Below are 115343 nucleotides of genomic sequence, written 5' to 3'. Positions count from 1 at the left end.
ACAATTCTAGGAAGAATCATCTGAGGTAAAATAAGATAAGTTTTTCCCATTAAATAGGGATATTCTGAGGGGGATTTTTTCTGAGCTAAAAGTAGCATTTGAATAATACTTGATCGCTCAGAAGGTGAACTTTCGCCAGAACCTTCTTCTTCGTTTTCTTCATGGTTTAAATTTTCTAAGGAATAACCAATCCACTCATTATACCAAGCTGGATATTCCCAGGGCTGTAATGTAAATCCTCCCTGGTCAAACCAATATTTAGAGCGCATTTCAGTCTTTCCATAATGCAGAATAGTTAGACAAGCTAAGACAATTCCAATCGTAATTAATGGAATCCGATGACTCCCTAAAATAAAAGCAATAAAAGCAACTGAAAAAACACCGACATTATCTCTAAGAATCAATCCGGCTGCACTACTGAGAAAATAAGAAATCATTAAAACTACATAAATTTGTGATTTAATACCTGTTAATCTTTTCTCTCCTTGACGATAAGATAAAATAAAAACAGCTAATACACAGAGTCCTAAAATTCCGCCTCTAACTAATGCAAATAATCCGCCACTTAGGGGAAACCATTTTCCTCGAGAATACATATTAAAGAAAACTGCACCTGCTAAAATTAACAAGAAAAAATTTTCTCCTTTGTTATCAACAAGGGTGCGATAAGATAGAGGAGGAGTAGAATTATATTTAACCTCTTTTAGCCAAAAAAAAGTTCCAACTGCTAGATGAATAGTGACTGTAATTCCTGCATAAAACTGACTGTCTGGAGAATAAGTAATAACTAGAGGATGGTTACTGAGTAGAGGGATTGCATTTGTGTTTAAATGGGTTAAGGCAAAAAATGGAAAAATTGGCATTCCTAATGCTTTTCCAGAACACCAAAGATACATCGGATATAAGGATGCAATACTCACTAAAACAGCAGCTAAACTAACGAGTGGAGCATTAGTTTGTAAAGACTGGGCATTTTGAACAAAAAATACACTAACCCCAATCCAAAAAGTTTGAAGTAAACGTCGTCTTTCCCATCGAATCAGTTGGGATTGAGCTTTTTGATAAAGAGCAATAACTTGATTATATAAGCTCATATAAACTAAGATAATGACGAATTACTTAAAACTTGATCAAATACATTACATTGCTGTCGAGTCATTTCTTCTGCTGTGTAGGGTTTAAAAGCTAACCAATTTGTTTCAGGTTCATATCCTTTTGGAGTTGAAATTAACCAACTTAATTGCTCAGTAACTTGGGGAAGTAAATCAGTAGGACTATCGTGAGAATCAAAAGCAACAACTTGACCTGCTTGACAGCTTTTAAGAATATCTACCACCGAACTTTGTTGGTTAAATAAAGCTAAAATAGGTTTACGTGCTAATATACAAGGATATAATTTAGAAGCAGTATAATCTGGGTTGTTAGAACCAATCAATAAAATACCATCACTCTCGACTAAAAGTTGTAAAGCTTCAAAGTAAGGAACACGATTAGGATGTTCTTCAACTAAATCATTGACTCCAAATTCTTCAGCTATTGGTTCAACTGTTTTGGTCGCTCGTTCTCCGTAAGCATAACTGGTTCCAACAAAATGTAACTTGACTGTACTCCAGTATTCTGGATGGCGATCACGCTGTGATTTAATCCCTAAAAATAAAGCCCGTAATGCCAAATTCATATCACTTCCACCGCGACCTACATACACCAAATGACGTTTACCATCATTAGAATTAAAAATAGTTTGCTTAACTTTTAACTGAGGAAGTAACTCAAAATCTTTTTCCGGCGCACCAAAGGGTAAAACCGTAAATTGATCTTCTTTTAGCCAGGAATATCGCTCAATTAGTGTTTTTGGATATGCAGGAGAAACACTAATAATATGACTAACCTTACGCATTGTAAATGGCTCTAAAATTTGTGCTACTTGTTGAGCAAAGCCATACTTAAGTTGACCTCCAGGGGGTTGATCATATCCAAATTTTTTTCCATAATCATTTAACCAAGGATCTTGAAAATCTAGGAGATAAGGAATTTTAAAACGACGAAACCATAATGGAGCTAATCCCATTGTTATAAAAACTGTTGTAGAGAAATAAATTAAATCTATTTTTTGTTGGGTTAAAATTCGCTGACCTGTGGCAAATAAATAGGGAAGACATCGCCAACCAATATTGCTTAATCCCAGTCTACGGGTGTATTTTACAGGTAATGCCTTAATCTGAGTAATCGAAATATTTTCAGGTATAGTTTGAGTGAGTAACGGGTCTATCGTTCCTTCAATATAGTCTGGGTTTACTGTTAAGATTAGAGGTTCCCAGCCCAATTTTTGAAAATAGGGTAATCCCATTCTAACCCGTTGATGGTCGGGTGCGTTAATGGGGGGAAAATAAGGACTGATAATTAAAACTTTACGGTTCAATGTTGGTTCCTCTAAAATTGATCCCAATGAACGTTTTGAGATAAACTCTCCACTACAGATCACAAAAAATCGCAAAGAGATCCGGAAAAATTTAGAATAATTTAGAGTTTAAATCAGCAATCCATCAGAGTTTTTATGAGCTTGTACTTATTAAACTCTGATAAAGTTGCTCATATTGGTCTACAATTGTGGAAGCAGAAAAATATTTTTGAGCGCGTTGACGGCAGTTATAACGATCAATTTTCGTCAGATTTTCCACCGCCATACAAGCTTCTTCTATAGTGTTAATCAGATAACCATCAATTCCCGGACGCACAATTTCAGGTAATGCGCCTCTTGGACAAGAAATCACGGGTGTTCCACAGGCAAGTGCTTCTGCAAATACAATGCCAAAAGGTTCTTCCCATTCAATCGGAACAATCATCGCCGCCGCCTGACCTAAAAGTTCATTTTTTTGTTCATCATTGACCGTGCCAACGTATTCAATTCCATTTTTACCTAGATGGGGGAGAATTTCGTTTTTCCAATAGCTTCCTGCTTCGCCTATGGTGCTATAGTTTCCTGCAATTAACAGGCGTCGTCCAGTTTTGTATGCAACTTTAATTGCTGTGTGTGCGCCTTTTATGCGTTCTATACGACTAAGAAATACTAACGGTGCATCGTCAGCAACATGAGGTTTAAAGGTGTATTTTTCGGTTTCAACACAATTGTAAATGGTATTCCAAACACCTCCTGCACTTAATCCTTGACGGCAAATATAATTACTACAACCTGTAAAAGTGAGGGTATTTTGTGCGAGTTTAGCTGCCCATTTAACAGATGACCCTCCTGTTGCACGTTGATAAGACATAATTTTGGGGAGAGGAGATTTTAGCAACGGTAATAAGTAAAGAACACGAGAAAAACTATGGAGAATATCAGGTTGAAATTGTTGAACAGCTGACCATAATGTTACTGTATTTTTTAGGGCATCAAATTTATCTTGAGAGCGCAAACCAGGCCAGGAAAAATGATAATGAGCGGGTGAAGTAGAATCGCTATGAGCGACCAGTCCAATTGTATAACCACGAGATCGTAATTCGGTGATCAACAAATTAACAATGCGTTCAATTCCTCCATAAAGTTGGGGAGGAACTGGCAGTTCTGGATCGGCTGTTAGAAGAATTTTTTTCATTTTTATTGGACTGATCTATAGACTACAATTTACAAATAAAGCGTTACAAAATCCAAAATATCTCTTGTCAGCTCCCCAACGAAAAACTTCATAAAATCCGGAAAGTCTAAAATTATTATTGTTTAAATAATAATACAAATCTTCAAACAATTGACATTCTTTATTTGAATTTTCAAAACTCACTTCAGCATATATAAAACTAATCAAGTTATTTTTTAAGTAGAACTCTGCCCCTTTAAGAACCTCAAGCTCGAATCCTTGAACATCCATTTTTAATAAATCGATTTTTTCGATATACTGTTGCTGACAGAAAGTATCAATTGTTGTTACTTTAACAGTTTCAACAGTTTTTTCTAAGACTGGATTTTTAGAACCATCTCGGACTAAAGTATTGAGTTCTGAATTTTCACGAATTGAAATCAATAGTTCTTCTTCTTGAGCGCCCATTGCATAATTAAAAGGTTTTATTTTATTTTTTATTTTAGTATTTGTGCATAACTGATTAAAAGTTTTATGAACAGGTTCAAAAGCACAAATTCCAGCTTGAGGAAAATGTTTACTTAAAAATAGGCTGGTTTGACCAATATTTGCTCCCACATCAAAAATCGTCTCAAATTGATAATCTTTAGAAAATCTTTTAATATCATAAGGATAACTTATTCCAACAGGAATAAATCTTATTAAAGGCATCATTTTAGAAGCTAGAATAGAGTTTCCTAGAATAGCCAGTGACTTGCCGATAAAGTATCTCCAATTCATCCTAAATCTCCCTAAATTTTGTACGAAAGTATACTTTAAATGCGAATTATAATTGTTGTTGAGTTTGAATTATTTTGTCCATCCTATTCAGGAGGAGAGACTATTTTATTAGTTCAGTTTTGCTTTGAGTCTGGTAAACTCTAATAAATGATCAAGGAAATATAGCGATCAAAAGTATTCTAAGGTTTGGATAAAATTAGAGCTTTGCTTCAAAATATAAAGAGTACAGACGATGTTGATCACGGTCAATACAACCTCCAGGAAAATCACCTTGCTGCCAACTCCAACGAGTAATTTGTTTGAAGCCTGCATCTTTAATAGTTTGCTCTAAACTTTCTGCATCATATCCACCATAATGTTCCCAATCTTGAATAAAAACATGGTTTAAAGCATCCATTTTGGTTTTAAAAACAGTTTCGGGTTTGTCTCCACCACAACCAATTTGATTCAGTGTATCCCATCCGGACTCCAAATAAGCTTTGATATAAAGTTCAGCATCAGGAACAATCACTCGTAAAACACCATTAGGTTGTAAACATCGACGACATTCTTGTAAGAATTGTGAACGCTCATCTACAGGATTAAGGTGTTCAAGAAAATGCTCAACATGAATACCTAAACATGATGAATCTGCAAAAGGAAGCCAACGCCGACAATCAGCGGTAAGAGTTACATTGGGATGAGGAAACAAATCAAGATTAACCCAGTTTGAATGACCAAAAGGGCCACAACCTATATTAATTAATAGGTCATGCTGCTGTCGTAAATAATAAATTTTGCCTCTTAGTCCTGGATTAAGTTGAGACAAAATACGCACTCGTAAAGCATTAAGTTCAAGCCGAATGTGATTAAAAACATGACGATTAATAAAAAGTCTAGGAATCAACCATGCACCAAAGCGTTGCTTTAGAGTCATTGAGTTAGCCACTGTTTTTTCACTCACGTCTCAGCTTTCTCCACTATACTTCTATATTCAAAAAACAAGCTCTAACTTCCAGATCCGGAAAAGTTAGGTTAAAAAACAAATTTTACCGAGCTAATGCCTGTTCAGCTCTTTGTATTAGCAAATTTATTTGTTGTTCCCAGCAAAATTGATTTTGAGCCGCTTGCAGTGAAGCTATTTTAGCTGTAGCTAATTTTTCCGGATTTTGTAGTAAGTTTTCAATCGCTTGAGCTAGGATAGTTGGATGATTATTAGGAAGTAACTTTCCAATTTTAGGACATTGCTGAAAAATCTCTTTTTGTCCTGCTGTCTCCGTGGCAATAATAGCTAAACCTGCTTGTAAATATTGAAAAAATTTATTAGTAATAGTAAGATTTCGACTAGGAATATGGGGTTGTTCTAGTGCCAAACCAATATCATGTTCAGCAATACGAGATAATAACTCAGAGTTGGGAACAGTGGGGTGAATAAAAATGCGATCGCGCCACTCATTAGTTACTTGCTGTTGTAGCCATTGCTGTGATGTTTCTGGATAGTAACCTCGCAAATGAACTTCAACAGGAGTTTGCAGATAGGGTAAAGCTTGAAATAAGATCTCTAAGCCTCGTCCCGGTCCTATTGTTTGAGAAAACCAATGCAAAGAAGAAAGTTTTGAATTAATTTTATCGAGTGTTTTTCCATCAATATAGAAGCGTTCTTTTGCTGCAAATGTATTGTAAATTACTGTCGGTTTGGGTACTTGATAAGCTTCAGAAAAAGCTGCGGCGAGAGCATGAGAAGTAGTCAAACAATAAATACAATCTTTAGCCAGACGACGTTCCAATATTTTAAGTTGACTAATGGGTCGGGTTGCACGAATAGAGGGGAGCAAATCTTCAGAAAACCAATCTTCAAAATCAACTCCCACACGAAAACCTTTATTTAAAAGTTGATTGCCTACCCAAAGCCCAACTTCAGAATGAACGATGGTTAAGTCGGCTTGAGTTTGACAGGCAACTTGCAGCATAGCAGTCGCACCATAGCCTAATAAATCCGGTGAGAAGATGCTAAATCGTTGATATTTTTCTTTGGCAATTTTAGCTTGTAGTCTGACTTTAAAATTGTTAATTTTATGATTGGGTTGAAAGTCAAGAATTGGTGCAAATTGCCATTTTTTTTCAGCTAAAATGAGGTGATCACGTTGTATTAGTTCGGGATCAAACCAAAAGCCTCGCACAGTTACTTGATGTCCGGCTGCCGCTAAAGCATCTGCTTCTTTTTGAGGTCTAGGTGCGGTGCAAAGATGACCACCAATCAGAATTGAAATTTTAGCCATAAATTTGTTTTAAATAGCTGGATAACACATCGGTTAATACTAAATTTTTAATCCCATTTTATTGATAATTTTATCAAGAGTTTGAGAAACAGTATGCTGTGAAACTACTCGTTTCTGAGCCTGAAAACGCATTTTTTTTCGTCGTTCTGGATCGGCTTCTAACTTGTGAATTTTATCAACCATTTCTTCAGCGGTACAATAGGTTTCAATTTCTTCACCTAGCTCATAAAGATGTTCTAATCCTTCTGTCCATTCTGTCAAGTAACAAGCTCCCATCATTGGGGCTTCAATATCTCGCATTCGAGAATAAGTATCTGGTTTTGAAAAGGGATATTGATAGCTTGGATAGCGATTAATCCCTAGAGTTATACGGCTTTGTTGGATAATATTGACATATTCCTGAGGATCAGGTTTCGGTTTTACTGCATCTTTAAAATAATCGTCAGGTATTCTCGTTTGACGTTTATAGGTTGCTTTTCCATACCAAGCATTGATTCCATTTGCAGTTAAAAAATTGACTTGGTTTACTAAAGTTTTGTAAAAGGTTTTTTCTGGTTTTATAAGAGTTGAACTCGGAGTTTCAGCTTTATTCCAGGCTGATCCTCGAATTTCTAGAGAAATACCCAAATTCAAGACTTGAGCTAATAATGCTTCTCGCTGAATATCTCGCGACCCAATGAAACTGACACCGTAGTGTTCTGGATGATCCCACGTTCTTTGTTCAGGTGGAATCCACACAGGCATAGGAGCATAAATATAGTTTTGTCTGGCTTTTTGATACATTTTTATGGCTTTAAATTCTGGAACCCAATGTAAATCAAACTCATAAAATACTGGGGGTATTTTTGTAAACTCTCGAATATTATCACAGAAAAAGTTAACGCAAGGAATTCCTAATTTTTGAATTTCTTTAAGGGCTGTAGGTTCAACTTGTTTCGGAAAAAGATAGCTCAGAAATAGGTTGATCGGTTTTTTACGATGCTCTTTTTTAATTGCGGAAAGGGTTAAAGACCAAGTGAGATCGCGCCATGTGTTTAGGGCTTTTTTATCTAAATATACTAAACCTTCAGCCCAATCAATGTTTTGAGCTTCAACCCATTCATGTCCCGCTTCTTCTATTCCTTTTTTAAAGTAGTCTTCCCAAAACTGGTAAGCCGGAACCAAGTGATTTTTAAGAGACTGTTGACAGACTAAAAAGATTCGCATTCTAATGATTTTATCCAATTTTAAGGGTTAATCTAAATATCCGAGTTGACGAAGTGTATTATCTGCTATTGATAAATACTGTTGGATATCTTCCTCAGAAAACATCTCTTTCCATTGTCCGGAGTTTCCAGAACGAAAGAAAGAATTTTTAGTGTTATAAAATTCCGAACCATATTGTTTCTCCATTTGTTTTAATTGTTGAAATTCAGATTTTTCAATAGCATATTTTATGTTTTCAATACTCACATTTAATTGGCAAAAATCCACTATACTTTTAACATTTTTTACGGAATTATTTAGCAGATCTTCATATTTGACTAATAAAACCTGGTCTGAATGACTTTTAGCATAATCTATAGCTCTGGATACATGACTGCTCCAACCGACTGCACCCCAAGAAGGTTTACTATTTAAAAACTCTTTCAAGGTTCCATTAAATTCGCCTCGTCCTGTTAAATAATGATAGTAGGAGATAGCTACATCTCTTCCATCTCTATAGATGTATATAAATTTGGGGTAAAACTCATAACCTGCATCATGAGTTTTAATGAAACGAGGTCGCTGTTTCATCGTGTTAAGATAATCTTTAGAAATATAAATGTCCGGCACATAATCATTAATATTTCTAAAGCTTACTGTGTCTTGATAGCTGATTAGATGAGCAATGATAAACCGCACCCATGTATTGCCTGATTTTGGATATGAAACAATAAAAATATCATCGTCAAAAACGTTTTTTAAACCTGTATAAACTGCTTTTTTATCAAATAAACCCACATGAGAAAGAGCAAATTTAAGCTTGTATTCGAGTCTCCACAGAGGAGGTATCCAGTTCGTGAAAGATTTAAGTTGCATAATCTGTGAATCTTGATATTTTTGATTTAAAATATTTGTTTTAACTCATTGAAAACTAATTGAATTTTTTTGGCTGATTTCCAACCTACTATTTCAGCTAATCTCTGAAACCGAGGCCCGCCAATGGGTTTAATCTCCGATCCTCCTAAAAATTCAACTTTATCCTCTGCTTTACGAATTAAATCTGGTACATTATTGGCATAGTTATTATAAATAAAACGTTGAAAAGCAGTAGCACAAGCATGACGTGTACAAGAACTATTTTCTCTTGCTAAAAGATAGCTGGTGCGAAGTTCTAGAGAGTGAAAAGCTGATTCCCATGCTGTTCTTGACTTAGAGGCGCTCAGACTCCCTGAAATACCAGATCTGTAAAAAACTTTAGCACCTTGACAAAACTTAACGCCCTGACTCGCTAAAACAACCCGACAAAAGTATTCACCATCATCATCTAGAGATAAATTTTCATTCCAAAAACCTGCTTTTTCTGCAATATTACGAGGTACAAGCCACGCTCCAGGGTGCATCATCCACTCTCCTTCCCAAGCACAAACTAACCAGTCAGTGGGTGACGTATTCCCCCAAAGAGGTTGAGATTTAAACACAGCTTCAGAAGGTGTTTTATAAAATCTTGCCCATTCTCCAGTTGCTACAAATTCAGAGTCGCTATCTCCTAAAAGTTGAATTTGACGCTCTATTTTATCAAATGCTAAAAGGTCATCAGCATCGAGGTATTGAATAAAATATCCTTGACTTTCCTGAAAGGCTTGATTTCTTGCCGCACTAGCTCCCCTATTTTTCTGATGAATTAGTTTAATATTTTCCGATTCAAAACTCCGTGCAATTGCTAAACTGTTATCTGTTGAACCATCATCAACAATGATAATTTCTAAGTTTTTCCAAGTCTGCGCTAAAGCTGATTCTAAAGTTTCAGCTAGCCATTTTTCGCAGTTATAGCAAGGAATGATAATAGAGACCAGTGGTTTCATAATGAATCCTCAATATAGAGTTTAAAGTTAACTTATTCGAGCTTTTTTTGATGATTAACAATTTGTTTCCAAGCATAGCGGAAATACCAAGGTTTTGAGTCGGCTACATAATGATGTACAATTCCTTTTTGACTAACAACTTCTTCGTTTGTTGGCTTCACAATGTAGTCTTTTTGGGGAGCAATCTCACAAGGTTTACCTGCGATAATCATTGCAGTAATAGCCTGTTCTTGGTAGTAATGAGTTCCTTCTTTTTCAATCAAAGTTCTGCACCAAAATTCAAGTTTTTCCCAGTCAATCTCATCACTATTTAATCCACAAATTCCAACATTCAAGCGTTGAGGTATTTCCGCTCTAGCTAAAGATGTCATTAACGCATATGAGTAACCGTAGGAAGTCTCTACATCGACCATATGACAGGGTTTATTGGGAGACTTCAACCAATTTATTAGAAAGGTTGGAGTTTGGAAAAAGATCATATCTGAGTCCAATACTAACTTCCATCCAGAAGAACCAATATGAATATCAGTGAGCTTCCGCATATTTGGATAATTTGCACGACGTTCTCTAAGATAAGGAAATTTACTGATAGGTAAATATTGGTCTAGGCGTTCTTCTATCTCATTCAGATAAATAATCTTTACATCTGGAAATATTCGCTTAATTTGTTCAACATACTTGTTTTCTAATGTTCCATCGTCATAAACTACAGGTCTGAGATTGATGTTAGAATGCAGTGCCATAGAATAAGCACAAAAACAAGTTTGATACCAAAACTTTCGACCTGTTAAAAAGTGAATTTCTAGAGGAGAATCTGAACTTTGTATTTCAATGGGTTTAAGTCGATAAGCTGCCGCTTCCATCTGTTGACGGGCTTGCTCATCTATCGCACGCCTGATCGGATCTCGATGTATATATTTTTGAATCAAACCTTTAGGAGCGTAGTAAAGCTGATAAGCGACAACTCCTAAGTGCAAAGATTTAGCAAATTGCTTGAGTGATGTGTTCATCTAATTGTTGTATAAAACGCTATTATTTTTAGTCTAAAGAATAGTTTTGTGATCAGTTGACTGATTTATGATGAGTTAATGCACCTAATCCTTCAAAAGTTCCACACGCCCCTTGCCATCGAATGTATGAAACTGCATCTTTCCAAGGTTTATAACGAAAAAATGCTCTAACTTTTCGCGGTAATACTGTCCAATAAGGAATTTTTTTCCAAGGTCTAATTTCATGTGAATCTAAAACTTGAATCCAAGATCGTGACATCGCTCGATTTAACTTGGCAAGATAGTTTTTTGAGAGGCGACGGGAGGGTATTAAATGAGTTAATTGAAGTTGAGGAAAATAACCAACACCCCAACACCCTTCTAAAACAGTTAAAACAATGTCATTATCTTCACCTGAAATCAGTTGTTTTCCGGTCCTACCGAGTGCTAGCCTGGTGCTACTTCCAGTCACTTGCTGTACATAGAATTCTGCTGCTTCTCGTCGCAATATTAGTCCTGCACCAATCGGAGAACAATCAGGATATTGTTTCAATTTTTTGGCAAAGTTAAAAGACTGAATTGATGTTTCTTCCCAATAGCATACTTTAATATCATCTCCGAAATCACGTAGTCCTAAAAGTCCATCAATTTCGCATATCCAAGACTCGGGTTTAATTTCATATTCAGGTATTGTTTTGCCCCCCCATGCTCCTAGTTTTGGATAATTCACACAAATATCAACTACATTTTTAAGATAATCTGGAGCCAGCACATTATCATCATCTGCAAAGACAAATATTTCTGCGACAGCTTCTTTAAAACCTCGCAATCGAGCCGCTGTTAAGCCCAGTTTTTCTTCTCGAATATGACGAGCATTTGGATGCCAACTCAGATTAATCTCTGATGAAAGTAGTCTATCACTGGCATTATCAATCAGCAAAAGTTCCCATTTTTCTTGAGGGAAAGTTTGAGACTTTAAAGCGTCTAACACTTTACTAATATAATGAGAACGAGGATTGTGTGTACAGATAATTACACTAATAATTAGCTTCATAATAAAATTACTGAGTAGTTTTTAACAGTTTGTTTAGCCATTTGTTCTCGACTAAAAAGACGTTCAACTCGTTGGCGACCCTGTTGCCCCATCTCATAGCGCAAATTAGCATCACCAGCAAGCTGTAAAATCTTTTCAGCCAAGTCTTGAGAGTTACCCGGTTTAGCGAGTAATCCTGTTGTTTTTTCTTCTATCACTTCTGGAACACCTCCAGTTCTACAACCAATAACAGGCTTTCCATAACTCATGGCTTCTACATAAATTAAGCCAAAAGATTCATAGCGCGAGGGCGCAACAAATAAGTCACATTCCTGATACATCTGATGTAAATTTTCTGAGTCAACTGTTCCAGTAAAGATAACAGAATCATCAAATTTTTTACCCCATTTTTCTTGAAAGCTTTGTTGATAAGTCCGATCAAGATCTTTCCCAACTAGAGTAAAATTAATAGTATTCATTTTGTCTAAAACCAAAGGAATTGCTTCGAGAAACACATCTATCCCTTTACGATATTCAAAGCGTCCAACATAGAGAACCTGAATCTTTTCTAACGGTTGATTAGATTTATCTATTTTGATTTGTTCTGGGAGTTGAATCCCATGAGGAATAATTTTAAATCGCTCCGGATTGATTTTAAAGTCATTACAAATTTCATCCCGATGGGTGAGGGTATGAGTGGTTAAGCGATCGCTAATACTAATCATTAAGCCTTCTAACCAAGATGCTGTTTTTATCGCTCTAGAAGCAAATTCATAATGATCTCTATTGATTTGTTTGAGGGTAGTTGAGACTCGCGTTACAATCAGCGGACGATTGCGTTTCAACAAATAAGCCAGACAGAGAAAGTCATAACTTGTTGTTTCAATCACATCAATTTTATGTTTTTTTACAAGTTGAGTTAAAACTTTTTTCGTTTGTAGAACTGTCCAAACTTTCTTCAGGAGTAATTTCTGCGCCCATCTATCTTTAAATACTCTTTCAATCCAGTTTGGTAACTTTATTTCAAGGGGATAAAGATAGATTTTACCTTTTTGATTTTTTGAAATTTCTGCTAGGATATCCTCCTCTGTGAAATTTTGATCAGTGACAAATAAAATATGAACCTGATGATCCAGTTGACTCAACCCCTGTGCTAACTCATAGAAATGATTAGCAATTCCACTGTTCACTAAATTTGGAGTTGCATAGTGAGGTGTGACAATGCAAATATTCATTACAGAGTCACTCTTAAACGCTTTACCAGTCATTGTTTTGTTCATAGCCAAGCTGAACTAAAAGTGAACCATATTTTTCTTTAAAAAGCTGTTTATGCTTTTCTTCAAAGTGATTTTTCCAATCTCCAGCAACCCCTTTACGATTATGAGATTTGACATCTTCTTGTCCAGGTTTTCTACCTCTTGCATAGCGAGCAAAATCATGTTCATAGATAATATTTAAAGCTTGCCAAGCATAAATTTTTGAGTTAAAACTAATCTTCTTTTTCAGAGAAGGATTAATTTTATTTATTCCCCGATTCAAGGTTTCGCTAAAAAGATAAGATGACATAGATTTTACAGAAATGTAAGGAGAGTCATCCAATAAGTCTAAAAATTGCAAAATGTCGAGAAATTTTTTATAGGGGTTTGTAATCATTTCTTCAAATTTTATCTCTAGTACATTTGGTAGGTTATAGTTCCATTCCTGCATTTGTCCGAAGATATTTAACTCTACTCCATCTACCTTCATACAAGATAGATATTCCATCACAAATAGTAAACCTTGATCCTTTGTTAGATGTTCCAACTCTTTTCGATAGTCATTTAGTTCTGGCCAAGACTCAGTAGAGTGACTATATCGATGGGAGAAGTAGGCAGAAACAATAATATCTCGTGGATCTCGAATAACATGAAAGCCTTTAATCTTTTCCAAGATCGGTTTTACAAAGTGAATCTCTGCGTTTGTATAACAGATAAAATCAATATTTTCTCTGTGCATATAGCTATCTAAATTACTATTAAATAGCTCTGGATTACTAGCAATGTAAGGTTTGAGCTTCAGTTGATAACAAACTTGTTTAATTAAAGTTTCAATCCAAGTTGAACCCGACTTATGATGTCCAAAATATGCAAGTTTCATGTCATTATTTTTCCTAAGTTTTTTGAGACAATAAATTTAAGTAAAATTAGCTTTTTTTATGTTCTGGTTTAATTATATAATTGAAGTAATTTTTGATCAAAAATAACGGTTTAAGTATCCAACTGGGTATTAGCCAGTTTAATGCTTTGTAAATTTGGTATTGTAAGACCAAAAAATCTGTGTAAAAATCAGCCTGCTTTTTAAAGAATGAATCAATATTTAGATCCTCCAGAGTTTGAATATCTAAAAACTGGAGAATATTGTTGATATTCTTCTGCTTATTTTGAGCAAGTTCTTCGTAGATGATGATTTGTGGTTCAATATTGTTATTTTTAAAAAATTCAAACCAAGCACTCTCATCTTTTTTTATCTGAGAAAGGTAAACCTCTAATGTTCCAGGACTAATATAGGGATAAGGATTTTTCTGTGAGTTATAAATATTGCCATATCGATTAAATGAAGTTTTTCCCGGATTTTGACTGTCTTGATATTTATTCCATTGTTTTGTTTTAACTGAACGAGCTAAAGATATAGCTTGGCGAACTTTGCTACGACGAGAAATGAAAACAAATTTGAGATCAGGAAAAACTTCTTTCAAAAGTTCTAAATCAGGCTTAGATGAACTCTCAGAACTTTTATGCAGTCTTCGGATAACGTATTCGCAGTTACACCACATTAACTTTACACCACTGACACCATTAGAAGATGCAAATGACTCTAGCATTTTTTGAAGATATTCTGGATAGTTAGTCGTGTCAAATTTACTTTTCTTCTCCCACTGGGGTAGAAAAAACTCTTGAGGTTGACCCGCTAACTTAGTATTAGTTAGCAGATCACATAAAAGAGTGCTTCCACTTCTCATTGTTGAGCAAATGATGTAAGTTTTTTTCAGATTCATAAGTTTTTACCTATTCATTATCTTGCTGTCTTTAATTGAACTTAAAATGAGGCTAACTGATCAAGTAAAATTAGATTTAATTATCTGTTCAATTTCGCCAATATTAACCTCAAAATTAGTATTTTTCTCTTTTTCTTGAGCGCACCAATACAAGTAAGAATGTTTCCGAGATTTTGATAAGTAGTAATAGTGGGGAAAAATAGATTGCATAGGATGTAATTCTAAAACTTTAATTTTTTCTGAGAAAATGATATTAGTCAATCCCGCACCGTGAACACCGACAACAAACTCTGCATTATAAAACAAATCAATTTGTTCTTCTATCGAGAGGCTTTCAAGCACATATTTTTTGAATCCATATTTTTTTAAAACACTACAAACTTCATCTTCATTAAGAATGCAGCGTGTAGATTGATCCGTGATTTTTTTTCGCGATATAAAAATGCGATTCTTTTTTTCTCTAAGTTTGTTTGGTCTAACTTTTTCTATAAACCAATTCAGGTAAGTTGAAGGCAAAAAACCAGCAAAGCGACGGCTTAAATATCCCAAGAAAATAAACCGATCTAATGAGTATATCTTCGATTGGTCTACCCAAGTAATTATAGTATTTTTGGGTAGTAATTTTTCAAGAAAAAAGCTTTCAACTTTTGTTAATTCTGAGTTACATAAAACTTTGATTTCCTTAAGGCTCTGATAACTATTGTGGTGCAGTGTATAAAGTCTCGGAATATGATCGATTAAAGTGTGATAATAGTTACTACCATTAGCAAAGGTATGAAACACGGTACAATCACCTTCAATTTTTTCGGGATTGCTGAAATATAGCTTTCTGATATTGACTGAGTTCGCAATTTTTTCCTTGGTTTTTACCGTGCTACTAGAATCTACAATTATTTTTTTAGACGAACTAAATAATAAATTACTAGCCGGACAATACATGACATTTTTCAAATGAGTTTTATAAACCGTCGGTGTCACGTAATAATTTTGTTTTAAGCCCTGAGATAAATCGTATAAAGGCATCTTTAAAATTTCTGATGTCTCTACTTTCTCGGGCGGTAATACTATTGGAAAAGTCTTCAAATTTTTCTCTAATTTATCTACGGATGTTAGAGAAATGAAATAAGGGCGTATAGCTTGTTTAAAAGTTGTTAGCATTTAGCTTAGTTACTTGCAACTATAAGAAAATTGAACGGGTAACGGAACAAATCCATGCTGACGCCAAGAAAAATAGTTTCCTGAATCATAAATATCTACAGGTGGAATATTAATAATTGCAGCATCTTCTAATTTAAAGATAATTCCTTTTCCTAGCCGAGTAACTATGATATTAATTATATAGTCACCCCCACCTAAATATTTAGTAATATCTTGATATTCAAAGACACAATTCCAATCACCTTGAATATTATCTAAGAATGAATTTGCCATGCGAGGCCAAATATTAGAAACAAGAATACCGTCGGAAGTTGTAATCTGAATTGATATTCCTAAACGAGAAATTTGTTGTTGAGCGCAACCTTTGATCTCAATTTTTAATGTTAATGTATCTTCATCATCCTCAACAAAAGCATCAATACTGTGAATTTCTAGTCCATGTTCTTCATTCACAATCTTGCCATTTAACTGAGAGCTAGCTCGACTAATCATGTGCTTTTCATAGGAATCAATAATGTGATCAACGGCTCCTGTTTCCCTGATTTTTCCTTTTTCTAGCCAATAAGCAACATTACAAAGTTTGCGAACGGCTGCCATTTGATGACTTACAAATAACACTGTTCTACCTTGATTTTCGGTGATGTCTTCCATCTTACCAATACATTTATTTTGGAAAGCAATATCCCCAACGGCTAAGACTTCATCAACGATTAAAATCTCGGGTTCTAGATGAGCAGCAACTGCAAAAGCTAAACGAACTCGCATTCCAGAAGAATATTTTTTGACGGGTGTATCGAGATATTTATCGACTTCGGAAAAAGCAACAATTTCATCAAATTTTTGCTTTATTTCTGCTTTGCTCATCCCCAATATTGCACCGTTAAGAAAAATATTCTCCCGCCCAGTTAACTCTTGATGAAATCCAGTTCCAACCTCCAATAAACTCGCAACCCGGCCTTTAATTGTAATTCTTCCTGTTGTGGGTTCTGTAATGCGGCTCAGAATTTTTAAGAGTGTCGATTTACCCGCACCATTATGACCAATAACTCCGACTCTATCCCCTTCTTTAATCTCAAAGGATAAGTCTTTTAATGCCCAAAATTCTTCACTACTGGGATCATTGCTTTGTTTTCCAAAAGGTTTGAGTAAACTTTGTCCTAAAGACTTAGCCCCATTTGCCATCTGATCTCGCAGGGTTGCATAACGCTCCTGTTTTTGATGACCGATAATGTATTTTTTGCCTAAGTTTTCGACCTGAATAATTGTCTCAGACATATGTTTGAAGAATTACTGTTCCCTAATTGCTAAGTTTGATGAACTTTTCCGGAAGAATGTGTAATTTTTTTTAAATTAAATCACATCAGCAAAAGTTCGCTCTGTTTTTCGGAAATACCAAACTCCTGTGATAAATATAAGTAAAACCAATCCAACAGACAAACTAAACCCTAACCAGTAAATTTTAGTTTCTCCACCAATTATTGCCCAACGAAACCCATCAATTACCCCAACTAATGGATTGAGATAATAAAAAAATTTCAAGTCTTCTGGAACAATACTACTACTAAATCCAACGGGGGAAATATACTGACCAAACTGAACGACAAATGGCACAACATAGCGAAAATCACGATATTTAACATTCAGTGATGCAAACCATAATCCTCCTCCCACAGAAGCTAAAACTGCAATTACAATAAATAACGGTAGTGTAATAATTCGCCAATTGGGAATAAAGTTATACCAAGCCATTAATCCCAATAAAATAATTCCAGAAACTAGAAAGTCAACAAAACTCACAACAACTGCACTAACAGGTACAATTAATCGGGGAAAATAAACCTTAGAAATTAAATTAGCATTTCCAATCAAACTATTACTACAGTTTGTCAGAGAATTAGAAAAAAATTGCCAAGGAAGCATTGCAGCAAATACTAAAATTGGGTAGGGAACTCCATCTGATGGAAGTTTGGCGATTTTACCAAATACGACAGTAAATACAACCATTCCTAAAAATGGTCGAATTAACGCCCAAGCCATCCCAATAATCGTTTGCTTGTAACGGACTAAAATATCTCGCCAAGATAGAAAGTAAAACAACTCTCTGTATCGCCATAAATCTTGCCAATATTGGCGTTCTACTCGACCAGATTCAATGATTAATTCGGTAGAATTTAGGGTCATAAATGTAATTAACGAAGACAAATTAGACCGGATTAAAACTTGAAAAATAGGTGTTGTTTTCACTCCCTTTTACAAAATTAGACTTCACTCTCCGGATTGACTCCTGGAGTTTTACAAATCCCCTAGTTTTATAAAGCTGTAGTTGAGTCATCTTTACAAATCCCCCAGTTTTGTAAAGCTATTCAGTTGAATAAGACTCTGTTCGCCCCTCACTACTCTTTCAAAGTAAAACAGAGTCTCGAATTAAAGAATTTGTATCCTTCCTAAAAATTTTAGGTTAGAGTTGATTTTGAGCAAATTTAGATTCAAATGCTTTTAAAGGAGAGGGAGAAACTTTGATATCCTGTAGAACGTCTGATGATACATTGTAAGATTCAACCAGTTTTCTTAACAAACTTGGCATCTGTTCTATTTCTGTCTTGGGTTCTTCCATCATCGATTCTGAAACGGTATCTAACTCCGACTCAACTGCAACAATAACTTCAGTTTCCTCCTCTACCGAATTAGCGGCTATCTCTGAATTAATTTGATTATTTTTCGGGGTAGAAGTTACCGAATAAACGATATCATCCGCTCCGATTTCTGAGGGAAGTTGATCCGGTTCAACTAATTTTTGCAATAATTTGGGTTTGGGGTTGGTCGCCGAAACTGAAGAATTAACTGTAGATGCAACTGTTGTTTGAGATGGATTGGATCTCGAAGTTCTAGAAACTCTCGGATTTTGAGATCGGGAATGAGTAACTTCCCCATCTCTCTGACGATTTACCTCGGAAGTTGATAAAATTTCTGGGGATTGTTCACTCGGAAAAACTGCCATCACAGTTCGAGGTTCCACCACATATTGAGCCGCAAGTTTAGCCGAATCAGCAATATAAAATTCAGGCATTGAAGCTTGTGAATTCTCCCTGACCTGCTGCGGTTGAGGAGTCGCCCTTGTCATCGATTGAGGTTCAACAATATATTGAGTTGCATTTGTTGAAGAACGGTTAGACAATTGCTCTTGGGAAGTAATATTATCGGGATAAACTCCCTCAAAACCATTACTAATCATCGTCTCAGGTTCAACAATATATTCACCCCCTATCGGTTCATCGTTAAATAGAGGAGGTGGAGCAGGAACAGGCTCTAACGCAGATGGAAAGGCAGAAACAGTCATCGGTTCATTGATGATTCCTGGCTGTGGTAACTTTTCGGTTGCCATCTCAATCGGTTCTGGAGCCTGAGCATCGCCGTCAAAGTTGAGGTAGTCGGGAAAATACTCGTTGCTGAAATTCCCCGTCGGCTTGACAGTGGGCTGTTCAATCCGAGGAAGTGGGCGAGCCTTAACCACTAAATTACCAATATCGAGTGGCGACTGTTGCCAAATTTCTGGCTCCTTGGGTCGAAAATTGGAAAAATCATCAGCCTGAACCGAAGGTGTCAAATCCTGGGTGAACATCTGTCCAGGTGGAGCAACGGACTGTTCAACGCCATCTGAGGCGGCAACCATCAAATCCTCAGCATCCATCAGGGGATTTTGCTGAATACCGAGTTTAATCGGGCCGGTCTGGTTGGGCTGATCGAGATGCTCGTTGACGGCTATACCTGTTAGTGTACAGCCGACTGCGGTGGCAATAAAGCTTAGGGCGGAATTATTGATCAGACTCATAGTCAATTCAGTATTTCTGTTTCTCTGGATCGGCATTCCCATAGCAAGGGAATCTCACCGGGTTCCGACCCCAATCTGAGTAGCAAAATCAAGCCCCCCAACTCGAAATTACACGGAAGTTAGGGTTAGATCGAGTAGATTTTTACTTCCGCACACTCTCCCAATATACGAGTTATGTGATCACGATCCGGATGAATAAACAGTAATTTTGCTGATCTCCGGATCGGTGACAAACACTTCGTAGATCTACATAGTATTTGTTGACCATTGTAGCTGTTTTCGGGGTGATATCATTCGCACAAAATCCGCTTTTATTCCCCTTTTAAATTCCGATTTGTTTTTGCTAATTTATCATTTGTTCAGTCAAGCACTCAACCAACGTTCATGCGCGTTTCTATTCTGACTGTTTTATCTCTGAGCATTCTGAACTCTGGAAATTGTGATGCGACTTCGCATCCTTTAACCCTGACATTCACCTCAGTTGAACAAAGAATTGCTTCTCGACCCGATTCAGCTTATTCTACTAATCCAGTCGGGCAACATTGGGCGCGAAGTTTTATGGAACCTTTAGTGCTACGAGGGATCATTCCTCCTCTCGACGGCAACTCAATTCAGCCGGATCAATTCATCACTCAAGCTCAATTTTCCTCCATTCTTCAAAATGCTTTCAGCGTTAATTCTGTTCAACCGGATATCGATCCCAATCAAAACGTTTCTCGCCTTGAAGCTTTAGTGACATTGGTTCAACTTTTAAATTTGCAATCCCGTCAAATTACACCCGAAAGCTTAAATCGTTACTTTATTGATGCTCATAATATACCGGAATCAAATTTAAGTCAAGTTGCTGCGGCGACTGAAAATCGTTTAATTGTTAACTATCCGAATATCCGGGTTTTAAACCCCAATAAAAGTGCGACTCTTGCAGAAGTTTCTGCTTTTGTCTATCAAGCTTTAGTCAGTCTAGGAGAAGCCCCAACCCTGATTAAAACAGGTAACAACCCTAGAAATAATCCGCCTCAGAGAACCCCATCACAGCCAAATTCTCGGAGTTCAGCCCCGACAATTCAAGCTATCGAAGTTGCCGAAAATACCGACTATAATCTAGGAGGAGGTGATCGTATAGCCGTTTTTGTTGCCAACTTTCCCGAACATAATGGTGAGTATGCTATCTTAACCAATGGCTTGATTAATATGCCCCTCTTAGGTCAATTTAAAGTCGCTGGAATGACGATTTTACAACTAGAGAGAACTCTAGAAGCCCGATTTTCTCAAACCATGAAAAATCCTGAAGTTACTGTAACTTTAGTTGCTGCTAGACCGTTAAATATTGCGATCGCTGGAGAAGTCACTCGTCCGGGTGCTTATGCTTTGCAACTGCAAGTCAATCCGACAGAATTTCCCACCATTACCCAAGCAATTCAACTCGCTGGAGGAATTACCCAATCTGCAAATTTAAGAGAAGTCAAAGTACAGCGAAAAATGGGTTCTGGACAGGAAAAAATCATCGCTGTTAATTTATGGGATTTGTTTCAAAGTGGGGATTTACGTCAGGATTTAACCTTAAGAGATGATGATAAAATTATCATTCCCACCTTAACTCGGGTTGATCTCACAGAAGCATCCCAACTCGCCAATAACAATCTCTATCCCACAGAATCCCTTCCCGCTAAAATTGCGATTGTAGGTGAAGTCTTTCAACCGGGTTCCTATACCCTACAAACCGGAAGTGGAGGTGCGGTTTTAACCGTTACTCGTGCGATCCAAGAAGCAGGCGGAATTACATCAACAGCCAATTTACGTCAAGTTAAAGTCCGTCGTCCTCTCAATAATGGTCAAGAACAAATCATTGATGTGGATTTATTTGCACTCTTGCAAGGGGGAGATTTACGTCAAGATGTGATCTTAAAAACTGGCGATACTATTATTATCCCAACCCTTACTAATATTGATTTAGCAGAAGCTCCCCAGCTTGTTAATAATAACTTATATTCGGCTGAATCAAAACCCATGAAAGTCGCAATTGTGGGAGAAGTTGTGCGTCCTGGGCCTTATAATTTAACCGCCGATAGTACCACTGGGGGATTTCTAACTGTAACTCAAGCCATTCAACAAGCCGGAGGAATTACTTCATCCGCTAATTTACGTCAAATTCAAGTGAAACGTCTCAACCGCAACGGTACTGAAGAAATAATTGATGTGAACTTATTTGCTTTAATTCAACAAGGAGATTTGCGTCAAGATGTGATCTTAAAAACTGGGGATACTATTATGATTCCTACCGCCGATCAACTGACTCCAAATGAAGTAAATGATCTGGCTCGAAGTACCCTTTCTCCCAGTACCATTAAAGTAAATTTTGTTGGGGAAGTTTTGCGTCCAGGAATTTTAGATGTTCCACCCAATACTCCTCTGAGTCAAGCCATTTTAGCGGCTGGAGGCTTTAATAATCGTGCTTATGAAGGAGCAGTCGAGTTAATTCGTTTGTCTCCTGATGGTACGTTAGAAAAGCGAGAATTTAGTGTTGATTTTGCGGAGGGAATTGGAGAAGCAAATAATCCCACTCTGCGAAATAATGATATTATTGTTGTTCGACCGACGGGATTAAATAAACTCTCCGATGACCTCGGTAATATTCTGAATGCAACTTCACCTTTTGGAATTATTTTTCAATTAATTGAGCGTTTATTTTAGCAGTGCAACTCTCTTTTTTCAGTCACTCACGCTAGATAATACACACCCAGAAAACAGTTTTACTTACGGAATCTTAATCAGCAGGAGTGAAGGATATTTTGAAGCAATTTTAACTTTTTCGCTCTCTTAACTTAACCATTTATCCTATGGCTACTCCATCTAACTCAGAAAAATTAGTTTCATCAAAGTCTGAAAAATCCCTTCCCTCTCTCCCTTCCCTTTATCAAAATCAAATGAGTCCATCCGGAGAAGGAGAAGAAAATAATTTTGGTCAAATTTTTGCGATTATTCAGCGTCGCGTTCTTTTAATTACCAGTGTTGCTTTTGCAGTGGCGGCGACAATGACATTACAAGCCATTAGAAAGCCTATTGTTTATCAATCTGGTTTTCAACTCTTAGTTGAACCTGTAAAAGGTTCTAATAAACTGGCTGGACTCACCAACAGTTACGGCGGAAAAGTCACTGAAACTTCTCTAGATTATGAGACTCAGATTCAGATTTTAAAAAGTCCTCAACTGATTAATAAAATTATTGAAAATGAAATTTCTCCACAATATCCGGAATTGAGTTATGGTTCAATTGTCGGTAGATTATCAATTTTTAGACAAGGAGAAACAAAAATATTAAATATTCGTTATCAAGATTCTAATCCAGAGCGGGTGAAATTTGTACTCGATCAATTGGCGATTGGTTATTTAAGATATTCTCTCCAAGAACAACAAACAAATCTCCGTCAAGGATTACTCTTTGTAGATGAACAATTACCCGAATTAATCAATCGAGTTGATACCTTACAAGCAAGGCTCGAACGATTTCGACAACAATATAATTTTATCAATCCGCAAACTCAAGCCGAAAAATTATCCTCTCAAGCTGAAAGTTTATCGGCTGAAAAGTTTGCAACTCAAAAACAATTAGTCGAAGTTCAAACTCGCTATTCTATTTTACAACAAGATGAAGGAGCAATTGCTGTTTTAAATTCTTCGGCAAACTATCAACAATTAATCGGTCAAATTCGACAAATCGAAACTTTAATTGCTTTAGAATCTACCCGCTACCGTTCTAACAGCGCTCCGATTCAAAACTTACTCAATCAACGCCAAAACTTAATGCCTTTACTGAGTCAAGAAGCTCAACAAGTTTTAGGCTCTCAAGTGGCTGCTGTCACCAATGATTTATTATTATTACAAGTTCGTTTAAATGCCATCTCTCAAGCCGAAGCCCAAGTCAATATTCAGCTTGAACAAATGCCGACTTTAGACCGTCAATATACCGATTTACAACGGGATTTAACCATTGCAACTAATAGTCTTAATCGCTTTTTAGAAAAACGAGAATCCCTCCAAATTGAAGGCGCTCAAACCGAAGTTCCCTGGCAAATTCTCTCTCCTCCTGCTCGTCCGGGTGCGCCTGCGGATAATTTAATCAATCAAATTATAACAGGTATTTTGGGCGGTTTAGCAGCCGGAGTTGCAGTGGCATTTATCCTCGAACGTTTAGATAATGTATACTACTCTGATGAAGATGTAAAAGACAAAACAAAATTACCAATATTGGGGATCATTCCTCACAACAAAAAACTCAAAGCTTGGCAACAACTCTCTCTCGAACAGCAAATACAGAACAACGAGCTTAACGGCGAAAATGGAGGAATTACCGAAGCTTCAATCCCCTTTGTTTTAGGTCACAATTTTCTGCCCTTTATGGAAGCCTTTCGCACCCTTTGTACTAATATTGGCTTTCTCAGTTCCGATACACCGATTAAATCTTTTGTGATTAGTTCTCCATCTCAAAGTGATGGCAAATCAACCCTTGCTGTTCATTTAGCCCAAGCAGCAGCCGCAATGGGGAATCGAGTTTTATTAGTGGATGCCAACTTACGACTTCCTCAAGTTCATGATCAATTTAATTTAGCCAATGAATTCGGACTCAGCAATCTGATTAATACCGATGTTGATCCCGATGAAGTGATTCAAACCGTCCCTCTTTGGGATAATTTATTTGTCTTAACCGCAGGTCAAATTCCGCCCGATCCCACCAAGCTACTTTCTTCTAATAGAATGAGAAGCTTGATGAGTCTATTCTGCTCAAATTATGATTGGGTTATTTATGATACTCCGCCTTGTACTGATGTCGTTGATAGTAAGATTTTAGCGCCTCATACAGACGGATTATTAATGGTCGTGCGGTTGAAAAAAACCGACAAAAACTTGCTCAATCAAGCCCTAGAATCTCTCAAACTTTCTCGACATAATGTTTTAGGTTTAGTTGTGAATTCAGCCAAACCTCAACACAATTTATCGGGTTATTATGCAGCTTCCCCTCAAAAAGAAGCCTGGACAAAAGCCGATCTTGAACCGGGGACAGAGACTCACACCCCAAAAACCAGGAGTAATCGCTAACGCCCCAACGCAAACTTCAACGCAAACTTTCAAGATGGTTTGACAAAAATCGAAAAATTGCGACTTCATTTGCTACAATCTACAGGGTTGTCTTGCTATTTGATAAGAATATCCTTGAGTCAATCCATCGATCTGCCTAGAGTAGATGAATTTCTAGAAGAACTCGCAGCTATCCAGCAAACCGGTTCTAAGCGAATCGCTGTGCTGGGATCTCGTCATGTTCCCCTTACTCATCAGAACCTCATCGAACTGATGAGCTATGCACTTGCGTTAGGGGGAAATCACATCATTACATCGGGTGCTACAGGTACAAATTCAGCCGCCATCCGAGGAGCAATGCGAGCCGATCCGAATTTGTTGACGGTGATTTTACCGCAAAGTATGGAACGTCAGCCCAGAGAGTCGCGCCTCCAGCTTGAACAGGTGATCCATTTAGTGGAAAATCCAAAAGGAGATACATTATCTCTAGCTGAAGCGAGTTCCTTGTGCAATCAAGAGATTGTTACTCGATGTCAACAGTTAATTTGTTTTGCGTTTCACGATAGTCATACTTTGCTAACCAGTTGTGAGGAAGCAGAAAATCAACGTAAAATTGTGACGCTGTTCTATTTTGACTAGACTTTGAATAAATGAGGAAATACGATCAATGGGGATTTTGGAACTGCCGACATCGGCAATTCTAGTAGATGCAATTTTTGTTGCTTTCGTGCTAGTTTATCTGCCTTTTTTGTTAGTGGCTTATGGTCGATTACAAGTAGGCTATGAGATGAGCGCACCTCGCGCCATGTTTGATAAATTGCCCCCCTTTGCTCAACGGGCGACATGGGCGCACCAAAACTCTTTTGAGGCGTTTATGCTGTTTTCAGCCGCCGCTTTGTGCGCTTATGTAACGGGCCAAGATTCACAATTAGCAGCCGCCAGTGCGATAATTTTTGTCTGCGCTCGGCTTCTCTATTCTGTGTTTTATATTTTTAATATTTCCTTAGCCCGTTCCCTCATGTTTGCTGTGGGTTCAACTTGTATCTCTATTTTATTCATTCTTAGTTTAGTCACCGTTAATCAGTGGGGTTAAGGGGTTAGATAATTTCCCCAAGACTCTCCTTGATTAACCTTTGAGTTCACAATCTCAAGTTTTTGTTCGTCACTAACAGTAGATAGTTATGGCTTCAACTTCATCTTTTGATATCGTCAGCGATTTTGACCGTCAAGAATTGGTCAATGCCATTGATCAAGCGACACGGGAAATTAACAGTCGCTACGACCTCAAAGATACCAATACAACCCTTGAATTGGGTGAGGATGCGATTACGGTCAGTACCAGCAGTGAGTTTACTTTAGATGCTGTGAATACGGTTTTGCAAATGAAAGCTGCTAAACGAAATCTCTCTCTGAAAATCTTTGACTATGGTAAAATCGAATCGGCCAGTGGAAATCGGGTTCGACAAGAAATCAAGCTGAAACGGGGAATTGAAAAAGATATCGCTAAACAAATTACCAAACTGATTAAGGATGAATTTAAAAAGGTTCAGCCTTCAATTCAAGGTGATGCGGTTCGGGTTTCTGCTAAATCTAAGGATGAATTGCAGGATATTATTCAACGTTTGAAGCAAGAAGATCTTCCAGTCGCATTACAGTTTACCAATTATCGTTAAGTGCAAACTCGCGGTTAAAAGTAGCGGCGGAGGAGGATTAATCCAGTCAAAAAAACCGTCGCTACTCAATTTTATCTAACCCGTCATATTCCCAAATCGATTCCCTTTCTTGCTTCTCTAACAGTTCGTTTCCCATGGCGATCGCAATTTCTCCGAAAGGTTGCCATTGAGGAACAGAAACCGCTTTTTCTCCCAATAATAATAACGACGCAGAAGACTCATAATTGGGCGGAGATAATGCAAGTTCTCGGTGTTTGTATTCTCTCAACCAATTGATCCAAACTTCCGGCTTCCCCTGTTCGCCCAACCGCTCAAAAAACTGTTCAAGTTCTGCACCTTCCCACCCCAAACGCACCCCTTCTAACACCTGCTGAAATACCTGTTGATAGTCTGCTTCACTCAGAGAATGAGTCGGTTTGTGTTGTAGCGTTTCTCCCCATTCTGCCGAAATTTCGCTAATCTCTCCACAATCGATTTGACCGAACTTGATCATTCGTTGAGCCAGTTCCCTTTGGGGTAAAGGAGACTCCATTAATTTTCGTCCAAACCGTTGTAACCAAGACTTCAAAAATCGGTCATTGATGCGGTTTCCCAGATAGTCTAAAACTTGAGGCTGTTCCCATCCTTGCTCAACTCCTTCTAACAGTTTTAAAAACAACGCTTCATAACCAGTATCACTCAGAGGATTAACCGAGGGAGAGGGTTGAGTATGAGAGGCTTGAGAACGTCCCCCAAACAATCGAGTCAACAAATTTTTCAGCCATTGCCAAATTTTACCTAACATTGTTCATACTTAAAATATTTCTTATACCCCAAAAACCCGGCTTCTCAAAGAAACCAGGTTTTTATTCCCCACTCAACAGTTTAGAGATTTGACATCACTTCTTTCGCCGCCGCTAACGTCTTGTCAATGTCAGCATCTGTGTGAGCAATTGAAGTAAACCCCGCCTCAAACTGCGACGGTGCCAGGTAAATGCCATGTTCGAGCATTCCCCGATGGAAACGACTAAACTTCGTTAAGTCCGACTTCTTGGCATCTTCATAATTATGAACCGGGCCAGAAGTAAAGAACAGCCCAAACATTCCACTGACTTGACCGCCACAAACCTCGTGACCCGTTTCTTGTGCAATTTGCAGCAACCCATCGGATAATCTCTTAGTGATGTTGTCGAGATATTCGTAAGTTCCCGGCTTTTGCAACAATTCTAGGGTTTTAATTCCGGCCGTCATCGCTAACGGATTTCCCGACAACGTACCCGCTTGATACATTGGGCCTGCTGGTGCCACCATCGCCATAATATCCCGACGTCCGCCATAGGCCCCTACAGGTAAACCGCCCCCAATAATTTTACCCAACGTGGTTAAGTCTGGCGTGACCCCGAAGTGTTCCTGAGCGCCACCGTAAGAAATCCGGAATCCCGTCATCACTTCATCAAACACCAACAAAGCGTCATTTTCTTGGGTGAGTAGCCGCAACCCCTCCAAAAAGCCCGCATCTGGAACAATAAAACCAGAGTTGCCGACAACGGGTTCTAGGATGATTCCTGCAATTTCACCCGGATTCTCCGCAAACAGCTTTTTCACGGCTTCTAGGTCGTTGTAGGGGGCGTTAAGCGTATTTACAGTCACAGACTTAGGAACACCCGGAGAGTCCGGTAAACCCAGAGTTGCTACCCCAGAACCCGCTTTCACCAAGAACATATCGGCGTGACCGTGATAACAGCCCTCAAATTTGATGATTTTATCGCGTCCGGTAAAGGCTCTCATCAAGCGTAAAACCGACATACAAGCTTCGGTTCCTGAGTTGACAAACCGCACCATTTCGATGCTAGGAACGGCTTCAATTACCATCTCCGCCAACACATTTTCTAAGACGCAAGGCGCCCCAAAACTGGTGCCATTATCTAAGGCGGCTTTTAAGGCGGAAATCACTTCCGGGTGAGCATGACCACAAATCGCCGGCCCCCAAGTCCCAACATAGTCAATGTATTCGTTACTATCGATATCCCAAATATGAGATCCGAGTACGCGATCAAAGACAATCGGTTGTCCACCGACTGATTTAAACGCCCGTACCGGAGAACTAACGCCCCCTGGCATCAGCTTTTGAGCGTTGTTAAAAATTTCTTCTGACTTTGTTGTTCTCAATGGAGTTGTTACCACTGTGTATATCTCCTTAAATGCTGGTGTTCAAGTTTTGTAAATGCAACGATTACAATTTTGAGGATAATCCTAAATCACAGGTTTGAGGATAATCCTAAATCACAGGAAGAAAAGACGGGGTTTCAGACCCAAAATTTCGATGAAACATCCACAGGATTGCACCGCAAAATGATATTTTATACAGGTTAGGTGTTCTTCGTTACACTCGCTCAACTTATGTCTGCCTCAAAACCCCTTTCACTGAGCCAGTTGATCCCAATTGATAAAATTCGTTACAACGAACAAGGATTGATCCCCGCCATTATCCAAGAGGGTTTGGAGGGTCGAGTCTTAACGCTTGTCTGGATGAGTTCTGACTCTTTACACAAGACTTGGGAAGATCAACGAGTTTATAATTGTCAAGGATCTGTTGTTGAACTTGGGTCGGATCTACTGATTACCGGATGGCGATATGACCCGGCTTGTCAATCTTTATTAATTTTAGTTGAATGTGGATCTATTGCAGAACCCCAAAATGAGTTTGCTCAAGTCTCGAGTAATCTTTTGTCGGAGGTTTTTGAGGTGATTTGCGATCGCCGAGATCATCCTCAAGAAGATTCCTACACTTGTAAGTTGTTGGCTGGGGGAGATAATAAAATTCTGAAAAAAATTGGAGAAGAATCGGCAGAAGTGGTGATGGCGTGCAAGGATGATGATACTGAGGCGATCGCTTCGGAAGTGGCTGATTTGTTTTATCACACTTTGGTTGCTATTGCTTATCATCGAGCTGATCTGCGTCAGGTTTACCGCAAGTTAGCTGAACGTCGTCGATAGTTTTTGATGGGTTTTCGGTGTTGGGAGTGTTGATCTACGGTTTGTCAACGGTTTATGTCATTGTTGAATTGCTAACCTTGCATCAAGGAATTTTGAGATGATCAATGAGATCCCAGAATCTCGCATTGTGCGAATGACGATTTGCTATATTAATGGGGAATCGGATTGTTTTGAGTTTGATTCTCCCCAAGAGGAAAAGGCACTGTTAGCCAGTCACATTCAACGGGTTTTAAACTCGAAAGAGTTAATGTTGGAAATTGGCGATCGCTTGTTAGTGATTCCGATGCAAAATGTACAAAAAATAGAATTGTCTCCAGTTCCTTTAAAATTACCGGATATTGCTATTCGCAATGTTCGCGCGTGTTAATTAAAATGACTCAGAAAAATTTATGCTTTTAACGATTCAACAGTTAGTACAGAAAACTCAAACAGTATAAGTCTTGACTCTGGTTTGTAAAGCGTTCCCGCCAGATACTTGTAACACTCCTAATACCTGATTATGAATAATCTCAATTGGTCTAATATTGATGAACTTCCCGAAAACGGTTGGGGTCTGAAAATCCTCTTTCCACTTGCAGATGAGTTAACTTATAATCGGACTCCCGATAACAATCAAAACTGCTTAAGACTGGTTAAAAATTATGATTCAACCTCAGAAGAATTATCTTCTCAAAATCAAGAAACCTCTCCTTTAAACCGCTTCATTGAACCTGTAAATAAATTCAAAAATCTCTTTTTTTCTCCATCCCCAAACCCAAAAAACCTACAGAAAACTAGACAACAAATCATCTTACAAGTTAACAGCGATATCGCCGTCTTAGAAGATGTTTTAGCCTGGTATCAACAGTTAGAAAATCAACCCATTCCTAAACCGATTTGGTGGCAATGTCAAATTGCTTTAGCTGAGGGATTTACAAATGCCGTGAATCATGCTCATAAAAATCTCCCTTGCACAACTCCTATTCATCTCCAAGTTACTGTCTTTAACGAATCTCTTGAAATTTGTATTTGGGATTACGGCCCACCCTTTGATTTGAAAGCACAATTCAATAACAGTTCACAAAATTGAAAGACAGAAATCAAGGGAAAAATCCAGCAATAAACAGAGGAATAAATAAAAGGGCAACAATAATCGCCACCACGGTTACTGGATCAATCTCTCGTTTTTTTTCTCGCTTTTGTTTCGGCTCTTTCATCATTTTTAACTTCAATAAATTACTCTGAAAATTATTGAGTCTTGACACTACTCAATTGGGAAACAGCTTTCAGTAACGCTGTAATATCAAGAGGTTTGGCTAAGTGCATCTGAAATCCAGCCTTGATCGCTTGCTGTCGATCTTCTTCTTTTGTATAAGCAGTTAGCGCCAAAGCCGGAATATTACCCCCTTTGTCTTTCGGTAAAGAACGCACTCTTTTTAGCAAACTATATCCATTTTCATCCGGCATTCCAATATCACTAATGATAACATCTGGCGTAAATTCTTTCAAAATTTCCCAAGCTTCTTGACCCGAACTTGCTTCACTCACCTTTGCACCTTGTTGTTCGAGTACCAACCTAATTAATTCTCGGGCATCAGCTTGATCTTCGACAACCATGATATTAAGATCTTGTAAGTTAAACTCATTATTTATAGGTTTATCTATCTGATCCTGATCAAATTGAATCGGCCGAATCGGCAACATAACGATAAAAACACTCCCCTTTCCTTTCCCCTCACTTTCAACATCAATCGTACCGCCATGCAGTTCGACTAAATGACGAGAAATCGCTAAACCTAATCCTAAACCACCTTGAGATCGCGTTGTGGAAGCATCCGCTTGACGAAAATATTCAAACACATAAGGGAGGAAATTTGGCTCAATCCCAATTCCCGAATCAATCACTTTAATTTGAGCGTAGGAGTCCTCAACTTTATTGAGTTTAATTGTTACTGAACCCTCTTTCGGAGTAAATTTAATTGCATTTGAGAATAGGTTCCAAAAGACTTGTTGAAGTCGATTTCCATCCCCAGAAATGATGTTTATCCGATGATCGAGAATCAGTTCTATTGCTATCGATTTCGCCTCTGCTGCGGGGCGTACAGTGTCAACTGTTGTTTGAATCAGTTCAACGAGATTAACTGAATTAATATTCAAATTCAGTTGACCGCGACTAATCCGAGAAATATCAAGCAAATCTTCTATTAATTGCGTTTGTATAGAAGCATTCCGTTCGATCACTTCTAACGCTTGTTCAAGAGTAGTTTGGTTGAGTTTCCCCCGTTGAATTAATGTAATCCATCCTAAAATCGAATTGAGAGGCGTTCGTAACTCATGGGAAAGAACAGCTAAAAATTCATCTTTAATCCGGTTAGCGGCTTCGGCTTCGGCTCTAGCAGATTGTTCTCGTTGGAGGAGGTTAAAACGTTCGGCTTCAATGCGTTTCCGAGTCGTAATATCAACGGCAGTCATCACGACACCACAAACATTTCCTTCTGCATTGTGGAGGGGCGCGAGGGAAATACTAATCTCGATTAAATCATTATTTTTTCCCCGATGTTGAAATTCATAATTAGTCCGTGTATAATTTTGTAGAGCCTGTTGAAATAACCGATTAAACTGTTCATCCTCTTCAGGAGGAATTAGAGGTAACAGTTGATCTATAACTTCCTGAGATTGCCAACCATAAATCCGTTCTGCGGCAATATTCCAGGTAATAACTTTCTTCTCTAAATTTAGGGTAATAATCGCCACAGGTGAAGCATCGACAATGGCTTTGAGTAAATCATCGGTTTGACGCAATGCTTCCTCAACTCGCAGGCGTTCTTGTCGTTCTTGACTTTCTCGCAATGCTCGTTTTACAGAGGGAACTAACCGCTCTAAACGCTGTTTTAAAACATAATCAGTCGCCCCTTGTTTGAGCGCTTCAATTGCTCGTTCTTCTCCCAACATTCCCGATACCATAATAAACGGGACTTCCGGACAAATTTGTTGAGCAATTTCTAGCGCTGCAATGCCGTCAAAACTGGGCAATACATAGTCTGATAGTATTAAATCAGGGAATAAAGTTTTCAAAACCTCCTCAAATTCAGAGCATCGATTAACACAAGTAAATTCGGCTTCAATACCGCCCTTGATCAAGAGAGTTTGAATTAACTCTCTATCGACTAGATCATCTTCTAAGAGGAGGATTTTTAGCATTTTTATAGGAGAGAGGAGTTGAACGAATGAGGGATTATATAAAGTATATGTTAGAAGTTTGCGATCTAAATAACTTCTCTAAAAAAAATCATACTATAAGCTCTTAATCATAGTCTCTATCTTAAGGTATAAATCAACCAATATCTGCTGCTTCTAGAATTGTTAAACTATTCTCTGTTAAACGTTAAATTGACAACTGAAATCCATCGATAGATATTTTCTAAACCTGGGGTTTGTCTTGAGGTAAACTGAAGTAAAAGGTAGCACCTTGATCGGGGTTTCCTTCCGCCCAAACACGGCCATTGTGACGATGAATAATTCGGCGCGTATTCGCCAGTCCAATCCCTGTACCCTCAAATTCTTGAGCATTTTCAAGTCGTTGGAAGATCCCAAACAATCGATTGACATAGTTCATCTCAAAGCCAATCCCATTATCTTTAACCCAAAAAACACTTTCTTGATCATTAAAAATACTCCCAATTTCTATTTCTGCTTTTTGTCTTTTGCTGGTATATTTTACCGCATTTTCAATCAAATTTTGCCAAACCTGTTGAAGTAAATGACGATCCCCATTTATCGTCGGTAATGACTCAATTTTCCAGATAATTTTTCTGTTTTTAAATTGAGACTCTATTTGTTGTTTGATTGATTCAACTAACGACTTCATCTCAACTGTACTGTAGTGCATTTCTGCCCGTCCTGTACGGGAAAAAAGCAACAAATCATCGATCATTTTGCCGGAACGCTCGGTTAAAGTCGTAATCGTATTTAAGTAATGCAGAACGGTTTCATCTGTTGTAATCTCGGTCAGTTGTTGTTTGAGTAAACTCACAAAACCATCAATCTGACGAATCGGCGATCGCAAATCATGAGAGACAGAAAAAGCAAATGTTTCTAACTCTTTGTTAACATTTTCTAAACGAATTGTTCGTTCTTTTACCCGTTGTTCTAAGGTTCTATTGAGTTCTTTGATTTGAGCAGAGTATTGTTTTTGTTCGGTAATGTCATCAATTAATCCATCAATCACAATTTTGCCATTTTGTTTGACAAGAGTTTCACTAATTCTTACCCAAATTTTCTTTTGGTTAGGACACATTAATTCAGTTTGCCATTCCCATTGCTCTTGTCTGTTGCGATCAGCAGTCGCTATTTGCTCTTTGAAAAACCGTTGAGCATCCTCAAAAGAACTTAATCCTAAAAGCTTATAAAAACCCTCAGAAGCTTCCAAAAGTTTTCCGTCTACCGTTGCTCGAAATACTCCAACATTTAACTCATTTAGTAAAAATTGTAGGCGAAGTTCGAGTTGAGCCGCTCTTTGACGCGCTTGGGCATTTTCCCAAACGGTACGAACCGCCTGAGACAGCCGAATAAAGTGTTTGGGAGATTTCAACACATAGTCATCCAAACCCGCTTTCATCGCTTCTACGGCGATTTCTTGCGTCCCGGAATTGGTAAACATCACAATTGGACGTTCAGGATCATGCTCTTTAACTGCCCGTAAAATATCCAATCCTGTTGTCCAATTTAGCTCATAGTCGGTAATCACGAAATCAAATTGATCGGCTTCTAAGGCTTCGTAAAACTCCGCCAAAGTGGGGACTTCGTGGATCTCCACATCAGGAAACTGTCGTTGGATTTCTCGAATCGCCAGCAGACGATCATCCGGGCTATCATCAACCAACAAAATTCGTTGCAGCAATTGCTCCGCAGTCATTTTTGGATTAGATCAAGATAACTTTTACATTTTAGGACAAAAATTCAAATCAAGGCGACTCAATCAACATAATTCTACATTCATAATTTAGTGATTTTAAACTCTCACTGACGGATATTGATTTAATTTTAGCCAATAAGCATCTATGACTTCGATCATCTTTGCTAAAGACTCAAATTTTACGGGTTTAACGAGATAAGAATTCACACCAATATCATAAGCTTTGTCCACATCAAGACTTTCTCTAGAGGATGTTAAAACTACAACAGGAATGCGTTTCAAATGCTTTTGTGTCCTGATCCATTCCAAGACTTCCAATCCCGAACGACGAGGCAACTTCAAGTCCAGCAGAATCAAAGCCGGTAAAGGATAGACATCACGATTGACATATTCGTTGTCTCCATTGAGATAACAGATTGCCTGATCACCATCTTTGACAATACGGATAGGATTGTTTAAATTAGCTTGACGAAAAGCTCGTTGGACAAACAGGATATCATTAGAATCATCTTCTACTAAAAGTATACCGTAATCGTTAAAATCCATCATTGAACTCTATTCCAAATATTAATTTTGAGCCATCACTAATTCGGTTAATGCTCGTCCCTTCCTTCAGTTTAGAGAACAAGCTAACTAAGCACCGATGGGATCACTGTACGAGTTGATGAAGAAAAACACCATAGATAGTTTTCAGTATCCCATACTTCGATTAAAACATATGTACGCTACCGTACCTATTAAAATCTTCATAAAATTTACTCAAAAAATAGTCCTCTAAAACGACTTCCGTTGTCATCACTTTCTAAAGACTTTCTACAAAATTGAATAGACGATTGTATTCTCGTCGGACAATTTCATAACATTCACAAGTCGCCCCTTCTAAAGCCATTCGATCCAAAATCGTGATTTTGCCACGATTATACTGGATTATCCCCGCTTGCTGTAAAGTTCCGGCTGCCACCGTCACGCTAGCCCGACGAACACCTAGCATACTAGACAGAAAATCTTGAGTAAGCTGCAACTGCTCAGAACCCGTAAAATCTTGAGACTGCAACAGCCAGCGAGCGAGTCGTTCTTCAGTCGGATGAAAACGGTTACAAGCGGCAGTTTGAGTGACCTGAGCGAGAAACACCTGAGTATAAACTAACAATAATCGCTGGAAAAAACCACCCTGATCAAATTCATTTTTCAGGAGAATCGCATTCATTTGGAGGGCTTTTCCTGGACTCTGGACAATAGCGCGAGTATGACTTTGAACTCCACCCAAATAAACAGGATAACCCAGCATCCCATCATTTCCCACAATTCCCACCTCAACGGTAGAACCATCTTCCATAATAGAAACCAGAGAAATCATCGCTTCGGTTGGAAAATAAACCGTTTCTATTTTTTCTTGGGGTTCATGGAGAATTTGTCCTAAAGAGAGGGAAACTTCGATTAAATCGGGAGCAATTCGTTGAAAATCTGCTTCTGATAATGCAGCGAGAAGACGGTTCCCCAGAGGAGAACGACTGGTCGAGATATCCATGATCACCCTAGTTTGAGATTTTGAATCAAATACTATTGTTATTGATCATTTGAAGTGGAAGTTCTTCTGGATTTAATCACAGATCGATAGTATTTTACCTCTCGTATAGGAATATTATACAGACTCGGCGCGAATCAGTTCAATCCAAAACCGACTTCCTTGATTCTGATTTGACTGTACACCAAACCGTCCACCCATGCGTTCAACCCCCCGCTTGACAATCGCCAATCCAATTCCCGTCCCCGGATAGGATTCAATCCCGTGTAATCGTTCAAACGCCTCGAAAATTCTCTTTTGATGTTGAGGTGAGATCCCAATTCCGTTATCCTCGATCCACAGTCGTACCCATCGAGTCCCTGAGTGGTGAGTGTTAATCTCAACAGGACTAACCTGTTGTTTTTCAGCTTTGATCGAGACAATCGGTAAAACACCCGGTTGAACAAATTTAATCGCATTAGACAGGAGATTGGCAAGCACTTGCTTTAAAACATTACGTTGTGCTTTGACAATCGGTAGAGAAGGATCTATAAAAATCTGGGCTTGCTTTATTTCTATATCGGGTTTAAGGTCATTGAGAACGGCTTCGACAACAACCGCCAAACTAATGTTCTGTAACTTAATTTCGGTTCGTCCCAAACGACTATAAGCCAATAAATCCTGAATCAGTTGATCAAGGCGTTCGGCAGAAGCCCCCATGCGGTTAATATATTCTTGTCCCAACTGATCGAGTGTATGGCCGTAGTCTTCGATCAGAACCTGAGAAAAGCCCTGAATCGCCCGCAAAGGAGCGCGTAGATCATGGGCGACAGAGTAGGAAAAAGCTTCCATCTCTTGGTTAACATCTTGCAACTGTTGGGTTCGTTCTTGCACTCGTTGTTCGAGCGTTTTGTTGAGTTCGTAGATTTCTTCTTCGGTTTGCTTGCGGGTAATCGCTTCGGCTAACAAATTGGCGATCGCTTGGAGAAAGTTAACATCATCTGGGTTAAAGTTGTGTTTCTGAGTCGAATGAATCCCTAAAATCCCGAAAGGTTGATCAGAATCTCTCCCCTCAATAATGGTACTCATCCCACTAATCACTCGATGTTCCTGTAACAGAGATGGGCCACTAAAGCGGGATTCTGTCGTCAGATCTTCTACGATCACAGGTTCATGGACTCGCAATGTAAAACCCGCCTGAGAATCGTGATCCGTTCCCACTATCGCTTTACCCACCAAACCCTCACGCCATCCGACTCCTGAGCGTAACAGTAAGCGTTCACCCCCCGGAAGCAACTCTAACACCTTACAATATTCAACCCCCAAACTCTCTGCCACCCATTGAGTCGTCTGATCAAAAAGTGTCGTTAACGAGCATCCTGACAACGCCACCTGACCCAGTTGAGTGATGAGCGCTTGTTGTCTGAGGCGATTAGCCAGAGACACTTCAGCCTGTTTACGTTCTGTGATATCTGTCGCCATTGATATAACCAATCGTCTGTGATCCCAAATCTGACCCAAAGGAGCGGAGCTAAAGTTCCAGATGCGAGTCGTTTCGTCTTTTGTTTGAACTTCAAATTCTCCCTCATCAACTCGATGATTGATCCTATAAAGTTGATTAATTGCCTCTAAAACTACATTCTGACGTTCGCCATAAACTCGCTCTGTCCAATCCTCAATTGTGGGAATTTCTTTGGCTGTATAACCAGTGATTTCTGTAATAGTATTACTGATTTGAAGAATTTTGCCATCTTCCGCATGAATGATAATTGGAAAAGGGGCTTCAATTACAGCTTTTCGGAATCGTTCTTCACTCGCTTGTAAAGCTATTTCGGCTTGTTTGCGTTCACGAAGTGCAGCTTGCTGTTCGCTAATTTCGACAATCACGGCGCCGATTGCCATAATTTGATTATCTTGTCTCAAAAGTGGAAAATAAGACCCTTGCCAATAGCGAGTTACACCCGGATGCTTAGGGGTTTCTCCTGAGAATTCAACATTAAAAATGGGTTCACTGGTTTCTAAAACGTGTTGATAAATAGGATTGAGTTGGGGAGCAAGATTGGGGAAAATATCGTTAATAGTATACCCTAAAGTGGCTTCGACTGAAACTCCATTCATCTCAGCGAGCGCTTGATTGAGTTGTATAAACCGCAGTTGCTGGTCAAGTATAACCATCCCCACCGTCGAACCTTCAAAGAAACTTTCTAAAAGCTGTTTTTGCTGAAACAATTCCCGTTGAACAGCTTGGCGGTGATGAACTTCTTCTCGTAATAGAGCATTCGTTGCAGCGAGTTCTGCGGTGCGGTTTTGTACCTGATTTTCCAGGTTTTGATTGAGTTGTCGCAGTTGGTGTTCAGTTTGTCGCAGTTGGGTAATATCCCGAGAAATCGTTAAGACAGATTGCACAGAACTATCAGGTGCAAATTCGGGTACAACTAAAGCCTGATATGTTTTAACTTCATTTTTATTAATGACTTCAAATTCATCAATTTTTATCTGACCCGTTTGAAAAACTGTTTCTAGAGAAGTTTCCCACATCTGAGAAATATCCTCGCGATATGCTAACTCTCGGGGAGTTTTGCCTCGATAAACAGTTGAGGGAATGCCCGATTGTTGCGTACAGGCTGGATTTGTATAAAGATAGCGATAGGCGCGATCATGGCGAGTGATGGTATCGGGTATGTTTTCCGCTAATGCTCTAAATTCTTCTTCTCGACGTCGCAACAGAGTATTAACTTCTTGAAGTTTTTGGTTGAGTTGTTGTAGTTCCTTTTCTTTTTGTTTGAGGGGAGTAATATCTCGCCCTTCTGGAATCAAAAGTGAAACGTTTCCCTGTTGATCTCGGATTGGTTTAATCGAAAAATCGATCATTGCAACTGTGTCTCCAGCCCCCTTTACTTCCACCTCATAGCGAACAAATTCCCCGGAAGCTGCGGTAGCAACGGCTTGTTTTAACTGCTCTTGGGCTGGGGTTGACGGATGCCACCAGTGGGTTTCCCAGAGGGGTTTACCAATCACATCAGTCGGGGTTAAGCCCCCAAATTCTAGGGCGGTTTGATTCGCATCAATTAAGATACCGTCGGGTTGCAATAAGCCAATAAATTGATAAGTTTGATCAAAAATTGCCCGAAAGCGACGTTCACTATTAATCAGACGGTTTTGAATCTGTTGGCGATGACTATCAATGCGGTTGAGGGTTTTGGCATTGCGCCAGACAATTGCAACAAAGATGACAATACCCAATACACTCCGCAAGGCAAAAATGGATTCGGGAGTGAGTTGAAATTTTTTGTAGAGGACAAGGACAAATAAGCCGATAATTAACGGCAATATCGCCAGTAGGGGAATTAAACGTCGAGCCATGATACCCCCAGCATCGCTGCTCGTCACTTCCTGCATCCAGGCTTGGTCAGCACAGGCGAACAAAATCCCCAAAGATATTAGCATGAAGCAAATCGCGGTATGGATTGCCATGCCTGTGAGTGAACCAACACTATAAAATGGATTGATCGCGTAGAGGTGTCCTGTGAAGCCCAGCAGGGCGATCAAAAACATAAATAGACTCAACAGTTGGGCGGGATACCAACGACGACCAGCCAGTAGGATTAAAGCTGATCCTGATAACATAAAGTTAACCGCAGTATTGGGAGCCATACGCCCTTTGACGACGGCATCAACTGCATCCGGTGGGGTGGGAAATAAAAGTTCATCTATATGAAAATTCAGGTCAAAGCTATACTCGATCAGCGTGAATAAACTCAGGACGATTATTAAAACAGAACCAATATTAATAAAAAATGTTAATGTTCGCTGCAATTTTGGATTGCTCAAACGCTGTTGACGATGCCATAATCCCAAAACTGTACCACTAACAATAAATCCCAGGGCTGTATTGGGCTTCATTGTTACCCGTTCCGGTAGGATACTTGTCAGGATGTCGATGTCTAAAGCCCAGCCGATGAGGACAACACACCCCGTTATTAAAACAATCAGGCTACTATACATCGAAAGCGATCGCAGCAATTGTAATAATTTTCGGGAGTTTGATGTTTCTAGGGTGGAAGCATGAGCAATCATTGTTTAATCTAGATTGAGGTAACTTACTTTTTATGATGTCAAGGAATTGTCTTTTTGTCTGTTCACTGACTTGTTTTTAGCGGATTATTGACTAATATCATTCTTTAGGTTGAATTTGTTCAGGGGGGTGAGGGAGATGTCAACGAAGCAACTTGTGAAGAAAGCCTCACTGATATAAATAAAAGTTTACGAGTGAGAAGAACGATGAGTGTTGAGAAGGGTACTACAGCGCTTACAATACAAGGCATCGGGATCATGACTACTCCACCCACAACCCGGACAAATGGTTTCGACTTTGTTTGCAGTTTTGACTAATTGTTTGATTAAATCTCCAATTTGCCACGGTATTAAAGCAATTCCAGTTAAAATCATCAAAATTGTTAAAAATCGACCGGATTCAGAGAAAGGAACGACATCGCCATATCCCACTGTTGTCATCGTGACGACGGAAAAATAAACCGCATCTAAAAAGGTTCCAAATATTTCGGGATTCACCGGACTTTCGACTTGATAAATCAGACCTGAAAATATAAAAATAATCGTGAGTAAAGTAAAGAGAATCCGAGCAAAAATAATCCCATCTTCTGTTTGTAGACGGAAAATATAAATTTTAACATCAATAAATCGAATTAACCGCAGAATCCTAAACCAACGCAAAATTCGCAAAAAACTAACATTAAAAATCCCTAAGAAATAAGGTAAAATTGCAACAAGATCGATCACAGAAAAGGGATTAAAAAAGAATTTTATCTTGTGTTCTGCAACCCAGAATCGAATCACATATTCACAGGCAAAAATAACAACAATCGCCCGATCTATTTCTTCTAAAATATCCCGAAATTGAGATGAAATTGGATAAGTTTGAACCACAAAAATCACCGAGGAGAGTAGAATTAAACCCGTGATACTGAAACTAACAACTCGACCCAGTGTAGTTTCTAAATCATCAAAATAAAACGCAATTCGCTTGCGAGTCAATTTCAGCCCTTCTACTTCCGCTTCTTTATCCATTCATTCAATCATCAACAAATTGTCAATAAATCGTTAATCAAAATCATATCAGGAGTCTTTACAGTCACCCGTTTTCTAAGCTTCTATAAGTGCCGCCAGCGCAAACGTGCTTACTCCTGAACTCTGAGATTACCGCTAATCTAACAACTCTTGAATACGAATCCTATTATCACTGCTGGTAGACTGTTCATCTAACCAAGTGATTGCTTGATTTCGTCCCTCCTGAGCCGCCACAATTAAAGCTCCCCAGGCTTGTAAATCCTTTTCTTCTGGACTCTCAGCCAAAGCCGCTTGAATCCGAACTTTCAAACGTCCATCATCAGCTTGTAAGAGTGTATTAATCTCATCAGAATTCACCCGTTCATTTTGAACCACATCCAACGCTTCTGTCCACCGACCATCAATTAAACTCGCGAGAACTTTTTGAGTCGGACTCGCCCAGGCTGCACCCGCTTGAGCATCTGTAATATTAGCATGAAACTGAATTAAATCTAATTGAGCTTGAGCCAAAGACGGCCATTTATTGGCATCAGAACCGTTTTTATCAGCCTCTTTTTTCAAGGGTTCCATTAACTCTAAAGCCGCCGACCATAAGCCACTGCGAGCCAGTCTTAACGCCTTACGATAGGCATAATTATCAATGACTTGTTCATCTAAAGAAATATCTGCAAGTTGAATCGGATTAGGAACAAACTGACGAGATTTAACTTGATAAATATTAAATTGAGGTTCGAGTCCGATCGTATCCTCAATCAGTAACTCCGGTTCACTATTTCCAGTGACTTGTTCCCAAATAGGTTGCTGTCCAGCCGAACTTTTCCACTCCAACATTGTACTAAGATAATAATAAGCTGGATTGTAATGAATCACTTTACCATAGGGGACTTTCTTCGATCCAATAATTCGTTCACCATTCAAACTAAACCACATCCCAAAGCTTGGAACGTTGCCACTAAATTGACGAAGGCGGGTGAGCGGAACCGGTTTATTTGATCCTTGTTGGTTTGTCCGATTGCTAATCAGCGAAGTCAACACAAAAGATTCGGCTGGCCCGTTAGCATCGAGTTGATGAACGAGGCGATAATACTGCTCACTTCCTGGACGTTGGTAGGGCATTTGAACCGCTTTGTACACTCGCAGTTCGATAATTTCTTGACAGACAGAAGAACAAGGATAAGCTTGAGAAGATTCGCGTTTTTTCACCACCGGAACCAACAAATCAGGTGAATATTGAACTAATTTATCAGCAGGTAAAAGAAACGGTTTGATCAGACTTAAATAGCGATTATTTTCAAACAAAGAAGATGAAGCGGTTTTAGAATCAGAGCGGGATAAAGATAAGCTTTCTCCAATGGTGAGTCCTTGTTCTTCGAGACTGACACGCACTTCATTGAGGGTTTTGATCGCCTCATGGCGCTGGAGGGGAATTTGAGTCCAAGCGGGTAAAAATTGATTGAGCCAAATCCCCACATCGGGATCTAAAATCAACTTGTAGCTGAACCACGCACCGCCAGCAAGTAGCGTTGAGCCTCCCAATAACAGCACAAAAGCCACACCATCAGCCATCCACTTTTGCCACACTCCCGAGAGAATTGTGTTTGTAGAGGGGGGCAATCTTTGCCGACGACGTTGAGGCTGAAAAGGCGGCTTCGTCGGTTTCGCAGAGGTTTTACGATTTCTGGGCTTTGGATTTAGCCATCCCAATTTTTGCAGGATTCTTACCATTTGAGGGGGGGTTTTCGGTTTTCGGTTTCTTCGGTGAAACTTGTTGTCCATCATCAGATCTCCGCCTATTATCCAGGGTTTTAGATGTAAAATTTTTTGGTATTGAACCCTCTGATTACTGTACTGTATAGTTAAGGAACAATTTATTGCAGTGACATCCTCCCACACTGAATCGAAGATTACAGTGTAGGCTTCCAAACCTCACAGCTTGGTTTTCCTGGTTTTTCCCTTGCGGGATTTCGACACTTGCCTAGACTGATTTTTAACAGTCCCCGGTAGAACGTCTGCACAGGCAGTTTCCTTTCCCATCTGTCCAACGGTACTAATGAGTTTAATTCCTCGGTTTCTAATATTTTGACCTGCGGCTACATCGCGGTCTGTTTTGTACCCACAATGAGGACAATTATGGATTCTTACACTTAGATTTTTTTTAACTTCACCACCGCATTCAGGACACTCTTGAGAAGTCCCCCTTGCATCAACTTGGGCAAAAAACTTTCCACGTTTCCAACAAACATATTTGACGATAGTTCTAAACTGTCCGAATGCAGCATCAAGAGTATGTTTCTTGAACAGACCTTTAGCCATTATTCGGTAATCCAAGTCTTCCATGAAGACCATATCACCCGCGTCACAAAGGGCGTGGGCTTGTTTGTAGTGAAAGTCTTTTCTCGTGTTGTCGATTTGGTGGTGAAGACGAGCAACTTTAAGACGTTGTTTTTCGTAATTTTTAGACCTTTTCTGTTTTCTTGATAGTCTGCGTTGCAGTAATTTCAACTCGCTTTGCAGCCCCTTTAAAAACTTAGGAGGTTTAACGAGAACACCGTCACTCGTTGCCAAAAACTTTTCTAGTCCAACATCCACCCCGATAGGATGACCGTGGGTCGTTGGGTCAGGAACACTGACATCACATTGCAAGGAGATAGACGCATACCATCGGTCAGCTTTCCTTAAAATTCTCACCTGCTTAACCACAAACCCTGCTGGGATTGGACGATGCAGGTTGATTGGGATTGCTCCAATTTTGGGCAACTTAATGTGCAAGTTCGTTACCGGATTCTCCTTGAATTGAGGAAAAAGCAACGACTTGAATTGTCCATATTTCTTGAAGCGTGGAAAACCGAATCCTCTGTTTTGGAAATACTCCCAACCTCTATGCAACTGCTTAATAGTTTGCTGAAGAACTTGAGAAGGAACTTTACCCAGTCTGGGGAATTCTTTCTTCGCTTTTGGCAAGTTATTAAGCTGTTGAATTTCGCTAGGAAACTTCATCTCAGCAGAGAGGATATATTCCCTTTCAAGAGAGCATCTATCGACCAAGCACTTACGGCTTTCACACCAATCTTTAATCTCTCGCAACGCATAGTTAAATGCACCGCGACAAATTTCCATCCACTCAATGAGTTGTTGCTCGTGGGTGGTGTTTGGATAGATTCGGTAACGGTGAGTAAGTGTCAGCATCCCAGTATTCTAGTAGATTTGCTGGACAATAGTACAGCACTAAATGTTAAGTTTAGGGACATTGAATCCCGTAAACTTAACTGGGGGAGTCCATGTATCCCAACACCGACCTGAGTACAGGTACGGTTTCGGTCAGAGCTGCCCCCAAACCCCCTCAAAAAGATAAAACTTGTTCATAGCGTTGACCCGCTCGTTCCCAAGTGTATTCGCTCTCGATTAACGTTCGCGCTTGATCGGAAAGTTTTTGTCTGAGTTGAGCATCCTCAAAAAGTCGGCTAATGGCGGCGATGTATTCCTCTACAGTATTCGCTCGTAAGGCTCGTAACGGTACATTCGCTCCATCAACGGCGAGTCCTTCTAAACCGCTATTGCTAGCGACAACAGGTACGCCTGCGGCCATGGCTTCTAAGGTTTTATTTTTGATTCCGAAACCAATTCGCATCGGTACTATACAAACAGTTGCTTGATGTAAATATTCTGCCATTGATGGGACTCGTCCTGTGACTTCAATTCCAGGTATTTTCGATAATTCTGAGACTTCGGGTACAGGTCTGGCACCGACTAGGGCGAGAGTCGCGTCGGGATAACGCTGTTGCACTTGAGGAAATATCTCTAAACTAAAATAACGAGCCGCATCAATATTAGCTAAGTTATCCATTGCGCCGATAAAAATCAATCGGTGTCCTCCGGGGTCAGAGGTTCTTTGAGGAAATTGGCTAAAGTCTACGCCGTTGGGAATGACTTCAAATGTCGCTTTGGGGTTGAAGGCTTGCAGTTGTTGGCGATCTTCTTCTGTGGTTGCGACAATTGCCGAAAATTTTGAACAGTAGCGTTGTTCGTAGCGATACAGTAGGGGAAGGTTTAAGCGATCGCGCAGGGGTTTTTCTGCGGTGTGAGTTTCTAACTGTTGGCGACAGGTACCGTAAACTGAACTATGAACGTTGACAACGGTTTTGAGATGTTGTTTCCATTGAGGACGCACATAAATTTCATTAACGCTATGTTCGCAAGTGATCGCCTCGCATTTTCCCGAACCCACAAACTCCAAAACCCATTGTTGCATCGCTTCGGAATAATTTGACAAGACGCTGGGTGGTGTTCCTTGGGTTAAAAATTGACCAAAACGTTGGATTTTTCCCCGAGTTCCTCCGGTTGCTGCGGAAGTTTGAGGACGAAGAAAAACGACTAATTCATCAACGTATTGTTTCAACCCCTCAATTTCTTCATCTGTGACATCCGGGGATCTTTGAGTTACAACAGTGATAGAATGGTTTTGAGTCAAATATTTGAGCAAGTTAAAGGTTCGCACTTGGGTTCCGCCTCGACTGGGAGGATAGGGAAAAGTTGAAGAAATCATTAAAATTTTCATCGGAATCTAGTCAAGTTCAAGGATTGTTTATTAGTGAAAATAGTCTTAATTCTATCACCAGTTTAGCAAACTCTAATCAAGAAAGTTTAAATCAACAATTATGAAAATTTTGATGATTGGTTATTACGGCTATCAAAATCTGGGAGATGACTTGTTTGTGAAGATGTTGACTTCGTATTTTTCTCAGCAAGATTTTATTGAAAAAATTTTAATCCTTTGCCAAGATAAATATTATCGTGAAAATCACTCAAAGCTAAAATTTATTCAAACCGAAAAGTTATCTCCATTACAGCGATTGTTTCTCCTTATACAAGTGGACGCTATGCTTTGGGGAGGTGGAACGTTGAGTTTGAATAGTCAACCCAAAAGTTTATCTCGACAGCAAACCATTTGCCGTTTTTTGGGAAAAACTTTTGCCTTTTTAGGAATTGGTTTAGAAGTGATGAATTCTACTTCTAATTTAAAATCAATTAGTCGCTTTTTTTCTAATGCTAGTTTTCTATATGTTCGAGATCAATATTCTTATGATGTTGCTCAGAATACGCTTCAAATTAATCCTTTAAAATTGCATTTGGGAGGAGATTTAGCATTTTTAAATCTTGGTTTTTATGAGCCATTTCAAAAAACAGCTATTCAAGCAACACCGCAATTAAAAAACCTATCTTTTACAGGGAAGCATTGGTGGGGAGAGGGAAGAGCAGAATTTTATGCTCAACAATTAATTCCTATCATTGAAAAATACAATACCATAATTCACCTTATACCTGCACAGATAAAAACAGAAAGTAACGATAATCAGTTTCACGAAAAGTTGAAAAATTTTCTTCCTTCTAACCAATGTGAAATTCACACTTGGAGTCATCCTGAAGACTATTTTAAGCTACTGAGTCAGATGGATTTTCATATAGGCAACCGTTTACACTCAATTATTGCGGCGGATTTGATTGGTGTACCCAATATTGGAATTGGCTCGACTGGTTCTAAAATCGATAACTATATCATCAAAACACAAACATTAAGCTCGCAAAGAGTTGTGGATTTTATGGAACCTTTTTCGCTTGAAAAAGTTGAAACTATTTTAACTCATTATAAACAGCCTAAAGCTTTTATTCTTCAAGAGTCTCAAGCGGATCAAGAAGGAGTACAAAAGTTTTTCCAGTTCAACTCTAAATCGTCCAAACATTAAAACTTTTGCTTATTTTTAAGGAACTCAAGCAATGCCTAAAATTAGCATTTGCATTCCCACTTTTAATCGGGTTAACCTCCTTCCCCTGGCGATTAACAGCGTTCTCCAGCAAACCGAACAAGACTTTGAATTGATCGTGTGCGATGACGGTTCAACGGATGGAACGGCGGAGATGATGTCTAAAATTGAGGATAATCGCGTTCGCTACATTCGCCACCCCAAAAATATCGGAAAAAGTAACAATATGCGATCGGGGTTTGAAGCCGCCACCGGAGACTATTTTATCAAGTTCGACGATGACGATCGCCTGACTCGGGAGTTTCTCGCCAAAACAACCGCAATTTTAGATCGACATCCCCAGATCGATTTTGTGGGAACCGATCACTGGATTATTAATATTGATAATCTTCGGGATGAACCCGCCACCCAAACCAACTCGCAACGTTGGGGAAGAACTTCATTACAAGAGGGAGAAGTTGAAAATTTACTCTCCGTTGTTTTTGTTCAACAAAGCTTTCAAATTGGCGCCACTCTATTTCGCCGTCAAGCATTACTGGATGTCGGATATATGCGTCCTAATATTCAAAATTGCGAAGATAACGATTTATTAGTCCGTTTGGCGATCGCACAGAAAAAGGCTTACTATCTCCCGGAACGGTTGATGGAATATCGGGTTCACCCCGAACAACAAGGAATTCATCGGGCGATTCCCTATTTGCGAGATAAAGTGCAATATTTACAGAGTTATGAGTTTGAAGATCAATCTTTAGAACAAATTCGCCGATCGCGTTTACAAGAAAGTCAACTCTTACTCGGACTGCGGTTAATTGAAAATGGCGATACCCAAAAAGGTCAACAATTGGTTTGGGAGTCTCAGTCCTTCTCACCGGGGAAAGCTTGGACAGGACTCTTCCTGTCTCTATTTCCAGTCGGTTTGCGGGGAAAAGCGTTTGAGATGCTGCGAAAAATGCGTTAGTTGGATCGATAACAATTTAAGCTTGAACTGTGATCCATTGAGTCGATCAAGGGTTTAGTTGAAAGGAGAAATCGGACAAATCAGTTTACGGGCGCTCAGGAATTCGATATATTAAAGATGGGTATTACCCCTCAACTTCTTGATCGGAAACATCTTCACTGCGTTGGGTGACGAGGGTAACTGGGTGTCGTTGGCTTAAATACCGCAGTAAGTTAAAGGTGCGAATGGGGGTTCCGCCTCGGGTGGGTGGATAAGGAAATGTTGCTGAGATCATTAAGATTTTCATAAAATTTTCAATATTTTAAAATGAGGTGTTTCTCCCACCAGGGAGGGTCTAATCTACTTTCCCAAATATATAGCGCTAGGGAATAGGGAACAGCGCAAACTTGCGGCCCGGCGGTTTCCGGCGAGAGCAAAGTTTGCAAGAGAGGGAACAGGGAACAGGGAACAGTAGACTGGGTAGTGGTTTTAGGATTTAGAAATGACAATAATGTATTCGCGTAGCGCTATAGCTTTATCTTAATGGAGCAAGAAGACCCGCACCATAAGTTTATGTTGGCGACGGGACGGGGCGTATAAATACAAGCCGTTATAAATACGACCCAGCAACTATTTAGGTCGATCTTGCTCCTTGATATACTCTTTTAGTCTATCAACAGTTACGCCTCCACAACTTGAAACGTAATAGCTACCAGACTACACAACTTTCTTGCCCCAATAGACTTTTTTCAGCTTTTCATTAAAACTGATTAGAAAGCTCCCGACTGGTTGCTGTTTTCATGGAGTTAATCAGCTTGTTTAACTGTTGCTGCCGGAAATGAGGATGAATATCAAAACCTGTATCAACTTTCTATGTTAAGCGAAGTTGAGTCAAGAATAGTAAAAATAGCTTAGACTGATCACCGCTCAATAATTCTAATCCCGTTAGGGTCACTTGATCAATCTAACTGGGGCGGAAGGATTCGAACCTCCGAATGTCGGGACCAAAACCCGATGCCTTACCGCTTGGCGACGCCCCACTGCGTAACCATATATCATAATAGCAGCATTCCCCCTAAAAGTGTCAAGTCTTTTGAAGTGGAAATTTTATTTTTTTTTTTACCGAAAAAATTGGGGTACAAGCCCCGTCCTTGAGGACGGCTTTATGCTAAACTTTCTTTTGTGGAAAGGGTAATCAACCACACTAAAAACCCAGTCGCCGAAAAGGCAGCGCACCTTGACGCACTGAAGTTATGGGGTTCGGTACAGGAAAGCTTGTACGGGTAAAAGCTTCAAGCAACAAGTACAGAGAAACCAAGATTTAGGTTTTGAACTGTAGGGTAGGGCATACCCAAACAGGCTTCTGAAATGGAGCAAAACGCTTGAGGAGAGTCCATCTCTGGTATAGATAGGTCGCCCTATCTGTATTAAGTGGACTCGCTGAACCAAGAATCCCCGCCGTTTACGGCGTGGGAGTGTCAACGTAGACTTGAAACCCCTCAAAGCTCTAGAGTTTAACAGCTTTTTAGATGTTTCTCTTTGAACTCAATCTCTGGGTCGTAGCTCAGGGGGCGGTTCTACGGGAATTTCGATCCAAAATTCGCAGCCCTGCCCGGGTTCAGACAAACACTTGAGCGATCCACCATGTTTTTCCACAACAATTTTATAACTGATGGATAACCCTAACCCGGTTCCTTTTCCCACAGGTTTTGTTGTAAAGAACGGATCGAATAAACGATTTTGAACAGCAGTAGAAACACCAGAGCCATTATCTTTGATTTTGACCCGAACATAAGGTATATTCAAGCGATCTGCGGGGTTTTTCACCTCAAATAACTCTGTATCAATCGTAATCTGGCGAGGATCAGGTCGGTTATCAAGGGCATCAATAGCGTTACTAATAATATTCATAAACACTTGATTGAGTTGACCTGCATAACATTCAACTTTAGGAAGATTGGCATAGTTTTTAATAATTTGCACACCAGAACCGACTTTTTTGGCTTTCCAGCGACTATGCAAAATTAATAGTGTATTATCAATGCCTTCATGGATATCAACAGGCTTCATTTCCGCTTCATCCAAACGGGAGAAGTTTCGCAAGCTGACCACAATCTGCCGAATGCGATCGGCTCCCATCTCCATTGAAGCAATAATTTTGGGTAAATCTTCGCTAATAAATTCTAAATCAACTTCTTCAATTTTCTCTTTAATTTCTGGACTCGATGTTGGATAACTTTCCTGGTAAAGCCTGAGAACATCTAATAAATCTTGAGTGTAATCTCTCACATAGTCGAGATTGCCATAAATAAAGTTAACAGGATTATTAATCTCGTGAGCAATACCTGCAACCATCTGACCTAAACTCGACATTTTTTCACTTTGAATGAGTTTAGCTTCTTTTTCTTGTAAATCCAGTAACGCATGAGAAAGTTGAGCCGCTTGGGTTTGAGCCGCTAAAGCCGCCGCTCGGGTTTGAGCATAGAGTTCTGCTTGATCGATAGCGATCGCTAACTGATCAACCACCGCCTGTAACAACTCCACATCGTTGACTGTCCAATCGTGAGTATTCTGATAGTGATTACACACGATCGCTCCTCGTTGACCGGAACGAGTTTCTAGGGGTAAAAACAACATGGAAGCGACTCCGACTTGATGTAAGGCGCTTCGGGTTTGTCCATCTAATCCGTCTACTTGACTACTATCATTAATTTGAACGCTTTGATGTTGCTCGATTTTCTCCGATAGCCAACTGACACAATCGGGGGGATAATCCACCAAACCTTGAGAGAGATTAGAAGACTGAGCCTGATGAGTGATCACAAAACTAGATCGCGGATCGGTTGTGGGAAGATACCACAGAAAATGACATTGATCGACTTGTAATAAACTTCTAATCTCACTGACAGCTTTGGCTAAAATCGTATTGAGATCGAGAGAATCACGAATCTGACTCGCCAAACGGAACAACAACCCTTCGCGACGACTGTGAAGTTCTTCTAAAGCTGCTACTCGGTCAATTCCCACTGCGATCGCATTTGCAATCCAATATAAAGCATTTTGAACCTGTTCTGTCAGGGAACGACGACTGCTAATTTCCATCATCCCCACTTGTCTTCCTTCGACGACTAAGGCAAAATTGAGACACAAACAATTGTGACTAATCCGTTCTGGACAGTCTGAGCAATTTTCTACTTCACACTGACCGGATGTGACTTGTAATTCTAGGTGATGCGTTGAGCGGTTTACTGTCCAAATCGCTACACCTGTGACGCTGAGATGACTCGCAATGGCGTCACTACAAGCTTGTAAAATGGTAATCGTTGTTCCGCCCTGTCCTAACGCTTTACCGACTTCGGCTTCGAGCAAGGATAAATGCGATCGTTCCAGGAGAGAGACTTCGGCTTTTTTGCGGGTGGTAATATCTCGGGAAACGGCGACTAACTCTTGAACTTCTCCGGTTTGGGGATCTCGAACGGCGTGAGCGGTGGTTTCAAACCAAATATATTCCCCATTACGGCGACGAATGCGATAACTGACGAGGGAGATTTCACCCTGGGCGAGTAAGGTTTGATGGGAAGCTCTAACGGAAGCAACATCTTCGGGATGAAAGAAGTCATAAGCGGAATGTCCGATTAGTTCTTCTGGTTCATATTTGAGCAATTTTCGACAAGCCGGAGAAGCATAAAGATAGATTCCTTCTGAGTTGTGTCGAGAGATTAAATCTGTGGCATTTTCGGCTAAAAGTCGATAGCGTTCTTCACTGGTTTTTAAGGCTTCTTCGGCTCTTTTTCGTTCGCTAATATCGGTTTGAATGCCAATAAAATGGGTGACTTCTCCGGTTGTATCTCGCACGGGAGAAATTGCCAGTTCGTTCCAAAATGGAGTCCCATCTTTGCGATAATTTTTTAAGGTGACTAAACAATCTTTTGCTTCTCGCAAGCTATTCCGAATTGTCTCAATGGCTTGAGGATCGGTATCATTTCCTTGTAAAAATCGACAGTTTCTTCCCTGAATATCGCTGCTAGAATATCCGGTAATCCGTTCAAAAGTCGGGTTACAATAAATAATCGGATTATCTTTGGCTTTGGCATCACTGATCACAATACCACTCGGACTTGCTGCGATCGCTCGTTCTAATAAACGCAGCATTTTTTCTGACTCCCGGCGCATGGTGATATCAGTTCCGGTGGCGATCAGATGTTCGACTGAACCATCGGGATTATAAATAATTTTATTTGACCAACCGATCAGGTGAGTCCGACGATTTAGATCGATCCATTCACTTTCACAATAGGGGGGAAACTCAGCCGGAGAGGTTGAAGATTTTGAGGAGAAAGCGTCAGTCTCAACGGGTGAATGATAAATCGATAACCCAAATTCTTGAGGTGTTTTTCCTTCGATTTCTTGGGCGGAATATCCACTAATTTCTTCACAGATACGATTGAAACGAATAATTTTTCCTTGGGGATCGAGTACGATCACTAATGCACTTAAAGTATCAAGAACGTTACACACAAAATCTCGTTCTTGACGGACAATATCCCAAATTGAGGAGCGTTTTTGGATCGTATTTTCAAGTTTGATTAGTTTTCCTTTTGCATGAATCAGTTGACGATGTAAATTCATCTGTACACTGACTTGCTCTGCGATCGCTTCTAACGCCTGTAGGCTATCAGGACTCAAATGGCGAGGTTCATAGTCCATGATTGATAGCATTCCCACCAATACCCCTTCTTTTGTTTGAATTGGGATACCAAAATAACAACGAATTGCGGGATTGAATTTCAGTAAGGGATGAGTCGGAAACTGTTTATTTGTCGAAAGATCTTCTAAAATAATCGGAGCGAAATTTTTTGAGGAAGAAGATAACCCCGCATCTGAAGGTGAACGGGTTTCTGTCGGAGAAGATGTTTGATCTTTCTTGAGGGTTTTTGCAGATTTAAAACAATTATCCGGGTAATGTAGAGAAATAACCGTCTCACAAAAGTCAAGATAATGATAGGTTTGGGCTTGTAAACCGACTTGTGATTTTAACCACTGACAACTCGCATCAATCAAGCTAATATATCCGACGGGAGCTTGAGCAATATGAATGGCGATTTTGAGCAAATGGTCAAAGGTGACTCCGGCTTGAAATCCCATAATTTCCTGTAGAGATAGGTTCTCTTGTTGCCCCATTGTACGATAATCTGAAAGTCTGATTACCATTTTTAACCTATTCCCCTAAAAAAATTGAGCGAGCAGATTTTTACACTCAAGATTCAGAATTTAGGGAAATCTATTTATCAATCCATGATCATCTTCGATTCCCTGGTCTTGATCTTACTATTTTTTAGAGTGTGTCTTAATCATAACAAGACTTGAAGGGGTTTGTCTGGAAGTCTAAGAAGATTTTTATCCAAGGCTGTTGCTCTCAAACTAATGATTCAAATAGCTTCCAAACGGACGAACAGATGACAAATAATCAGTTTATTTTACCCATTGACGATGTACTTTTCGCGAAAATTCGTTACAATTTTTATTAAAATGAGCAAGAATCTGATTTAAACTTGATAAATTTGAGATCTGACCACTCTACTCTAAATTTTCTCTATCCAATGTGTTTAATGCTCTTTCTCGCTTGAAGCCCCAAATAAACCGATCAATATCTAGAGAATTTAGAGTTCTTTTATCAGGTCGTTTAAACTATTAATAGAGATTGAACTTCTCAACCCCCCTGCGGACATGAGATCAAAAAAGGAAAGCGGCGAATATGTCTGCCATAACTGATCATTCCATACCCACTGTTTTAGCAGTTGATGATAGTCCAGTAATGCACGGTCTGGTCAAACAAGCTCTTGGGAATGATTACCGAGTTCTTGTCACTGACAACGCGGTAGAAGCACTATCCCTATTATACCAAGAGAAGGTATCCATCTTACTTCTCGATGTCACTATGCCGGAGATTGACGGCTTAGAACTTTGTCGTACAGTCCGAAATTTGCCCCAATTTCAAACGTTACCGATTATTATGCTGACAGCCCGAGATGGGGCGTTTGAGAAGGTACAAGGGCGTTTAGCCGGAGCGACAGAATATCTAACTAAACCCTTCAATCCACAAACCCTGTCTGAGGTGATTACGCAAGTTCTGAGCGGAAATGCTTAAATATTCTTTGAACCTCTGTCGTTTGCTTTGAGGTGCTTTGGGTGGCGACGCTCGATGTGCTGTAACAACACAGAAGTAATCGCATCAATCGCCAGAATTTGGTGAGCCGCCCCGAGCGCGATCGCTTCTTTTGGCATTCCAAACACCACTGAACTCGCTTCGTCTTGAGCGATGGTTATGCCATTAGCTTGAGCGATCGCTGCCATTCCATCTGCTCCATCTCGTCCCATTCCGGTGAGCAAAATCCCCACACTGCGATCGCTGTAATATCGAGCTAAGGATTGAAATGTCACCGTAATTGAAGGCCGATGTCCCGCTAAAGGGGGCGCACTGCTGTAGAGAAATCGACCTTGACGATCTATTTCTAAATGATAGCGTTCGGGTGCAAAATAAACAATTCCATTTTGAGGAATTTCGCCATTCCGGGCAATTTGAACCGAGAGAGAACATTGAACATTCAACCAATTGACTAAACCCTGTAAAAAACCTTCACTAATATGTTGAATACAAATAATCGGAACAGACAAATTAGCCGGAAGTTTAGTTAAGATGGTATGTAATGCTTGGGGGCCGCCTGTTGAGGCTCCAATCCCGACAATCCGAATCGGTTTTGAGATCAAACTTGAGGTCGAAATAGAAGGGGAAGATGCCGGGAGATTAGCCGGAGAATTCACCCGATGAGAACTGTCAGAGGAACGGTTTCTGCGAGTAAAAACTCGGACTCCTGACAAAATTCTGATTTTACGAATTAAATCTTGGGCGAGTTGAGAATTTTCATTAAGTAATCCATTTTTGGGCTTGGGAAATACATCAACTGCACCCGCATTCAACAATTGAAAAACATTATAAGTATCTTCCCGTTGAACTGCGGTACTAATCACTAAAATCGGCCGAGGACAGTTTGCCATAATTTCTTGTGTAAATTCCAATCCGTCCATGTGCGGCATATGAAAATCTGTACAAATAACATCGGGTTTGATGATCGGAATAAGTGCTAATGCCTCTTTTGCCGTGTGAGCGCTGCCGACGACTTCGATTTCAGGAGAGGAATTTAAAATACGTTTGAGAACAATGAGAGCAACGGGAGAATCATCGACCAGAAAAACTTTGATTGGCATATTTTGGCTGTTCAGTTGTCAGAAAATTAAACATTTGAGCATTTTAACGACACACTGAGAGTTTCTGTTCAGTGTCAGGTGTAGGGTTAGCTCGGATTTTTTTAAGGGTGAATTGACCAACGGTTACAGATGACTCCCCCGTAGAATGACGGAGTAATCTATAACTTTATTTTAACCGATTATTTTCACCATGAGTCACTCTTTTTAAGTCTCTTTCTGGGATTAAATCAGTCTTTTCAAAGTATCAAGTAGTACCTGTTGATTAAAACTACTTTTGGTAATGTAGGCGTTGGCTCCGGCTTCTGCTCCTCGTTGCTTATCTTCATCAGATGCTAAAGAAGTGACTAATATAATCGGCAACTCATTATAGTCTTGATTTTCACGAATTTTTGTAGTTAAGCTCAAACCATCTAAATTCGGCATCTGCACATCAGAAATGACGGCATCAACGTTGCGTGTTTTCAGTTTATTAAATCCATCTAATCCATCGACAGCCGTGATCACTTCATAACCGGCTGCCTCCAAGATTCGTTTTTCTTGAGTGCGGGTGGCAATTGAATCTTCAACGAGTAAGATTACCGATTTTTGTTCACGATATTCTTGATGACTTTTTCCCTCTATTTTAACAAATTTTCTGTTAGAACTCAAGTGTTTACGAGCCGATTTAATTAAATCTAGTGAGTTTAAAACCATGCACACTTCACCTGTTCCTAGAATCGTCGCTCCGGCAATATTGCGAACTCGTTTAAGCAATTGACTTTGAGATTTGAGTACAACATCTTGTTCGTCAATTAAAGTATCAACAAATACGCCTAATTTTTCCTCTCCAACTTTCAAGACAATACAAGGAAAGGTTGTAGAAGCATTCATCTCTTTGTGAGAAGATTCGAGTTCAAGCAGTTCAGATAATTGAGCCACAGAAAGAGGCTGTTCTTCAAAAATAATTGTATCTCGTCCTTCAATGGTAAATAATTCACTCGGAGAAACTAAGCGAGTTGTGCGAACAAATTCGACAGGAATACCATAGGAAATATTCTGCACACCGACAATTAAAACATGGGTTGTTGCTAAGGCGGTTCCCAGTTGCATCCGAAATGTAGAACCTTTTGTCGGAACAGACTCTAAATCAACACGACCTTTAAGCTGTTCAACATTATTCCGCACAACATCCATCCCAACACCCCGACCTGAAATTTCTGTGACTAATGTACGGGTTGTAAAACCTGGAGAAAAAATCAGTGCTTGAAGTTGTTTTGAGGTCATTATTTCGAGTTCTTCGAGAGGATAAAGACCTCGCTTTAGAGCGGTTTTTTTAATTTGTTCGGGGTCAATTCCTCGACCATCATCACTGACTTCAATCACAACAGAGGTAGCGGTTTGATAGCCTCGGAGACAAATTTGAGCAATAGGAGGTTTACCGTATTGTTGTCGTTCTTCTGGGGATTCTATCCCATGGTCAACTGCATTTCTTAATAAGTGCATTAAAGGATCTTTTATTTCCTCTAAAATCCGTTTATCTGCTCGTGTTTCCCCGCCTTCTATGAGAAGTTCAACCTGTTTATTTTGTTGTCGGGCGAGATCACGTACCATCCGAGAAAAACGGTTAAAAATAGTTGAGAGGGGCAACAGTCGTAAAGTGCGAATATCGTCTTCAAGTTCATTAGAAATTAGCTCTAACCGGGCGGTATCTTCATAGAGAGAACCTCTTAATTGATTGACTAACGCTCCTAATTTTTCTAGATGTTGACTTGCACGACTATAATAATTGTGGAGTTGTTCAATCGCTTTATGAGTATTTGTGGATTGGGTTTCTAAGTCATTGAGAACAAATCGATTCACAAACGCATCTCGACTCCATTCTTCCCATAATAGGGTGAGGGCTTCTACTTCACTGAGTCGATGAACAATACGAATTTTAGTAACTGTTAGTTCTCCCGTTTGTGTCATTAACGCATCGAGTTGACGGGTAGAAACACGGATAGTTTCAATTCGATGAGTGCTACCATCAAAAGTAACTTTATCGTCGTTTTTTGGAGATGGATTTACCGGATAACTCAGAGAAGAAACTGAGGTATTGATCGGTTTTTCTAAAGAAGGCTGAGGGGGTTCTTCTGGTGAGGAATTGAGGTTAATAACAGGTTCTTCTAATAAAATTTTAGGGGGTTCTTTTGGGGAAGGTTTGATCGTTTCAACCTCGATATTTTCCGATACTTCTAAAGTCTGTTGTTCTGAAAGATGAGTATCATTAGAAGGTTGAGTTTCCAGTGAGCTTTGACCTTCAGCCGCGATTAAACTCGCCATTACTTGAAAGGTTTTTACACCAGAAGGTTCACCTGTAGAGGCTTCTTGAACAAGTTTCCGCAGGGCATCTAGGGCTTGAAACAAGCAATCACTCACTTCTGAGGAAAAAATAACTCGCCCTTGATTAATCGCGCCTAATAAATTTTCAATTTGATGAGCAAGAGTGGCAATATCTTTGACCCCTAACATTCCCGCGTCTCCTTTGAGACTGTGAGCTTCTCGCAAAAGTTCTTCAAGTCTGTTTAAATCTTGCGGATTTTTTTCTAAGTACAAAAAACCATCATCAAGATTTTGTAAATGTTCTTCACTGGCGGTTCTAAAGACTTCTCTGAGTTCATCATCTTCAATCATCATTTTTACTCAATCCTCTAAAGTTAGGAATTAAACGATTTCTTTTAAGTTATTAGCGGTTTTATTTAGGAGTTGGGTGCTAATTTTAGTTTGAGAAATGCCATTTGTTGATTCTTGAATACCAATATTGAGACTATTCATCGCTTCAACAATTTGCTCAATTGCGATTGCTTGTTGTTGAACATTTAAAGAAATTTGTTGAACGTTTACCGTCACTTCGTTAATCGCTATACCAATTTCTGTAACTGCTTTTGATCCTTCTTCTGTTACTAATATGGTTGAGTTCGTTTCCTTTTGAATTTCAGAGATTAATACCCCTATTTTTTGAGCGGATGTGCGACTTTGATCAGCCAGTTTACGAATTTCACTAGCAACGACTCCAAATCCTTTACCATGTTCTCCCGCCCGCACCGCTTCAACCGAAGCATTGAGAGCTAAAATATTGGTTTGGTTGGCTAAATCAGTGACAAGGTTAGTAATATTATATATCTGGTTTATATTTTCACTCAAACGAATAATTTGGTTTTGAATTTGACTCATTTTTGTTTTGAGATTTGTTTTTTCCTCCCATCGTTCTGAATTTGTTTGATGATTTCCTCCCGCCAATATTAACACCTGAGTTGCTCCCTCAGCAGCAGCGGTAGCTTGTTCGGCAGACTGACGAGCAGACACCCCTAATTCATCGATACTGGTTGTGGTTTGGTTGACAGAAGCAGCTTGTTGAACAGCTACTTGTTCTTGTTGAGCCACAGTAGTTGCTATTTCTGTGGTAGCAGAAGCAATTGCACTCGCTTCACTCTCTAATTTCCGAATAATTTGAGTGATAATCCATCCGCCCAAAATGACAGAAAGCAATAAGGAAACTCCGGTGACAACCCAAGTCATCCAAATTACATGATTAAAGGCTTGTTCTTGAAGTTGAGTTTCTACTTGTACAGTTTCTTGTTCTTGCTGATCAATACGTCTAATCAAAGCTGATATTTCTTGATTAATATCTAGATATTTTAGATCTTTCCAAGCTTGCAACGCCTGTTCAGAGTTGTTTTGGTTTAATAACTGAATAATTTGCTGTTCTAATTCTTTCTTTTTGAGGACTTGCTGTGTTAGTAATTGTAAATTGTTTATTTGTTGTTCTTGCCAAGAAATTTCTTCTAAAGACTGAGCAATGTTTTGGTATTGATCCTGTGCATTCTGATATTGACTAAGATAGATAGCTTGAGGATCAAGTAAGTGGTTCTGAAGCGCGATTGACATTTGATTAATTTCTATCGCTAAATGCCCAATACTTTCCGATACTTGATTAGATGTATTCAGTATTTCTTGCTTGTCTTGAATTTTTTTGATATTAATACTAACGATTAAAGAAGCGATAAAAAATAATACAATCGGAATAAAATATCCAAAAATTATTCCATATCTTAACCGTTTAAAAATCAACATTTGTATCTCCTATTGTATTGTCTTACCGATCAAGTCTTGAAATTACAAAGAAGATTGCAACTCCAATGCCACCTGATTGAGTCTTTGTAATCCAGTTTTAGTTTGATTCAAACCATTTGCAGTTTCGTTAGAACCTTGATTAATCGAGTTCATCGCTTCTAACACTTGAGAAATGGCAATCGCTTGTTGTTGGGTGTTGAGGGAAATTTGTTGATTGTTTAATACTACATTATTTACTGAGTCTGAAACCCCCATCAATGCTGATGCTGTCATTTGAGCAATTTCTACTCCCAAAAGTACCGTTTTTGTTCCTTCTTCAGTCACAATGACTGTCGAATTTATAGCACTTTGAATATCAGTTACAAGGGTATTAATTCTTTGGGCAGATTTTTGACTTTCATCAGAGAGTTTTCTAATTTCAGCCGCAACGACTGCAAATCCTTTCCCATGTTCGCCTGCTCTAACGGCTTCAACTGCCGCATTTAATGCTAACATATTAGTTTGATTGGCTAAATCACTGACTAATTTAGAAATATTCCCAATCTGATTGGTTTGTTCACTTAAACGAATAATTTGTTGAGCAATTCCATCGACTTTTTCTCGCAAATCTGCCATGCCATCTAGGGTTTTTTCAACCGCTTTACTTCCATTTTCAGTGAGGTTTAAAGCCTGTTTAGAATCCATTACCGAAGATTCGGCTTGTTCAGCAGTCGATTTAGAAGATGTACTGAGTTCGTTCATTGTCGTTGTGGTTTCATTAACCGCAGATGCTTGTTGATTGGCTGTTCGTTCTTGTTCTTCGAGAGCTGCTGCAATTTCTGTTGAACTTTCAGAAACGACTTGTAGCGTTTTTTTCAAAGTATTTGTGATCGATTGACTAAAGAAGAAACCAATCGGAGAAGCCACAACAACAGCAACAAAAATTATCAATCCAAAAAAGAGTATAATTCGGTCGTAAACAGTTTCAACTTCCGCTCGTTCTTGAGCCGCAATATCTAACTGTAAATTAATTAACTCTTGAATTTTTTGAGTGAGCGGATCAATGACTTCATAGAGTGGCCCGTCATAAGCATCTAACTGAGAAGCATCTCCCGTTTCTAAAGCTTGTTGAAGTCTCGCAATTTTTTGATTAACAGGCACAAATAACGTTTCAACTTCGCGAGAGAGTTTTTGTTCTTCTGGAGTAAGGTTTGTTTGTTGATAAGCTTGCCAATGTTCTTTGATTTCTGAGGAAGCTTTTTCAATAGATTTGAGGGCTGTCTCCATAGAAGTGACTTTTTCATGGGCTTTATTCACTGCATCAACGACTAAAACAGCATAAGCATCAGAGACTAATTTAAGTTGCTTGAGTGGTACAATTCGATCATCATAAAGTGCAGTAACTTGTTGATTAATTTGACCAAAAGAAATCATTGAGTATAGACTCACTCCTAATAGAATAATCGCCGGAGTAACAAAGAATCCTAGATATAGTTTTGTACTTAATTTAATATTCATCTTTCTGTTTTGATAAAGATCTGTTTTGATAAAGAGAAGTATTATAGGGTTGACTGCAACTCCAATGCCACCTGATTGAGTCTTTGCAGTCCAGTTTTAGTTTGATTCAAACCATTTGCCGTTTCGTTAGAACCTTGATTAATTGAGTTCATCGCTTCTAACACTTGAGAAATGGCAATCGCTTGTTGTTGGGTGTTGAGGGAAATTTGTTGATTGTTTAATACTACATTATTTACCGAGTCTGAAACCCCCATCAATGCTAATGCTGTCATTTGAGCAATTTCTACTCCCGAAAGTACCGTTTTTGTTCCTTCTTCAGTCACAATAACTGTCGAATTTATAGCACTTTGAATATCAGTTACAAGGGTATTAATTCTTTGGGCAGATTTTTGACTTTCATCAGAGAGTTTTCTAATTTCAGCCGCAACGACTGCAAATCCTTTCCCATGTTCGCCTGCTCTGACGGCTTCAACTGCCGCATTTAATGCTAACATATTAGTCTGATTGGCTAAATCACTGACTAATTTAGAAATATTCCCAATCTGATTTGTTTGTTCACTTAAACGAATAATTTGTTGAGCAATTGCATCAACTTTTTCTCGCAAATCTGCCATGCCATCTAGGGTTTTTTCAACCGCTTTACTTCCATTTTCAGTGAGGTTTAAAGCCTGTTTAGCATCCATTACCGAAGATTCGGCTTGTTCAGCAGTCGATTTAGAAGATGTACTGAGTTCGTTCATTGTCGTTGTGGTTTCATTAACCGCAGACGCTTGTTGATTTGCTGTTCGTTCTTGTTCTTCGAGAGCTGCTGCAATTTCTGTTGATGAACTCGCCATAACTTGAGTTGCTTGTTGAATTGTTTGACTAATATTTGTTGCAATTAAAGTTGCAATACTAATGGCAAGAATGATCACTAATAATGTGCCAAAAAGCAATGCGTAATTCAGCCAACTTAGACTATTTAAAGTTTCTTCTGTACCTTGATTTAAAAGTTCTTCTTCTTGAACACTAATCTCTAGAATAAGTTGCTCTATTTGCCTGACATATTGGGTTCCATTTTGATTGTTAATCAGAGAAGCAGCTTCTTCATATTTTCCCTGTTGAGCGAGTTCAAGAGCTGGACGACTGATGCGATCATACTGACTCACTAGCTCTCGCAGTTGAGATATACGCTTTTTTTGTGGCGGATAAAGTGTTAGTTCTTCGACGGTATTCGCCATGCTATTAAACTGTTTTAAATAATCTTCATATTCTTCTAAAAATAATGGATTTCGTAGACCAAGATATCCACGGCAACTCTGAATAACTCCAAGTGCATTCTTTTCTAGAGTATGAATATCAAGTAATAATACTTGTACTCGTTCAACATTTTTAAATGTATCAAAGACTTTTCTAATATTTGTGTATACCAGTCCGCTTAAGACGACAAACAGCAAAAAAGGTAAGGTATAGCCTAATAATAAACGTCCTTTAAGGTTTAAATTTCCAAACATTGATAATATTCTCCTGTATTTAGCCTATATTTATTTTATACTTCCTCATTCACAATGAGTTCTTCTTGAGTTAAAATTTTCTTTAAGTCTAAGATACTCATCATTTTTTGTTTGTAGGGCGCTGTTCCCTGAAGATATTCATTTTGACCCGAACGAAGTGCTGTAGGATTTGAGTGGATTGTGGCAGAATTTAGATAAACAATATCAAAGACTTCATCAACAATCAAACCTGAAATGATCTGATCAACTTGAACAATGATGGCTTTTGAGAAGGTTGTCTTTTGAGTCGTAGATAAATTCAAAAAACTGCGAACATCTACTAACGTTACAATTTCGCCTCTAAGGTTAATGTTACCAACAATATGTTGAGGAGTGCAAGGAATTGGGGTAATATTATGGATTTCAATAAATTCTTTAACAATACTTAAAAGTATACCAAAATATTCTTGATTTAATCCTGCAATTGCTAAGGGTATTAATCCTTGAAAGTCTTGGGTTTGAGTCTCTTGTAATAAATTTTTAGCACGTTCTCGAAAAAGTTGTCGTTCTTCTGGAGTAGCATTGGGACAAAATACTAAATTTTTTTTACTTCTATTTAATATTGTTTGATCTTGAGTAATCTCCGAAAAAACTTCTGAATTTTGTATGATTTTTGTTTCAGAAATTAATCGTTTAAGTTCGATCAGCATCACAAAATCATCAGCAAGTTTTGCAATCCCAATAATCCAAGGACAAACAGAGCTTTTCTGTGATTTTTTTTCTGAATAAAAATCTGATAATTCTGTCGAAATTTCTGCGGCTGAAATCATCAAAAGTTCATCAACTTGATGGACTAACAAACCGACTCTAAACTGATTCCACTCAATCACAATAATACTATCCGTTAAATGATAGTCAGAAGTCGGAGAACCCCAGCGATAACTTAAGTCTAAAATGACTAAAAGTTGACCTCGTAAGTTAATCACACCAACAATTTCATCAGGTGTATCAGGAATAGGTTTGATCTCAGGGAGCAAGAAGATTTCCTGTACTGCTAAAGCATTTATCCCGTAGGATGTTTGATTCAGTTTAAAAATCAGATAGGGTGTTTTTTCCATTTTTATTTTGAGTTGAATTAATCATTTAATTAATATTGTTAATAATGCTGATTAAAGATATCTTTAATTCGGCAACAGTCAAATCTTCTGTATACTCGACTTTAGCTTGAGGAGGTAATTGTTGTAAAAGTTCTAAGGCTATAGTATAGTTTTGTTTAGCTTTTTTTTGATTGTCTTCTTGTTCATATAAGAATGCAAGTTTAACATAGGCAGAAATAGAAGAGGGGGAAATTCCTGACAAGTAGATAATTCGTTTAGCTAGTTTTTTAGCTTCTTCTTTATTATTAATTTCTTCCGCAATATTGAGTAAAATATAGCAGGGTAAAACTGAAAGTGAATCTACGGTAATCGCTTTTTGACAATAAGAAATTGCCTCTTTATATTGACCTAAGTTAGCATAGATTTTACCTAATAAGTAATAAGCGTCAAAATTAGATTTATTTTTATCTAAGAATAAATTTATTTTTTGGATCGCTTCTTTATATTTTTTGTGTTTAAATAGTTTATAAGCTTCTTCTATTTCTACGGTAAGCTTTGAATAATTGATGTCCGTAGCGATTGATGAATGTACTATTTTTGATTTTAAGTCAACTTGAGATTGTAAACTTTTCTGATTAATATTATTTTTTTTAAGATGAGTTTCAGGGCTTAAGTTTGAACCATTTTTTTGATTTTCAGGCGAAAGAACTATACATAAAGTCGAACGATCTAACTTGGAACTCGGGATAAAATGTTGAGATATACTTTCTGTCTCTTTAGGACGTTGATAAATAACAGACTCTGGAAATATTGTCGCTTTAAACGGATTGTTTTCTACACCTTGAAGCTCCGAATGAGCCGTAATTAGATACCCTTCAGGTTGGAGAGCTTGATAAAATTTATTAATCGCTTGAGAAATATGATGTTTTTCAAAATAAACAAATACATTCCGACAGATAACTAAGTCAAAATTTCTCAACTTAGAATCATCAGCCAGATCACCCTGAACCAAATTGAAATTCATAAACTTCACTGATTTTCGCGTTTTTGGATTGATTTTCCATCCTCCTCCCCAAGCCAGAAAAGACTTTGAAATGATTTCCGAGTCTACCTGACGAAATGACCAAGCACTATAAATCCCCTGTCTTGCTTTTTCTAAAGACAATTCATTAATATCAGTTCCCAAAATCAGAATTTTCCATTCTTCCCAGTTGGGAATCAATTGTTGGAGCAATAATGAAAGAGAATAAGGTTCCTCTCCCGTCGAACATCCCGCACTCCAGATCTGTAACTGTTTACTCTCTTTTTTACGAGCAATTAACTGAGGTAAAATTACAGTCTGTAACAACTTAAACTGTCCGCGATCACGAAAAAAATAACTTTCAGGTGTGGTAATCAAAGGAATAAGCTGACGCCATTCATTTTGACTCACAGACGTCTCACCCGTTAAGAGATTGTAATAATCTTGAGGATGAGAATATCTCAACTCTCTAGCTCGTGTGACAATTTTTTGAGATAAGACCGGATAATCTTGCAGTCTAATTTGTAAACCGATCTGAGCGGAAATCAATTGAGCAAAACGTTGAATTAAAATTTCATCCATTCAAAATAATAATTTTCAGGGGTGATCAACGAGCTTAATATCAGTTTAACCACAAACTCGAAAAGAAAGCAGGAAAGACCGTTATCTCCCCTGCTAATTGATAAAATTGTTAATGTTGAGGTGTTGTCAATTCCCTCAAGCCCTAGCTTCAAACCCAAAATTAAGCGGGATAAATTCGCAAACGACGGTTAGGTTCTTCGCCAAAACTGTTTGATTTCAAGCGATAATGTTCCACTAACTCATGCTGCATTTTCCGAACTTGGGGCGATCGCGGTAGCAATTCCACAGGTTGTCCTTTAGGAATCACAATTTGCTCAACCGCCAAACGAGCTTCTTCAAGAGCTTCGATCTCATCTTCAGACCCACTCCGCGCAAACAAAGCCAAATCAGGAACTTCCGGCGCATTGGGATCTTCCATATTCAGTAACCGTCGCAACGCCCGAGCCACTTGCGGCGCACTTCCCGACTTCACCGTATGAATCGGAACTTGACGAGTTTTTGCCATGTGTCGGAGTTTAGACTGATTGCGAATATGCGATCGCAACGCCAACACCACATCCGCACTATCAATATCCTTAGTCAGCGCCACAGGTAACCGTAAGCTACGAATCACTTGATCAAGCTGGTGACGAGCAATCCCGTAAGGATAAATGTGCAGAGGCAAATCTTCCCCATTCGGACCAACGGCTGGATGTTCAGCATTACCCCCAACAATCCCTCTTAACCCCGTAGTAAAAGAAGCATCGAGCAGTTGTTCAAAATATTTATTTTCCGGCGTTGATTTTTCCGGCGGAATCGGGATCATTTTCCCCGAACCCCGTAACCCCGTTAATCCCGGGGCAGAAACCTCCACACTTTTCATCACCTGCGGACTCAAGGTGCGGGTTGGCGGAGCCGCCGAGGGGCTATTATAGCGTTCCTCCACCATAGAGACTTCCCCCGCTTCATCCATCGTTCGCACTTGTAATGTGGGCTGCATTCCCCGCAACAAGCTATCAATTGTACTCGCGACGCTCTCATGTACCACCCAGCGATCGCGTTCGAGCATCTCAATAGCAATTTCAAACGTCGGAGGGGCTTTACGCTCCAACACCGTTTTTTGTGAGCCTCGCCGCCGTGCTTCCTCGTCTCCTAACGTCACTGCTTGAATGCCCCCAATTAAATCAGCTAAAGTCGGATTTTTCATCAAATTTTCAATCCGATTCCCATGAGCCGTACCAATCAGTTGCACCCCGCGTTCAGCAATCGTTCGAGCCGCTATTGCCTCCAATTCCGTACCGATTTCATCGATCACAATCACTTCCGGCATATGGTTTTCCACCGCCTCGATCATGACCTGATGTTGCAGTTCCGGACGAGCCACCTGCATTCGACGAGCGCGACCAATTGCCGGATGAGGAATATCACCATCTCCGGCGATTTCATTCGACGTATCGATAATGACGACCCGTTTGGATAATTCATCGGCAAGCACACGAGCAATTTCTCGTAATGCTGTGGTTTTACCCACCCCAGGACGACCGAGCATTAAAATCGATTGACCCGTTTCGACTAAATCTCGGATCATGCCTACTTTACCAAACACGGCTCGGCCCACCCGACAGGTTAAGCCAATGACTTTGCCTGTACGGTTGCGAATGGCGCTAATCCGGTGTAAAGTACGCTCGATACCTGCACGGTTATCACCGCTAAATTCTCCGATTTGAGAAATACAATGGTCTAGGTCTTCCCAAGAAACTGCCGTTTGGGAGATATACTCCGCTCCTAATGGAAAACGAGCTTCGGGACAACGACCCAAATCCAAGACAATCTCAATGAGACTATTACGTTGAGGGTGTAACTCCACATTCCGTCGAATTTCCTCGGGAACAATATTGAGCAATCTATTAAGGTCGTCTGTAATCTGCATACTTCCAACAGTGACGTTTTCTTTCCGTGTGATCAGGGGCAAATGATAGGGCGTTAAACGGGAGTAGTCGGCGAGGAATGTCTTCTGTGCCAACGCTTAACCCCTTGCCGACTGAAATCCCTTAAGTTGGGCAACGAGGGAATGGGCAAGGCTCACAGTCTGCCAAAGCAGCTCTGGATTGGTTTCCAGTCGGGTGAGCGCTGAAGGTTGAGCTGTTGTTGCTAACCCTACGTCGTTGTTTGGGCTTGACCCAGGTTCAGGGGTATAGTTTGATTCTAGTTTTTCTAAAAGAGGTGACAACAATACCCGGGCATAGCTCCCATAGGCTACACCCGCAACCGTTCTGGATCTAAGGGAGTTTACCCGTGCGACACCCGGACGAGCAAGTTTAGATGGATTTTGGGGTCGGCTAGATGCGAGTAAACCCATTGATTTAAGCTTGGCGACGGTAGAATGGTTGGTTCCACCTGCCAGTTGCACATATCCTGGCAAATTTGCCGCCAACACTTTTTGACCCAGTTTGAGACTGGCTGTGGTTGTTCCCGCTCCGATATCCCCACTCATTGGTCGTCCGTCAGTTTGCCAGATCAGCGGACAAGGTAAAGGAGAGATGATTTCATACAGTGTCCGTAAATAATTAATCAGGTCGCCACCATCTGGACAACTAATTGCGACTAATTTAAGCTGATTGATCCAGGGTTGCACACTGTACCAAAGTCGTTTAAAATCAGAGTCTCTCCCGACTTGTGTGTGAATCTCGATCGCGTCTACTCCTGCCGACAGCACTAAGGGTGCAATGTTTTCTGGAGTAGAAACATAGGAGCGAGTTGAGATGATTTGACTCGGACAAATTGGAATGCAACGACCGCAGCCATAGCACAGCGGATCTCGAACACCGCCAATAGAGGGGTTAACGGGATCGTTAAAGGTGATCGCATTCGCCGGACATACCGTTTCGCAGGGTCGCCAACAGTCTGACGGACAAGCCGTTGAGTCAAATTCTGCCTTGCGGAAATGGGGATCTTCGCCGTCATTGAAGCTGACCATCAGCAACGGTTGAGAGACAGCAGGAAATCCTCGTACTCTCGCAGGTTCAGCCCAATTTGAGGCTGTTACCATCGCTTCACGAGCCACAGCAATGACCGCAGGATCGGCTGCAATATCAATACAGTCGGCACCTGCGAGGGTATAGGCAAAAGTCAGATTGCGAACCGCAGGCAAATGTTGGTAACTGGCTCCGCAAATTAGTTTGAACCAGTTGCCAGATTGCAAGGATTGGAGAGGGGAACTGTTCATTGTCACAGTTAATATGGTGACACAATCCCGCTCAAATTACTCATTCACCTTAAGAGAAAACTGAAGTCATTTGATTTAGGGGATTCATAAAATTTTTCTTCTTTTCATTACTCTTGTCCCCCGGACACTACGGGTAGCATTAATTACACATTTTGAACACTACAGCTAGTTATGGGGAGTTGAGGTGATCGGGTGACGGGGGTGGTGGGGAGAGGTCTTTTTGGAGATGAAAAATCACTTTTTATTCATAAAAATCCTCCCTACCTCCCTACCTCCCCACTTCCCTACCTCCCTTCTGGCTATTCCCTCTCTCTAGGCTGCGACTAAAATCTCTTTGAGAGGTTGATAACGAAAATAGCGAGCGCCTCCCATCTCAATAGCGATTTTCACTCGGGGTTCAAGACTTGGTAATTGAGTCAGAAATTCAACTTCTTGACTCGATAAAATATGGCCTTCGATCATCCATAAAACCAATCCTTTTGATTTCGCGGGGATTTGTTCGAGCTGATAATTAAGAATCGGAGGAACATAATAAACATTACCCACCGCAGCATCATTACCACTACTTTTTTTTCCCAAATGAGGCGGACGTACCCCATGAACTCCCGTCAAATAGGCTGATAAATCCCCTAAGCCTCGGGCAGATAAGGTGTAAGTCGTGTAACCTGCGGCCCGTAAGCGACGGCGGTAACGGCCCTCCATCCCTCCCTCCAGGGGAACATAGAGTGCCAATGCACCTTGAGTTTCTAAATCCCGAATAAATTTACCACCCGTTGTGATTAATGCCATAGGATTACTTGATACCTCACGTGTAAAGATTGCTCATTTCTGTACTCAATTCAATAGATATTATAGGGGTCAGGTTCAGCCCCATTCTCCGATTGAAAAAAACTACCTAAAAAATCCAGATAGGGCTTGACAGACCAACATCTTTAAAATACAATTAGAAATTGTCGCCAAAAGTCCGAACAACTGTCGGGTTCAAAACAAGCAGGCAGCACAGATACAGTGAAAACTTGTGAAGTGAAAACTTGCAGAAATCAGCTAGACCATTCTCTCAGGAGTTGCAAGCTGACTGAGAACCAGAAGCGTCAATCGAAGTATGATTGAACCCACAGTTAGAGAGGTTATACCCCAGTAAAAGCTAATTGCAGCTACTCCGTCCGCTATTGGGTTTAACTTTCTCCTCCATCCTAAAAAGGATACGGAAAGGATACTGACTGGCTTGCCATTCAAGTCCTTGCGACATTCGATTCGGTATTGAGGAATTTCCTCAATCTTAGAGCAGCTTAAACCAGTTAAGAGCTTAAAGCCGTGTCAGGTAGCCGAGTCTTTCTCCTACAACTTGAGTAGGAAAAGATTTTCGTGTGTCTGAATACTGTATTGGGTTAACCCAGAGATCTTCACCAACAAGATTTCTAGAAATTCCCATTCGCGAAGCCTATTATTGCCAGAATCCATTATAGCCGTTGGACGGATAGTGGCTTGGATGAGCAACTGGAGCGTTCCTACGGCAAACGATTTACAAAAATTCCTGCACGAGACGATCAATCTTGACAGAGTGGAAGCACTTACGAGAGTTGAAAATCGTAAATCTCACGCACGCAGGGAGTCTGGTCGGAGACCGTTATATGCTCCCCTCAAGCCGACCCCAACTGACGGGAGAATCAGTTAACTGAATTCGTACATAGAGTAGAGAGGCTAGTTGAAGTGTCTGTAGGTATCCTCGGCACAAAACTCGGCATGACCCAGGTCTTTGATGCCGAAAGTGGAATCGCGATTCCCGTCACCGTCATCGAAGCAGGGCCGTGCATTGTGACCCAAATCAAAACCGAATCCACCGATGGCTACACCGCCATCCAACTGGGTTACGGAGAAGTCAAAAACAAAACCCGTAAACTCAATACCGTCAAGTCCCCCGGCAAAGAGGTGAATAAATACCTCAGCAATGCCGAACAGGGACACCTGGCTAAGTCCGGAGGTCAGCTCGTTCGTCATCTGCGAGAGTACCGCATCGAAGACACCAGTAGCTATGAACTGGGTCAGGAACTCAAAGCCGATTTATTTGAACCCGGTCAGCTCGTCGATGTTAGCGGAATTAGCATGGGACGGGGTTTTTCAGGTTTTCAAAAACGACACAATTTCCGACGAGGGCCAATGGCTCACGGGTCTAAAAACCACCGTCAACCGGGTTCAATCGGTCCGGGAACCACACCCGGTCGCGTTTATCCGGGTAAAAAGATGGCGGGACGTTATGGCGGGAAAAAAATCACCACCAGCAAATTGATTGTGGTGCGGATTGATCCCGAACGGAACCTACTGCTAATCAAAGGAGCAGTTCCCGGAAAACCCGGTGGTTTACTCAATATCACCCCAGCCAACTTGGTTGGGCGTAAATAGAGAGGAGAGAAACATGGCTGATTGTGTTGTACGCAACTGGGAAGGCGAACAAGTTGGACAAGCCAACTTAGAACTCAAAGTTGCCAAAGAAGAAAATGCAGCCCACATCGTTCATCGGGCCTTAGTGCGACAGATGAACAATGCTCGTCAGGGAAGTGCAAGTAGTAAAACCCGAGCCGAAGTCAGAGGGGGAGGACGCAAACCCTGGAGACAAAAAGGCACAGGTCGAGCCAGAGCCGGATCAATTCGTTCTCCCTTGTGGCGGGGAGGCGGTGTCATATTTGGGCCAAAACCCCGGGACTTTTCCCAGAAAATGAACCGCAAAGAAAGACGTCTAGCGCTGCGAACCGCTTTGCAAAGCCGGATCGAAGACATTGTGGTGGTCGAAGAATTTCTAGAGCAACTTCCTCGTCCAAAAACCAAAGACTTAGTTGCGGCGATGAGTCGGTGGGGAATCGAACCCGAGTCCAAAGTCTTATTAGTCCTGCCTGAAAAACAAGAAAACGTTTATCTGTCGGGGCGTAACATTGCTCGGATGAGAATTTGTCTAGCCGATAGTCTTAACGTCTATGACATTCTCCACGCCGACAATATTGTGACCACAGCCGCAGCCCTTGAGAAAATCCAGGAGGTTTACGGTGACTGAATATCAAACCCGCGATCTCGCTGACGTGATCAAACGACCAATTGTGACGGAAAAAGCAACCGTATTAATGGAGCTAAACCAGTTCACCTTTGATGTCGATCCTCGGGCGAGTAAACCCGTCATTAAAGAAGCGGTCGAACTTTTGTTCTCCGTCAAAGTTCTCAGTATCAATACTCATAATCCGCCCCGTAAACGGCGTAGAGTCGGCAAATTTATCGGATTCAAATCTCGCTATAAACGAGCCATTGTTACTCTAGAGGATGGAGAACCCCTAAGAAAAATCCTATTCCCCGAAGTTTAAGGGAAACTCACAATTTAGGATTGTTTTTTTGCAGATTTAAAAATGAGGGAAAATCATGGGAATTCGTTCATATCGACCCTATACCCCAAGCACTCGACAACATTCAGTTTCAGACTTTGCTGAAGTTACACGCTCAACCCCTGAACCTTCCCTCGTCACGACCAAACATCGTCATAAGGGACGGAACAACCGAGGTGTAATCACCTGTCGTCATCGGGGTGGAGGACATAAAAAACTCTACCGTATCATTGATTTTCGTCGCGATAAACATAATATCCCGGCAAAAGTTGCAGAGATCGAATACGACCCCAACCGTAACGCCCGCATCGCCTTGCTGCATTATATCGATGGCGAAAAGCGATATATTTTGCATCCGGTCGGGTTAAAAGTTGGTACCGTGATCACCTCCGGGCCAGAGTCCGCCATTGAAGTGGGTAACGCATTACCCCTATCGAGGATTCCGTTAGGAACAGACGTTCATAATGTCGAATTAATACCCGGAAAAGGCGGACAAGTCGTGCGAGCAGCCGGAGCCAGCGCTCAACTCATGGCAAAAGAAGGGGAATATGTCACCCTGAAATTGCCTTCGGGAGAACAACGCAAAATCCCGGCTCGTTCCTATGCAACCATCGGACAAGTGGGCAACATCGAAGCCCGTAACATCAGCATCGGTAAAGCAGGTCGCAACCGTTGGAAAGGAAAAAGACCCACCGTTCGCGGAAGTGTGATGAACCCGGTCGATCACCCTCATGGAGGTGGTGAAGGACGCGCTCCCATCGGTCGCAGTGGCCCTTGTACACCTTGGGGTAAACCTGCCTTGGGTCTGAAAACCCGCAACCCCAAAAAGCGCAGCACTAAATTAATTGTCCGTCGTCGCCGCAAATCCTCCAAACGGGGTAAGGGCGGTCGTCAGAGTTAATTGCGTTCGAGTCTCTGTTTGCCAGACTTGACGAACGGCAGAGAAATCTCCTGAAATTCTGAACGCTGAACATTACCCAAAGAGTTGTCACTATGTCTCGTTCACTCAAGAAAGGCCCATTTGTCGCCGATCATTTACTCAAAAAAATTGCCGCCTTAGATGCCAGTGGCAAAAAAGGCAAAGAAGTGATCAAAACCTGGTCACGAGCTTCGACAATTTTGCCCCTGATGGTGGGTCATACCATCGCCGTACACAACGGCCGCCAACACGTTCCTGTCTTTGTGACCGAACAAATGGTTGGACATAAGTTAGGTGAATTTGCTCCAACTCGCACTTATCGGAGTCATGCCGGGGGCGATAAAAAGGCTCGTCGATAAGACCAATCCGGATTAAACGATTGTTGCCTAATACAGCAATCATTGACTGGTAAAGGCGTTCACCCGGAACGTCTCTACACCCAAGGGATCGAGGAAACCATAATGCCTGTAGACACTAGCACAGAAGTTAAAGCGATCGCTCGCTATATTCGGATGTCGCCTCACAAAGTACGACGAGTCCTCGATCAAATTCGGGGACGCTCCTATCGAGAGGCGCTGATCATTCTAGAATTTATGCCTTATCGGTCTTGTCAGCCTATTTTAAAGGCTTTGCGTTCTGCCGTAGCCAATGCTGAACACAATCAGGGTTTAGATCCAGCGACTCTGGTTGTCTCTCAAGCTTTTGCCGACCAAGGCCCAAGTTTGAAACGCTATCGCCCACGCGCTCAAGGTCGTGCCTATCAAATTCGCAAGCCCACTTGTCACATTACCGTGGCAGTTGCTCCGAATGTTGAAGAATAAATTAATTCCAGTTCAACAATTACAATCCATTGAATTTTGTACCTTTCAATCCAATGATGAATCGTTAACCCATTTCATACCTTAATTCGCTATGGGACAAAAAATTAATCCAGTCGGTTTTCGTTTAGGAATCACCCAAGAACATAAGTCTAGATGGTTCGCCGATGCCAAACATTATCCCGACCTGCTGCAAGAAGACTATAAAATCCGCCAATACATTCAAAAAAACCTGAGTAATGCCGGGATTTCGGATGTTCGGATTGAACGTAAAGCCGATCAAATCGACTTAGAAGTGTTAACCGCACGACCTGGGGTTGTTGTGGGTCGAGGCGGAACAGGGATTGAATCGCTGCGCGTCGGTTTACAAAAAGAACTGGGCAACAATCGTCAGATTCGGATCAACGTTGTCGAAGTCGCTCGTGTTGACGCCGATGCCCGCTTAATCGCAGAATACATTGCCCAGCAGCTCGAAAAACGGGTATCCTTCCGTCGGGTGGTTCGTCAGGCGATTACCCGCGCTCAAAAAGCCGGAGTAGAAGGGATCAAAGTTCAAGTGAGCGGCCGCCTCAATGGGGCTGAAATTGCCCGGACAGAATGGACTCGTGAAGGTCGAGTTCCCCTGCATACCCTGCGGGCAGATATTGACTACGCCTACTGCACCGCTTTGACCATTTATGGCATTCTCGGCATTAAAGTTTGGGTGTTCAAAGGTGAAATTATTCCCGGACAGGAAGAAACCTCAAACTCTGCAAATGTCGGTCAACCGAGACGCAAACAACCGCGACGTCAAAAATATGATGATCGCTCGAATGAAGGATAGAGAAACCGAAAATGATCAGGCTTCTTACCCTTCGACTGATCGCCCACAACTTACCACGAACCACCGATGTTAAGTCCTAAAAGAACGAAATTCCGTAAACAGCAACGGGGCCGAATGAGAGGTCAAGCGAGCCGAGGAAATACTATTAGCTTCGGCGAATATGCTTTGCAAGCTCTCGAACCCTCTTGGATTACTGCCCGCCAAATAGAAGCTGCTCGTCGGGCGATGACTCGTTACATTCGTCGGGGTGGACAGATTTGGATTCGGATTTTTCCCGATAAACCGATTACCATGCGTCCGGCTGAAACTCGGATGGGTTCCGGTAAAGGTGCGCCTGAGTATTGGGTTGCTGTAGTTAAGCCCGGACGGATTATGTTTGAACTCGCTGGCGTTTCTGAAGAAATTGCTCGCGAAGCCATGCGTTTAGCCGACTCTAAATTACCGATTAAGACAAAGTTTATTGTCAAACCAAAGGAGGAAGAATCCTCTGAATAAAAGGATAGAATTTTAAAGGATATAGAGGAGGTTAAGGAGTTATGGCTTTTCCAAAAATCAAAGAGGTGAGACAGTTAAATGATGAACAACTGTCAGACAAGATTATTGAACTCAAAAAACATCTGGCAAATCTGCGTCTATTGAAAGCAACAGGACGACTAGAAAAGCCTCACGAGTTTAAACATACTCAACATCAACTGGCTCAATTATTTACCGTTGAACGGGAACGACAACACCAGGCTGAAGCAGAAGAATCTGCTACCCCACCGTTAGAGGAAACCGCATCAACTGCAACTCCTGAACCGGAATTAGCCGCCGCTTCCTCCCCAGAAGAAGCCTAAAAAAGTCAGCGAAGGGAAGCAAATTCTTTTCAGGTTTGACAATATATTGAGTACACCAAACTATGGCAATCAAAGAACGAGTTGGCTTAGTCGTCAGCAACAAAATGGAGAAAACAGTCGTGGTGGCGATTGAAAACCGTTCCCCCCACCGCAAGTATGGAAAAATCGTGGTGAAAACCAGACGGTATAAAGCTCACGATGAAGAAAATCAGTGTCAAGAAGGGGATAGAGTTCGCATTCAAGAAACTCGACCTCTGAGTAAAACAAAACGTTGGAACGTGATTGAAATTCTAACTTCTCGACCGGAATAATCACCAGCGAGAACGTTTCTAAGATTTTCAGATCATTTCAACAATCAACCTCTCAACAATCGATGAAGTGTCATGATTCAAACGCAGACTATCCTGAATGTTGCTGATAATAGCGGAGCGCGAAAAGTGATGTGTATCCGCATCCTGGGTGGAGGTAATCGTCGCTACGCCCGGATTGGCGATGAGATTATTGCTGTGGTTAAAGATGCGATTCCCAACATGGCCGTTAAACGATCAGATGTGGTCAGAGCGGTCGTTGTCCGGACTCGTCACAGTCTGCGCCGTGATAGTGGCATGAGCATCCGGTTTGATGATAACGCCGCCGTGATTATTAACCCGGAGGGTAATCCTCGAGGAACCCGCGTATTCGGCCCCATCGCTCGTGAACTGCGGGAGAAAAATTACATGAAAATCGTTTCCTTAGCACCGGAGGTTATTTAAATGGCGCTTAAGAAGCAACCCTCATCCCAACGTCAGAAAATGCACGTCAAAACAGGGGATACCGTACAAATTATTGCCGGAAAAGATAAAGGCAAAGTTGGAGAAGTTATCCGCGCTATTCCTCGGTTGAGTAAAGTCGTAGTTAAGGATATTAACATCCGCACCAAACACGTCAAGCCTCAACAAGAAGGAGAATCCGGCAAAATCATTACCTTTGAAGCTCCAATTCATAGCTCTAATGTCATGCTGTATTCCACCAAAGAAAAAGTCGCTAGTCGCATTTGTTACACCTTAACCGACGAAGGGCGCAAAGTAAGAATGCTCAAAAAAACCGGAGAGATTCTTGATTAATTTCTCGAAAACAACGGGAAAAAAATCACTCTCAACTTGGTATCAACCCCTCCCTGACCAAGCCCAGGGATAGAAAAGGATCAAGCACAATGGCAGTCACTCAAATTAAAAATCAGTATCTCGAAAAAGTCGTTCCCAAGCTCATGGAGCAATTTGGATATCAAAATATCCATCAAGTTCCCAAGATTATTAAAATAACTATTAATCGTGGCTTGGGAGAAGCTTCGCAAAATGCTAAAGCCCTCGACTCATCACTCAAGGAAATCTCCATGATCACTGGACAAAAACCAGTGGTGACCCGAGCCAAAAAAGCGATCGCCGGATTTAAAATTCGTCAAGGAATGCCCGTTGGGGTGATGGTTACATTGCGCTCAGATCGGATGTATGCCTTCTTAGAGCGACTCATTCACCTGGCATTGCCTCGAATTCGGGACTTTCGGGGGATTAGCCCTAAAAGCTTCGATGGGCGAGGAAATTACAGTTTGGGTGTTCGAGAACAACTCATTTTCCCTGAAATTGAATACGACAGCATCGATCAAATTCGGGGTTTAGATATTTCAATTATTACCACCGCTCAGTCCGACGAAGAAGGACGTGCCTTACTCAAAGAGATGGGAATGCCCTTCCGGGAAAACTAAGGCGATTAGATCAACGAAATAACTATGCCAACAAACGATACCATTTCAGATATGTTGACGCGCATTCGGAACTCTTGCTTGGCGCGACATCAAACCACACACATTCCCTCCACCAAAATGACTCGCAGCATTGCTAAAGTGCTGAGAAACGAAGGCTTTATTGGAGAGTATGAAGAAACCGGAGAAGGAATCAAAAAAGCTTTGGTTCTTTCCTTGAAGTACAATCCCAAAACTCGCACTCCCATTATCAAAAAGCTAAAACGAGTCAGCCGTCCGGGTTTACGAGTTTATAGCAACCGTAAAGAACTTCCTCGGGTTTTAGGAGGAATTGGGATTGCGATTATCTCTACCTCTCGCGGAGTGATGACCGACCGAGAAGCCCGTATTCAGGGTATTGGCGGAGAAGTGCTTTGTTATATCTGGTAAGTCGAGTTGAAAGTTGCGTCAACGTTCAAATCGTCTCGATTTTACAACGGATAGTCAACCCAAAAAGCGACAAGCGGGGTCACGCCTGCGTCAAGCAATTTTTCAGTCGGAACGAATTGACTCGATCTGCTGGTTCGCTTCAATGGATGAGGCGTTAAGTTAACTGAATTCGTATTTGTTGAGCAATTGCGCGATCGCGGTTTGACTTCTGAAAAATTGACAACTTAAAACGGACAAAAGCATTATGTCTAGAATTGGTAAACGTCCAATTCCGATTCCCCCGAAAGTTACTTTCACCATTGAGGGACAACACATTATCGTCAAAGGCCCTAAAGGAGAACTTTCTCGAGTTTTACCTGAGAAAGTCATCCTCGAACAAGACGGTGATACCTTACTGGTTAAACGGCGTGATGAGTCCCGTGTTGCTCGTCAACTCCATGGATTATCTCGTACCCTAGTTGCCAATATGGTCGATGGCGTTTCTAAAGGATTTGAAAAACGCCTGGAAATTCAAGGGGTGGGGTATCGGGCGCAAGTTCAAGGAAAAAATTTGATTCTCAATGTCGGTTACAGCAAACCCGTTGAGATGAACCCACCTCAGGGAATTACCGTTGCGGTTGAAAACAATACCAACGTGATTATTAGCGGCATCGATAAAGAAGTTGTGGGGAATATCGCCGCTCAAATTCGTGCCGTTCGTCCCCCTGAACCCTACAAAGGCAAAGGTATCCGCTATGCCGGAGAACAAGTCAGACGGAAAGCAGGTAAAGCAGGTAAAGCCAAGAAATAAACCATGAAACAGACTCGTAGAGAATCACGCACTCGTCGGCATCGCCGTGTTCGACGCAAAGTGTTTGGCACTTCCCAACGGCCTCGGTTAGCCGTATTTCGTTCTCACAAACACATCTATGCTCAGGTGATTGATGATACTCAACATCATACCCTGGCCGCTGCTTCTACCCTTGATCCCGATCTCAAAACCCAAGTCGAAACCGGGGGAACCTGTGATGCCTCTGTACAAGTCGGACAGCTTTTGGCTCAACGTTTACTCTCCCAAGGGATCAGCAAAGTCGTTTTTGACCGAGGGGGCTACTTATATCATGGTCGGGTGAAAGCTCTTGCCGAAGCCGCCCGAGAAGCGGGTTTAGACTTCTAAAATTAAAAATGAAAGCTAAATTGATCATTGAATTGATCAGAGGATAAACGATTATGGCAGAACAACAACAGCAGCGTCGCAAAAAAGGAAATCGCGCCAAAGAGAAAGACACAGAATGGCAAGAACGGGTTGTACAAATTCGTCGGGTAACGAAAGTCGTCAAGGGCGGTAAAAAACTCAGTTTCCGGGCTATTGTGATCGTCGGTAACGAACGGGGTCAAGTGGGGGTTGGGGTCGGAAAAGCTGCCGACGTGATTGGAGCCGTTAAAAAAGGAGTTGCAGATGGTCGCAAAAATGTGATCGAAGTGCCTCTGACCAAATCCTACTCCATTCCCCATCTGGTTCAAGGCGAAGGTGGCGGTGCAAAAGTGCTAATCCGTCCCGCAGCACCCGGTACTGGGGTAATTGCCGGGGGAGCTGTCCGAACAGTTCTTGAACTCGCAGGCGTTCGTAATATCCTCGCCAAACAACTCGGTTCGAGTAACCCACTCAATAATGCCCGAGCCGCCGTTGATGCACTAACCAGTTTAAGAACCTTGTCAGAAGTTGCCCGAGAACGGGGAATCTCAGTTGAGCAGCTTTATGCAAGTTAACGGGTTTGAGTTTGCACCAGAGAATGAAAATTCTCATCTCCAACAACTGATAACTGATCACAGATAAAAAACCATGAGATTAGAAGATGCCGTACCAAAAGCCGGCTCCCGCAAGCGTCGTCGTCGCCTGGGTCGAGGAATTTCCGCAGGCCAAGGGGCAAGCTGTGGTAAAGGGATGCGCGGTCAAAAAGCTCGTTCTGGGAGAGGTACCCGACCGGGATTTGAAGGAGGTCAAAATCCTCTCTACAGACGTTTGCCCAAATTAAAGGGCTTTCCTCAGGTGAATCGGAAACAGTACACTACCATTAATGTAGGAAAGTTGGCATCGTGCAGCGCCAATACAGAAGTTACCCTTGATTCTTTACAAAAAGCGGGAATTTTAACCAGTAATAATGGCCCGTTAAAAGTGTTAGGAGATGGGGAACTCAATGTGCCACTGCAAGTCAAAGCCGCAGCTTTTACCCAATCTGCTCGCTCAAAAATTGAAGCCGCAGGGGGAAGTTGTGAGACGATTGATGCCAAAAAGAAAACAAGTGGAGAAACTCAGGAAACTCAGACAGAGCAAGACTGAGCGATCCCGGTTCAACTTGGTTTGAAAGAGGTAGTCCTTAATGGTTGTTAGTCGAGATAAAGCACCAACTGCACAAGAGACGTTTTTGCAGATGGCTCAAGCCGCTGGATTACGAGGTCGTATCCTAGTCACCATCGGCTTGTTAATTTTAGTTCGTTTGGGGGTATTTTTACCCATTCCCGGAATTGATCGCGCTGCCTTTAGTGCCAATATTCAAAATAGCCCCGTGATTGGCTTTTTGGATTTGTTTGTGGGTGGGGGCCTTTCAGCTCTGGGAATTTTTGCCTTGGGAATTTTACCCTTCATTAATGCTTCGATCATCATGCAGTTGATGACGGCTGCATTACCGACTTTAGAAGACTTACAGAAAAATGAAGGGGAAGCCGGACGCCGTAAGATTTCTCAGATTACCCGTTATGTTGCCTTCGGATGGTCTGTTCTGCAAAGTATTGGTCTGGCTTTGTGGGTGAGTCCTTTTGCCGAAAGTCCAGGGCCTTTGTTTATGGCTGAGGTGGTCTTGGCTTTATCCGCTGGGGCCATGTTTGTCATGTGGGTTTCGGAACTGATTACCGAGCGCGGAATTGGGAACGGCGCTTCATTGCTGATTTTTGTCAATATTGTGGCGGTTCTGCCTCGCTCTTTGGGAAATACGATTGAGTTGGCTCAAAGTGGCGATCGCGCGATTGTCGGTCGGGTGATTATCTTGTTGCTGATTTTCTTGGCGATGATCGTCGGGATTGTGTTTGTTCAAGAAGGAACTCGGCGAATTCCGATTGTTTCGGCTCGTCGTCAGGTCGGTCGGAAACTTTATCGGGAAAAAACCAGTTATTTGCCGTTGCGACTGAATCAGGGTGGGGTGATGCCGATCATTTTTGCTTCGGCGGTTTTGATTTTACCTGCATCCCTCTCGCAATTTACCAACAATCCGATTTTAGTACAAATCGCGACAGCTCTGAGTCCGAGCGGGCCGACCCCTTGGTTGTATGCTGCTTTCTATTTGGTGCTGATCTTGTTCTTTAGTTATTTCTATGCGTCGCTGATTTTGCAACCTGTGGATATGGCGCAGAACTTGAAAAAAATGGGGGCGTCTATTCCCGGAATTCGTCCAGGTCGAGCGACCAGTGAATATATTGAGCGGGTTTTAAATCGATTGACCTTTTTGGGGGCGATCTTTTTAGGGTTTGTGGCGATTATTCCTACTGTAGTCGAAACAGCGACTCGGGTTCCTACTTTTCGCGGATTTGGTGCTACTTCTCTCCTGATTTTAGTGGGTGTAGCCATTGACACGGCGAAACAGGTGCAAACTTATGTGATTTCTCAACGCTATGAAGGAATGGTGAAGCGATAGTGGTTCAAGTTATTTTCTTAGGTCCTCCAGGTTCAGGTAAAGGAACGCAGTCAGCACGATTGTCGGAGTTTTTAGCGGTTCCTCATATCTCAACGGGTGATATCTTGAGAACTCATGTCGCTCAACAGACCGATTTGGGTCAAAAAGCCAAAGCGTTTATGGATCAAGGAGATTTGGTTCCCGATCAGTTGATTCTCAGTATGGTGCAGGATCGTCTTGATCAGCCGGATGCTCAAAAGGGTTGGATTCTTGATGGTTTTCCTCGGAATGTGACTCAAGCAACTTTTGTTGAAGATCTGGTGAAGCAACAGCAGGTTGAAAAGGGTTCCGAAAATGCTGATTCCAAAAGTTTGAATACGATCAATTTGGAAGTCCCGGATGAGGTTTTGATCGAGCGTTTACTGGCTCGGGGTCGGGCTGATGATAGTGAAGAAACCATTCGTCATCGCTTGCAAGTGTATCACGAACAAACGGAACCGTTGATTGAGTATTATCGCGATCGCAATCAGTTGAGTATTGTCAATGGGAATCTTCCCCTTGATCAGGTGACAGCCGCGTTGAAAAATGCAATTGTTGCTTAATGGTTTTGTGTTTTCTTGAATGGGTCAGAGAGCAACAGCTTTAAATCTGACAAAATCCTGATTTCTGCATTGACAAGGTACTTCGTTCTTCAGGCTAGACTCTAACTAGCAGGCGGTCTCCCCTTAACATGAGTTCCTCCGTTTATTTGAAGATTTTGATAAAATATGTTAAGAATTGCATCTTGAGTACCAATCAGCCAAGGGTTAGAGCTAGTCTGTCTGGAACGGCAAAGATAGGTTCAAGGAGCAATTCGGTTGAATTGAGGAAAAAACAGCTTGTCTAAGCAAGATTTGATTGAAATGGAAGGAACGGTTACAGAGTCTCTTCCAAACGCTATGTTTCGTGTGGATCTTGATAATGGGTTCAATGTTTTAGCTCATATTTCCGGCAAGATCCGCCGCAACTACATCAAGATTTTACCGGGAGACCGAGTTAAGGTGGAATTAACTCCTTACGATCTGACTAAAGGTAGAATTACATATCGCCTGAAGAAGAAGTAGGTTGAGGTTGATCCACTGCCTTTTTGATGATCAAAAGGGATCAATATTGGATCAACTTTCTCAATCAATGATATAATAATAAATTTGTTGTAGTATTGCCAGAAGCGGCATGAAAGTAAGAGCATCAGTCCGAAAAATTTGCGAAAAATGTCGCGTCATCCGTCGTCGTGGCAGGGTGATGGTGATTTGTTCCAATCCGAAGCACAAACAGCGACAAGGATAGTTAGCAACCGACTCCAAGAACTCTAAATCAGTTCTTGGATAACAGCGAATCTATACTCCAGTCCGACAAACTCAGATGTGTTAAGACTCTACTCTTTCAAACCCCGTTGAGGTCATATTTTAGCTCAACCGCAGCCACTCAGGAAAGCAACCGAGACTAACCTAAAACTCTTGCATTAGTTAGAGTAGAAGGTTGGAGCAAAACCTGCCTTCACCTCAAAATGTTTAGGCGTGCGCGTTGGGTGGGAGTAGCAAAGTCAAAACTTAATGCAGTCATTTTACTGCATTCGTCGAGAGAGTAACTTTACAGAATGTATTTCAGGGAGAAATAAGCGTGGCACGTATAGCCGGAGTAGACCTTCCACGAGATAAACGTGTTGAAATTGGTCTGACTTATATTTACGGAATTGGACTCTCACGGTCCAAAGAAATTTTGAAAGAAACGGGTGTCAATCCTGATACCCGAGTCAAAGATCTAAGCGATGCGGAAGTTGCAGCCTTACGGACTCTCGTTCAAGGTCAATATCAAGTTGAAGGAGATCTCAGACGCTGGGAAGCAATGAACATCAAGCGTCTGATGGATATTGGGACTTATCGGGGTCGGCGTCATCGTATGGGACTACCTGTACGGGGTCAACGAACCCGAACCAATGCGCGAACTCGTCGGGGTGCGCGACGTACTGTTGCAGGTCGGAAAAAGGCAAGTGCGAAGAAATAAGGTTAAACAAACCATGACCCCATCGTGTGCTGACCCAGCAAATCGGTGGGTGATCAAAACCAATGCGATCGCGTTAGAGATGTAACTATGGCAAAACCATCAAAAAAGTCAGGAACCAAAAAGCAAAAGCGCAACGTACCCAATGGGGTAGCTTACATTCAATCAACGTTCAACAATACGATTGTGACAATTACCGATCCCAACGGTGAAGTCATTTCCTGGGCATCGGCGGGATCAACCGGCTTTAAAGGGGCAAAAAAAGGAACTCCCTTTGCCGCTCAAACAGCCGCAGAAAGTGCCGGACGGCGAGCGAACGATCAAGGAATGCGACAAATCGAAGTCATGGTTAGTGGCCCGGGTGCAGGTCGAGAAACGGCGATTCGAGCTTTGCAAGGAGCGGGACTAGAAATCACCCTGATTCGAGATATTACACCCATTCCTCACAATGGTTGTCGTCCTCCAAAACGGCGTCGTGTCTAATCAGGAACTCACAGTGCTGGGATGCGAATGGAAAATGGAAAATGTCAGTCCGGCAGTTTTTCATTTTTCGCTTTTAATCAAATACACTTCGGGGTTCAAAGGAGAAGGGAGGTCAATCGGTGGCGCAATTTAAGATTGAGTGTATTGAGTCAAACACTGATACAGACCGGAGTCAATACGGTAAATTTGTCCTGGAACCGCTAGATCGCGGTCAGGGAACAACAGTTGGCAACGCACTCAGACGGGTACTGTTGTCAAATCTAGAAGGGACGGCAGTGACAGCCGTTCGGATTGCCGGAGTTAATCATGAGTTTGCCACAATTCCAGGGGTAAGAGAAGATGTATTAGAAATTCTGCTGAACTTGAAAGAGATTGTTCTCAATAGCTATTCTAACCAAAGACAAATTGGTCGTTTATTGGTTCAAGGTCCGGCGACGGTAACAGCGGGCCACTTTGATCTACCCTCAGAGGTAGAAGTCGTAGACAAAAATCAATATATCGCGACCTTATCTCCAGGATCAACCTTGGAGATGGAATTTCAGGTCGAAAAGGGAACGGGGTATCGGGCTATTGATCGGAATCGGGATGAAGCCACAGCGGTCGATTTTTTACAAATTGATGCTGTGTTTATGCCTGTTCGTAAAGTGAATTACACCGTTGAAGATGCAAGGGTAGGGGGTTCACTCGAAAAAGATCGGCTGATTCTGGATATCTGGACGAATGGTAGTTTGACTCCTCAAGAGGCGTTGAGTCAAGCCGCCACAATCTTAGTTGATCTATTTGTTCCGCTCAAAGATATCACGCTTGAATCCATTAAAACGGATCAGACCGATGATGTCGATCCTACCAGTCAGATCCCGATCGAAGAACTCCAGCTTTCAGTGCGAGCCTATAACTGTCTCAAACGCGCTCAAATCAACTCAGTGGCAGACTTACGGGATTATACCCAAGAAGATCTTTTGGAAATCAAAAACTTTGGTCAAAAGTCCGCCGAAGAGGTGATAGAAGCCCTACAAAAACGCCTGGGAATTACCTTACCTCAGGAAAGAGCCAGTAAACCCTAGTTCAGAGATGGAGGAAAAACAATCGCTGGGGAAGACAAGCGGCTCCCTCCCCCGCGATGCTCACCGGAAAAAGACAAGCCGCACATTCAGCCTAGAAATCTAGACGGGTTACTCCGTCTCTAAGACTCAAAAATCGCTAGTAATCACGTTGTTAATCGGAAATTGTTATGCGTCATCGTTGTCGTGTTGCCAGACTAGGTAAACCCGCAGACCAGCGTAAAGCCCTATTGCGATCGCTGGCCACGGAATTAATTCGTCATGGTCGAATTACGACCACTAAAACCCGAGCTAAAGCTGTACGAGCGGCAGCCGAAAAAATGATTACCTTGGCTAAAGATGGCTCTTTGTCTGCCAGACGGGCGGCGATGGGTTATATCTACGATAAACAGCTTGTACACGCGCTGTTTGAAGCGGCCGGAGAGCGTTATGGAACGCGCAATGGTGGATATACTCGGGTGGTGCGTACTGTGCGCCGTCGAGGTGATAATGCAGAAATGGCAATCATTGAATTAGTTTAACCTGGAAATTTCCAGAAAAAAGCGGCGATCGGAAACCCAAAAAACCCAATCGTCAATGACCCGCGACGCGAACAGCATGAATCGGACAAGATCAACAGCAGTCAAAGAGAGCGATTACCCGCAGCCGATGGAGCGAAAGCGGATTGCTCTGGTGATTCAATATCAGGGAACTCGCTTTAACGGTTGGCAACGGCAACCCAATGGACGAACGGTGCAAGAAGAAATAGAAACAGCAATTGCCAATGTTGTGGATTCTCCTGTTACCTTACATGGGGCGGGTCGTACCGATACAGGGGTTCATGCCGCCGCTCAAGTCGCTCACTTTGAAGTAACCGGGCCAATTCCTGGCTATCGCTGGGCAACCATTCTCAATCATCGCTTGCCCCATGATATTCTGGTTCGCGCCTCCGCTCAAGTCGATCCGAGTTGGCACGCTCGCTTCTCGGCTGTGTGGAGACGTTATCGCTATCTGTTATACACAGACTCACGCCCTAACTTGTTTGTGCGTCCCTGGAGTTGGCATTATTATCATGCTCCTTTGGATGAAAAGCTCATGCAAGCTGCTTTAATCCCTTTACTTGGACGTCATCATCTCAGCGCCTTTCAACGGGCTGGTACTCGTCGTCCTCATGCTTGGGTTGATGTGCAGGATGTTTCCTGTCAACGACAAGGGCCGTTTATTCAAATCGAAGTCCAGGCGAGTGGATTTTTATATGGGATGATGCGACTGCTGTTGGGGTTATTAGTCGAAGTGGGTGCCCAAGCGCGATCGCTGGAAAACTTCACCGATATTTGGGTTCACGAACGCCGAGAACTTGTCAAGTATTCTGCCCCCGCGCGTGGCCTTTGTTTACTGCGAGTTGGCTATCAAGACTTTCCCTTTGATCATGAGGTTTGGTTTGATACCTATCCTGAGTTTGTCTTTGGCCGAACACAGACTTCTTTCTCGGTAACACATTCTTCGTGATCGCGATCGCCCAATTATTGATCGCATTGCCCATGATTATGGCTCTATTATCAAGAATTGATAGAGCAAATGACCGTCTCTCTCACAGAATCAAGGATAGTGAAAAATGACAACAAAAACTTACCTTCCCTCTCAAAGTTCTCTTGAGCCAAAATGGTATGTCGTCGATGCCGCCGATCAACGGCTAGGTCGGTTGGCGTGTGAAATTGCTAGCATTATTCGGGGCAAAAAAAAGCCGATTTTTACGCCTCATATGGATACTGGAGATTTTGTCATTGTTATTAATGCTGAAAAAGTGCAAGTAACTGGCAAAAAATCTTCCCAAAAACTGTATCGCAATCACTCCGGTAGACCGGGGGGAATGAGAACGGAAAACTTTGCTCATTTGCAAAATCGTATTCCCGAACGGATTATTGAACTAGCGGTGAAGGGAATGCTACCCAAAAATGCCCTGGGACGACAACTGTTTAAAAAACTCAAAGTCTATGCAGGCCCCGATCATCCGCACATGGCTCAACAGCCTGAAATGATGACCATTAACACACTTCCTAAAGGAGACAACTAATGCAAGCAACTGATAATGATCGCGCTGTTTATTGGGGAACGGGTCGTCGTAAAGCCTCCATCGCCCGAGTCCGTCTAGTTCCGGGTACGGGAATACTGACGATTAATCATCGAGAAGGCGAATCTTACTTACAATTTAATCCCAGTTATATTGCTTCTGCTAAGGCTCCTCTAGAAACCCTGGGCTTAGAAAATGATTATGACATTCTTGTGAATGTTCAAGGGGGAGGATTAACCGGTCAAGCGGAGTCTATTCGTCTTGGGGTGGCTAGAGCGTTGTGCGAACTGAGTCCAGATAATCGCCAACCGTTGAAAATTGAGGGCTATTTAACTCGTGACCCCCGTGCGAAAGAACGGAAAAAATATGGGTTACGCAAAGCTCGTAAAGCTCCTCAATTCTCGAAACGATAAACTAATACCCCAAATGATTGGTGACAAATTCCCAAGATGGAAAAACAGGGACTTCTTAGAAGTCTCTGAGTCCTGTCTGATTTCTACTCCCAAAAGTCACGCTTTCAAGGGTAAATTATCGTTAAAATAGAGATCAAAGCAATCTTCATTCTTTTATTTTGAACTATGCCTAAATCTGATATTCATCCCGAATGGTATCCAGAAGCTGAAGTCTTTTGCAACGGTGAATTAGTCATGACTGTTGCTTCGACTCAGCCGAAAATTTATGTTGATGTGTGGTCTGGAAATCATCCCTACTACACTGGAACTCAGAAGATTATTGATACAGAAGGCCGGGTCGAACGCTTCTTGCGTAAGTATGGCATGGTGAGTGAAACTCAACCTGAAGCTGAACAAAGTGATAGCGATCAGCAAGAAAAATAGCTCCGTTGTCGTTTGTCTGTCGTCTGGGGTCTGTAGCGTTCTCTACTGACAACTGACTCTCAAAATACTTTCGTGTGTGATCGGTGAGGGTAGAACTTGAAACCATCTCAGTAAGGTGGGTGGTCAGTGGAGTTAATATCGGCTGAAATTACGCCTTTTCATTCTCTGACTTCCCCACACCTCACAGCTCATCGACTATTCTGACAACTGACAACTGACAAAGGACAACGAGACAATGGCTGAGACTTATTTAATCGAAAAATTAAGGTCTTTCGAGCAGACGTTTAACGAACTGACTCTGCGCCTTGCTGATCCAGATGTGTCTAATAACCCGACGGAGTTACAGCGGATCGCGAAAGAACGATCTTCAATTGAGGAAGTCGTCAATACTTATCAACTCTGGAAAACCGCCCAGGAGGAACTCACTGGAGCGCGACAAGTCCAGAAAGAAGCCGGAGAAGATCCGGAAATGAAAGAAATGGCGGCTTTGGAAGTTGAGGAACTACAAAACCAGCTCGAACAGTTGGAAACCCACTTGAAGGTTCTCTTGTTACCGAGTGATCCCAATGATGATAAAAATATCATGTTAGAGATCCGAGCCGGAACAGGGGGGGATGAAGCGAGTATCTGGGCGGGTGACTTGGTGCGAATGTATTCCCGCTACGCTGAAGGCCAGAAGTGGCAGGTCAAAATAGTGAGTGAGTCGTCTGCGGATATGGGCGGTTTTAAAGAAGCTATTTTGGAAATTAAAGGTGATCAAGTCTATAGCAAGCTGAAATTTGAAGCCGGAGTTCATCGGGTTCAACGGGTGCCTCTGACCGAAGCGGGAGGTCGAGTTCATACCTCAACGGCAACGGTGGCGGTGATGCCGGAAGTCGATGAAGTGGATGTGGAAATTGATCCCAAAGATATAGAAATGAGTACCGCTCGTTCGGGGGGTGCTGGAGGCCAAAACGTCAACAAGGTGGAAACCGCAGTCGATCTGATTCATAAACCAACGGGAATTCGGATTTTTTGTACTGAAGAACGTAGTCAACTCCAAAACCGGGAACGGGCGATGCAGATTTTGCGAGCAAAACTCTATGAGATGAAACTGCGTGAACAACAAGAAGCGGTGACTTCTATGCGGCGATCTCAGGTGGGGACAGGCGCTCGTTCGGAGAAAATTCGCACTTACAACTATAAGGATAACCGCGTCACAGATCATCGTTTAGGCCAGAACTTCTCTCTCTCTCCCGTTTTGGAGGGGGGGATGGATGATGTGGTTGATGCTTGTGTCTTTACGGATCAGCAAGAACGACTGCTGGAACTGGCGAATGCTTCGACTCCGGCTTCGGTGTAATCTGATGACAGCAGGCTGTAAAATTTGATTGTTTTTCCCAAATTTGATGCTGACCGGGAGAATTTTTGAGGGGGTGTCCATCCGGTCGCCCTCTAACTTATTTTAGAGTCGGGACAGATTAATTTTTGTTGACTTTTAAATCATTTTTTAGAATAAATCCGCTACAATAGAGAGACTTCTAAAAAAGCATAGCTCGAAAAAATTAGTAACAATAGTATGGCGGTGACAGTGATGAATGAGCAAGACTGTTTGACCGTTTATGATCAATTGGTCGAAATTTTAAATCAACTTCAATTTGCTTGGGTTAGTCAACAGGTTCTTGAGGTGATTAGTGCGGGTAAAACGGTGGAAGAAATGGTATCAGGACGCAAATCTCCTGATTTAAAATTAACTTATCATACGCCGCAAGAACAACTTTTGCTGTTAATTCATGCGATTAAAAAAGCAGTCATTGATGCGGTTGATCTAGAGTTGGAAATTGCTCGTCATTTCAGTGAAGAAGTGAAGACTTCTGATCTACAACCGGAGATTCAGTTTACATCTTCGTTTGAAAAGAAAAGTCAAGATCTGAAATTTCCAGTTGAGTTGGCGACTCATCATCAAAAAGAAGCTGAAACGTTATTAAAACTGCTTTATAACTTAGAGAAAGAGGTGCAAAAAGATGTCAATTAATACTGGCTTAATTCAAGAGATTAGCCAACAGTTAAAACAAACCCTTCATCCGGAAATTCAGACAGAGACAGAGCTTTCTGAATTGTATAATTTTTATGTGTTTTGTATTATGATCAAGGCGGCTCGAAATGAAGGCGCATTAGTTTATTATAAAGATGTTCTCAAACGCAATCCTGAACAGTTAGTGTTTCGCAGACGAGCCGGACAAATTTATGATCCTTCTAAAGCTTACACTCATGCTGTTATAGAATTTCAGGATAAACCGCCCTTAGAAGTTCACATGGGAGTTAAAATTCATGGTCGCTTGAGAGTTTTATATGATTGTGATCTGTGTGTATTGTATAAAATGGAAGCGGATAGCTGTCGAGCCAACCAACGACAACCGCGTGCTTCTCGGATTTTAATGGCGGTTGATTGTCAATATTATACGTCTCAACTTAAGTTGGAACTGGCTCAAGCTTTTATTGCGTTTTCGTCGGAGTTGAGAGTGGCGGGGAACTGTTACTTTGTTTCTAATAGTTCATCAGATTCTGTGGCTAAACTGTTAGCGAGTCGCAAGCGCAAATGGGAATATGATATTTTTCCCAGAGCGACGAATAATGTGAATCGATTGATGTATGAATTTCAAACCAGCTTTAAGGATTTTAAAGCGAGAAATTAGGGTTTGACTTGAATTTTTTTGCTTAACTTTGATTGGATGAGTTGCTTCTAGATGCTTTCTTCTTTAACGCCAATAGGGTCTTCCCTTCCAAAAAACTCCAATCAAAATTCCCATCAGGGCTAAACGAGATAAACTGACTAAAAAGCTTGGGAGGGGAAGTAGAGATTTAATCAAAAGTCCTAAAAGTAAACACCCGATTAGCATCCAGAGCGTCGATGAATTCAATAAGAATTGTTGTTGCCAGATTTCAAACCAGTAGACGGCTAATGCTCCCATACCAATCGCGATCGCAATTTGGGTGATGATTCCCAATGGAGGGGAAAACAACATTTTCAGGACGTTACTAACGACTGGAGAGTTAACTGCTCCCCACAAGAGCAAGATTTCTAAAGCGGCAATGATCAGATTGCTGAGGGTCGCGCTTTGTAGTAGCGATCGCCAGGGAAAGTTTTTTAGACGTTGCATCCAATGATTCATAGGATATGATATTACAATTTTTAAAGAGAGACTTGGGTTTGTTCAGGAAGGGTGTCAATTCCTCCGAACAGTCTTCAAGTCGAAAGCTGGTTAAAGTTGAGAGGAGACGACTGTGGAAGCCAACAATATCAACAATATCAATTGTGCAGAAGCCTGCGTTAATGGCTGCGTTCTAGGGGACAAATGCCCGAATCGGGAGTACGCAAATAGCACAGAAGACTTCATTAACAGCACGTCCTTAGATCAAATGCTGAATATGGCTGACGAAGCCATTCGCAAAAAACGCACGGAACCCCCGCAGTGGGTCATTCCTGATTTTCCCGAATAGTTTGAGACGAGCAAACGAATGCCGTATAACGCTGAGATCTATTAGGTTTAGATCTAGTTTAACTGCATTGTTAGAGATGCTGACAGGGGAATAGAAAAATCGTCAATCCATTTCCCCTGTTTTTATTTGAATGATTTTAGATGCTATTTTTTGACTCGGCTAATACATAAAAGATTTGAGACTCTGCTAACCCGGCTGGGATTTGGAAATCTTCGCCTGTATTTGCCAGATCAACTCGTCGCCAAAAATCACCTTGCTGATCTTGACGGACTTCTCCATTATTCCATTCGGTAAATATTTCTTTTACGCTTTGATTTTATCAAAAACTCTTAAAGATTTTGCAAGTTGAGTTAAGTTTTAGCAGATTTTCGTCTACCCCAAGGTTTGAGAACTGAAATCGCAATGATCATTAATAGACAAATCGTTTGTACAATTCCCCCGATAATTGTGGCTTGATCATTAAACATATAAAGGGGATTTTGTAAAGCTTGCAATCGCAATTCTGCGGAAATTGAAGTGATCGCATTTGTCCAGGGACCAAGCCATAATGTTCCAAAAACAATGAGAGAAATTGTTGCGATCCATTTTGTGATCACCCAATAGTATTTTACAAATCCCCAATTTGTCAAAGCTGACAATAACGCCCCTGTGACTAAAGAAGCAGTTGCAGCCGGAATAATCACCACTTCATCGAGCAATTGCATCACGGAATTGATCGCATAAAGTTGATCGCCATTGGTTGTTTTAAGATTGTACAAGGCAATAATAACCATACACAATCCCGTTCCAAACCAAATTCCGGCGGTGGCAACATGAGCAGAAACGAGCCAATTTTTGGGTTTGACGCTGAGTTTAGGAATTTTAAACTTTTGCGGTTTTTGTTCTGTATTTTGGGAAGTAGATTGACTCATTATTGGCTTAACTCAACGTTGAAACATAATGAACAAGCTGCCCAATTCGTTGACGTAAAGTTTCCAAACCCAAGGCATTAGATGCCGAAATAAATGCAGCTTGAGGATATTCTTCTTGGGCAAATCTCAAGGTTTCTCCCTCCACCTGATCGATTTTATTAAAAGCTAATAAAGCAGGCCCCGGAGTAATCGGCATTGACATCAAAATTTTCATAACTGACTCAATTTGACCTTGCCAAGCCGGATGAGATAAATCAACGACATGAACGAGTGCATCGGCATCACTCACTTCTTCTAAAGTTGCCCGAAAAGCATCAATTAATGCCGGGGGTAATTCATGGATAAATCCCACGGTATCGGTTAAAACTGCCGTTTGAGGTTCGTTGGTAATGGCGTCGGGAATGGTGAGACGGCGACTGGTGGGATCAAGGGTCGCAAACAGTTGATCGGCGGCATATATTTCCGAACTGGTGAGAACATTGAGTAAGGTAGACTTTCCGGCGTTGGTATAGCCAACAATGGCAATGGTGGGTACTTCTTGCTGCTGGCGACGTTGACGCAGACGAGAACGATGGGCTTGGAGTTGATTGACTTCTGTTTGCAAACGGGCGATGCGACGTTGAATGGCCCGTCGTTCGGTTTCCAGTTTGGTTTCACCTGGGCCTCTCGTTCCGATACCGCCCCCGAGTCGAGACATGGCTTGACCTCGCCCGGTTAAACGAGGCAAATTGTATTCAAGCTGTGCGAGTTCAACTTGCAATTTTCCGGCGCGAGATTGGGCGCGTTGGGCAAAAATATCGAGGATCACTTCAGTTCGATCAACGACTCGAATACCAATTCGGGTTTCTAAGTTGCGAACTTGGGCGGGAGATAAATCGCGATCAAAGACAATCAGAGTGGCACCAACAGTTTGGGCGGTGAGGGCAATTTCTTGTACTTTTCCATCGCCGACAACGGTTTGGGGGTGAGGGCGCGATCGCTTTTGACGGACTGTTTCTAACACGCGACCCCCGGCTGTATCGACTAATCGAACCAGTTCCGCTAATCCGTCTTCAAAGCGCTGAGGACTAATACCTTCAGTTTTCATACCCACTAACAACACTTGATCGCCATCGGACTCGACAGTTTGGGCGATAAACTCCCGTTGCAGTTCGGCTTCGAGGTTATCCACCAAGTCGAGAAAGTCCTGGGCCGAGAGCATATCCAAACTTTGCGGCGGAGATAAATAATAGGGAATGGGAGCTAAAGGCGTGGTGAGGTTGCCATTGTTTTCTTCTGCGGTGGGTGGCACCAAATGAGCGAGATAGGTTTCTTTGATATATCCTGTTCCTCCCCCGCCCCGACGTTGAAACCCGCTTCCAGTTAGGGTGAGGATGACTAAGGCATCCAAGCGTTGAATCGCCATCGCAGTTAAGGCTGATTCGTTAGGGGGTTCTGGTTTAACTTGAGTTGCAATGCAGCGAATCCCACTCAAACGCCCTTCCCCATAACGGGGTAATTCTAGGGGGGGGATTTGAGTTTGACGGGGTGTTCCCACTCCCACCCGAATCACTTGTCCCCGACGGTTGAGGTAAGCACAGACGGGCTGACCGATTTCGGTACTACTAGCGGCTAGACGTTGAGCAAACTCCGGTGTGGTAATGCTATCGCCCGGTATCCGTTGATGGTAGAGGCGTTGCAATCCCTTGAGTTGACTGGCTTTTAGCCCTTGCAGATTTCCATAGATTGTCTCGATAGGCCCTCCTGCCCAGTTTTCTGGTGTTCTAAAGGATAATTGAGAATGTTTAAATTATGATAATAACATTTTCTTCAAAGCGGGGAGACTCTACTCTCTTTCAAGGTTTGAGTTTGAGTTTGAGTTTAATGTTATTCCTAAATATTGCTACTCTAAGTAAGCAAGCTTCTGATTTTTTGAGATAACAAGAATCGCTTTTCCTCGGTTATTTTGGGGGAGTCTGGTGTTGGAGATAGATTCAGATTTTGATTGAGAGCTTTATGAATCGTGGGGTTAACATCGCAAAAATCAATAATCGCATTGGCTAAAAATTCAGTTTGATCGTCTTCGGGGATATATTCAACTCGATCTATTGCGATTTCTAACTGGGTTAAATCTTGCTGTGTCTCTTGGGTAAACAGTTCGGGTTGATTATTCAGGACTTGAAAAAAGGAAGCGGTAATTTGTGCGGATTTCATCTGAGCATTTTTTCGATCAATTCAGCTAGATTAATTATAGCAGTCTTATTTGATTTGCGAACCCTTCAATGCAGGAGATTTATCGGCGAAGTTCAGAATGATTGAGGGTTGGCTATTCCCCTCTCGGATTTGGAGAGGGGCAGGTGAGATTACTTACCTTTTTGTTGGTTTTTCGCCTGTTCTATCGCAATTTCTTTCATGGCTTGGAATGAACTGGCGTTTGAGGTTCCTTCAATAGCTTTTACGGCTAAATCTTGGACTTGTTTGAGGGCTGCATCGAGTTGTTTGGATAGGCTTTGAATGCGGTTTTCTTGAGTTTGAATGGTTTCCGATAGAGATTTAACGCGCAGTTCAAAGAATTGTTTTTGTCCTTCAACTTCTTTCGCCAATAAGTCGGCTTTGATTTTGGCTTGATAGTTGCCAATATTTCGCCCAAATTCTTTCCCGCGTTTGATATTTTCTTCTAACTTTTGAGAGAATTCCTCAACTTTTGCTTTCACTTCGGCGTATTCTTTTTCTTTCTCGGTGAGGGCTTGTTCTCGTTCTTCCCATTGTTTTTCCCGTTCTTGTTGCAACTCCTCTAACTGTTTGTACAGCACTTGCTGAGTTTGTTCATCGTTTTCGGTATCTAAATCTCGTTGAAGTTGTAAGTTATATTGATAGGATTCTTGATCTCGTGATTGACTTTTCTTGTAGTTATCGTTGCGTTCTTTAATCGTTTTTTGGTGTTGGCTTTGTTCTTTTTGCCAAGCATTTTGTTGTTCTTGAAATTGTTGTTCTAAAGTTTCTTGCTGTTGAGTCAGTTCTTCAGTAAATGTCTTAGAATTTTCTTCGTAGCGTTGAACTAAAACATCTAAGGTGTCATCGCTGACTGCTTCTAAATCGTGTAAAGCTTTAAGTTGTTCTAACTCTAGATTAACATTTTTCTGCAATTCTTGGAGTTGAGTCGCTTCACAGGTTAACTGTTCTGATAACTCGCTAACTGCACCCCCAAAACCTGTTTGTAAAAGCGTTAAGTTTTCGAGAACTTGCTGCATTTTTGGCTTTTTAGACGAGGATGAATTTAAGGTTTTGATTGGTTCGGTTGCAACCGTTCCATTTTTACTATTCCCATTCCCGTTACTGTTCCCATTCGTAGACTGTTTAACTTCAGATTGCAGAGAAGAATTTTCATTTTTCAACTCTTGATAAGCTTCTAAGATTTCCGCTTTAGTGTTGCGATCGCTAACTCGTTTTGCCATTTTTTCTCCTTTGTTTTGTGATATTTTGACTGAATTTAATTTGTTTTATCGTGATTATTTTTGACTCGAAGAACTTGCAAAAGCACGCATCGCTAAATCTTGTGCTTGCTTCATTGTCGCTTGTAATTGAGCAGATAAATCGGCAATTTGTTCATTTTGACGTTGAATGGTTTGTTCTAAAGAAGTCACTTGTAATTCATAACCTTGTTTCGTTGATTCCCATTCTTTCTCAAATAAATCAGCCTTAACTTTGGCTTCTCGGTTCGCCTCTTGAATCGCTTCTTCTTTAGCTTTTGTAGATGCTTTTTTCAATTCATCTTCAAAGCCTTCAACTTTCTTTTTATTTTTCTCAAAATCTGCTTTATTTTTCTCTAAAATCCCTTCTCGCTCTGCCCAGTTTTTCTCTTTTTCTTGAGTATTATTAGCCAACTCTCGTTCTAACTTACGGCGAGTTTCTTCATATTCATCTTGTTCGATCTTACGATTTTTTGACTGTTCATAGTTATAATTTTCTTCTTCTTGTTGACGAACTAAGATCTGTTCTTCTTGCTGTTGTTGAACATTCGCTTCAAACTCCTGCTGCTCTTTTTCCCAGGCTTTCCTTTTGGCAATTTTATCTTTATCTAAAGCTTCTTGGCGCTGGGTTGCATTTTGAGTGAGTAAATTCAGTTTTTCCTGATGTTCTTGACTCAACAAATATAACGCATCGGCAACTAAACGAATCTTTTGTAACTCTTGAAGCTGTTGAGTTTTGATTTCAATAGATCGCTTCAGTTCCTCTAGTTTAGAAGATTCTGTTTTAAGCTGTTCTGAAATCTCAACGATGTTATTTCCAAAACTAAGCTGTAAATCCGCTAAACTTTTAACAATACTATCAACGGTATAGGCGGACGTTTTTTCGATAAGTTCTGTTCCTTTCTCTTTTTCAGCTTCTTCCTCTTTAGTCGAAATTTTAGAATCAACTTTTTTACGCTGTTCGAGAATTTGCTGAAATTTACTAATGATTTGAGTTTTGCTATTTTGAATTGTAGATTCCATGATTGAGTTGACCTCAAAATGTTAACAAAATGTGAGTATGGAACGGAGGTTGAATAGAAAGCGTTTATCCTATTTTAAGCTTTTATCCGGGACTGTCGCTTGCGTAATTGTTCGACAATTTCTTGATGATCGGATACAGCACTTGAGCGTTCTTCTGTATTTTTACTGAGGAGTGACTTCAAAATGTGTTGACAGCGATCGCAACGATTTCCCGGCAAACAATAACAGTTCTTGACCAAATCTTTTAACATCAATTTTAGTTGTTTATTTTCTTCTAAAACTGCTTCATAGTTGCGTTGAATTGATTTAACAACACTCTGCATATGTTGAAAATCTGCACATAAGCTATCTAAGTCGTGAACTGCATTTTCTCGAATACGATGACTGAGTTCTTGTTGATTGATAACCGGAGGCATAGACTCTGTTTGTTGGATTAACTTCAGAAAGTTTTTCATTTTTTAATGTTTAGACCTCTGAACAAAAAAAACTAAGATTTTGGGAAGGAGGAACACAAAAAGAACTGCGTCCCCCATTCCAGTGAATTCAGGAGTTAAGAAACCTTAGCCGGAACTTTTTCAGATGCAGAGAGAAGCGCATTTTCCCGACTTGAATCTAAGGTGATCAAATAAGCGATATCGTGGGGGGATAAATTATCTAAACAAATCATTGACTTTGTTCCTTCTAAATCAATCATGCGAGATCAGTTACTTTCTGAGGCGAGAACCGCAGCCGCTTGTTCGATAACTGACCAGTTCATTCGTTCTTCCCATACCCATTTTAGGCTATAATAGTTAATAGGTTTTAACGTGCCATTTTAATCTTATTTTTGTGCTTTTCCGTTGACTATTCTGAGTTTTGACTGAAAGGTTTTGAGTTGATAGATTATTTTTATCGCTAAAAAGTGAACGTTGAACTATCAAATCAAATGGTTTTTATTTGAGGTTCTTGATAGGTATACAACGTCTCCTGTTGGGCTTTAATGATGTGTAAAGTTGCAATCAGATTTTCTAGCATTTCGGCATGAGCCGGGGTAAAATGAATGCTAAAGCCTTCGCCATCTCGTGCGTATCCTGGGCAAACCAGAGATGCCGAACCTTGTTCTTCATGGGTGGCAATATACATCCAATCTTCGTCATCCAATTTGTAGTGCGTGTCTGTCCAAGTTCTGAGCATAGAGGTTCTTCCTCCTGTATATTTCAATCTATTCAGGTGTTTGCACTTTTAATGATTCTTCACACCCTTTAATCCCAATGGGGGTACACCTTATCTAGAGTGCCGTTAGAATTGATGTAAGTTTCAACCCCAGGTGAGAGCGATGTTGATTTTTTTATCAACCATGACAATAGTAACAGGTGTTGATTCAATCGTCAAGCCTTGAGTTGAAATTTACGTCAAACTCGCATATGATCGAGCATAGGAGGGAAATACCGTGGAACAAACATTTGGAAAACTCATTCGTCAAGCCCGCAAAGACAAGGGATACTCCCAACGACAGCTTGCGGCGCTATTAAAGGTTGATTTTACCTACCTGTCAAAGTTAGAAAATGACCGTGCTGACTACGCCCCCAAAGAAGATGTCATTCGGGGACTGGCGCGAAATCTCGGCATTGATGAGGAGGAGTTAATCTTTTTAGCGGGTCGAATTCCGCAACATTACGAGAATTTTCTCAAGCAAAATAACAAGGAAATAACAGCTTTATTCCGAAGATTGCAAGAGAATCCAAGCTTTGCGAAAAAGATTTTTGATGAAGCCCAGGAGACTGAATAAATGAGTATTCTGAAGCCGTACCGTTTTTACCCGAAAGAGTCTATCGAACGGCGGGCGCAGGATATTCTCACTCAAATGCAAACTCAACCCAATTTTGCACCTCAGTGGCCGTTTGAATCTTCTTTGGTTGCAGATTTTCTCGATTTAGGAGTCGTTTGGGATGAGATTCCTGCCGATGAGGAAGGAGAAATTGCCGCCCGTATTTTACCGACTGAACGAACCATTGAAATTAACGAAAAGATCCTCGAAAAACCTCAAGGGTTTATTGAGTCAACCATTGCCCATGAAATTGGTCATTGGGTTTTACACATCAATCAAGATGAAGTCGATGGTGAGGTTAAACAGTTGGAATTAGCGTTAGGAGAATACGGAACAAAACCCACTGATTTTGATCAACCTTTTGTGTGTCGGGGTTCAGCTTATGACTTAAAAATTGCCTCTATTGAATGGCAAGCGCAGTATTTTGCGAGTTGTTTGTTGATGCCTCAACATATTTTAGAAGAGAAACAACAGGGCTTAGACCTAACAAAATGGACGGATTTATATAAACTCCGTGATCAGTTAGGAGTGACGATTTCTAATCTCACCAATCGCTTGCAAGATTTAGGCTGGATTACCATTCCCAAAGGCACTCGCCAAATTTATCGAGGTCAAGGGGTAATGGAAAATCAGCAGCGTTTGTTTGGATAGTTAGTTCTCAATTTCCCACAAAGTTCGCTTTTAGAAAGCGAGTAGAGGCGTTGTTATCAACGTCTCTAAGTGTAGATAAATTTAATAAACCTTCTCAACGTTCAGTAATTATTCTCTAACTTATCCAAACTTTATTCTTTAGTAAACGTGTAACAGCTTAGTGCTAAAATACAACAACGAATAAAAGACCTGATACAAATCTCTATCTAGAGAGAGAAGATCACTCAAACTAGATCACTCAAGAGAGAGTTAAGTTAAAAATTCAAAATATTCCTAAAGTTAGAAATCAAGAGAATCTGCTTAAAATTCAAAATCTTTGTTTTATAATAGAATTGAGATTGAATAAATACTTTAGAGAAAGTTCTTTAATGACATCTATGACATCTATGACATCTATTGCTGAATTAGAACGGTTAAGTACAAGAGTTGTTAGCGAGGCGATTGTCCGACGGTTCTGGAATAAAGTCTGGAATGCAGGTCAACTCGAAATTTTCCAAGAATTGGTGACTGAAAATTGTTTATTCTACTGTGGTGGAAATGCAATTGAAACACAATCAAAAATGATCAACTTGATTAAACAGTTTAGAAAAGAAATCAAGAATTTTGAATTTATAATAGAAGACCTATTTGCTTACAATCAAAAAGTTGTAACTCGTTGGCGAATTCAGGGGATTAATAATGGATTTTCAGAAGAAAGTTCTAGAGGAGAACCCATTGAGTTAACGGGAATTACGATTTTTGAGTTGGAAGGAAATAAAATCAAAAAAGGATGGCTGGAAAAAAGTTAAATTAAATGATGATTAACGTAATCAAAAGTAACAAAGAATTGCTGCGAGTCATTCTAGCTGTTTGTATTATCGTCGCCGGAATTCTACACTTTGCCGTACCGAAACCATTTATTAGAATTGTACCCGATTTTCTGCCTTTACCTGCGGCTTTAGTTTATATTAGTGGTGTTTTTGAAATACTCGGGGGAATTGGACTGTTAACTCCTGTTGTTTCTCAATTCGCTGCTTGGGGACTTTTAGCATTATTTATTGCCGTATTTCCTGCTAATATTAATATGGCAGTAAATCACATTCATATTGATGGCATACCTGACGGAAATTGGTTTCAAGCGATTCGGCTTCCTTTTCAAGCTGTTTTAATTGCTTGGGCTTATTGGTATACTAAAGCTGATGATAATCCGAAACAAGCTTCTATTATTCCCGGTTTACCCCGTTCTCAATAGTTACTTGTCAGATTTTAGTTAAACTTTAACGATAGAAATCGTTTTATTTTCAACGTTTAAGGAAGAATGACTCAGCTAGAGAATCAGCCGATTACCGTTTCTCCGATGGATGAATTCAATCAAACTCTGGTTGAAAATTTGCATCCCTCTCACTGGAAAAATCCCCAACCTGAACGCTGTTACAATTTAGTCGTTATTGGGGGTGGAACAGCAGGATTAGTAACCGCAGCAGGTGCAGGTTTATTAGGTGGAAAAGTCGCATTAATTGAACAGAATTTACTCGGGGGAGACTGTACAAATGTCGGTTGTGTTCCTTCAAAAGCCTTAATTCGTTCCAGTAGAATTGCCGCCGCAGTCGGTATTGCTTCTGAGTACGGAATTCCGGTTCCAGAGAGTGTGAAAGCTGATTTTTCTGTCGTCATGGAACAAATGCGAAAAGTGCGATCTCAAATTAGTTTTAATGATTCTGCTACACGATTTCAAGAAGAATTTGGAGTTGATATTTTTCTGGGAAAAGCTCATTTTTCCAGTTCAAACACTATTGATGTTGGCGGACAAAAACTGCGGTTCAAAAAAGCGGTCATTGCTACAGGTTCTCATCCAATTATACCTCAAATCGAAGGTTTAGAAACAGCAGGATATCTAACCAATGAAACAGTATTTTCTTTAACCAAACTTCCCGAATCTATAGCTGTTATTGGGGGCGGTTATATTGGGTGTGAACTGGCTCAAACCTTTCAACGTTTAGGTTCAAAAGTAGTTTTATTACAAAAAGGAAAGCAACTTCTTAAACGTTCTGATATTGAAGTTTCAGATCTGATTCAAGAGGTGTTTGCACGAGAAGGAATCTATACGGTTTTGAATGCAGACATCAAGCGGATAGAGTCGGAAAATGGTAAGAAAACTATTTATTATGATGTGTTAGGAATTGAGAAACAATCTACAGTTGATGAGATTATTGTAGCCGTTGGACGAGAACCAAATATTACAGGCTTAAATTTAGAAGCCATTGGGGTTCAGTCTGATGCAAAAAAAGGAATTATTATTAATGATTATCTACAAACAACCAATCCTAATATTTATGCGGTTGGGGATGTTTGTATGGAGTCTAAATTTACTCATGCGGCGGATGCGGCGGCGAGAATTGTTGTTCAAAATGCTTTATTTTCAGTGTTTGGAATCGGACGCAAAAAACTCAGTAATTTGATCATTCCTTCTTGTATTTATACTGATCCAGAAGTGGCTCAAGTGGGGATAACAGAAACAGAAATATTGCGAAGACCAGAACGAGTGAAAACCTTTTATGTACCATTAAGTGAGATAGATCGGGCTTGTATTGATAGACAAACAGATGGATTTGCTAAAGTTCATGTTCGTCATGGAAGTGATCAGATATTAGGCGCAACAATTGTAGCTGCTCACGCGGGAGAAATGATTAATCAAATTACCCTCGCAATGGTTGCAAATATCGGATTAGGAACGATTGCTAATACCATTTATCCCTATCCAACCCAAGCAGAAGTGATTCGGAAAGCGGCAGATAAATATAATTTTACTTGGTTAAAAGGATGGGTGAAAAAGTTAGCTTCAATTTGGTTAAGTTGGCAACGCTAAGAATTGCCATCAATATAATTATAACAAAAATCCGGCTGTTGCTGCAACAATTAAATTGGTTAAAACTCCGCCAATCATCGCTCGAATTCCTAACTCAGCCAGTTCACTGCGACGTTGAGGCGCAATCCCACTTAAAGCCCCAATTTGAATTCCAATAGAACCAATATTTGCAAAGCTACAAAGAGCAAATGTGGCAATTCTAATCGAACGTTCGGAAAGAGTATTATTTTTAATCATTTCGGCTAAATCTACATAAGCAATAAACTCATTTAAAATGATCTTTTTTCCAATTAAAGCGGCAACTTGACTCGCATCACCCCAAGAAACACCTGTCAATAATGCTATCGGATATAATACCCAACCTAAGATTAAATCTAAGGAAAGTTGAGGATAGCCAAACAATCCCCCAAACCAACTTAAGACAGCATTTAAAAAAGCAATTAACGCTAAAAAAGCAAGAATCACGGCTGCAATATTAACCGCAAGTTTTGCCCCTTCAATTGCACCCGCAGCCGCCGCATCGACAACATTTGTAGCCGTTTTTTCCACGTTTAATTCTAACTTTCCAGCCGTTTCTGGTTTCTCTGTTTCAGGGTAGAGTAACTTAGACATTCCTAACGCACAAGGTGCCGCCATTACCGAAGCTGAAATCAAGTCTCTCGCTGGAATTCCAAAAGACACATAAGCCGCCAAAACTCCTCCCGCAACTGTGGCAAAACCTCCCGTCATAATAGTATTTAATTCGGATTTTGTCATGGTATTAATAAATGGTTTCACTAAAAGCGGTGCTTCCGTCATTCCTACAAACACATTAGCCGCATTAGAAAGAGATTCCGCCCCCGATGTTTTTGTCGTTTTTAGCATTACCCAAGCTACGACTTTAACGATTTGTTGAAGAATGCCGAGATAATATAAAACAGAGACAAAAGAGGAGAAAAAGATAATTGTGGGTAAAACCTTAAAAGCAAAAAAGTGTTCTTCGTAGTTTTCCCCAAAGACAAATTTAGCACCCTCAACGGTAAAGTCTAAAAACCGGGTAACAACTCCACCAATAGCATCAAAAATCAGATAAGTACCGGGAATTTTTAGAATGATTATAGCAAGAATAAATTGTAATGCAATTCCCCAAATAACAGGTCGCCAAATTACAGCTTTACGGTTAAAAGAAAGACTATAACCAATTCCAACAAACACAATAATACCCAATACTGAGATTAAATTTTCCATGGAATTAACGCTATAAATATGAGTTGAAAAACATTAACCGAAACGTACTGTCATAAACACAAACCTTACCACAAAAACTCCTGCTAAAATCCAGGTTGCAAGAGAAACTTCGTGGATTTTGCCTTGAAAGGTTTTCAGCAAAGGATAGCTAATAAATCCAATCGATAACCCTTCCGCAATAGAGAACGTTAAGGGAATTGTAAACAGCGTTAAAAATGCCGGAATTGCTTCTCCTAAATCTTGCCAATGGATTTGGGTAATATTAGACAACATTAATACACCTACGATTACTAATGTCGGAGTTGTAGCGTAGGCAGGAATAGCTTTTAAAACCGGAATAAATAGAATAGATAACCCCAATAAAATCGCCGTAATTACGGAGGTAAAACCCGTGCGTCCGCCTTCGGATACACCCGCCGCAGATTCAATATAAGTGGTGACACTAGAAGTCCCTAAAATTGCGCCTGATGTTGTTGCAATAGCATCCGCCATTAACGCTTGATTTGCCCGAGGAAGTTCGCCATTTTCATCAATATAACCCGCTTTTATCGCTACACCTGTGAGTGTTCCAATTGTATCAAATAAATCAACAAATAAAAATACAAATGTAATGGCGATAAAATCTAGAAAATTCTGAGTATTTAGGTTAATCATTCCTAAAAATGCTTGTCCAAATAGTTCTGTTGGAAAGGGAGGAAATTCTATAATTCCTTGTGGCCACGGAGTTATCCCTAAAATCCAGCCTAAAATTGCCGTAGCTAAAATTCCCCACAATAAACTGCCTTTTATTCGACGGACAACTAAAGCAGAAGTGATCAAAATTCCCGCAATTGCTACTAAAGTTTGCGGTTCTCTTAAACTCCCAAAAGCTGTTTTTGTGACTTCATTTGCGACAATAATTCCTGCACCTCCTGTTTCAATATTACTCGCTAAACCAAGATAAGCAATAAACAAACCAATTCCAGCAGCCGTGGCATTTTTTAACGAATTTGGAATTGCAGTAATAATTTGACGACGAATATTACTGAGGGTTAATCCAATAAAAATTAATCCCTCAATAAAGACAGAACTTAATGCTAATTTCCAGTCGATTCCTAGCCTCAAAACCACCGTATAAGCAAAAAAAGCATTCAGTCCCATTCCCGGTGCTTGAGCAAACGGATAGTTCGCTAATAATGCCATAATTAACGTGCCAATAGCCGCAGAAATTCCTGTAGCGACGACTAATTGAGCAAATAAATCCCCCGATTGATTAATAAAAATTGCATCTGATAAAATCATCGGATTAACAACTAAAATATAAGCCATCGTCATAAATGTGGTGATTCCGGCTAGGGTTTCTGTACGGAAGTTAGTTTGAAATTGTGTAAACTGAAAATAATCAGCGATTGCACCTAGCCTACCTCGGTTCGGTGGAGGATAATGATCAGAACTCATTTTAACTGACTCCATCAAGATATTTTGATATTTTGCTATCATATCAAACCTCAATCCTTTTTCTGAATCTCTCCAAAAATATTTATAAAACTGGCTCTATGAGTCGTCAGTTCATCAATAAAATGATATACTATAAAATCTATAGATTGATTTAGTCATTCAATTCTTTATTTCAGATTATTAATCTTAACTGTCTTTAAAACGCACAGTTACAACAATAAACTTTATTACTTTACCCCAAAAAAACACGATGGTCAATCAAACCTCTATCAAAGCCTTTCGAGGTGCATTTTTAGATTGTGTTGCCGATCCTTTTTATGAATCTGTACAAGAAAGCATCCGTTATATTCCCGATGGATTAATGATTGTTGAAAATGGAAAAATCAAAGAATTTGGTAGTTATGAAAATTTACAGCCTCAATATCGAGATCTAGAATATATCACTTATCTAGACAAATTAATTGTACCGGGATTTATTGATCTGCACGTTCATTATCCCCAGACAGAAATGATTGCTTCTGATAGTAATCAACTGTTAGACTGGTTAGAAAGATATACATTTTTAACCGAATCTCAATTTAAAGATCCAGATTACTCTCAACAAATTGCTCAATTTTTCCTCAACGAACTTTTGCGAAATGGTACTACAACTGCGGTTGTTTTGACGACTGTTTTTTCCGAATCTGTAGACGCATTTTTTGAAGCTGCAAACTCTCGAAACCTGCGAATGATTGCAGGTAAAGTAATGATGGATCGTCAAGCCCCAGAATATTTACTCGATACCGCAAAATCTGCCTACGAAGACAGTCAAAAACTGATTGAAAAATGGCACAATAAAAATCGCCTTCTCTACGCGGTTACACCTCGTTTTGCGATTACTTCTACACCTGAACAACTTCATCTCGCCGGAAAACTCCTTCAAGAATACCCCGATGTTTATCTACATACTCATCTGTCTGAAAATGTTAATGAAGTTAAATTTGTGGCTGAACTTTTTCCCGATAGTTTAGATTATTTACACGTTTATGAACAATTTGGATTAGTCGGAAAAAAATCAATTTTTGCTCATGGAATACATCTTTCCGATTCCGAATTTAAACGATTATCAGCTACTCAATCTGCGATTGCTTTTTGTCCGACTTCTAACTTGTTTTTAGGAAGTGGACTCTTTAAACTCCATCAAGCCAAGTCTAGAGAATATCCAATTCCTGTGGGTTTAGCAACCGATGTTGGTGGCGGAACGAGCTTTTCTCTCTTACAAACTGCCAACGAAGCCTACAAAGTCACTCATTTACAAGGACAAAATCTATCCGGTTTACAAGCTTTATTTCTGGCAACATTAGGGAGTGCAGAAGCTTTATCCTTAGACGATAAGATTGGAAACTTTGAGATTGGGAAAGAAGCAGACTTTGTAGTCTTAGATGGACGCTCGACTCCATTACTCACCTTACGAACTCAAGGTAAAATTAACGCTAAAACCCTAGAACAAATAGCAGATTTTGTGTTTGCTCTGATGATCTTAGGAGATGATCGAGCCGTAGCTGTGACTTATATTTTAGGAGAACAGGCTTACATCCGAAGTGGGCAAGATTGATGAATTTTATCAACTCCTGATTCTCTACCCCTTTAACCTGAATTTAAACCAATAACATGAATTTTGGCTAAATTTAAAATTGATTGACAACACTTATAAAACTGTTTATTTTAACTTTATATTGTCACCTTGAATAAAGTTGTATAATAGAGTTTATAAAGCATCAGGGTCAGTATCAATTTACAGATAATTCATTGATAATCCCTTTATTTAACTCTGATTTGAAGTGATTAAGCGTCGCACTTTTCTCAAACATAGCAGCCTAGCCGCAGCTAGTACAACAGCGATCGCCGCCTGTACTCCCAAACCCACTACCGAATCTGAACCCGCCTCAACTCCAGCCCAACCCTTTGTGCGCTGGCGAATGGCAACCAGTTGGCCAAAATCCCTCAACTTCACCTTTGGTACCGCCGAACAACTCTGTCAACGAGTCAGTCGCCTGACAAACGGACGATTTGCCATTACCCCCTATGCCGCAGGGGAAATTGTTTCCGGGTTAGAAGTGTTAGCCGCTATCGAAGCCGGAACCGTTGAATGTGGCCACACCGCCAGTTACTATTATGTTGATCGCCTTCCAGCCCTAGCTTTTGCCACCACAGTTCCCTTTGGTTTAAACGCCCAACAGCAAAACGCCTGGTTACAAGCTGGCGGGGGTTTAGCACTGATCCAAAACCTCTATGCCGACTGGGGGATCATTAATTTTCCAGGGGGAAGTACCGGGGCGCAGATGGGCGGATGGTTTAAAACCGAAGTTGACACCCTCGATGACTTGAAAGGCTTAAAAATGCGAATTCCCGGTTTAGGGGGTCAGGTGATGGCTCGCTTGGGAATGGAGGTGCAGGTTTTGCCCGGAGATCAAATCTTTGATGCTCTCGATCAGGGAAAGTTAGACGCAGCAGAATGGGTTGGCCCTCACGATGATGAGCAGTTAGGTTTAAACCGAGTTGCCCCTTTTTACTACTCTCCGGGATGGTGGGAACCTGGAACCACCTATGAATTTCAAGTGAATTTAGCAGAGTGGCAAAAATTACCTTCAGAATATCGAGAAGCCTTTGAAGTTGCAGCATCCGAAGCCCATAACCAGATGTTGGCAAACTACGATGCAGCAAATGGTCAAGCATTGCAACGTTTATTATTTGGGGGAACAGAACTCAGAGAATTTAGTCCAGAAATTTTGCAAGCCGCTCAAAATATTACCTTTGAGTTGTACGAGGACAAAGCCAGTCAAGATTCAACTTTCAAACAAATTTATCAACAGTGGAAAGCCTTTCGTTCCCAAGTTTATCAATGGCATCGGGTTAATGAATTCGGCTTCGTTAGTTTTCCATTTAAAACCATTAATCCTTAATTGGCTATGCGGGCACCCAAAACCAATAAGACGAAGCAAAAATCATCCTCAATGTTATCAAAATATAAACATTATTTTTTACAGACTTTTTTCCATCAATCCTCTGATGATCATTCTCAGTTAGCCCAATCTTCATTCACACCCAAATTATTTATATATTCTTTAAAAAATCTGAGTATCAAACGAAAGTTAAGTATAGGTTTTGGAACTCTCGTTATTTTAACCTTTTCTATTGTAGGGTTTAACTATTTCGGCAGTACACAAGCCAGAATCAGTATCAAGCGGACAGAATCTTTACGAGTTCCCACTGTTGTGAGTTCCGGTAACGCTCAAGCCAATTTGCTCAGAATGCTGTCGAGTTTACACGGATATTTAGCAACAGGAAAATCGGAATTTCGCGATCAATATCAACTATCCCGACAAAATTTTGAAAAAGATTTAATCCAATTAATTGCTCTGGCTGAACAACCTTCTTCAGTTGAAAATCAAAAACAATTAAATGAACTGCATACAATTTATCAAGATTGGTCAGGTTTACCCGAACAATTATTTATCTTAAAAGATAATGTCTTAGTCAATCAACCTGCTTTGCGCTTGTATGAACAAGAAGGAAAATTATTGATTAGTGGTATTTTGCAAGAACTTGATCAGATGCAAGAGGAGCAGCAACAACAATATACTTCCACAACCAATACAAACCTGATTCTCTCAATGGCAGAGTTTGAAAGTTCTTTTACATTAATGGTTGCGGCTTTACAAAGTTATATTACCACTACAAATTCGACATTTCGGTATGAGTATTCTGCCCAACAACGCAATAATCAAACCGCTTGGGAAGTTTTAGAACTCAATCAAGATTTGTTCACAGAAAATCAACAGAAAAACTTTCAATCCATTGCCGACTCTAGAGAACAACTTAATTTCCTGAAACAAAAAATATTTGAAGCGGTAGAAAATGAACGATATCGAGAAGATCTCTACCTTTTTAAAACCGAAGTTGAACCCCTTGCTAGCGAAATGTTAGACTTACTTGATAACATTGTAACAGAGCAACAACGACTACTAACAACTGAATTAAGTGCTGGACATCAAAGCTTGATTTTGGGACAGTGGAAAGCCTTAGGGGTGGGAATAATCACATTAATTTTAGCAATTGTGATGGCTAGTTTTCTGCGGAGAACAATTGCTTTTCCGATTCAAAGACTCACCAATGTAACAACTCGCATTATGGAAGGCAATTTTGAAGTCAAAGCCAAAGTTGAGTCTCAAGATGAAGTCGGAACGTTAGCGAGTACATTTAATCAAATGACAGCCTACTTAAAACAATCTCACGAAGAATTAGAACACTACAATACAACATTAGAACAACGAGTCGAACAACGAACTCAAGAAATTAAAGACAAAAATCTAGAACTTGAAGACACACTTCATCAACTAAAAAAGACTCAAGCCCAACTCATTCAGACTGAAAAAATGTCAAGTTTGGGACAATTAGTGGCAGGAGTCGCCCACGAAATTAATAATCCGGTTAATTTTATTCATGCTAATATTTATCATCTCCATCAATATACCCTAGATTTACTCGACTTACTGCAACTCTATCAACAGGAGTTGACCCATCCTTCCTCAGCAATTGAAACTAAAATAGAAGAGATTGAACTAGAATTTTTAAGAGAAGATTTACCTCAAATTCTTCATTCAATGCAAACCGGAACGCAACGCATTTCTAAGATTATTATTTCTTTACGCAATTTTTCTCGACTCGATGAATCAGAAATGAAATGGGTTGACCTTCATGCTGGAATAGATAATACATTAATGATGCTGCAACGAAAACTGAAATCCGCAGCAAAACGTCCCGAAATTAAAGTGATTAAAGACTATGATGATTTACCCCAAATTGAATGCTACGCAGGTCAACTCAATCAAGTTTTTCTGAGTCTAATTTCCAATGCAATTGAGGCTTTGAATGAGTCTGATGTACCCGAACCCATTTTAACGATTCACACTCAATATTTAACCCAAAATTCACGGATTCAAATTCAGATTCAAGACAATGGTAAAGGCATTGACCCTACAATAAAAAATAAAGTGTTTGATCCCTTTTTTACAACCAAACCCGTTGGTCAAGGCATCGGTTTAGGGTTATCTATTAGTTATAGTATTATTCAAAAGCATCAAGGGGATTTGCAGTGTTTTTCTGAATGGGGCAAAGGGACAACTTTTCAGGTCGAAATTCCCATTTTTCAAACCTCAAAACTGAGTTAATACCTCTGTTAATATCCGACAATCACTTGCCATAAACACACCGTTAAAATTCCAATTGCTAGGTGCTGAGGCAATAAAAACTTAAAAGATTGACGGGCAATTTTCTGCGTTAAAACGATAGCCGTAATTTCACCAAATATCAATACTGTTCCCTGTAAAAAACCAATTACAGCCGGATGAGCGACTAATACAGGTAATCCCTCTCCATCTAAACCAAAAGTCGCCAACGCCACCGGGAGAATACGTCCCCCTTCTGATAATCCCAACCGCAGATAATGGGCTAAATTCCCCGCTAAAACCAACGGTAAATATCCATAAGCTAATTCCACAAATGAGCGAGATTTAAAATTCAGAAAAACCAGATGAATTCCTTGGATGAAAAGATGAGCCAAAAGCGGTATAAATATAGGTAAACTCAAAACCATCACCGATATCCATAAATGAGGTTGAGGCTGAAGTAAATTCCAAGGTAAATTCAACTGTGTTTGTAACTCAGGAAGATGATGTAAAAAAACCGCTCCCAACATCAAAAATAATAAAGCCACCTCATAACTGCGAGAAACATGAGTTGTCCACAGTTCAATTCCAGGTGGACGTAAATTCAACTCCACCGAACGATGAGGACAAGCCTTAAGACAAGTCATACACAAAACACAGTCTCGGTTATCTTCTAATTGAGCCGGATGAGAATACAATGGACAGCCATTAGTTGCCATTCCTTCGCCTTTTTCTGGCCCTCCTTTGTAACATTGATAGGTGGTACATTCTGCCGAACAAGTGCCTTGCTGCGCCCTCAATTCCGTCATTGAAAGTTTAGCAAACATCCCATTCATGCCCCCAATCGGACAGAGATAACGACACCAAAAACGCCGTTCAAATAGAGCAGAGAAAATCATCGCTCCCGCCGTAATTAACAGCAGTAAACAAGCTGATAAATAAGCCGTATTTGTTAAATCCCAGAGTTCTTCCCAGAGTAAAATTAAAGCAAATAATCCAAACAAAAACCATCCGCCCCAGTGTTCAGCAGCCTCTCTTGGCCATCGTTTTAGCTTGCGAGGAAACAACCACAGCGATAATTTTTGGGTGACTTCTCCATAGATCATAAACGGACAAACTGCACACCAAACTCGCCCTAAAAATGGAAAGAGAATTAAAACAATCGGCCACCACCAAGCCCAAAATAAATTTAAAGCAAAATTTTCTGAACGGGTTTGCGGGCCAAAAAATAAAACTCCAATAATTAAAGCAAATGCAGTTAAAGTAAAACCATAATTAATCCAATCCGGCCACCAAGGACTGCGAAGAAAATGGCGAAGTCTGGGATAAGTATTCAGTAAGTTTAGACGAAATTGTTTTTTCTTGGTTTGCGACGGCCAGATAATTTCTTCGGTAATTTCTAAACCTCCTTGTAGCTGAATAATTGCCCGTTCAACCAAGTTGCGAAGTTCTCGTAAATTATTAGGAAAATCGTAGGCTTGCAGTCGTCGTAAAGCTTCGGGAGTCACGCGAACTTTTTCCACTCCTTTCGCTCGACAAATCAAACTACTATAGTATTTTACCCAGTCTTCTAAGTCTGCTTTTCTAATCCGCAACGGCGGAACTTTAATCAGATTATCGACAATAGAATTGAGTTCTGATATGGCTTTTTCAGAGACAATAATAATTTGAGCTTCACAGGTTTTAGTCGAACCAGGAGGTTCTCCCTGACGACTCACTGGAGTGTAGGTTTTCGTTGCTACAAGGTTAATAATTACAGGTAAAAGTTCAGGGGGAAGATCATGTACATTATTAAAAATTAAGGTTCCTTCGCCCAATGCTTCAATTAATCCGGGTTTTCCGCCAACCCGACCCAATAATTCGGAACCGCTGGTTTGTAAAGTGCTACAATCGACTTTAATTAGAGGTTTACGCCGCTCTGATGAACCAAAATGAATTAACGCCGCAATATTATCTTTTTCGAGTCCCGGTTCTCCAAAAATTAGCACAGACTGACGGTTTTTTGCAGCTTGTTTAATTTGCGATCGCAGTCGAACCGCATAGCGACTTCTTCCGACAATTCCCCGTCTCGCTTTCGGGACTAAATAGGGTTGTAAAATCAGGAGTCGTTCCTGTTCATAAACCAGTTGAGAAGATAACGCCTCGACTTCCTCAACTAATTGCTGAGAAAACGCCTGAGAAATTTCCGGATATTGACTCACCAATTGATTAAATGTTTCTGTTTTAATCAACCACAATTCACACTCACTTAAAGTGACCAGTGTTTGTCGAACAGGTTTATTGAGCAAAAGTTCTTGAAGATTGATCGCAGATCCGGGTAATAAGCCATAGGAACGCAACTGAGCGCTTTGGGCTTCGAGATGACCTGATTGCAGAATGTAGAGTCCCTCTGGCGATTTTGCTTCTGTGACGATCGCTTTTTGGGCTTCTACCCTGCGGTGTTCGAGTTGGGAAGCGATCGCCTCTAGAATCTCTCGCTTGAGCAAGCTCAAAGCACTTCGTTCTTGTAGCCACGTTACCAACTCTTGAACATCCATTGTTGGTTCTCCTGTTTACCTTTGCCTTATATTTTAAAAGAGAAGTGACGGATTGCAAAAACCATGATCGAACTTTCTAGCTTTTGGGTTCCCTTAGCTCTTTTAGGTTTAATTGTACTGGCGGCTATTTTTTTTAGTTTGATCCGTTAAATTAACCCCCTCCCATTTCTAATCAATCAAGTGATTTTTCAGGGCAAATCGCACCAATTCTGCTCGGTTATTACTCTCTGTTTTTCTCAATAAACTACTGACATATTTTTCAATTGTTCTTGGACTTAAATGCAGTTTTTCGCCAATCTTTACATTGGAGCGCCCTTCTGTTAGGAGATCCAAAACTTGTTGTTCTCGCTCAGTTAAACTAATCTCATGAGAGAAAGTAGAAGTTGCTCCATTTGTCACCACCGGAGACTCACTCACTCGACTTCGCAACTCTGACTCGATCAATTGTGATCGCTCTAATAAAGCCCGAATTACTACCCCCAATTCATCCAATTCAAAAGGTTTGGGTAAGTAATTATCACAACCCAATTGATAACCCCGAATTCGGGATTGAATGGCGGTATGAGCGGTTAAAAAAATCACAGGCAGCAGACGAAAAGCTGGACGAGAACGGATACGCTTAACGAGATCATAGCCGTCCATCTCAGGCATAGTAATATCGGTGACGATCAGGTGAGGTTTGTGTTTATCTACCAACTCAAGAGCTTCCTGACCATTCTCAGCAGAAATCACAGTGTAACCTGAAATTTCAAGATAATCACTAATCGAGAGACGAGTCCCGAAGTCGTCATCTACAACCAATATCGTTAGGGGCATAGGACGGGGACTGAAAATTCAAATAGGAAATATGACTTAGCGTTGATCGTTTTGAATTCAGCCTTTTTTGACTAAATCAAACAAGCAAACGTTATCGCTTACATTTGTTAAGCTTATTAATTATACCTTGTCTTGGGGTTAAATCCAATTAAGAAAGTAGAGTGAGGGGGTTGATTTCTCTGATCCCCCACTCACAATGTCTATTTTTACTCAATGAACTTAAGCCTTGTAGCTGACCTTTAGACTTGCAGGTTGAGCCAGATTTCCTTGTAACACAATACCGCGATCATTGGCGGCGAGATGTCGCAGAATCTTGTAGGCTTGTTCGATATTTTCAGAAGCACCTGCTTTGTTCATCAAAGCCTCTAAAGACAGTCCAGCCTTTTCTGCTTTTAACACTTTCAACAGTTCTTGCTGCAAGTTCAAGACAGTGGCTGCGGCTTTCTTTCCAGCTTCGACTCCGGGTTGATGATAAGCATTAATATTCACCAAGAACCCATACAAACTCACCGCTCGTTCATACAAAGCAATCAGCGCACCCACATGGCGAGGCGTTACCTCTGGGATTGTAATTGTAATCGAATCCCGCTGATTTTCATACAACGCTTGTCGAGTTCCTTGCAAAAATCCCGAGAGATAATCTCCTGCGGTGACATTCGGTTCAACTTCCGGGGACGGCCCAAGACGATCTTGCAACACCTCAATAAAAGTCGCAAAAAAGTTGGGTACTCCATCACGCAACTGTTGGACGTAGGCGTGTTGATCCGTCGAACCCTTGTTTCCGTAAACCGCGATCCCCTGGTTAACAACATTGCCATCGAGGTCTTTTTCTTTCCCCAAAGACTCCATCACCAACTGTTGTAGATAGCGGCTAAACACTTGCAAACTGTCTTTGTAGGGCAGTACAACCATGTCTTTTTCGCCCTTACCGTTGCCCACATAGTACCAACTCAGAGCCAGTAACGCCGAGGGATTGGTTTTCCAGTCAGGTTTACGAGTCGCCGCATCCATGACCTTCGCCCCTTCTAGCATGGCGCGAACATCAATCCCTTGCAATGCCGCAGGTAACAAGCCGACGGCCGAGAGTTCCGAAGTTCGTCCCCCCACCCAGTCTGCCATCGGAAAGGTATCGATCCAACCTTCTGACTTGGCGAGTTGATCGAGTTGGCTGCCGACTCCAGTTGTCGCGATCGCGTGTTTGCTAAAATCTAAGCCTTGAGTTTCATAGGCGTGTTTGGCTTCTTTCATCCCGTTACTGGGTTCGGGAGTGCCGCCCGACTTAGAAATCACCAGAGTTAAAGTGCTACTGAGTCTATCTTTTAACTCACCCAACACTCGATCAATGCCATCCGGGTCAGTATTGTCAATAAAATGAATTTTGAGGGGGGGAGAGTCTGGTGTCAAGGCTTGTGCGACAAATTGCGGCCCGAGTGCCGAGCCACCAATACCAATGGAGAGTAAGTCGGTAAATTTGGGCGCACCTGGGGGTTTCACCTGACAGGTGTGAACCTTTTTCGCAAAGGCTTCTATTTTTTCGAGGGTACTAACAATTTCTTGTTTGATTTCGGGTGTCGGAGCAATTTCTGGATCTCTTAACCAGTAATGACCAACCATCCGGTTTTCATCGGGGTTCACGATCGCTCCGCCTTCTAAGGCTTCCATGTCTTTGAACGCTTTGTCAAATTTCGGCTTCATCGACGTACAAAAGGAATCATCGAAGCGCACGCGACTCACATCGAGGTATAACCCCAAGCCTTCGTGATAATATAACCAATCTTGGTAGCGTTGCCAAAGTGCTGAGGCATCCATAGTATCGTCTTCCGCTAATTACAAAAGCTAATGCAGAATTCGCTCAAACTGCCGTTAACCAGAAAAGCTGGAGCAGAGCGCCCAATTTTTCCAGATCACGTTAGGTTGTGGTCAGCTAGAGCAAGTCTACTCTCACAACCGCCCTTAATTTAGCATTAGTCTTGGAGGAGGAAGGTGTCTCATTTACCAAATCTAAAGATTTTATCGCTTATTCACATCAATCCTAGACAAAAGATCAGATGAGTTGAAGACTTCACAACACTATTAAATTTCAGGTTTCGGTAAAATTCGGATAAACTTAACAATTTGACCCGTTACCTCGATACCAATAAAATAATCATCAAGAGTAAAGCGATAAAAAATCCGGCTGGAGTCCAACGAATGCAGTTCGGGTAAGTTGTATAAGTTATCCAGTTGCTGGAATTGAACAAAGACAAAATCATACACCCGTTTATAAACTATGGGTTCTAAACTGATTAAGTCTCTCAAGAAAGATCGAGCATAACGCACGTCAAGGTTCACAAAAAATTCAGCAGTCGTACAAATAAATCGATTAAAGTTTGATTTGATAATATTATTGATAATATTATTGCTTAAAGTTTCATCATATAATCATTAGAAAGCACTCGCATTGCTTCCTCGGTGGTGAAAGAGTCCCCCGGTTTTAAGGTTCTTTGAGCATATTGAATCGCTTTTAGCATATAAGCATCATAATATAACGTGGTCAGGAGTTCCCAAGCCCGTTCTAACTCATCTTTCGGCATTTGGTCAACTAAATTATGTAATTGCTGGCGACGTATTTTCATTTTCTCTCCATCCAATCAGCGATTTAGTAGTGTACAAGATAATTTTACTCACTTCAATATCGCACAATTTTCTCAACATTGGGGTTAGTCTGTATAACGACGCTGGAACCGAGGATCTAGATAATGTCTCTTTTTGAGGTTACAGCTTCGACAAAGGGTTTGTAGGTTGCTGATATCATTGCTTCCACCTTTGGCTAAGGGAATAATATGATCAATCGTTAATTCTGTTTCTAAGTTTGTTTTTTGACAACTTTGACAACAATAACTATCCCGTTCAAAAACATATTTTCTGACTGTTTGTGGAATCATGATTCTGGGTGTTTTTTCATTCATTTTTTATTTTCCTAAAATACAAATGCCTGGGGATGTATGCCATACACCCCTACTTTTCATCGAATTAATTATCCGGCGTTTCACTTTCCATTAACTTCTGACGTAAATCATCTAAAGGTGACTCG

At 40.7% G+C, this 115343-nt stretch carries 111 protein-coding genes, 1 tRNA gene and 1 pseudogene (2 of these 113 cut by a window edge); 54 read left to right on the top strand and 59 right to left on the bottom strand.

Features of this window, described 5'->3' with window-relative positions; genetic code table 11:
* The 18 genes from L8106_RS03460 to L8106_RS03375 all read right to left on the bottom strand — a co-directional run.
* Positions 1–1094: the 5' portion of a hypothetical protein gene (locus tag L8106_RS03460; RefSeq protein ID WP_009782804.1), read on the bottom strand. The gene continues 424 nt to the left of window position 1, outside the view; 1094 of the gene's 1518 nt are visible here — the first part of the coding sequence; it begins with the start codon at positions 1092–1094; its stop codon lies beyond the left edge, outside the window.
* A gap of 5 nt (positions 1095–1099) precedes the next feature.
* Positions 1100–2419: a hypothetical protein gene (locus tag L8106_RS03455; protein WP_039895452.1), complete on the bottom strand. Its 1320-nt coding sequence runs from the start codon at positions 2417–2419 to the stop codon at positions 1100–1102.
* A 133-nt stretch (positions 2420–2552) separates the two neighbouring features.
* Positions 2553–3593, bottom strand: a complete 1041-nt coding sequence (locus L8106_RS03450; protein ID WP_009782802.1) for a glycosyltransferase — start codon at positions 3591–3593, stop codon at positions 2553–2555.
* A gap of 15 nt (positions 3594–3608) precedes the next feature.
* On the bottom strand, positions 3609–4352 hold the full coding sequence (locus L8106_RS03445) for an FkbM family methyltransferase (protein WP_009782801.1): 744 nt from the start codon (positions 4350–4352) through the stop codon (positions 3609–3611).
* 196 nt (positions 4353–4548) lie between these two features.
* Positions 4549–5295 carry a methyltransferase domain-containing protein gene (locus tag L8106_RS29310; protein WP_009782800.1) on the bottom strand — a complete coding sequence of 249 codons (747 nt, stop codon included), beginning with the start codon at positions 5293–5295 and terminating at the stop codon, positions 4549–4551.
* A gap of 85 nt (positions 5296–5380) precedes the next feature.
* Positions 5381–6610, bottom strand: coding sequence for a glycosyltransferase (locus tag L8106_RS03435; protein WP_009782799.1), 1230 nt, complete (start codon positions 6608–6610; stop codon positions 5381–5383).
* Between the two features lie 39 nt (positions 6611–6649).
* Positions 6650–7816, bottom strand: a complete 1167-nt coding sequence (locus L8106_RS03430; protein WP_009782798.1) for a glycosyltransferase — start codon at positions 7814–7816, stop codon at positions 6650–6652.
* A gap of 27 nt (positions 7817–7843) precedes the next feature.
* Complete coding sequence (locus tag L8106_RS29305; protein ID WP_009782797.1) at positions 7844–8671, bottom strand: sulfotransferase domain-containing protein; 828 nt, start codon at positions 8669–8671, stop codon at positions 7844–7846.
* Positions 8672–8697: 26 nt separating this feature from the next.
* Positions 8698–9657: a glycosyltransferase family 2 protein gene (locus L8106_RS03420; RefSeq protein WP_009782796.1), complete on the bottom strand. Its 960-nt coding sequence runs from the start codon at positions 9655–9657 to the stop codon at positions 8698–8700.
* A 32-nt stretch (positions 9658–9689) separates the two neighbouring features.
* On the bottom strand, positions 9690–10667 hold the full coding sequence (locus tag L8106_RS03415; protein ID WP_009782795.1) for a hypothetical protein: 978 nt from the start codon (positions 10665–10667) through the stop codon (positions 9690–9692).
* Positions 10668–10719: 52 nt separating this feature from the next.
* The gene (locus L8106_RS03410) at positions 10720–11700 is read right to left on the bottom strand and encodes a glycosyltransferase (protein WP_009782794.1); all 981 of its coding nucleotides are present in this window, start codon (positions 11698–11700) and stop codon (positions 10720–10722) included.
* Positions 11697–12914 (bottom strand): glycosyltransferase family 4 protein, encoded by a 1218-nt coding sequence (locus tag L8106_RS03405; RefSeq protein WP_198012887.1) that lies wholly within the window; start codon positions 12912–12914, stop codon positions 11697–11699. Before L8106_RS03405 ends, L8106_RS03410 begins: the two co-directional genes overlap by 4 nt.
* 22 nt (positions 12915–12936) lie before the next feature.
* A complete protein-coding gene (locus tag L8106_RS03400) occupies positions 12937–13815 on the bottom strand; it encodes a sulfotransferase domain-containing protein (protein ID WP_009782792.1) in 879 nt (292 codons plus the stop codon).
* A gap of 46 nt (positions 13816–13861) precedes the next feature.
* A complete protein-coding gene (locus L8106_RS03395; RefSeq protein WP_009782791.1) occupies positions 13862–14713 on the bottom strand; it encodes a Stf0 family sulfotransferase in 852 nt (283 codons plus the stop codon).
* Positions 14714–14773: 60 nt separating this feature from the next.
* Positions 14774–15871, bottom strand: a complete 1098-nt coding sequence (locus tag L8106_RS03390; protein WP_039895390.1) for a DUF563 domain-containing protein — start codon at positions 15869–15871, stop codon at positions 14774–14776.
* A gap of 9 nt (positions 15872–15880) precedes the next feature.
* Complete coding sequence (locus tag L8106_RS03385) at positions 15881–17146, bottom strand: ABC transporter ATP-binding protein (RefSeq protein ID WP_009782789.1); 1266 nt, start codon at positions 17144–17146, stop codon at positions 15881–15883.
* A 75-nt stretch (positions 17147–17221) separates the two neighbouring features.
* Positions 17222–18115 (bottom strand): ABC transporter permease, encoded by an 894-nt coding sequence (locus L8106_RS03380; protein WP_009782788.1) that lies wholly within the window; start codon positions 18113–18115, stop codon positions 17222–17224.
* 214 nt (positions 18116–18329) lie between these two features.
* A complete protein-coding gene (locus L8106_RS03375; RefSeq protein WP_156803569.1) occupies positions 18330–19700 on the bottom strand; it encodes a hypothetical protein in 1371 nt (456 codons plus the stop codon).
* Between the two features lie 384 nt (positions 19701–20084).
* Between L8106_RS03375 and L8106_RS03370 the strand changes: the two genes are divergently transcribed.
* The 5 genes from L8106_RS03370 to L8106_RS03350 all read left to right on the top strand — a co-directional run bounded on the left by L8106_RS03370 (position 20085) and on the right by L8106_RS03350 (position 26445).
* Positions 20085–22391 carry an SLBB domain-containing protein gene (locus tag L8106_RS03370; protein ID WP_009782786.1) on the top strand — a complete coding sequence of 769 codons (2307 nt, stop codon included), beginning with the start codon at positions 20085–20087 and terminating at the stop codon, positions 22389–22391.
* 146 nt (positions 22392–22537) lie between these two features.
* Entirely contained in the window at positions 22538–24793 is a 2256-nt protein-coding gene (locus L8106_RS03365) for a polysaccharide biosynthesis tyrosine autokinase (RefSeq protein ID WP_009782785.1), read from the top strand.
* A 114-nt stretch (positions 24794–24907) separates the two neighbouring features.
* Entirely contained in the window at positions 24908–25411 is a 504-nt protein-coding gene (locus L8106_RS03360) for a hypothetical protein (RefSeq protein WP_009782784.1), read from the top strand.
* A 28-nt stretch (positions 25412–25439) separates the two neighbouring features.
* Positions 25440–25865 (top strand): MAPEG family protein, encoded by a 426-nt coding sequence (locus tag L8106_RS03355; protein ID WP_009782783.1) that lies wholly within the window; start codon positions 25440–25442, stop codon positions 25863–25865.
* 88 nt (positions 25866–25953) lie between these two features.
* Positions 25954–26445, top strand: a complete 492-nt coding sequence (locus tag L8106_RS03350; RefSeq protein ID WP_009782782.1) for a YajQ family cyclic di-GMP-binding protein — start codon at positions 25954–25956, stop codon at positions 26443–26445.
* A 61-nt stretch (positions 26446–26506) separates the two neighbouring features.
* Here L8106_RS03350 and L8106_RS03345 read toward each other — a convergent pair whose 3' ends face one another.
* Together L8106_RS03345 and hemL are read right to left on the bottom strand one after the other, a co-directional pair.
* Entirely contained in the window at positions 26507–27229 is a 723-nt protein-coding gene (locus L8106_RS03345) for a hypothetical protein (RefSeq protein WP_009782781.1), read from the bottom strand.
* A gap of 80 nt (positions 27230–27309) precedes the next feature.
* Positions 27310–28608 (bottom strand): glutamate-1-semialdehyde 2,1-aminomutase, encoded by a 1299-nt coding sequence (gene hemL / locus L8106_RS03340; RefSeq protein ID WP_009782780.1) that lies wholly within the window; start codon positions 28606–28608, stop codon positions 27310–27312.
* 216 nt (positions 28609–28824) lie between these two features.
* Between hemL and hisE the strand changes: the two genes are divergently transcribed.
* The 3 genes from hisE (at position 28825) to L8106_RS03325 (ending at position 30490) form a co-directional block, all read left to right on the top strand.
* A complete protein-coding gene (hisE, locus tag L8106_RS03335; RefSeq protein ID WP_009782779.1) occupies positions 28825–29421 on the top strand; it encodes a phosphoribosyl-ATP diphosphatase in 597 nt (198 codons plus the stop codon).
* Between the two features lie 97 nt (positions 29422–29518).
* Positions 29519–29788: a hypothetical protein gene (locus tag L8106_RS03330; protein ID WP_009782778.1), complete on the top strand. Its 270-nt coding sequence runs from the start codon at positions 29519–29521 to the stop codon at positions 29786–29788.
* Positions 29789–29920: 132 nt separating this feature from the next.
* Entirely contained in the window at positions 29921–30490 is a 570-nt protein-coding gene (locus tag L8106_RS03325) for an ATP-binding protein (protein WP_009782777.1), read from the top strand.
* A 158-nt stretch (positions 30491–30648) separates the two neighbouring features.
* On the opposite strand, the gene L8106_RS03320 is transcribed toward L8106_RS03325, so the two are convergent.
* The 9 genes from L8106_RS03320 to L8106_RS03280 all read right to left on the bottom strand — a co-directional run bounded on the left by L8106_RS03320 (position 30649) and on the right by L8106_RS03280 (position 45462).
* Positions 30649–32601, bottom strand: a complete 1953-nt coding sequence (locus L8106_RS03320) for a response regulator (protein ID WP_009782775.1) — start codon at positions 32599–32601, stop codon at positions 30649–30651.
* Between the two features lie 220 nt (positions 32602–32821).
* Positions 32822–34315: an ATP-binding protein gene (locus L8106_RS03315; protein ID WP_009782774.1), complete on the bottom strand. Its 1494-nt coding sequence runs from the start codon at positions 34313–34315 to the stop codon at positions 32822–32824.
* Positions 34316–34411: 96 nt separating this feature from the next.
* Positions 34412–34864 carry a response regulator gene (locus L8106_RS03310; RefSeq protein WP_009782773.1) on the bottom strand — a complete coding sequence of 151 codons (453 nt, stop codon included), beginning with the start codon at positions 34862–34864 and terminating at the stop codon, positions 34412–34414.
* Between the two features lie 253 nt (positions 34865–35117).
* Positions 35118–35843 carry a Crp/Fnr family transcriptional regulator gene (locus L8106_RS03305; RefSeq protein ID WP_009782772.1) on the bottom strand — a complete coding sequence of 242 codons (726 nt, stop codon included), beginning with the start codon at positions 35841–35843 and terminating at the stop codon, positions 35118–35120.
* A gap of 114 nt (positions 35844–35957) precedes the next feature.
* The gene (locus L8106_RS29300; protein ID WP_050779063.1) at positions 35958–39896 is read right to left on the bottom strand and encodes a PAS domain S-box protein; all 3939 of its coding nucleotides are present in this window, start codon (positions 39894–39896) and stop codon (positions 35958–35960) included.
* Between the two features lie 186 nt (positions 39897–40082).
* Positions 40083–40907, bottom strand: coding sequence for an ion transporter (locus tag L8106_RS03295; RefSeq protein ID WP_009782770.1), 825 nt, complete (start codon positions 40905–40907; stop codon positions 40083–40085).
* A gap of 135 nt (positions 40908–41042) precedes the next feature.
* A complete protein-coding gene (locus L8106_RS03290; protein ID WP_156803568.1) occupies positions 41043–42632 on the bottom strand; it encodes a hypothetical protein in 1590 nt (529 codons plus the stop codon).
* A gap of 201 nt (positions 42633–42833) precedes the next feature.
* Positions 42834–44093: an RNA-guided endonuclease TnpB family protein gene (locus L8106_RS03285; RefSeq protein WP_009782768.1), complete on the bottom strand. Its 1260-nt coding sequence runs from the start codon at positions 44091–44093 to the stop codon at positions 42834–42836.
* Between the two features lie 154 nt (positions 44094–44247).
* A complete protein-coding gene (locus L8106_RS03280; protein WP_039895386.1) occupies positions 44248–45462 on the bottom strand; it encodes a glycosyltransferase family 4 protein in 1215 nt (404 codons plus the stop codon).
* 100 nt (positions 45463–45562) lie between these two features.
* Here L8106_RS03280 and L8106_RS03275 point away from each other — a divergent pair, with 100 nt between their 5' ends.
* Both L8106_RS03275 and L8106_RS03270 read left to right on the top strand, forming a co-directional pair.
* Positions 45563–46648: a polysaccharide pyruvyl transferase family protein gene (locus L8106_RS03275; protein WP_009782765.1), complete on the top strand. Its 1086-nt coding sequence runs from the start codon at positions 45563–45565 to the stop codon at positions 46646–46648.
* A 31-nt stretch (positions 46649–46679) separates the two neighbouring features.
* Positions 46680–47624, top strand: a complete 945-nt coding sequence (locus tag L8106_RS03270; protein ID WP_009782764.1) for a glycosyltransferase family 2 protein — start codon at positions 46680–46682, stop codon at positions 47622–47624.
* Between the two features lie 130 nt (positions 47625–47754).
* Here L8106_RS03270 and L8106_RS31940 read toward each other — a convergent pair.
* The 3 genes and pseudogenes from L8106_RS31940 to L8106_RS03260 all read right to left on the bottom strand — a co-directional run.
* Positions 47755–47910, bottom strand: a pseudogene (locus tag L8106_RS31940) (glycosyl transferase family 1); the annotation flags it as partial.
* 661 nt (positions 47911–48571) lie between these two features.
* Positions 48572–48643: transfer RNA gene (locus tag L8106_RS03265), tRNA-Gln, on the bottom strand.
* Positions 48644–49148: 505 nt separating this feature from the next.
* A complete protein-coding gene (locus L8106_RS03260) occupies positions 49149–52814 on the bottom strand; it encodes a PAS domain S-box protein (RefSeq protein WP_039895384.1) in 3666 nt (1221 codons plus the stop codon).
* Between the two features lie 544 nt (positions 52815–53358).
* Between L8106_RS03260 and L8106_RS03255 the strand changes: the two genes are divergently transcribed.
* On the top strand, positions 53359–53751 hold the full coding sequence (locus L8106_RS03255; protein ID WP_009782761.1) for a PleD family two-component system response regulator: 393 nt from the start codon (positions 53359–53361) through the stop codon (positions 53749–53751).
* On the opposite strand, the gene cheB is transcribed toward L8106_RS03255, so the two are convergent.
* The 10 genes from cheB to L8106_RS03205 all read right to left on the bottom strand — a co-directional run bounded on the left by cheB (position 53748) and on the right by L8106_RS03205 (position 68624).
* Complete coding sequence (gene cheB / locus L8106_RS03250) at positions 53748–54869, bottom strand: chemotaxis-specific protein-glutamate methyltransferase CheB (protein WP_009782760.1); 1122 nt, start codon at positions 54867–54869, stop codon at positions 53748–53750. The genes L8106_RS03255 and cheB overlap by 4 nt on opposite strands.
* Before the next feature lie 222 nt (positions 54870–55091).
* Positions 55092–57521: a hybrid sensor histidine kinase/response regulator gene (locus tag L8106_RS03245; RefSeq protein WP_083798362.1), complete on the bottom strand. Its 2430-nt coding sequence runs from the start codon at positions 57519–57521 to the stop codon at positions 55092–55094.
* A gap of 30 nt (positions 57522–57551) precedes the next feature.
* Positions 57552–58961, bottom strand: coding sequence for a methyl-accepting chemotaxis protein (locus tag L8106_RS03240; protein WP_009782758.1), 1410 nt, complete (start codon positions 58959–58961; stop codon positions 57552–57554).
* Positions 58962–59003: 42 nt separating this feature from the next.
* Positions 59004–60458, bottom strand: a complete 1455-nt coding sequence (locus tag L8106_RS03235; RefSeq protein ID WP_009782757.1) for a methyl-accepting chemotaxis protein — start codon at positions 60456–60458, stop codon at positions 59004–59006.
* Between the two features lie 41 nt (positions 60459–60499).
* Positions 60500–61951, bottom strand: coding sequence for a methyl-accepting chemotaxis protein (locus tag L8106_RS03230; RefSeq protein ID WP_009782756.1), 1452 nt, complete (start codon positions 61949–61951; stop codon positions 60500–60502).
* Positions 61952–61986: 35 nt separating this feature from the next.
* Entirely contained in the window at positions 61987–63048 is a 1062-nt protein-coding gene (locus L8106_RS03225; RefSeq protein ID WP_009782755.1) for a chemotaxis protein CheW, read from the bottom strand.
* A gap of 25 nt (positions 63049–63073) precedes the next feature.
* Positions 63074–64630, bottom strand: coding sequence for a CheR family methyltransferase (locus L8106_RS03220; protein ID WP_009782754.1), 1557 nt, complete (start codon positions 64628–64630; stop codon positions 63074–63076).
* 160 nt (positions 64631–64790) lie between these two features.
* Positions 64791–66539: a R3H domain-containing nucleic acid-binding protein gene (locus L8106_RS03215; RefSeq protein ID WP_009782753.1), complete on the bottom strand. Its 1749-nt coding sequence runs from the start codon at positions 66537–66539 to the stop codon at positions 64791–64793.
* 96 nt (positions 66540–66635) lie between these two features.
* Complete coding sequence (gene ldpA / locus L8106_RS03210; protein WP_039895381.1) at positions 66636–67841, bottom strand: circadian clock protein LdpA; 1206 nt, start codon at positions 67839–67841, stop codon at positions 66636–66638.
* Between the two features lie 306 nt (positions 67842–68147).
* A complete protein-coding gene (locus L8106_RS03205) occupies positions 68148–68624 on the bottom strand; it encodes an NAD(P)H-quinone oxidoreductase subunit N (protein ID WP_009782751.1) in 477 nt (158 codons plus the stop codon).
* A 921-nt stretch (positions 68625–69545) separates the two neighbouring features.
* On the opposite strand from L8106_RS03205, the gene rplC reads away from it, so the two are divergent.
* From rplC to L8106_RS33435, 34 genes are all read left to right on the top strand, one after another.
* Complete coding sequence (gene rplC, locus L8106_RS03200) at positions 69546–70235, top strand: 50S ribosomal protein L3 (protein ID WP_039895379.1); 690 nt, start codon at positions 69546–69548, stop codon at positions 70233–70235.
* Between the two features lie 13 nt (positions 70236–70248).
* Complete coding sequence (gene rplD, locus L8106_RS03195) at positions 70249–70881, top strand: 50S ribosomal protein L4 (RefSeq protein WP_009782749.1); 633 nt, start codon at positions 70249–70251, stop codon at positions 70879–70881.
* Positions 70874–71182, top strand: coding sequence for a 50S ribosomal protein L23 (locus tag L8106_RS03190; RefSeq protein ID WP_009782748.1), 309 nt, complete (start codon positions 70874–70876; stop codon positions 71180–71182). The genes rplD and L8106_RS03190 overlap by 8 nt, the downstream gene beginning before the upstream one ends.
* Before the next feature lie 55 nt (positions 71183–71237).
* Entirely contained in the window at positions 71238–72101 is an 864-nt protein-coding gene (rplB, locus tag L8106_RS03185) for a 50S ribosomal protein L2 (protein ID WP_009782747.1), read from the top strand.
* A gap of 92 nt (positions 72102–72193) precedes the next feature.
* Positions 72194–72478 carry a 30S ribosomal protein S19 gene (gene rpsS, locus L8106_RS03180; RefSeq protein ID WP_009782746.1) on the top strand — a complete coding sequence of 95 codons (285 nt, stop codon included), beginning with the start codon at positions 72194–72196 and terminating at the stop codon, positions 72476–72478.
* 102 nt (positions 72479–72580) lie between these two features.
* Positions 72581–72940: a 50S ribosomal protein L22 gene (gene rplV / locus L8106_RS03175; RefSeq protein ID WP_009782745.1), complete on the top strand. Its 360-nt coding sequence runs from the start codon at positions 72581–72583 to the stop codon at positions 72938–72940.
* A 91-nt stretch (positions 72941–73031) separates the two neighbouring features.
* Entirely contained in the window at positions 73032–73760 is a 729-nt protein-coding gene (gene rpsC / locus L8106_RS03170; protein ID WP_009782744.1) for a 30S ribosomal protein S3, read from the top strand.
* Positions 73761–73826: 66 nt separating this feature from the next.
* Positions 73827–74255 carry a 50S ribosomal protein L16 gene (gene rplP, locus L8106_RS03165; protein ID WP_009782743.1) on the top strand — a complete coding sequence of 143 codons (429 nt, stop codon included), beginning with the start codon at positions 73827–73829 and terminating at the stop codon, positions 74253–74255.
* A gap of 41 nt (positions 74256–74296) precedes the next feature.
* Positions 74297–74596 carry a 50S ribosomal protein L29 gene (gene rpmC / locus L8106_RS03160; protein WP_009782742.1) on the top strand — a complete coding sequence of 100 codons (300 nt, stop codon included), beginning with the start codon at positions 74297–74299 and terminating at the stop codon, positions 74594–74596.
* A gap of 62 nt (positions 74597–74658) precedes the next feature.
* Entirely contained in the window at positions 74659–74907 is a 249-nt protein-coding gene (gene rpsQ, locus L8106_RS03155) for a 30S ribosomal protein S17 (RefSeq protein WP_009782741.1), read from the top strand.
* Positions 74908–74979: 72 nt separating this feature from the next.
* Positions 74980–75348 carry a 50S ribosomal protein L14 gene (gene rplN, locus L8106_RS03150; RefSeq protein ID WP_009782740.1) on the top strand — a complete coding sequence of 123 codons (369 nt, stop codon included), beginning with the start codon at positions 74980–74982 and terminating at the stop codon, positions 75346–75348.
* Entirely contained in the window at positions 75349–75699 is a 351-nt protein-coding gene (gene rplX, locus L8106_RS03145; protein WP_009782739.1) for a 50S ribosomal protein L24, read from the top strand.
* A gap of 89 nt (positions 75700–75788) precedes the next feature.
* Positions 75789–76337, top strand: coding sequence for a 50S ribosomal protein L5 (gene rplE, locus L8106_RS03140; RefSeq protein WP_009782738.1), 549 nt, complete (start codon positions 75789–75791; stop codon positions 76335–76337).
* A gap of 24 nt (positions 76338–76361) precedes the next feature.
* On the top strand, positions 76362–76763 hold the full coding sequence (gene rpsH / locus L8106_RS03135; protein ID WP_009782737.1) for a 30S ribosomal protein S8: 402 nt from the start codon (positions 76362–76364) through the stop codon (positions 76761–76763).
* A gap of 13 nt (positions 76764–76776) precedes the next feature.
* On the top strand, positions 76777–76926 hold the full coding sequence (locus tag L8106_RS31935; RefSeq protein ID WP_009782736.1) for a hypothetical protein: 150 nt from the start codon (positions 76777–76779) through the stop codon (positions 76924–76926).
* A gap of 81 nt (positions 76927–77007) precedes the next feature.
* Positions 77008–77553 carry a 50S ribosomal protein L6 gene (rplF, locus tag L8106_RS03130; RefSeq protein ID WP_009782735.1) on the top strand — a complete coding sequence of 182 codons (546 nt, stop codon included), beginning with the start codon at positions 77008–77010 and terminating at the stop codon, positions 77551–77553.
* A gap of 3 nt (positions 77554–77556) precedes the next feature.
* Entirely contained in the window at positions 77557–77919 is a 363-nt protein-coding gene (gene rplR, locus L8106_RS03125; RefSeq protein ID WP_009782734.1) for a 50S ribosomal protein L18, read from the top strand.
* Positions 77920–77972: 53 nt separating this feature from the next.
* The gene (gene rpsE / locus L8106_RS03120; RefSeq protein WP_009782733.1) at positions 77973–78512 is read left to right on the top strand and encodes a 30S ribosomal protein S5; all 540 of its coding nucleotides are present in this window, start codon (positions 77973–77975) and stop codon (positions 78510–78512) included.
* Positions 78513–78585: 73 nt separating this feature from the next.
* A complete protein-coding gene (gene rplO, locus L8106_RS03115; protein WP_009782732.1) occupies positions 78586–79083 on the top strand; it encodes a 50S ribosomal protein L15 in 498 nt (165 codons plus the stop codon).
* 40 nt (positions 79084–79123) lie between these two features.
* Entirely contained in the window at positions 79124–80431 is a 1308-nt protein-coding gene (gene secY / locus L8106_RS03110) for a preprotein translocase subunit SecY (RefSeq protein ID WP_009782731.1), read from the top strand.
* Positions 80431–81012, top strand: coding sequence for an adenylate kinase (locus tag L8106_RS03105; RefSeq protein ID WP_009782730.1), 582 nt, complete (start codon positions 80431–80433; stop codon positions 81010–81012). Before secY ends, L8106_RS03105 begins: the two co-directional genes overlap by 1 nt.
* A gap of 276 nt (positions 81013–81288) precedes the next feature.
* On the top strand, positions 81289–81513 hold the full coding sequence (gene infA / locus L8106_RS03100) for a translation initiation factor IF-1 (protein ID WP_009782729.1): 225 nt from the start codon (positions 81289–81291) through the stop codon (positions 81511–81513).
* Between the two features lie 109 nt (positions 81514–81622).
* The gene (gene rpmJ / locus L8106_RS30315; protein WP_071782548.1) at positions 81623–81736 is read left to right on the top strand and encodes a 50S ribosomal protein L36; all 114 of its coding nucleotides are present in this window, start codon (positions 81623–81625) and stop codon (positions 81734–81736) included.
* 333 nt (positions 81737–82069) lie between these two features.
* Positions 82070–82453, top strand: coding sequence for a 30S ribosomal protein S13 (gene rpsM / locus L8106_RS03095; protein WP_009782728.1), 384 nt, complete (start codon positions 82070–82072; stop codon positions 82451–82453).
* An 87-nt stretch (positions 82454–82540) separates the two neighbouring features.
* Positions 82541–82933, top strand: coding sequence for a 30S ribosomal protein S11 (gene rpsK, locus L8106_RS03090; RefSeq protein ID WP_009782727.1), 393 nt, complete (start codon positions 82541–82543; stop codon positions 82931–82933).
* A 119-nt stretch (positions 82934–83052) separates the two neighbouring features.
* A complete protein-coding gene (locus L8106_RS03085) occupies positions 83053–83997 on the top strand; it encodes a DNA-directed RNA polymerase subunit alpha (RefSeq protein WP_009782726.1) in 945 nt (314 codons plus the stop codon).
* Between the two features lie 167 nt (positions 83998–84164).
* On the top strand, positions 84165–84515 hold the full coding sequence (rplQ, locus tag L8106_RS03080) for a 50S ribosomal protein L17 (RefSeq protein ID WP_009782725.1): 351 nt from the start codon (positions 84165–84167) through the stop codon (positions 84513–84515).
* Between the two features lie 127 nt (positions 84516–84642).
* Positions 84643–85482, top strand: a complete 840-nt coding sequence (gene truA / locus L8106_RS03075) for a tRNA pseudouridine(38-40) synthase TruA (RefSeq protein ID WP_009782724.1) — start codon at positions 84643–84645, stop codon at positions 85480–85482.
* 106 nt (positions 85483–85588) lie between these two features.
* Positions 85589–86047 carry a 50S ribosomal protein L13 gene (rplM, locus tag L8106_RS03070; RefSeq protein ID WP_009782723.1) on the top strand — a complete coding sequence of 153 codons (459 nt, stop codon included), beginning with the start codon at positions 85589–85591 and terminating at the stop codon, positions 86045–86047.
* Positions 86047–86457, top strand: a complete 411-nt coding sequence (gene rpsI, locus L8106_RS03065; protein WP_009782722.1) for a 30S ribosomal protein S9 — start codon at positions 86047–86049, stop codon at positions 86455–86457. Before rplM ends, rpsI begins: the two co-directional genes overlap by 1 nt.
* Positions 86458–86622: 165 nt before the next feature.
* Complete coding sequence (gene rpmE / locus L8106_RS03060; protein ID WP_009782721.1) at positions 86623–86880, top strand: 50S ribosomal protein L31; 258 nt, start codon at positions 86623–86625, stop codon at positions 86878–86880.
* A 235-nt stretch (positions 86881–87115) separates the two neighbouring features.
* Positions 87116–88222 (top strand): peptide chain release factor 1, encoded by a 1107-nt coding sequence (gene prfA, locus L8106_RS03055; protein ID WP_009782720.1) that lies wholly within the window; start codon positions 87116–87118, stop codon positions 88220–88222.
* Between the two features lie 216 nt (positions 88223–88438).
* Positions 88439–88894, top strand: a complete 456-nt coding sequence (locus tag L8106_RS33440) for a hypothetical protein (protein ID WP_009782719.1) — start codon at positions 88439–88441, stop codon at positions 88892–88894.
* Positions 88884–89555 carry a hypothetical protein gene (locus L8106_RS33435; protein ID WP_009782718.1) on the top strand — a complete coding sequence of 224 codons (672 nt, stop codon included), beginning with the start codon at positions 88884–88886 and terminating at the stop codon, positions 89553–89555. Before L8106_RS33440 ends, L8106_RS33435 begins: the two co-directional genes overlap by 11 nt.
* A 63-nt stretch (positions 89556–89618) precedes the next feature.
* On the opposite strand, the gene L8106_RS03045 is transcribed toward L8106_RS33435, so the two are convergent.
* A complete protein-coding gene (locus L8106_RS03045; RefSeq protein WP_369747768.1) occupies positions 89619–90020 on the bottom strand; it encodes a peptide chain release factor 1 in 402 nt (133 codons plus the stop codon).
* A 124-nt stretch (positions 90021–90144) separates the two neighbouring features.
* On the opposite strand from L8106_RS03045, the gene L8106_RS03040 reads away from it, so the two are divergent.
* Positions 90145–90360: a hypothetical protein gene (locus tag L8106_RS03040; RefSeq protein WP_009782716.1), complete on the top strand. Its 216-nt coding sequence runs from the start codon at positions 90145–90147 to the stop codon at positions 90358–90360.
* Between the two features lie 350 nt (positions 90361–90710).
* On the opposite strand, the gene L8106_RS03035 is transcribed toward L8106_RS03040, so the two are convergent.
* The 7 genes from L8106_RS03035 to L8106_RS03000 all read right to left on the bottom strand — a co-directional run bounded on the left by L8106_RS03035 (position 90711) and on the right by L8106_RS03000 (position 96916).
* A complete protein-coding gene (locus tag L8106_RS03035; RefSeq protein WP_009782715.1) occupies positions 90711–91271 on the bottom strand; it encodes a hypothetical protein in 561 nt (186 codons plus the stop codon).
* A gap of 7 nt (positions 91272–91278) precedes the next feature.
* A complete protein-coding gene (hflX, locus tag L8106_RS03030) occupies positions 91279–92952 on the bottom strand; it encodes a GTPase HflX (RefSeq protein ID WP_009782714.1) in 1674 nt (557 codons plus the stop codon).
* A 206-nt stretch (positions 92953–93158) separates the two neighbouring features.
* Positions 93159–93464 (bottom strand): hypothetical protein, encoded by a 306-nt coding sequence (locus L8106_RS03025; protein ID WP_009782713.1) that lies wholly within the window; start codon positions 93462–93464, stop codon positions 93159–93161.
* A 149-nt stretch (positions 93465–93613) separates the two neighbouring features.
* Positions 93614–94705: a hypothetical protein gene (locus L8106_RS03020; RefSeq protein WP_009782712.1), complete on the bottom strand. Its 1092-nt coding sequence runs from the start codon at positions 94703–94705 to the stop codon at positions 93614–93616.
* 54 nt (positions 94706–94759) lie between these two features.
* Positions 94760–95743: a hypothetical protein gene (locus tag L8106_RS03015; RefSeq protein ID WP_009782711.1), complete on the bottom strand. Its 984-nt coding sequence runs from the start codon at positions 95741–95743 to the stop codon at positions 94760–94762.
* Positions 95744–95817: 74 nt separating this feature from the next.
* Positions 95818–96198 (bottom strand): hypothetical protein, encoded by a 381-nt coding sequence (locus L8106_RS03010; RefSeq protein ID WP_009782710.1) that lies wholly within the window; start codon positions 96196–96198, stop codon positions 95818–95820.
* A gap of 466 nt (positions 96199–96664) precedes the next feature.
* Entirely contained in the window at positions 96665–96916 is a 252-nt protein-coding gene (locus tag L8106_RS03000; protein ID WP_009782708.1) for a hypothetical protein, read from the bottom strand.
* 256 nt (positions 96917–97172) lie between these two features.
* Here L8106_RS03000 and L8106_RS02995 point away from each other — a divergent pair, with 256 nt between their 5' ends.
* The 5 genes from L8106_RS02995 (at position 97173) to L8106_RS02975 (ending at position 101046) form a co-directional block, all read left to right on the top strand.
* Positions 97173–97511: a RodZ family helix-turn-helix domain-containing protein gene (locus L8106_RS02995; protein ID WP_009782707.1), complete on the top strand. Its 339-nt coding sequence runs from the start codon at positions 97173–97175 to the stop codon at positions 97509–97511.
* The gene (locus tag L8106_RS02990) at positions 97512–98201 is read left to right on the top strand and encodes an ImmA/IrrE family metallo-endopeptidase (RefSeq protein ID WP_009782706.1); all 690 of its coding nucleotides are present in this window, start codon (positions 97512–97514) and stop codon (positions 98199–98201) included.
* 368 nt (positions 98202–98569) lie between these two features.
* Positions 98570–98989 (top strand): ester cyclase, encoded by a 420-nt coding sequence (locus tag L8106_RS02985; RefSeq protein ID WP_083798361.1) that lies wholly within the window; start codon positions 98570–98572, stop codon positions 98987–98989.
* Positions 98990–98994: 5 nt separating this feature from the next.
* On the top strand, positions 98995–99432 hold the full coding sequence (locus tag L8106_RS02980; protein ID WP_009782704.1) for a DoxX family protein: 438 nt from the start codon (positions 98995–98997) through the stop codon (positions 99430–99432).
* A gap of 66 nt (positions 99433–99498) precedes the next feature.
* Complete coding sequence (locus L8106_RS02975) at positions 99499–101046, top strand: mercuric reductase (protein WP_009782703.1); 1548 nt, start codon at positions 99499–99501, stop codon at positions 101044–101046.
* Between the two features lie 18 nt (positions 101047–101064).
* On the opposite strand, the gene L8106_RS02970 is transcribed toward L8106_RS02975, so the two are convergent.
* Complete coding sequence (locus L8106_RS02970; RefSeq protein WP_009782702.1) at positions 101065–102273, bottom strand: NupC/NupG family nucleoside CNT transporter; 1209 nt, start codon at positions 102271–102273, stop codon at positions 101065–101067.
* A gap of 33 nt (positions 102274–102306) precedes the next feature.
* The gene (locus L8106_RS02965; RefSeq protein WP_009782701.1) at positions 102307–103752 is read right to left on the bottom strand and encodes an NCS2 family permease; all 1446 of its coding nucleotides are present in this window, start codon (positions 103750–103752) and stop codon (positions 102307–102309) included.
* A gap of 208 nt (positions 103753–103960) precedes the next feature.
* Here L8106_RS02965 and guaD point away from each other — a divergent pair, with 208 nt between their 5' ends.
* The 3 genes from guaD (at position 103961) to L8106_RS29295 (ending at position 108920) form a co-directional block, all read left to right on the top strand.
* Positions 103961–105304, top strand: a complete 1344-nt coding sequence (guaD, locus tag L8106_RS02960; RefSeq protein WP_009782700.1) for a guanine deaminase — start codon at positions 103961–103963, stop codon at positions 105302–105304.
* Between the two features lie 229 nt (positions 105305–105533).
* Positions 105534–106652: a TRAP transporter substrate-binding protein gene (locus L8106_RS02955; protein WP_039895427.1), complete on the top strand. Its 1119-nt coding sequence runs from the start codon at positions 105534–105536 to the stop codon at positions 106650–106652.
* 6 nt (positions 106653–106658) lie between these two features.
* Positions 106659–108920: an ATP-binding protein gene (locus L8106_RS29295; protein ID WP_083798360.1), complete on the top strand. Its 2262-nt coding sequence runs from the start codon at positions 106659–106661 to the stop codon at positions 108918–108920.
* 8 nt (positions 108921–108928) lie between these two features.
* On the opposite strand, the gene L8106_RS02945 is transcribed toward L8106_RS29295, so the two are convergent.
* The 7 genes from L8106_RS02945 to L8106_RS02915 all read right to left on the bottom strand — a co-directional run.
* Positions 108929–111454, bottom strand: a complete 2526-nt coding sequence (locus L8106_RS02945; RefSeq protein ID WP_009782697.1) for a sigma 54-interacting transcriptional regulator — start codon at positions 111452–111454, stop codon at positions 108929–108931.
* Between the two features lie 168 nt (positions 111455–111622).
* Positions 111623–112270 (bottom strand): response regulator transcription factor, encoded by a 648-nt coding sequence (locus L8106_RS02940; protein ID WP_009782695.1) that lies wholly within the window; start codon positions 112268–112270, stop codon positions 111623–111625.
* Between the two features lie 219 nt (positions 112271–112489).
* Positions 112490–114079: a glucose-6-phosphate isomerase gene (locus L8106_RS02935; protein WP_009782694.1), complete on the bottom strand. Its 1590-nt coding sequence runs from the start codon at positions 114077–114079 to the stop codon at positions 112490–112492.
* Between the two features lie 264 nt (positions 114080–114343).
* The gene (locus L8106_RS02930; protein ID WP_039895376.1) at positions 114344–114601 is read right to left on the bottom strand and encodes a hypothetical protein; all 258 of its coding nucleotides are present in this window, start codon (positions 114599–114601) and stop codon (positions 114344–114346) included.
* A gap of 71 nt (positions 114602–114672) precedes the next feature.
* A complete protein-coding gene (locus L8106_RS02925; protein WP_009782692.1) occupies positions 114673–114885 on the bottom strand; it encodes a hypothetical protein in 213 nt (70 codons plus the stop codon).
* 84 nt (positions 114886–114969) lie between these two features.
* Positions 114970–115218, bottom strand: coding sequence for an HNH endonuclease (locus tag L8106_RS02920; protein WP_009782691.1), 249 nt, complete (start codon positions 115216–115218; stop codon positions 114970–114972).
* A gap of 64 nt (positions 115219–115282) precedes the next feature.
* A protein-coding gene (locus tag L8106_RS02915; protein WP_009782690.1) for a KGK domain-containing protein crosses the window boundary here: on the bottom strand, positions 115283–115343 show its final stretch. 335 nt of this gene lie beyond the right edge of the window; the window shows 61 of its 396 coding nt (coding positions 336–396); its start codon lies beyond the right edge, outside the window; its stop codon occupies positions 115283–115285.

Source organism: Lyngbya sp. PCC 8106, assembly GCF_000169095.1.
In the GTDB taxonomy this organism is placed as follows: domain Bacteria; phylum Cyanobacteriota; class Cyanobacteriia; order Cyanobacteriales; family Microcoleaceae; genus Capilliphycus.
The sequence above is the reverse complement of the archived record's forward strand: the minus strand, read 5'-3'. Positions and strand labels throughout refer to the sequence as shown.

Coding starts and splice junctions, on each gene's coding strand:
- rplO (WP_009782732.1), top strand. CDS start 78,586: ATGAGATTAGAAGATGCCGTACCAAAAGCCGGCTCCCGCAAGCGTCGT.
- L8106_RS02970 (WP_009782702.1), bottom strand. CDS start 102,273: ATGGAAAATTTAATCTCAGTATTGGGTATTATTGTGTTTGTTGGAATT.
- rpsK (WP_009782727.1), top strand. CDS start 82,541: ATGGCAAAACCATCAAAAAAGTCAGGAACCAAAAAGCAAAAGCGCAAC.
- L8106_RS03270 (WP_009782764.1), top strand. CDS start 46,680: ATGCCTAAAATTAGCATTTGCATTCCCACTTTTAATCGGGTTAACCTC.
- rplQ (WP_009782725.1), top strand. CDS start 84,165: ATGCGTCATCGTTGTCGTGTTGCCAGACTAGGTAAACCCGCAGACCAG.
- L8106_RS03390 (WP_039895390.1), bottom strand. CDS start 15,871: ATGCTAACAACTTTTAAACAAGCTATACGCCCTTATTTCATTTCTCTA.
- rpsC (WP_009782744.1), top strand. CDS start 73,032: ATGGGACAAAAAATTAATCCAGTCGGTTTTCGTTTAGGAATCACCCAA.
- L8106_RS03320 (WP_009782775.1), bottom strand. CDS start 32,601: ATGCTAAAAATCCTCCTCTTAGAAGATGATCTAGTCGATAGAGAGTTA.
- rplF (WP_009782735.1), top strand. CDS start 77,008: ATGTCTAGAATTGGTAAACGTCCAATTCCGATTCCCCCGAAAGTTACT.
- rpmC (WP_009782742.1), top strand. CDS start 74,297: ATGGCTTTTCCAAAAATCAAAGAGGTGAGACAGTTAAATGATGAACAA.
- rpsI (WP_009782722.1), top strand. CDS start 86,047: ATGCAAGCAACTGATAATGATCGCGCTGTTTATTGGGGAACGGGTCGT.
- L8106_RS03305 (WP_009782772.1), bottom strand. CDS start 35,843: ATGGATATCTCGACCAGTCGTTCTCCTCTGGGGAACCGTCTTCTCGCT.
- L8106_RS03205 (WP_009782751.1), bottom strand. CDS start 68,624: ATGGCATTAATCACAACGGGTGGTAAATTTATTCGGGATTTAGAAACT.
- L8106_RS03345 (WP_009782781.1), bottom strand. CDS start 27,229: ATGTTAGGTAAAATTTGGCAATGGCTGAAAAATTTGTTGACTCGATTG.
- L8106_RS03430 (WP_009782798.1), bottom strand. CDS start 7,816: ATGCGAATCTTTTTAGTCTGTCAACAGTCTCTTAAAAATCACTTGGTT.
- rpsQ (WP_009782741.1), top strand. CDS start 74,659: ATGGCAATCAAAGAACGAGTTGGCTTAGTCGTCAGCAACAAAATGGAG.
- L8106_RS03450 (WP_009782802.1), bottom strand. CDS start 3,593: ATGAAAAAAATTCTTCTAACAGCCGATCCAGAACTGCCAGTTCCTCCC.
- L8106_RS03280 (WP_039895386.1), bottom strand. CDS start 45,462: ATGAAAATTTTAATGATTTCTTCAACTTTTCCCTATCCTCCCAGTCGA.
- L8106_RS03035 (WP_009782715.1), bottom strand. CDS start 91,271: ATGAGTCAATCTACTTCCCAAAATACAGAACAAAAACCGCAAAAGTTT.
- L8106_RS03225 (WP_009782755.1), bottom strand. CDS start 63,048: ATGGAAAAAACACCCTATCTGATTTTTAAACTGAATCAAACATCCTAC.
- rpsS (WP_009782746.1), top strand. CDS start 72,194: ATGTCTCGTTCACTCAAGAAAGGCCCATTTGTCGCCGATCATTTACTC.
- L8106_RS03365 (WP_009782785.1), top strand. CDS start 22,538: ATGGCTACTCCATCTAACTCAGAAAAATTAGTTTCATCAAAGTCTGAA.
- truA (WP_009782724.1), top strand. CDS start 84,643: ATGGAGCGAAAGCGGATTGCTCTGGTGATTCAATATCAGGGAACTCGC.
- L8106_RS02980 (WP_009782704.1), top strand. CDS start 98,995: ATGATGATTAACGTAATCAAAAGTAACAAAGAATTGCTGCGAGTCATT.
- L8106_RS03230 (WP_009782756.1), bottom strand. CDS start 61,951: ATGTTTGGAAATTTAAACCTTAAAGGACGTTTATTATTAGGCTATACC.
- L8106_RS03295 (WP_009782770.1), bottom strand. CDS start 40,907: ATGGATAAAGAAGCGGAAGTAGAAGGGCTGAAATTGACTCGCAAGCGA.
- L8106_RS02965 (WP_009782701.1), bottom strand. CDS start 103,752: ATGATAGCAAAATATCAAAATATCTTGATGGAGTCAGTTAAAATGAGT.
- L8106_RS03235 (WP_009782757.1), bottom strand. CDS start 60,458: ATGAATATTAAATTAAGTACAAAACTATATCTAGGATTCTTTGTTACT.
- rpsH (WP_009782737.1), top strand. CDS start 76,362: ATGCCAACAAACGATACCATTTCAGATATGTTGACGCGCATTCGGAAC.
- L8106_RS29305 (WP_009782797.1), bottom strand. CDS start 8,671: ATGCAACTTAAATCTTTCACGAACTGGATACCTCCTCTGTGGAGACTC.
- L8106_RS03245 (WP_083798362.1), bottom strand. CDS start 57,521: ATGATTGAAGATGATGAACTCAGAGAAGTCTTTAGAACCGCCAGTGAA.
- rplE (WP_009782738.1), top strand. CDS start 75,789: ATGGCAGTCACTCAAATTAAAAATCAGTATCTCGAAAAAGTCGTTCCC.
- L8106_RS03415 (WP_009782795.1), bottom strand. CDS start 10,667: ATGAACACATCACTCAAGCAATTTGCTAAATCTTTGCACTTAGGAGTT.
- L8106_RS02925 (WP_009782692.1), bottom strand. CDS start 114,885: ATGAAAATACGTCGCCAGCAATTACATAATTTAGTTGACCAAATGCCG.
- rpsE (WP_009782733.1), top strand. CDS start 77,973: ATGGCAGAACAACAACAGCAGCGTCGCAAAAAAGGAAATCGCGCCAAA.
- L8106_RS03330 (WP_009782778.1), top strand. CDS start 29,519: ATGATCAATGAGATCCCAGAATCTCGCATTGTGCGAATGACGATTTGC.
- L8106_RS03275 (WP_009782765.1), top strand. CDS start 45,563: ATGAAAATTTTGATGATTGGTTATTACGGCTATCAAAATCTGGGAGAT.
- L8106_RS03315 (WP_009782774.1), bottom strand. CDS start 34,315: ATGACTGCGGAGCAATTGCTGCAACGAATTTTGTTGGTTGATGATAGC.
- hisE (WP_009782779.1), top strand. CDS start 28,825: ATGTCTGCCTCAAAACCCCTTTCACTGAGCCAGTTGATCCCAATTGAT.
- L8106_RS03350 (WP_009782782.1), top strand. CDS start 25,954: ATGGCTTCAACTTCATCTTTTGATATCGTCAGCGATTTTGACCGTCAA.
- L8106_RS03385 (WP_009782789.1), bottom strand. CDS start 17,146: ATGTCTGAGACAATTATTCAGGTCGAAAACTTAGGCAAAAAATACATT.
- L8106_RS03325 (WP_009782777.1), top strand. CDS start 29,921: ATGAATAATCTCAATTGGTCTAATATTGATGAACTTCCCGAAAACGGT.
- rpmJ (WP_071782548.1), top strand. CDS start 81,623: ATGAAAGTAAGAGCATCAGTCCGAAAAATTTGCGAAAAATGTCGCGTC.
- L8106_RS02920 (WP_009782691.1), bottom strand. CDS start 115,218: ATGAATGAAAAAACACCCAGAATCATGATTCCACAAACAGTCAGAAAA.
- cheB (WP_009782760.1), bottom strand. CDS start 54,869: ATGCCAATCAAAGTTTTTCTGGTCGATGATTCTCCCGTTGCTCTCATT.
- prfA (WP_009782720.1), top strand. CDS start 87,116: ATGGCTGAGACTTATTTAATCGAAAAATTAAGGTCTTTCGAGCAGACG.
- L8106_RS03290 (WP_156803568.1), bottom strand. CDS start 42,632: ATGGTAAGAATCCTGCAAAAATTGGGATGGCTAAATCCAAAGCCCAGA.
- L8106_RS33440 (WP_009782719.1), top strand. CDS start 88,439: ATGGCGGTGACAGTGATGAATGAGCAAGACTGTTTGACCGTTTATGAT.
- L8106_RS03260 (WP_039895384.1), bottom strand. CDS start 52,814: ATGGTAATCAGACTTTCAGATTATCGTACAATGGGGCAACAAGAGAAC.
- rplX (WP_009782739.1), top strand. CDS start 75,349: ATGGCGCTTAAGAAGCAACCCTCATCCCAACGTCAGAAAATGCACGTC.
- rplM (WP_009782723.1), top strand. CDS start 85,589: ATGACAACAAAAACTTACCTTCCCTCTCAAAGTTCTCTTGAGCCAAAA.
- L8106_RS03045 (WP_369747768.1), bottom strand. CDS start 90,020: ATGCAACGTCTAAAAAACTTTCCCTGGCGATCGCTACTACAAAGCGCG.
- L8106_RS03020 (WP_009782712.1), bottom strand. CDS start 94,705: ATGGCAAAACGAGTTAGCGATCGCAACACTAAAGCGGAAATCTTAGAA.
- L8106_RS03240 (WP_009782758.1), bottom strand. CDS start 58,961: ATGTTGATTTTTAAACGGTTAAGATATGGAATAATTTTTGGATATTTT.
- L8106_RS02985 (WP_083798361.1), top strand. CDS start 98,570: ATGACATCTATGACATCTATGACATCTATTGCTGAATTAGAACGGTTA.
- L8106_RS03255 (WP_009782761.1), top strand. CDS start 53,359: ATGTCTGCCATAACTGATCATTCCATACCCACTGTTTTAGCAGTTGAT.
- L8106_RS03445 (WP_009782801.1), bottom strand. CDS start 4,352: ATGAATTGGAGATACTTTATCGGCAAGTCACTGGCTATTCTAGGAAAC.
- L8106_RS02935 (WP_009782694.1), bottom strand. CDS start 114,079: ATGGATGCCTCAGCACTTTGGCAACGCTACCAAGATTGGTTATATTAT.
- L8106_RS03215 (WP_009782753.1), bottom strand. CDS start 66,539: ATGCAGATTACAGACGACCTTAATAGATTGCTCAATATTGTTCCCGAG.
- L8106_RS03375 (WP_156803569.1), bottom strand. CDS start 19,700: ATGAGTCTGATCAATAATTCCGCCCTAAGCTTTATTGCCACCGCAGTC.
- L8106_RS03000 (WP_009782708.1), bottom strand. CDS start 96,916: ATGCTCAGAACTTGGACAGACACGCACTACAAATTGGATGACGAAGAT.
- L8106_RS03015 (WP_009782711.1), bottom strand. CDS start 95,743: ATGGAATCTACAATTCAAAATAGCAAAACTCAAATCATTAGTAAATTT.
- rplV (WP_009782745.1), top strand. CDS start 72,581: ATGCCTGTAGACACTAGCACAGAAGTTAAAGCGATCGCTCGCTATATT.
- L8106_RS03435 (WP_009782799.1), bottom strand. CDS start 6,610: ATGGCTAAAATTTCAATTCTGATTGGTGGTCATCTTTGCACCGCACCT.
- rplP (WP_009782743.1), top strand. CDS start 73,827: ATGTTAAGTCCTAAAAGAACGAAATTCCGTAAACAGCAACGGGGCCGA.
- rplD (WP_009782749.1), top strand. CDS start 70,249: ATGGCTGATTGTGTTGTACGCAACTGGGAAGGCGAACAAGTTGGACAA.
- rplB (WP_009782747.1), top strand. CDS start 71,238: ATGGGAATTCGTTCATATCGACCCTATACCCCAAGCACTCGACAACAT.
- L8106_RS02940 (WP_009782695.1), bottom strand. CDS start 112,270: ATGCCCCTAACGATATTGGTTGTAGATGACGACTTCGGGACTCGTCTC.
- rpmE (WP_009782721.1), top strand. CDS start 86,623: ATGCCTAAATCTGATATTCATCCCGAATGGTATCCAGAAGCTGAAGTC.
- L8106_RS03370 (WP_009782786.1), top strand. CDS start 20,085: ATGCGCGTTTCTATTCTGACTGTTTTATCTCTGAGCATTCTGAACTCT.
- guaD (WP_009782700.1), top strand. CDS start 103,961: ATGGTCAATCAAACCTCTATCAAAGCCTTTCGAGGTGCATTTTTAGAT.
- L8106_RS03400 (WP_009782792.1), bottom strand. CDS start 13,815: ATGAAACTTGCATATTTTGGACATCATAAGTCGGGTTCAACTTGGATT.
- L8106_RS02945 (WP_009782697.1), bottom strand. CDS start 111,454: ATGGATGTTCAAGAGTTGGTAACGTGGCTACAAGAACGAAGTGCTTTG.
- L8106_RS03010 (WP_009782710.1), bottom strand. CDS start 96,198: ATGAAAAACTTTCTGAAGTTAATCCAACAAACAGAGTCTATGCCTCCG.
- L8106_RS03220 (WP_009782754.1), bottom strand. CDS start 64,630: ATGGATGAAATTTTAATTCAACGTTTTGCTCAATTGATTTCCGCTCAG.
- L8106_RS03310 (WP_009782773.1), bottom strand. CDS start 34,864: ATGATGGATTTTAACGATTACGGTATACTTTTAGTAGAAGATGATTCT.
- rplR (WP_009782734.1), top strand. CDS start 77,557: ATGAAACAGACTCGTAGAGAATCACGCACTCGTCGGCATCGCCGTGTT.
- L8106_RS02990 (WP_009782706.1), top strand. CDS start 97,512: ATGAGTATTCTGAAGCCGTACCGTTTTTACCCGAAAGAGTCTATCGAA.
- L8106_RS03355 (WP_009782783.1), top strand. CDS start 25,440: ATGGGGATTTTGGAACTGCCGACATCGGCAATTCTAGTAGATGCAATT.
- L8106_RS03405 (WP_198012887.1), bottom strand. CDS start 12,914: ATGAATATTTGCATTGTCACACCTCACTATGCAACTCCAAATTTAGTG.
- rplN (WP_009782740.1), top strand. CDS start 74,980: ATGATTCAAACGCAGACTATCCTGAATGTTGCTGATAATAGCGGAGCG.
- L8106_RS03420 (WP_009782796.1), bottom strand. CDS start 9,657: ATGAAACCACTGGTCTCTATTATCATTCCTTGCTATAACTGCGAAAAA.
- secY (WP_009782731.1), top strand. CDS start 79,124: ATGGTTGTTAGTCGAGATAAAGCACCAACTGCACAAGAGACGTTTTTG.
- L8106_RS03285 (WP_009782768.1), bottom strand. CDS start 44,093: ATGCTGACACTTACTCACCGTTACCGAATCTATCCAAACACCACCCAC.
- L8106_RS29295 (WP_083798360.1), top strand. CDS start 106,659: ATGCGGGCACCCAAAACCAATAAGACGAAGCAAAAATCATCCTCAATG.
- L8106_RS02975 (WP_009782703.1), top strand. CDS start 99,499: ATGACTCAGCTAGAGAATCAGCCGATTACCGTTTCTCCGATGGATGAA.
- L8106_RS33435 (WP_009782718.1), top strand. CDS start 88,884: ATGTCAATTAATACTGGCTTAATTCAAGAGATTAGCCAACAGTTAAAA.
- L8106_RS03410 (WP_009782794.1), bottom strand. CDS start 11,700: ATGAAGCTAATTATTAGTGTAATTATCTGTACACACAATCCTCGTTCT.
- L8106_RS03025 (WP_009782713.1), bottom strand. CDS start 93,464: ATGAAATCCGCACAAATTACCGCTTCCTTTTTTCAAGTCCTGAATAAT.
- L8106_RS29300 (WP_050779063.1), bottom strand. CDS start 39,896: ATGATTGCTCATGCTTCCACCCTAGAAACATCAAACTCCCGAAAATTA.
- L8106_RS03395 (WP_009782791.1), bottom strand. CDS start 14,713: ATGAATCTGAAAAAAACTTACATCATTTGCTCAACAATGAGAAGTGGA.